Origin of the sequence: Pseudoalteromonas luteoviolacea CPMOR-1 (assembly GCF_001625685.1) — a bacterium.
Classification (GTDB): domain Bacteria; phylum Pseudomonadota; class Gammaproteobacteria; order Enterobacterales; family Alteromonadaceae; genus Pseudoalteromonas; species Pseudoalteromonas luteoviolacea_K.
Genome location: NZ_AUYC01000020.1, coordinates 57,672 through 173,014, shown reverse-complemented (window position 1 = coordinate 173,014; position 115,343 = coordinate 57,672). Strand labels below are relative to the sequence as shown.

The following is a 115,343-nucleotide window of genomic DNA, read 5'->3' as shown; positions in this document are numbered from 1 at the left end:
GACAGTTACGTCGAAATTACCTGAGCCAAATTCTCTTTCAAATATACAAAAATTCTCAGATACATCCATCGACATGAACAAGCTGCTTTCATTCAGAGAGAATGCGATAGGACATGTCTTAAGCTCTGTAGAACGCGCACTCCTGTTTAATCACTCGCCTACAGAGTTTTGTCTGAACAGAGCGTTAAGTATCGTTACTCTTTACGATATATTGAAGGAAGCTTAATGTTTTTAGATTATAAAATTGCAATTACTTATAAAAATAATATTTGCTCGTACATCCAAAGTGACTACTTATTAATCTTAACTGAAACATCAACTAAATTGTTTAAAAGTGCTTGGTTTTTGCACCTAGCCAGCATGCTCGATAAAGCAGTCCCGCCATCGACTTATGCAAGTACGCTTGATGACGCATCTAAAATTCAACTCTTTCAAATGCTTGATGAACTATGCTTTGAAGGGGTTATTTGTAATGCCAGTAGCCCTATAAAGCACACTATTGTCGACACCCAGAAGGATGAACTGGGCGACAATGTACTTTATCTCTCAGATATCTTTCAATTGGCTACAACAGAAATATCTTCACCTAAACAGCTCGTTTCTTACATAGAAGGAAAGCGAATACTTGGGCCTTTAATTTCTAACGACGCTGAAAAAGAACAACTTGTACACAGAATATTAGCCAGCGATCCTATTAGAACGTGGTTTGAAAACAAGTTTGCCATTAAGACTAAGCGACCAGTAATAAGTCAAGCACTCTCCGAAGCGTGTTTGAATACACTCTACAGTGTTACATCATCCCAGTACTTCTTTCATGATACACCTTATCAATTGTACCGTGATGAGCCTGAATTATGGCCAAGACCGCTCCATATCGTCGATAATGGCGACTGTAAAACTCAAGATGGAGGCTTGCGACAACAACCTGCATCAACCACATTGTCCAGACTAACAAAGTATTTAGGCTCCCCCTTAAGCGTAGTTAATTCAATTAGAGAGATAAGTCGAGACAATGGCCTAAATTACAAAACATATCGAGCAAGCTTTAACAAAACTATTCGCAAAGACGAAGAACCGACTGTCAGTTCGTATGAAATTGCAGCCTTAGGTAAAGGTAAAACAGAAGAGCAAGCCAAAATGAGTGCAATTGGTGAATGTTTCGAGCGATATGCTGCCTTTTACCAAGGTAATGAGCAAAGTTTTATTGCCCCATATAGTGCCATTGCAGACAAAGCGTTTCGTCCTGAGGAGCTAAATTCGCTCTCTCACCAACAAAAACAAAATTATAAAACTATCAACTACCCTTCAAAGTCGAGTGACAGTAGGTATAACAATTTTACAACCCAAGAACACAGTCATTGGTACCCAGGTATTTCCCTTACTTCAAATACAGTTAAGTATTTTCCACTAAATTATGTCTTTGCTGATGCACCACATGGGTTTAACTACAGCTCTTGGACCTCCAATGGATGTGCTGCAGGTCAGACAATAGAAGAAGCTGCGCTTCAAGGCATTTTCGAAGTTGTAGAAAGAGACGCTATTGCAATTTGGTGGTATAACAAATTAGTACTCCCTAATGTTGACTTAAATACTGTGGACAAAGGGGTTATCGCCGCATTAAATAGCGACTTGGGCTTAGACTGGCAATGCCAGTTGCTAGATGCAACCCATGATATTGATATACCTGTCTATATCGCTATCGCTCGTAATGCTAAAACGCACGAATGTATTTTCGGGTTTGGCTGTCACTTATCACCCAATATTGCCATTGAAAGAGCCATTTCTGAAATGTGCCAAGTCCTAGACGTGAAAGATAAACACAGTGCAATGTTTGATTTTAAATCACTAGAAAACGAAGCGTTTTTAAATGGCTGCCACCATCAGCCCAAAAAATTACCAAAAAGCAGGTCTCTTAGTAACATTAAACAATGCTTAGAAGATTGCCTCAATAAATTGTCTGCTTGTGATTTAGACACTTTTATCATTGACTACAATCGACCTGAGATCCCATTAAAGTGCGTCAAAGTAATTATTCCTGGCACAAATCATATGTGGCCTCAATTCGCAAATGAACGGCTTTACTCTGTCCCCGTCAAACAAGGCTTATTGCAGGAAAAAAGCGCTGAATATGAACTCAATCAAATACCACTTTATTTGTAATTGTGTTACTTACCTCTAAATAGCACAGAGCCTTCTCATAGACACGATACAGAAGGCTCTACATAAAAATCATAATATGGCTGTTATATTTGTGGCTTGAGGTTAGCTCATAAATAAAATATGCAGTCTTATCACATAAAAGAAAATCAAAAAAAGCGTCTAATCATCAATACAAATTTGTTTTGGTAAAGTGTTGAAATCTCGCTCTATATTTAATCAGAATCCTGTGGCTCAATTACAACTTAAAACGCGCCACAAGCTGAGCTAGAAACCGCGCTAAATTCGTTAAAGATTCAGCATCGTTTGCCAGTGCTTTGGTCGACGACACATTGCAGCTTGCCACCTCTTTTGCTTCTAACATCACGGTTTCAATTTGCTGGCAGTCTTCTTCTTGTAAATGCGCATATTCTGCCACTTGCTTGCTTAAGCTGTTAACTTCCAATAAAGCGTGACTTATCTGATCAATATCCATTGCCAATACTTTTATTTGCTCAACACATTCAGATACATCAGTTTGTCCACTATTGATGACTTCAGCTGCCCGCTTAGTATCATGTTGTAAAGAGGAGATCATTTTATTTATCTCTTCTGTTGAGTCCTGCGTTCTGGAAGCAAGCGTGCGTACCTCGTCCGCAACAACTGCAAACCCTCTTCCCTGCTCACCTGCTCTTGCAGCTTCTATTGCGGCGTTAAGAGCCAGTAAATTGGTTTGCTCAGCGATAGAGACGATTGTATCGAGAATAGAGCCTATGTTAGTACTATGCTCACTTAAGCTTGACATGACTTCAACAGCTTGCTGCATTTTATTATCTAATGACTGAATATGTGTCTGGTTGTCTACCACTACACTAGAAGCTTGTGCGCCAAACTCATTTGCCTGCATCAAGCTATCCAGACTTTGTTTGGCGCTGAGTGATACTTGAACAGCTGATTTAGACACGGCTTGTGCTAAGTTTGTCGCATTGTCCATGCGTGCCATTTGAGAGGCAGAGCGACCAGCAAGGCCATGGTTTTCTGTCAAAGACTTTTCAGAAAACGCATTCAGCTCGCTAATTTTAAGATTAATTTCTGTAAGCAGGTTGCTTAAGCTTGTTTGTACTTTTTTAATATTATCCACTAAATTACCAAACTCATCATCACTGCGTTTTTTTATATCAAGAGAAAAATCACCGACAGCAAGATAATTTAGTACTTTATTTACTGATAATAGCGGTATCAACATGGCCCTGCTCGTTGACGTAGCAATGATGATTGCTAACGCGACCAGTGTAATAACCACCAAGATAGTCCCCGTCTTGGCGCTAGTGATGAGCTCATCTGTAGAGTGTTGGGACTCAGTCAATAATAACTTCGTTTTGTCTCTCATATCGCTCAGAGAACTAAGTACATGACTAGAATACTGTTCGGCTTGGCGATAGGTATTTACAACATCTACTGTAAGCCTGTGTTTTTTTATCAGTGCCTCATATGCGTGACCTGGATTTACTAACAACACATTCAACTGCCCAACCGCTGCACTAAAATCAGCAAAAATACTGCCACTGTTAACTCCTTGCGCTTGGCGCTGCAAAAAAGCAAAGTTGTTTTCAATATCTTTCACAATGAATGACACATCGCTTTTATGAGGCTCAATTTTTTCGTTCGGTAAATTAATAATCTGCTGAATGTTATTCTCTAAGGTGAAAAGCGCATCATCAATACGAAACCCGGTGCCAACCATCTCTTCTAACTGCGCTTGTGGTGCGTTTTCAATTAACTCAATGCTGAGCATCGCATCACTGGCTTTTTGCCTGTTAACAATTAACGTCTGAAGTATCGCATTAAGACCATTTTGAGTTTCAATCAGTGAGATTTTTAGTGATAACATCTTATATACGGCTTGCTCAAGCTTAGACATATTGTCTTCAGTCTTTATAAGCAAAGCGCTTAATTCGGGTGCGTGTGATAGTTTTGAATGTAAGTGACTCGTCAACTCATGTCGTTGTTGTAAAGTTGACTTAATCCGAGAAGAGGCAGCCGTCACTTCATTAAGTGTTTGCATATTAAAGGTTTGTGCAACCTGCATTGCAAGTCTTAATTCTTGCAACTTAAGCGCTTCAACAGCATGTTGGCTCGGTAGCGTGACCTCTAATACTTGCCTGTTAGCGTCACTAACTTGAGAGAGCGCAACGTAAGCCAGTACACAAGCGACAATTAATAACCCGCCTATCGCACCAAAACCCGCAATAATTTTTTGCTTAATTGATAACCGTTTAAGCATCGCCAAAGCCCAACCTTACAAACACATAAAATGTCGCATCCGCGTTATTCTATGTTTTGGTGGAAACTATTAAACCGTACTTAAATAGTTTAGTTAGTAGAGATAAAATCACCAATCTAGGTCGTAAATAGTTAAAGTTAGCTTTGAATTGACAAGTTTATAAACCTATCCCAACTCAGAAAGTGCCTCCACTCAAAAGCTATATCCACACATCATTATCAGCGGTCAGCTCGCCACCAGCATCACCAGTATTAATCACCCCTTTAGGTTCGATGATTAATAGATGACACTCTTCCCTTGCGACAGGTTTATGTTCTACTCCTTTTTCGACCACATACATTTCTCCACAGCTTAAATGCACTACTTTATTTCTAAAATAGATATCTAACTGCCCCTTTAAAACGATAAATGTCTCGTCTGTATCATCGTGTTGATGCCAAGTAAACTCTCCAATTACTTTAACAAGTTTAAATTGATAATCATTCATCTGTGCTACTACTTTTGGTGACCAATGGTCACTAAATAATGACAACTTATGTGCAAAGTTGATCGCATTTTGGTTTTTCATTGTCTACTCACTCTCATGTTCTTAAAAAGAATATGTTGCAATACAGCATGAATCAAATGTACATTTTTCAGATAAATATGAATATTGTACATACTATGAATTTAAGACAGTTTGATCAGAACTTGTGGCTTGTTTTAGACGCTTTATACCAAACACGCAGTGTGTCCGAAGCCGCAGAGTTACTCAACTTAAGCCAATCCGCTATGAGTCATGCATTAAAACGTTTACGAACCGCATTTGATGACCCTTTGTTCGTAAGACAGCAAGGAGAAATGAAACCAACAAAAAAAGCGCTTATGATCCAACCTCTTGCACAGCAGGGTGTGGCATTACTCAATCAAGTAGCCAGCAGCTTAGATACATTTGAAATAGATACATCGAATCGACAATTCACAATTGCGACCACAGATTTCATCACCCAGCTTTTTATCTTTCCACTGCTGGCTAAACTCTCCGCTGCACACTCCAGTATTAAAATAAAAATTATAGAGTTAGAGTCTGAACTACCAATTCCCGCTTTGGCCATCAATCAAATCGACCTTGTTTTGACCTTTAACCACGCTGAGACCCTAGATTCAGATATTGAATATACATCCTTATTTAGCGGCGATTACCGGGTGATCTCACGTAAAAACCACCCTCTTTTCGAAAATGGGTTGTCATTAGACCGTTATGTACAAGCACAACATATTTTAGTCTCTCCCTGGGGCCAAGAATACGGTAGTTTAGATATTGAGTTGAGCAAGATTAATACAGAAAGGCACATTGCAGCCATCACTCCACATCTTATGCAAGCAGTCAGCTTAGTTGCAACTAGTGATTTGATAGCAACGGTCCCAACACGGGCAATCTCATCTACCGACCACAATTTGATTGATATTTACACACCACCAATTGCCTTACCCCCGTATCGTTTATACATGGCATGGCATCGCGCTTTTGAACTAGACCCCGGACTAAATTGGTTAAAAAAAGAACTCAATGAGATTGCAGCAATTGCAATGTCATCAGCCTAAATGGTCAAAAACACATTAAAGTTTACATTATAGATACAAAGGTGTTGCACTTGAGATTTTTTTATGACAACTTGAACTTAGGCTAAGCCTTTAAAACAAATAAAAATTATAGAGTAGTAAGTTATGACAGGATCTCTCAAACTATCACCAATCGCGCTTGCCCTGTTAGCAAGCACCGCATCTTTCGCACAACAAGCCGAATCAACAGATACTAAAATTGAAACTATCTCAGTATTAGGCTCTAAAGTTTCAAATCGTACTGCAACTGAGTCAACGTCACCTATTGATATTCTTGATACAGAGCAGCTCAACAAAGGAGGTTACACTGAGCTTGGACAGAGCTTACAGTCAATCGCTCCTTCTTTTAACTTTAGTAGAACTCAAGTTTCTGATGGTTCTGACTTATTCCGTCCAGCCACATTAAGAGGACTACAACCAGACCAAACATTGGTACTTATCAATGGTAAAAGAAGACACACTCAAGCTATCTTTGGCCTTACTGGAACCGTAGGCGCTGGTGCTGCTGGCACCGATATGAACTCAATTCCAATGATGGCACTTAAAAATGTCGAGATCCTGCGAGATGGGGCCGCTGCTCGATATGGTTCAGATGCAATTGCTGGGGTGATCAATTTATCTTTAAATGACACAACCGGCGTAACCACAGGTTTTTTCCAAGGCAGTGCAACTGGCGAAGGTGACGGCGATACCTACGCATTTGGTTTAAACCGAGGCTTTGATATAGGCACCGAAGGCGGTTTTATTAACCTGTCTCTAGAGTATCGAGATGCAGAGGGCACTAACCGCGCTGAACGTGATACAGGCGGATCATCAACAATCGCAGCGGGAGAGTTGTCCGATACGGTCAGATGGCGACAAGGTAACTCCGACAGTGAATTCACCTCGCTCTTTTTCAATGCTGCATTGCCATTTGGTGATAAAGAACTGTATTCATTTGGCGGATACTCTAATCGAACCGCATTCGGCAATGGGTTTTACCGTGACTTTAACCGTGCAGAGCGCAACGTACCACAGGTATACCCGGATGGCTTTTTACCTCGCATAGACAACGAAGCGGACGATATCTCGTTTGCAGTTGGCTTTAAGGGAGATATCAACCCAGATTGGAGTTTTGACTTCTCAAGCGTGTATGGCCAAAATAAATACGACTACTCGTCATCAAATACCATTAACGCTTCATACGCCGCTGAGTTCCTTGCCAACAATCCCAATGCCAGTGATGAACAGATCAGAGAAAACGCTGGGCCTCATGGGGGTTATTCTGGTGGTTTTAGATTTGATCAATGGACAACTAACTTTGACTTAAATGGGGTTATCGAGCGTGGCGATGCCGAACCTATTTATGTATCTGTTGGCGCAGAGTACCGTAAAGAAAATTACGAAATTGTACCCGGTGAAGTCGCATCATACGCATGTGGTGCTTCAAACGCAGCGAGCTCATTTCCATCAGTGATCGACTCAAGCGTTTTTGCTGATTGTGGATTCCAAGCGTACCAAGGTTTGAGACCTGACGCCGCCAACAAAGCGGATCGCGCCAGTCACGCTGTTTACATTGAAGCAGAAACTCTACTGAACGAATATTGGTTAGTCAGTGGTGCACTTAGATATGAAGATGTATCAGACTCAGGTGATGAAACCATTTGGAAACTCGCGACTCGCTATGAAGTCACAGAAGATCTGGCTGTCAGAGCTGCGGCGTCAACTGGATTTAGAGCCCCGTCTTTACAACAGGCCGGTTACAGTGCATTCACCACAAGTTTAGGTGGCGACGGTTCACTTGCGACTTCTTTTACAGCAACTGCGGGCTCACCATTCCCAAGTGCATTAGGTATTGATGGCTTACAACTTGAATCCTCTGATAACTTGAATTTAGGCTTCGCGTGGGACGCTAGCAATGATCTATCCATCACGTTAGACTTCTATCAAATTAAGATTTATGACCGTATAAATTTAGGTAGTTTCATTGGCATTGACAGCGCAGCGCTTGAAAACTTTCCAGAAGCCAACGCAGCGCTTAAAGCTTCTGGTGCAGTGCAAGCTAACTTCTTCTCAAACTCGCTCGACTCGACAACCAAAGGGATTGACTTAATCGCATCCTACACAACCGAGGTCGCTGCAGGTGAGCTTGAAGTCACATTTGCTGCAAATAAAAATGAAACCACGATTGATAAAATAAATACGCCAACGGGCATATCTGAAGACATCGCGTTAGATGAACAAACACAGTCTTTCTTAACCCATGGTCAACCAAAAGAGCGCGCCACACTCACTTTTGACTATAAAAAAGATAAGTGGTCTTCATTACTTCGCTTGAATTATTTTGGCAAAACTGAGGTGTCATACTTTGCAGGTAAACACATCGTCTTACCTGACTTTTTATCGCCCACAAATCACTGGCAAGAAAACAGCGTTGTTGAGTCAGCCGTGTTAGTTGACGTTAATTTTGCATACCAAATTAACGACAATTTTGATTTATCGGTCGGTATAGACAATATATTCGATAAAACACCCAATGAGCTCGGAGAAGATGAAGTACTGAACTTTATCACCAACGGCGCAATGCGTTATCCACTTAGAGCGCTGCCCTATGGCTTTGATGGGATGACCTATTACGCAAAAGTTAACTTTAGCTTTTAAGTAATTCCACCTATGTATTGGCCATATGGCCAATACATAGACACGCCAAACTACTATATTTGCCATTACCACGATTTGTCTGATTGAAAAATCACCACATTTATAATAAATAATGAACGTGTTTTTATTTTAAATAAACACACATTGCACGGTGTCTAATACTCACCTATCAACATTTTCACCAATTTAAATCAATTCGACAGTTTATTACTTCAAAAAATTTCAACTCAAAAATTAACTCAAATTCAGCTGTTTGACAAAAAATCTTCATTGTTCTTAAGATAAAAAACGAACAAATTTCAGTCAAAAAGTGCCTAGAATGAAATTAAAGATTATTCCCCTTAACGTTGAACAAAGGTATTTAAATATAGTTATGCTGTTGTTTAGCGCATGTTCCGTGCAAGCAATGGAAGAAACACAACTCATTGAACAATGGCTTAATCTTGAGCAGCAAAAAAGTGCGTTGACGACCTCATGGCAGCAGAGACAGGGACATTTACAACTAAAGCGTGAATTACTTTCAAAAGAACAAGCCGCGTTGCAAAAGCTGGTAAGTAATAGTAATAAAAATCAATCTCTTGTATCTGAAAAACGCGCTGAACTCACTTCTCAACAGTTAGCTTTTGAACAGACCAATACCGAACTAACTCATCAATTAAATGTACTTTCAGATCATCTTAAATCAGTAATCACTAAACTGCCCCCTCCGCTCCAACAACAGTGGAAAAAGACGATATCCAGGCTAGACACCGAGTCTAATGCAGTTCGATTAGAGGCGGCACTGAATCTAATCAAGCAAGCTCACGACTTTGATAAAAGAGTGGTTTTTCATACTGGTTTGATTGAACTCAATGAGCACGAATCTATTTTGGCTGAACAAGTATATTTAGGGCTCGCTCATGGTTGGTATATTTCAAAAGATAAACACCACTTTGGCTATGGGACAAATCGAGGCAACAAATTTCAATGGCAACACAAAGATCAGATGAATATTCCGCTTACGCAAATGCATTTATCCCAAGTTACTCACATCTTAACAAACCCAACGAACGCAAAATACGTTAAGCTGCCACTGGCAATACACGCTCACAGCAGTGGTGCATTATGATTCATCTAGTTTTTTACATATTGCTGCTCATTGCGAGCGTGCCTTCAATGGCTATGGAGTCCGATTTAAAAGCGCAACTTATCTCCCGCATTGCCGTTGCCCAACAACAACTCTCTACGGCTCAAATGCGCATCAACGCCGAGCACAAAAAACTAGCCAATCAACTTCAGGGTCAACTAAATACCGTCAAACAACTGCGTAGTGACGCCAAAAATATTCGCCGTTTAGAAGATGAACAACTACTCAACGTTAACCAGTTGGAACAACGCAATCAACAATGGCAAAATCAGAAAAATTACCAAGCTCAGCTCATCGTTGCATTTGAGCAAGCCACGCAAAGTCATATTGCTAATACCAATGGCAATATTGATGTCAGCCGTATTATCAGCACTTTAGATCAAAAGCTTGAGCCTACATTTAAACCAAAACACTTGATTGGCAGTGACAACACGCTGGCCACATTTGAGGTGATAAAAATTGGGCCAATGGAATATGCCATTAATAGCAAAGAAGCAGGCATTGTATCCAAAAGCACTGATAACAATACACCCGTATTAAAGCAGTTCCACCAGCAAAATACGCTATTTAATGATATAGCCCATTTAAAAAGTAATGGTATTGGATTTATTCACTTTGACCCTACTCTTGGCAATGCTGATAAATTAGCACAGAGTCAGTTTTCCTTAATTGATTACCTAAATAAAGGCGGCACATGGGCTATTGTGATTATTTCATTTGCACTCGCAGCGCTCATCATTGGGCTGTTAAAAGCGATTCAACTCCTGAGGCTGCCACCTATAAATAGGGTCACAGCACAAGTCATCAGATATGCCAATAAGCCTATATCTCCCATAGAGTTGAAAGCGCTTTATATTAAACTTAGCCCAATTGAGCAGGCACTCTTTCATATTGTGCAGCGCAGTACGATTTCACAAAAAAGAGATGACCTGTTATTAGCAGAGTTATCAAAGCGAAAAGTACTGAATGAAAAATATCTTGGTGTAATTACAACCTGTGCAACGGTTGCTCCCCTACTCGGCTTGCTTGGTACGGTATCAGGCATGATCCATACATTTATGATGATGAATATCTTTGGTTCAGGAGAGGCTTCAGTCGTATCAAGTGGGATATCACAAGCGTTGATCACAACAGAGCTCGGACTGATAGTGGCCATACCAGCCCTGATAGTCAGTGCACTACTCACAAGACGCGTGAAAAGCTTTCAATCTTCATTAGAATCACTGGCGCTGCATTTGAGCAAGCTTGAGATCAGCCAACAGGAACAGATACATGACTGACATTACTCACATACTCTCTAATGGGGTTGTGTTAGCGCTATTATGTATCGCTAGCCTAACTTACTATATTATTTTTGATCTCTATAGCCACCCTTCGAGAGATGATTGGGAAACCAGCGTAAAGAATTGGCAAGTCGCCCTACTCGCATTAATTGCCGCACTCCCATTACTGGGATTACTCGGCACCATTCAGGGGTTGCTCAATACCTTTGAACTCATATCAATTTTTGATGCCTTAAATCAGCAAGCTGTGATGTCAGGCGGCATCTCTAGCGCCCTTATCACAACCAAGTTAGGTCTCGTTTTAGCTATTCCTGCGCTTATCTTTCGTCAACTCTTACTTTTTAAATACAAAGCGTTGCGAGGGGTGAAATGAAATCTTCATTTGAACAACAAACTGGGAGCGATCAAACCCAGGATATTGATTTGGCTCCCCTACTTGATGTGGTGTTTATTCTGCTGATTTTTTTTATCGTCACTACGGTATTTGTCAAAGAAACAGGTGTTGAAGTTGATAAACCAACTTCCGTCTCAAGTAAAAGTTTAGCAAAAAATGTCTTTTTACTGGCCATCACCAACGACGGCCAAGTTATTTATGGTGGCACAAATATTGGTATTAATGGGATACGAAGCACCCTTGAGCACCTCAATCGCAAAGAAGCAAGACCGCTTATCATCCAAGCAGATAAGGCGGTCACCACGGAGCGGCTCGTTAAGGTAATTGACCAAGTGAAGTTGGCTGGTATAACCAAGATAAGTTTGGCTACACAGGGCGCGCAGTAATGCGAGTGCCTCAATTGAGTGTGGCTAAATTTACTCTGATGGTCTTTGCTATTGGGCTCTCGTCCACATTGTTTTTCCTATTGATACTGCTAGATGTAACAAACACCACACCGCAAGATAAAATAAAAATTGCTCAACTCGATGTGGCGGTGTTCATCCCGCCACCGCCTCCTCCACCACAAATAACCGACGCCAATGACATGAGTAATGACATAAGTACACTCAATGTCCTAGACCTCGCAGGCACAGTAAAGGTCAATTATGGTATAAAAAATAAAATGGCTACGCCTAACATCACCGATGTCTCTATGCCTGAGTTTTCCCCTGAACGCTTTGAGATACGTGATCTCTATGCATCCAAAGTCCCGATGCTAGAAGTGGAACAGCTAGACAGAGTACCCAAAGTTGTCTCACAACGTTACGTAAGACCACCAAAGTCAGTCCGTAAATATGGACAAAAAAGGATCAAAACAACGGTTGAGCTGATCATCGACCAGTCAGGTAAACCCTTTATCAAAAAAATCATCAACCCCACATTTCCAGAAATGATAGAAACCATCAAAACTTGGGTTAAATACGCCAAATTCGAGGTACCGAAAAAAGAAGGGAAAGCCGTACAAGCGGTGTATTTGTACGATATAAATTTCAATTATGGATAATAGAATGAATAAAAAGACAGTACTCACTTTGTTAGCTGCAATGAGCTTTATCGTCATATTTAGCGCAAGTGCACAAACATATCGACTCGAGCTTAACCCCGTAAGATTTGTCATACCAGGATTTAGTGAACAGTATTTAGAGCGCGAAGTGTCGCTTGCCCCTGATGAATATGAATTAGCTGAAAAACTCAAATCACTCCTTAACAACACTGATTTTCAGCAAGTTAAATCAACGCTCGACGCCTATTATGACGTTGAACTCAGCCCTGCGCTTTTAATGATCAAAGCCCAAGTCTACTTCTCTTTAAAGGAGTACAACCAAGCCATTCATTTGTACCAATTGGTGCTAAAACGCAAACCTCAATTAGTGCGCGCGCATGAAGAGCTTGGGGTGCTTTATCTGATGACAGAAAACTTTACTCAAGCGAGGCAATACTTTGCAAAAGCCATTTCGTATGGGTCTAACAATGCAACAGTGCACGGGCATTTAGGTTACTTGAATCTCCAGCAACACGGCGGTCTCAGTGCCGTTTATGCCTATCAAAAAGCATACAGCTTAGAGCCACACAATGCGCAATGGCAGCAAGGTTTGTTAACCTCTTTAGTACAAGCCCAAATGCACTCACCTGCGCTTGCATTGCTAAATGAGCTCATTGCAAAAGATACAAGCAATCAATCATACTGGTTAACCAAAGCCGCTATCCATATTGAGCAAGATGCCCATGAACTCGCTCTACAATCTTTAGAATTTGCGCTATTACTCGGTGATATCTCCCAGCAAAATTTATTAATCATGGTCAGCCTGCATTTTGAACAGGCACAGTTTGATCGTGCCGTTGCCTTGCTCAAAACCCAAGTCCAAAGTCAGCGTCTTGCATTTGCAGACATTCGCAACTACCTACTTTGGCTCAATCAAGCCAACCGATGGGAAGATAGCCAGTGGTTAATCACCAAACTTAATGAACAAAACACACTGAGCCAACAAAATAAAAGCCTCATGCTCTCGACTCAAGCACAAATACTGGAAGCCAAAAGCCGTCACACCGAGGCATTAGCTCACTATCAAAATGCGTTAGACACGGATCCTACTAATCAAAATGCATTGCTAAACTTTGCTCACCTATTGTTACAACAGAAACAGTTTATCAAAGCAGAGCAAATGTATATTCGTGCAGAAGCATTTGAAGCAATAAAATTACAAGCGCTATTAGGCCGTGCCCAACTTTATATCAACACCGATGAATTAAAGGCCGCTTACCAATTACTCATTGATGCAAAACGCGCATACCCAAATACACTGGGGATTCAAGACAAAATAAACTTACTAGCAAATATTATCGATATTCAAAGTACTAGCACATTATAAGGAGAATATGATGGTTCGTATCACACTCTGGTCTATTTTTATCATATTAATCGCTGGATGCAGCTCGACTAAGTATACATTCGACTCCGCCAATTGTGATTCACAAGACTGGCAAGCACTTGGTCATGAAACAGCTCTGTCAGGCGACAATGTCAGGTTTTTTGATGCTGTAAAGCAAACTTGTGGAGATACCCTGAACCCCAATGCACAAAATCAATTTGTGAGTGGTTATAGTGCTGGTTTAATTGAATATTGTACTTATGAGACGGGCTATCAGCACGCAACTGAAGGGAGTTCTCAGACTGATATTTGCCCATTTGATTTACAGCTAGATTATCAAAAAGGCTTTGCACATGGACAGCGTAAACGTACTGAAATTGACGAATATATGGCAAGACAAAAAAGAGAAGTATATCGACATAAACAAAATCAAATAAGCAAAAAAAAGCCAAGAGTAGAAATAAGGTGAATTAATGGGTTAGCAATAGCTGACGATTAATTTTGATTTGTCAGCTTACCCTCCTCTCAATATCGAAGCACAACTTAACTCTTAACCCCTAAACCCTCTCCGTTTTAAAGAAAATGCGATATTCAAGATTGAAGTCATAGATTAAATAAACCACCTCAGTTCAGCTTTAGTTTAATTAGGCCCATTATAATTCATTATTTCAATTTGAAAGGAGTATAAACAATTGAAAAAGCTCGCCACCTTTACTGCAATCATGATGCTATCAAGCAACTCACATGCGGCTAAAACACAAATTTCTCCACTTATTCAGCACAGCAATATAAAAGCGCACAGTACCTGCTTTGGTTTTAGCTATGAAGCGTGGCAAGCAACCATGAAAAATAAATACACCAAGCGGTTAAAGTCAGACGAAAAAGTCGACAAGGCCATGAAGCGGTTTGTTAAATGGTTTCCAAAAAGCCAGTTTAATGAATATAAAAGTAACTTGGCTTGTCAGCATTTTACGTATTCTGTCGACGGCTTAGAAGTCGACGGTTATGTCATTAAACCCAAGTCCCACAAAGGTAAGCTCCCTGTCTTGATCTACAATCGTGGAGGTAATGGCAGCTTTGGTAACATGACCCTGGGTCCCCTCGTGGCGAATTTATTTCCCCTTGCTGATAAGGGGTTTGTGATCATTGGCAGTCAATATAGACAGAGCAAAAAGCCACAGGTCCCATTAGATGAATTTGGCGGAGCCGATGTCAATGACGTCGTTGCTCTTAACGAGCTTATTCCTCATATTCACGGTGCTGACAGTCAACGAATAGGCATGTATGGCGCAAGCCGAGGCGCAATGCAAAGTTACCTTGCAGTTAAAAAGATGCCCAACATTAAAGCTCTTGCCGCCATTGCTGGGGTTTCTGACCTCACAAAACAGCTTGAAAGAAGACCAGAAATGGAACGCGTTTATAAATACAGGATCCCTAATTATAAAGACAACAAGCAACAAGCGCTGAGCCAGCGCTCAGTACTGCACTTTGCAAACACACTACCAAAAAATATCCCTATCCTACTTTTACACAGTACCGATGACAGACGCGTCTCTCATGAACAATCCGTCGAATTAGCCAAAGCGTTTGCCTTGCACAACATTGAGCACAAACTGGTCCTATACCCAGACGATTATCACAACTTAAGATTGAATAAAAAAGAGTCATTCTTGGAACTGGCAAATTGGTTTAATGCGCATTTATGATTAAGTGCGCATATTGTTTTTGAGTCTAAAGGCTCTTCACCTTCACCCAACTTTGTTTTCACAGCTTTTTTGAGATGACTTTCTCAAGCATTGAGTGTTTTAAACTGAGAGTCGCAAACATATCTTTTAGCTTGTGATTTTCATCTTCAAGCTCTTTTAAACGCTTCACATCAGCGGCTTCCATCCAACCATATTTAGAACGCCACTTATAAAATGTACTTTAACCAATACCATGTTTACGTCATATTTCCGGTACAGGCGCACCCGATTAAGCTTCTTTGATCATAAACTATCTGTGTTTCGGTGAACTTACTTTCAAGCATCGTAGATTTGCCTTCTTATATGAATAGAAATTCTACTTAAGAACTATTTCAGTTTATGGGGAGGTGACACAACCATCGCACCAAAATAGATATTCAAATCACAAAACCCCACTCATCTTTAGTTTTACGCGTAAGCCATCTCTATGAGATAATGTTTCGCGGTCGTTTTCTCATTTACTAGATTTGCGCATTTTGCATCTAATAGCATTTTACGGCCATATACACACTTACAAGTTTTTTATACACACATTTATACACGCTGATGTGATGTTGTGAGCGTGATGAACAGATTGAGTAAAGCAGCATACTTTATATAAGCCAATGATTTTATGATAAATAATGACGAAATGAAGAATCAAAACAATAACGATAATATCCCAACAATCTATTGGCATGATTACGAAACTTGGGGGGCAAGCCCTCAAAAAGACAGACCCAGTCAGTTTGCAGGTATCAGAACAGATTACGATTTAAACATTATTGGCGAGCCGCTTATTGAGTATTGCCAACCTGCACCAGATTATTTGCCACACCCCGAAGCCTGTTTGATCACCGGTATTACACCGCAACATGCACTGAAGCACGGCTTGCCTGAAAGCGAGTTCATGGCAAAAATTCACGCTGAGTTTAGTAAAGCAAATACATGTGTTGCAGGTTACAACAGCATTCGCTTTGATGATGAAGTAACGCGCTACAGTCTTTACCGTAACTTTTACGACCCTTATGAGCGCGAGTGGCAAAATGGGAATAGCCGTTGGGATATTATTGACTTAGTCAGAGCTTGCTATGCACTGCGCCCAGAAGGTATTGAATGGCCATTGAAAGAAGATGGCTCACCCAGCTTTAGGCTCGAAGAGCTCACCGTTGCCAATGGTATTGAACACAGTGCTGCACACGATGCCCTAAGCGATGTTACCGCAACCATTGCACTGGCTAAATTAATCAAAGAAAAACAGCCAAAGCTTTATCAGTTTTTCTTTAACTTGAGAACCAAAAAGGCGCTCACTGACATTGTTGATGTGTTTAACATGCAGCCTTTAGTGCACACCTCATCACGCATTCCTGCAACACAAGGCTGCACGACTTGGATTGCGCCAATGAGCTTTCACCCGGTTAATAAAAATGCCGTGGTGTGCTTTAATCTTACGCATGATCCCAGCGTGTTAGTTGATTTATCTGTTGAAGAACTGCGCGAGCGACTCTATACCAAACACACCGAGCTTGAAGAAGGCATGTTGCCTGTTGGGCTAAAGCTTGTGCATTTAAACAAGTGCCCAATCATTGCCCCTGCAAAAACCTTACTGCCAGAAAATGCAGCAAGGCTAGGTATTGATAGAGAGCAATGCTTGGAGCATTTAAAATTTTTAAAAGCACACCCAGAGCTTCGTGACAAAGTCTCTCAAGTATTTGCTGAGCAAGGCGACTTCAGTGATACAACCAACCCCGACTACCAGCTTTACAACGGCTTTATCAGTAAAGCGGACAAAGCCAAACTGGCGATTGTTCGCAATGCCTCCCCCGTTGAATTAGGCAGCTTAGCACTCGAGTTTGAAGATCCGAAGTTCCATACTTTACTGTTTCGATATCGCGCGCGAAACTGGCCTGAAAGCCTATCTCAGTCTGAGTTAGACACATGGAGAAAGTATTGCCAAGGTAAGTTGATGCACGGTGAGGACAACCCATCAATCAATGCGCAAGACTTCATGCTGACACTTGAAAACCTTGTCTACGAGCATGAAGGCAACGAGAAAAAAGTCACCATACTCAAAGCGCTTTATCACTACGCACAGAGCTTATAAAGAAAAAGAGGCTGTTGAAAAACAGCCTCTTTTACATTTATTTATAGGTGCGATTCATACACTGCGAGCGCTTGCTCTAAGTCTGCAATCAAGTCTTCAACATCTTCCAGACCGATATGCAATCGTATAATTGGTCCATGCTCCCAGCCCGTGGTTGTTCTTAATGCCGCCATCGAGCGATTCGCTGTCACTAAGCTCTCAAATCCACCCCAAGAAAAACCCATTTTAAAGTGATGCAAGCTATCTAAGAAGCGATTAATGGCTTTTTGATTTCCGGTTTTCATTACAAATGAAAACAAGCCATTACTGCCATCAAAGTCACGCATAAAGTGTTCATGACCAGGGTTTGAAGGCAACGCTGGGTGGCGAACATGATCCACAAGCGGATGCTGTGCGACCCACTTTGCAACCTCAAGTGCGCTCTTCTCATGCTGCTGTAAACGCACCGGCATCGTGCGCAAACCACGAAGTGCAAGGTATGCATCATCTGCCGAGGTACACTGGCCTAACAAGTAAGAGTTCTCTCTAAGTACAGGCCAGTATTCTTCATTGGCGACCGCCACGCCCATCATCACATCAGAGTGACCAACAATGTATTTAGTCGCAGCTTGAATACTGATATCAACACCATGGTCAAGTGGACGATAATGCCAGCCATTACCATATGTATTATCTAACATGGTCATTAAGCCATGTGCTTTGGCTTCTTTAACCAGTGCAGGGACATCTTGCACTTCCATAGTAATTGAGCCCGGCGATTCTAAAAACAGCACCTTGGTATTGTCTTGAATAAGCGCTTTAATACCCGCACCAATCATAGGATCATAATAGGTTGTGGTGATCCCAAGGCCAGCTAAGATCTTGTCACATAAGTCACGAGTTGGTTCATAAGCAGTGTCTACCATCAATAGGTGATCGCCGGCTTTTAAAAATGACAGTAAGCTTTGGCTAATGGCCGCTGCACCACTTGGATACAAAGCGCACCCTGCGCCATTTTCTAATTCAGTAATGGCATCTTGCAGAGCATAATGCGTGTTTGTGCCTCGGCGCCCATAAAACAAAGTGCGATTGCCGCGCTCTTTAATCGCTTCATGCATATCCGCAACAGAATCAAAAACCACAGTCGATGCACGTTGCACAACTGGGTTCACGGTTCCTTGAGTATATTGAGATTTTCGGCCTGCACTGGCTAATCTGGTATTTTTTTTCATTCGTTACTCTTTTTCTGGAAGTTGACGCCAATGTTCAACTAAAAAACGTGATATTGAGTCAGGTCTTGTCAATTTAAAACCAGGCGCGTCATCGCCCCATTGACCAAAAGTATCAAGATCGGCTCTTGAGAACCAATGTGCTTGCTCTAGTTCATCCTGCTCAACAAAAATATCTGTGGTCTTGGCGGTTGCGATAAAACCCAGCATCAAGGACGATGGAAATGGCCAAGGCTGAGATGCCAAATATTGCACGTCATCTACAATGACACCGGCTTCTTCTTCTACTTCTCTGGCAACAGCTTGCTCTAATGTTTCACCAGGATCGACAAAGCCTGCCAGCGTTGAATATACCCCTTCTGGCCAAGCCTCTTGACGGCCTAACAAGCAACGTTCTACCCCATCTTTAAACGTATGCGTGACCAACATGATCACAGCAGGGTCGGTTCTTGGGAACGTCATATGCTTGCACGATTTATTTGTACATAGCCTCGCGTGACCCGCTTCGACAGGGATATTTTTGTGACCGCACCGACCGCAATAGCAATGGGTTTTGTGCCAATAACTTAAACCCCGTGCTAACACCCCTACAGAGCCACTCACCCGCTCAAGCTTAGGGCCCACTTTTCTCATGTCGGCAAAGCGATACTGCCCATCATTATGGTCTTCTGTACAAACACCTAGTTGTTTTTGTAACTCGCTCAAATCAATACTGGAGACATCTAAGGCAAAATAGGAAAACTGTTCATCTTTACCTAAAAAGATGGCGTCTCGCCTATCAAGGTGTTCTATTTGTGACTGCTGGATAAAAGCTAACTCGGTTAAGTCAGCAGTGAAGAGGTTTTGGTCATTATGAATGAGCAACCAACGGCTTTTCTCACCATATTGAGTTAACAGCCAATTTTTATCTTTACGCTGAGCTGACGCTCTATCTAGCGTCATTTGTGTATAATACAACAAGCACTTTGTCCTTTAATGTGGGTTACCTAATCAAAGCAGAAGCCCATTCTTGATTAAATGATTGAGTCCTTTGCTACAAAAAAAATCTATTAATTGCAGCCAAGCAGTCATTATTTAAGCAAAGAAAACACGACTATTAATGTACAAAAACTAATTTTAGTTTCTATGCTGTCACGCTAACAATAGTCACGTTGTTTGCCAAGTATTTAGGCAAAAAAAAAGCCCTTTCGGGCTTTAAACTACAGTGTGAATTCACACTACAGAGAGGCAAGATGTGCTTGAAGCTTTTGGTTTTCAGCTTCGATGTGTTTGTAAAACTCGATATTGTCTAGCTTGCTGGCAGCAGCTTCATCAATCACAATAACCGCATCACGATGTAATTGCAGTGCTGATGCAGGACAAGACGCCGTTAATGGGCCCTCTACTGTCGCTTTAATCGCTTCAGCCTTGTTTTCACCAGTCGCTAGTAACACAACTTTCTTAGCATCTAAAATAGTACCGATCCCCATCGTAATTGATAAATGTGGTTGGTACTCATCTGGACCAAAGAAACGAGCATTATCGTCAATCGTTTCTTTAGTTAGGGTTTTAACACGTGTTCTTGAGGTTAAACCTGAAGACGGCTCATTAAAACCAATGTGTCCGTTACGACCAATACCCAGTAATTGAACATCGATACCACCGGCAGCTGCGATATGCGCTTCGTATTCTTGACATGCTTCCACTGGGTTTTTAGCATTACCTGGTGGTACATGTGTATGGTCTTTGTTGATATCAACATGATTGAACAATTGATCATTCATAAAGTAGCGATAGCTTTGTGGGTGAGTGCCCTCTAAACCCAAATATTCATCTAGGTTAAACGTAATCGCATCTTTGAAGCTGATATCGCCCTGTTTGTTCTTCTCGATAAGGTTTTGATACAAAGCAACAGGTGTCGACCCTGTTGCTAAACCCAACACCGACTCTGCTTTGCGATTTAATTGTTTTTCAAATATATCTGCACCATAAGCAGCGACTTCAGCAGCATTTTTTAAAATTACTATTTGCATGATATTAAAGCTCGTTGTTGAGTTTGAAATAAGAAAAAATGGGATCTGAACCCTGCTTCGCGTGCAATCAAAACAAGGTCAGATCTAAACCTAATTGGGATACACTGTATTAGGTTATTACCATTATGACAACGCTGTCATTATTATCAGAAAAAAAGTCTTTGTAAAGTAAAAGTGAAGAAAAATTTGTATTTTTTTTGAGCCAATAAAAAAACGGCCATCAAAAGATGGCCGTTTTTCTCAATATTTTACGTGTTAAACGCTGACAAATATTTTGCGTTTATACATCCAGTGCAGCACCAGTAATTGCACCAGTAGCAGCGCGATAACAGCAAACAGAGGCTGCCAATCAGGCCCCACCGCATTGATAAAGCCACCAAACACACTCTTACTGACAAATTCCCAATTTACCAAGCTCGATGCTAAATAAATAATGATTGAGTTAGCCCCGATAATCACAAATGGATACGCAAACCTTTGACCGTTCAAAATATCCACCAAAGCGAAAAATACTGCGAGTAAAATCGCACTCCAGCCAACAGTTACAAGCACGAAAGAGCTTGTCCATAACTCTTTGTTCACTGGGAATTGTAAATGCCACAACCAACCAAGCGCGACACTCAATGCACCTGCACCAAATAACCACCCTGCTGTTTTCCACTGCCCAAGCTTATCTGCACGTGCTATCAACTGCCCTGCAAACACCCCGGCTATCGCATTCACAATGGCTGGCACACTCGACAGTATCCCTTCAGGATCTACCGGTCTATTTTGATAAGTAATACCTGGTAGTAAGTTTTGATCAAACCAAGCATTCCAGCTATGAGTACCTGGTGCGGCTAATTGACCAGCACTGCCACCTGGGACTGGGATAAAGTTCAGTAGTACCCAATACCCAACTAAAATACCACCAGCGACAATACCCGTTGTTCTGAGGCTTGTATGCCACACCAACATGGCACAGAAGAACCACGCGATGGCAATCCGACCTAGTACACTAGAATATCTAATTTCATCAAGCGCTAAAGGAATGCCTGTACCCCAGCCGTGGTTGTACATAATGCCCAAGCCACACAGTAGAAACAGACGCTTCACTGCTTTTTGATAATAAGGCTTGCGCTCATTAAGAGGTAAATGGTCAATGCGCTTTGGGCTCAAGCCCATGGCAACACCAGATAAAAATATAAATAGAGGAAATATTAGGTCGTAAAATGTAAAGCCATGCCAAGGGCTATGCACAGTATGTGCTTCGAAAAGCTTCCAGCCTTGCCATCCAGTTAGCACAAACAGTGCCGCGAAAATAGATTGACCGCCTAAGATCCAAAACATGTCCATGCCACGCAGTGCATCTAATGAAGCCAATCGTTGTTTTTTATTCGTCATCAATACCTTTCCTGTAAAAACAAAAAATCCCCGCTAAACTGCAGCGGGGTTTTTTACCCAGGGAACTTTAAATTTTTTTTCCGCCAATGAAGTTACTCAAAACTTCTTGACTGTTGTTTAATACTACAAAGTCTGCATCAGCCCCTTCTAAAAGGTGGCCTTTGTCAGATAACCCTAAGTATTGAGCAGGATATAAAGAGGCCATTCTCAATGCCTCGGTCAATGTCACATCAAGTGTGTTAACCGTGTTTCTCACTGCACTTGCCATATCAAGCACACTGCCCGCTAACTCACCGGTTGTTGAATTCAATCTATCACCTGTTCTAATGACCTTACGACCGTCAAAAAAGTCGAATTCCATATCATTAGTACCAACAGGTGGCATTGCATCCGTCACAAGCATAATTTTACCACGTTGCTTTGAACGGATCGCCAGTTTTGCAGATGCTGGGTGTACATGGTGACCATCAACAATAAGACCACACCATGAGTTATCTTCCCAAAGCGCGGCACCAACTACACCTGGTTCTCTTGATGTATATGCCGACATTGCATTGAATAAATGCGTAAAGCCATCAACACCAATTTCAAGTGCAGCCATGGTAGTTTCATAATCTGCATTTGAATGGCCGACACTCACTTTAACACCTAAGTCAATTAAGCGTTTTATGTCTGCAAGCGGTACCGTTTCCGGTGCCAATGTGACCATTTTTATACCAAGATCTTGTCTCGCATAAATGGCAAATTCTTCTTCAGAAATTGGTCTGATATATTGCTCGCTGTGTGTGCCTTTCTTGGGGTGCGATAAGTGTGGACCTTCAAAATGGATCCCCACAACCCCAGGTTCGCCTTGCGCAATCGCTTTTGCAGTTGCATCGGCTGCTCGCGCCATGACTTCCACTTTATCAGTAATAAGTGTAGGCATAAGCGCGGTTGAGCCATACTTAGCGTGTGCTGTAACGATGGTTCTCAAACATTCAACGGTTTGCTCCGCGTTAAAAAAGCCGCCACCGCCGCCGTTTACCTGCACGTCAATTAAGCCTGGCGCAACCAAGCCTTCTAGGATCTCAGCTTGGCCTTCACAGTCTTGAGTCGAAAATGAAATTTTTCCATCAACAACCAAAAACTCAACATTATTTTTTAATTTGTGCCCATCAAAAAATTGACTCGCCAAATATTTTTTCATTCTCATACCGCCTTTTCAGACTGCTGCTCGACACTTTGGATTGCAAAGAAAATTGCGCCCATTTCAGGAGGCTGTTTAGGAGATTCAACAATCTTTGCAATTTCAGGGTCAAGCCATTTACGTAATGGTTCAGATAAACCACCTATCATTGAAAGACGTGGCGGATTATTTTCCATCAAACGATGGGCTAATTTACTAATGTAGTCAGCACCGTCCCTGACAATATTCAATGCAACTTCGTCTTTTTCCTCTGCTGCGGCTAATACAAACCTGGCTAATTGCGCATAACTGCTCGAAGGCTTACCCGCCATTTGCTCGGCAATACCCATCGCGGTTGTGGTATTAAAGTGCTGTTTTAAAGTGTCGCTTAATGTTGTTGTTGGACCTAACTTATCTATTGAAAGCAATGCTGCTTTTACCGCTTCAAGTCCCATCCAAGCGCCACTGCCCATATCGCCTTGTGCAAACCCATGGCCACCGTAGTTAACAGACACCCCATCAACCATGGCAAAACCACACGAGCCCGTACCTGTAATAATTACAGCGCCATCACCGCCTTCATGCGCACCAATACACGCAGTATGAAGATCAGTTGTTAAAAACATTTGCTTAAATGGGTGATCCCATCGCATTATTTTTTCATGTAGTGCTGGCAGGTTTACTCCCGCAAGACCAAGTCCTGCATAGAGATTATGAACTGCTTCAATTCTTAGTCCTGCATCCTGCAGTGCCAATTGAGTCGATACCATAATTGACTCAATGGTTCTTTCAAAACCATGAAGAGGATTAGCAGGCCCACCTAGACCAGTTCCCAAAACGCCGTTTTTGATTGAGTAGATAGTGGCTCGGCATTTTGTACCGCCCCCATCAATACCTATATACAACTGGTCTTGTTCAACCTGTTTAGCCATCATTAAGCGACCCCTAAAAAATAAGATATGAACGCGAATTTGTCCGCGACACAGTATTCAGTCATGTTGATTTGATGTTACACAATAAATGACAGCGTTGTCATTAAGTTTTTTATTATTTTTTCTCAGTTTGAGAAATTTTAATATTGCACACTTTGAACTAATTGTCAGGAAAATTTCAAAAATCAGCCGCATTTAAATACAAAAAAGCGGCCATATTAAGGCCGCTTTTCGATTTATAATCAGATACTTACTTTACACCTAGTTCTCTTAAGCGCTCTTGCAAATATGAGTCTGCTGTATAACGCTCAGATAATACAACCTCTGGTTTAGGGTGTAAAAACAGCGGTAATGAAATTCGTGATTTATCACTCGCCTTACCCGTTGGGTTGATTACTCTGTGAATTGTAGATGGGAAGTAACCGCCTGAAGCTTCTTGCAACATGTCACCAATATTGATGATCAATGAACCAAAATCACATGGTACATCTAACCAGCTGCCGTCACCTCTTTGAACTTGTAACCCAGGCTCGTTTGAAGCTGGTAATACAGTTAGTAGGTTAATATCACCGTGTGCTGCCGCTCGAATAGCACCTGGCTCTTCGTCTCCAGTCATCGGTGGGTAGTGTAAAACGCGTAATAACGTTTGATCTGAGTCTTTGATCATATCTTTAAGATCGATCGAAAACTTAGCACGTACATCCTCTGGTGCTTCAGCTTGAACCCAGCTTAATAGCTCAGCTGCAAACTCATTTGCAAGGCGGTAGTATTCTCTGATCTCAGCTTCAAGCTGAGCAGGAACGCGACCTTTTGGATAAACGTGAAAATATTCCTTAATATCTTTTACAGTAAAGCCTTTAGCGACTTCTGAAACTTCCGGTGGGAAATAGCCGTCTTGAGTGTCCTTGTCAAATAGGAAGTCGTGCTTTTCTTCTGTGTAGAAGAACTCTTGCCAGTTTTTATATATAGACTCTACAAGCTCTTTCGGGATTGGGTGATTTTTAAGTACACCAAAACCTGTGTTGCGAAGAGACTCAACAAATTCTTTTGCTGCTGTAGATGACTTATAATCAACTGTAGGTAGCTGTTGCATAATGGTTCCACCAATTTTTTTGCGTGACTTCAATTCAAAACATTAATCATAAGAATTATTTATAATTAATACTCGAACAAAGATATAATATCTTTGCCCGCGAGCTTAGTGAAATAAAGCCTCCCACATAAGGACTTATGTCCTCATCTCTATCGATATTTGTCAATCGTTGATTCAGATCAATCTGAATTTACTGGAATTTCTATCACCCACTCTAACCCTCTTCCCCTATCAAGCAACTGGTAAGCCCCCTTAAGCGCTGAGTTAATCAAGTTTGCTGTGACAGGCGCACTCAATCCGACATGACCACTATTACCTCGTTTTGTGGTGTTAAAGGGTTTTAGTAGTTCATCAATAGAAATCCCTTGTAAACCCTCTCCATGATCGTAATACATAAACTCAATGTGCTGTGCTTTTAATGTTGCTTCGATCGAAATTGCTTGTCCACTTTTTAACTTGCCGTGCGCAATCGAATTCTCAATCAAGTTATTAAATACCGACATCAAAATGTCTCGATCAGATACAAAACCCGCTTCGACTGCGCTGATCTGAATTTGCACATCTTTCTTTTCCCAAGCCGATTTCAGGTCGTTTAAAAAAGCAATCACACTCAGCGTTGTTGGTGTTGTCGGGCGCTCGACCCTTGCTATTTCTTTTAATACTTTTACGAATTGCGCAACACGTGACAAATTGCGCTCGCACAAAACCACACCTTGTTTAGACTCATCCAATCCATCCTTCAGTTGTTGAGCGCTCAACGTTTCCTGCTCAAACGCATTCAATAATTGCATTACTATACCTTCAAAATGCGTGACTGCCGTGATAGCTGCACCTAAAGGTGTGTTAATTTCATGCGCAATTCCGACTACCATTTGATTCATTACTTGAGAAAGCTGCTGTTTTACAGCCAAGCGATGTGCGTCCAATAACTTTAATTGGGTATTTACTCTGGCTAATACTTCTGCTGGTTTGAAGGGCTTAGTGATGTAATCAACGCCGCCGACCTCTAAAGCAGCAACGATATTATCAGTCTCCCGCTCGGCACTGACAAAAATAACCGGGATGTCTTGCGTTTTGGTCGAGCTTTTGAGGGTTTTACAAAATACTAAACCATCCATAACAGGCATGTTGATATCAGAAATAATTAATTCAGGTGAGTGTTTATGGGCAATGTCTAATGCAAGTTCACCACTGATCGCGGCAAACACCTTATGCCCTTCATTCCTTAATATCAATTGCAGGATTTGTAAGTTTTCTGCGACATCATCGACAATGAGTATTTCTGCCATTTTAGCACCCTTCTTGCTTTATCCAGCTCCTTCAGACAATTCACACCGCTTGTTAATTACGTGCGTGCGACTATGGTTAATATTAGTCAAGTTTTGGAAAGTAAGTTATGTCAATAAAAACAATGTTTCATTCGTTTTTTATACTACTCCCTGCTCTACTCGTCATCAGCCTTGTTGTGATGTCTAATTGGGAAAGTAAGATGACAAATCATGAGCAGCAGATTGAACAACTCAACGACCGATACGATGTATTAAATCAACTGCAAACGACCAATTTGGCTTTATTTTTCAGTATTAGCACACACATTTCAAAGCAAGATGCCACCGAGGCCAATACACTCATTCAGACGCAACTTATTAACTCTAGAATAACGCTCGATGCCTTAACCGAAAAAACGCGCATTTACCCGCAAGATAGTGCTTTAACTCAAGCCTTTAACACTTATAAAGTAATGCAAACACTATACGAATCAATCGGCAAAAGCGCATCTAGTCAAGCTCAAGACAATGCGTTAATCGATGTCCATCAACAAACAACCAATGCCATCGATGTTGCAATTAAATCAACTAAGCAACAATTGCAACAAGCAAAACAGCTACTGCACCAAGGTAGCAGCAACTTGCTCTTTTACCTCTGGGTGAGCCTTATCACTTTATTGCTTTTCGCCCTGTTTATTTTCTACTACTTAAATAAAAGATTGATCACACCTTTCACTTTATTGCATCGGGCATTTTGTATCGATAAAAATTACAATGGCCAAAGCATTTCGCTGCCAGCAGAGTTGCGGGGCGAAGTCGCTGACATTGCTCAAGCCGTGTCTTTGACGTATAGAAAACTTGATGAACGCGCTGATATTGCAAAAATAAGGCATGCTTTTAGTGAAGAAATTCGTCACTGTAACTCTCCTTCTCAAATGCGGACTTTGGCTGCCAACTTCTTCGCTGATCATTTTCAAAGTCCGAGTGTTTCACTCTACCGTTATGAGGATGAACACTTTATTCAACACACTCTAGTGGGGTTTGCTGCTTATTTTGATGAACAATCTATTCAAGTCTCTAAACTCGTCTCTGAAAGACAAACACAGGCGTACGTCAGTGAAGGTCGTAACGCGGTGTTACATAAAGATGGCTTAACTCTAGAGTTACATACGGTTTTATATATACCCTTGGTAATGAGTGACGAGCTGACTGGCACTGTCGTGATCACATTCACTCATCCGCCTAAAGAAGTACAAAAACACTGCCTCAAACTTTTATGCGAAGATTTAAGCATACAATTAAGGTTAAGCGAAAATACCCAAAAGCAAATTGAAGCTGAGAATGCGCTAGCAGCACACTTGGAGCTCACTTTACATATTATTAATGCCATTCCAAACCCGACCTATTACAGAGATAAAAAAGGCACTTTTATGGGTGTTAACCGTGCTTTTTTATCTTTTATAGACAAATTTGAAGTCGAAGTAACCGACTCTCATTTAAACGACGTGTTTGATGGACAAACCGCGGCATACTTAGATCATAAATCCCAGCGCACGATTGACCAAAAAGAGGCCCACTCCTTCGCCCTTTCTATGGAAAATAGTCTTAAAGAACCTCGAGAATTAGTTGTTTATGAAGCGCCCTTTTTTGATAGCCTCGGCGAAGTTGGTGGTGTAGTAGGCACCTTCTTAGATGTCACTGAACGTAATGAACTTGAGCGTCAAATGCTCAGCGCAAAGGAAGAAGCTGATAAAAACGCTCAAGTAAAAGGCGAATTTCTCGCCAATATGAGTCATGAGATCCGCTCGCCAATGAATGCCATAATCGGTATGGCACATCTAGCAATGAACTCAGATCTATCGCCGAAACAACTAGGCTACGTGACGAAAATTGACTACGCTGCCAAACAATTACTTAAGCTTATCAACGATATTTTAGATTTTTCTAAAATAGAAGCAGGGAAAGTCGAAATTGAACATATTCCATTTGAGTTGGATAAAGTTCTCGATAATGTCACAACCATTGTTGGTATTAAGGCACAAGAAAAGCAGCTAGATTTGGTCTTCGATATCCCCTCTGACTTACCAAACAACTTTCTCGGTGACCCACTGAGACTCTCGCAAGTGCTTATTAATCTTGCGGGAAATGCCGTCAAATTCACCGAAAGTGGCGGCGTCACCTTATCCATTTCCATGCAAGATATTCAAACAGATAAAGCTAAATTAACTTTTTCTGTCAAAGACAGTGGAATTGGTATGAGTACCGAGCAACAAACAAAGCTGTTTCAATCTTTTTCTCAAGCAGATACATCTACCACACGTAAGTATGGCGGAACGGGACTTGGCCTCACTATTTCACAACAACTGGTAAAACTACTTGGTGGAGAAATATTTGTTGAAAGTGAGCTTAATAAAGGCTCTGAATTCTATTTTACTTTAGCGATGGAAATTAATAACTACGCTTCAACCCCTGTAGAAAAACCACTTACATTCAGTGGCAAAACAGCCTGTGTAATTGACGACAATGAAGATGCAAGAGATATTCTCGAAACGATGCTCCAGTCATTAGGCTTCCATGTTACGCTATTTGAAAGTGGTAAACATTTTGTGGATCAACTAAACCCGACAACTGAAAAATTCGATATCATCTTTGTTGACTGGCATATGCCTGATTTAAATGGTATTGACACCATCGAGTACTTAAAGCGACAAAACCTACAAAATTATTTTGTATTGGTCACTGCACACGGTCATGAAGTCGGATTCAAAGAAACACACCAAGCCATGATTGACAGCATGCTGTTTAAACCTTTTAACCCCTCTAGTCTATTGGACTGTTTACAGGAGTGCTTTGGTGTCGAAGCTACACAGCAAGTAAAACTAACACCAATAGAAAACCGTAACGCACTTAAAGATTTACATATTTTGGTTGCAGAAGACCAACCGGTTAATCAAGAAATTGCTGTGGAAATTTTAAGTTTCCATGGCGCGCAAGTCAGCGTCGCCTGTAATGGGGAAATGGCGCTAAAGGCTGTGCAAAATAAACAGTTTGATATTGTACTTATGGATATGCAAATGCCCATCATGGATGGGGTTGAAGCAACAAAAGCCATTCGTGAAACAGTACCTGCTGAACAGCTTCCGATCCTTGCAATGACCGCCAATGCTATGGGGCCTGATATTGAATTGTGCTTAAATGCAGGCATGAATGGGCATGTCTCTAAGCCAATTGACGTTGAGGGTCTTATAAAATCCATTTTGGACACACTTGACAGCGGCATTCCAAAACAAACAACTCCAGCTGTTCAACAACCGCAGCAGGATCCGGATATAGACCTAGTTTTAGAAGGCGTAAACATTGCTGAAGGCGTGCAACGGGCCGCAAACAACGAAGCTGTTTACTTTAAATTGCTTAGTAAGTTTATCACTCAACAAATAGAAGAGGTGATTAATCTAAAACAATCGATCAGCATGGGGAATTTAGAGCTTGCTCTGGATATTTTACATGCGATGAAAGGTGCCGGTGCTAACCTCTCTATGGATTACTTCTCAGAAGTTGCGGCTACATTAGAAGAGCAAATAAAAGAAGATAACATTAACTCTGAGCACATAGACACGCTAGCCAATTACCTTCAAGAGCTCAAAGGAAAAGCCGCGTTACTGCTAGAGCAGAGCCAAAAGTCTACTTCCCCTAAACAAACATACTCACTTAAAGAGCTTGCTCAAGCTTTAAAAGAATATGACTCAAAAGCGACTGAGATGGTCGAACAGATTGAGTTAAATGAAGGGTTAGATGAGGCAACATTAAAAGAGCTGAAGGTGATGGTATCAAGATTTCAGTTTTCCGAAGCCTTTGACCTACTTCAAGTAACAACCAGTGAGTTAGAGAGTTAATATAGCCCACCACTTAACCTAGTGGGCTAATAAAATGATTAGAGCCCTAGCTCTGCCATGAAGTCATCATCAGCTGCATCTTCTTGAGGTGCGGCTTGTTTTGTCGCTTTAGGTTTTGCAGACGTAGAGCTTTGATTCGCAATGATGTCATCAGGGTCAACGGCTTCTGCGATATCAAAATCATGCAGCTTTATAAACTCTGTTTTGTCCATTGCCAACTCAAGGTAGAAAATATTCTGTCCTTGCGTGGTGAATGTGACTCGTCTTGCCTGAGGTCTATCCATGGTTGTATCAACCGAGATTTGTACCTGCTTGTTGATTGCCATCATTTTCGGCTGGTTTTGCGTAATTGAGGTATGTAATTGCTCTCTCACTTTACCCGTGAAATCACCAACAATCTGGTTCATCAATTCGCCCATGACATTTGATACATCATCTGATAAGTGGCTTTGTGCAATTTCACTCTCCGGCATGCCCATGTTACGCATGTAATCTTGATAGATTTCCATCGCTGCCTGCGCGGTAAAATTAGTCACAACGAGTCCTGTAAACCCACCATCAAACAACACAAAACAACCGATATCCGGTCGCATACAGGTGCGCGTAATCTTTTGCACCATCGCAGAATAGGATATTTGATTACCACTCGCCGAAGATAGCACTTCAGTCACTGAATGACACAATGTGGATAGGATATCTTCTGTACTGACAACTTTATTTTTCGCCATTTTTTATCTCATTTTTTACTTCTTATGACTAATAGTAGCCAAGCTACTCAATTTATCACTGACTATCCAGTATAAAATGCTAAAATAGCGAGATTATTTTTGTATGAGAGTAGTATTGTGACTGGCAAAGACAGTATTTATGCCGCAGAGCAAGAAGTAAAAGACTTTACATTTGACGCCAATGTCGTCGAAGTGTTCCCAGACATGATCCAACGGTCAGTTCCCGGATACGCCACAATGGTCAGTACAATGGGTAAATTGGCGGGTCAGTTTGCGCAAAGTAATTCAAATTTATATGACTTAGGGTGTTCTTTAGGTGCAGTGACGCTCAGCATGCGTCGTAACATCGACAAAGAAAACTGCCATATCATCGCCATTGATAATTCTGCACCTATGGTTGAGCGCTGTAAGTTACACCTGAAAGGCTTTAAATCAGACGTGCCTGTCAGTGTGCAACTAGGTGACATTAACGACATCAACATTGAAAATGCGAGTGTCGTTGCGATGAACTTTACACTACAGTTTATCCCTCAAGACCAAAGACAGGCCGTGCTTGAAAAAATCTACGCAGGCTTGAAACCAGGTGGTGTGCTGCTGCTGTCTGAAAAGATAAAAGGCGAAAATGACATTAAAGATAACCTGCTTATCGACCTTCATCATGACTTCAAGCGTCAAAATGGATACTCAGAGTTAGAGATTAGCCAAAAAAGAACCGCTATAGAAAACATCATGCGTACAGATGCTTTAAGCACACATATCGAAAGACTTGAAACAGTTGGCTTTTCTAACACCCAAGTTTGGTACCAGTGCTTTAACTTTTGCTCAATGGTCGCAATAAAATAACGAGGATATTATGAATACTTGGTTTAACGACTTTTACGCAGCCATTGCGAAAAACCAGCTCAGTCATTGGTTAGATACTTTGCCTGCCCAGCTAACACACTGGCAAAAAGAAGCACAACATGGTGATTGGCCAAAGTGGGAAAAAGTGCTTAAAAACTTACCTGAATCAAATACAGACCACATTAATATCACAGATCGCGTGGAGTTTGGTTTAAGTGAAGAGCTTTCAGAAGGCCATACAAAGCAATTAAGTCATCTATTAAAGCGCATGATGCCATGGCGAAAGGGCCCTTTTCATATTCACGGGATTCACATTGATACTGAATGGCGCAGTGATTGGAAATGGGACAGACTGCTGCCACACATTAGTGACCTACACGGTAGAACAGTGTTAGACATTGGCTGTGGGTCTGGATACCACTTGTGGCGTATGAAAGGCGCTGGTGCTGATTTCGTGGTTGGTATTGACCCGTCAGATCTGTTTTTAAGTCAGTTTCAAGCAGTTAAACATTTTAATCCTGATCCGAATGTACACTTATTACCATTAGGCGTAGAACAGTTACCCGAGCTTAAAGCATTCGATACGGTATTTTCTATGGGTGTGCTTTATCATAGACGCTCACCTATCGATTTTTTAAGCCAACTCCGTGCCCAATTGCGTAAAGGCGGTGAGCTTGTTCTTGAAACTTTAGTCATTGAAGGCGATGTGAATACAGTACTGGTGCCAACCGACCGTTATGCCAAAATGCGTAATGTCTGGTACATCCCAAGCTGCGACGCGCTCAAACTGTGGTTAGAGCGTGTTGGATTTAAGAATGTACGTGTCGTCAACAAAGACACTACGTCGTTAGATGAACAACGTCAAACTGAGTGGATGGAAACGGAATCACTCGCAGATTTCTTGGACCCACTAGACCCAAGTAAAACCATTGAGGGCTACCCCGCTCCACTGCGTGCAATATTCATTGCTGAAGCGTAAGTAGTCGTGTTTTGAAATGAAAAAAGCCGCTCAATTTGAGCGGCTTTTTTATTACTTATCCTGCTGGATAAATGTAGCTCGACTGCAAGCCTAAAGGAATGCCTAAGCCCCAATAAGCTAACAAGAAGATGCTCCAACCAACTAGGAAAGCGATAGAGTAAGGGATCATAAGAGCAATTAGCGTACCTATACCTGTGTTCTTAACATACTTTTGGCAATAAACCACAACCAATGGGAAGTATGGCATCAACGGCGTGATGATGTTTGAACTTGAGTCACCTACACGGTAAGCCGCTTGGGTCAAATCAGGTGATAGGCCAAGTTGCATCAACATAGGAACAAAAATAGGGCCTAGCAATGCCCACTTAGCAGAGCTTGAACCAACAAATAAGTTTACAAAAGCAGTCAGGAAAATAATACCGACCACAGTGACTGAACTTGGTAATGCCAATGCCTTAAGTACTTCTGCTCCTTCAATCGCAAGTAGTGCACCTAGATTAGACTGACTGAATGCACTGATAAATAGCGCACAGAAAAACGCCATTACAATATAGTAAGCCATGCTGCCCATTGACTTACTCATGGCATCAATCATATCTTTTGATGACTTAAAGGTACCAACCAAGAAGCCATAGACTGCACCTGGCACCCAAAATAGTAAGAATATTAACGGTACAATAGACTGCATAAGCGGCGCTGTGAATTCGGTCAGTGAGCCATTTGGACTACGTAACGCCGAGTCTTCACCACTTGCGGCATAAACTAATAACGCGATACCTGCTAGCATCACACCAGAGGCAGCTAAAAATGCACGCTTTTCTTTTGCGTTCACTTCATCAAAAGAAGGCAAGCTGTTTGTGTCACCATCGATCTCTGTGTTTTTAAGACGAGGCTCAATGATTTTGTCCGTGATATACCAGCCTAATAAAATGATGAACAAACTAGAAGCTGAGGTAAAGAACCAGTTGTTCAGCGGGTTAATCGCAATCTCTGGATCAATAATATGCGCTGCGCTTTGTGTAAAGCTTTGTAGTAACGGGTCGATACCAGATGGAATGAAGTTAGCACTAAATCCACCACTTACACCTGCGAACGCTGCTGCAATACCCGCAAGTGGGTGACGACCCATGGCATAGAAAATTACACCAGCCAATGGAATAACCAATACATAACCGGCATCCGTTGCTGTGTGGCTCACAATCGCAATTAAAATGATTGATGGAGTCAACAATGCTTGAGGTGTACGCTTTAACATGAGCTTCAAGCCCGTGTTAATGTAACCAGAGTGCTCAGCAACACCAACACCTAACATAGCTACTAAAACAACACCTAAAGGTGCAAACCCTGTGAACGTCTTAACCATGTTGGCCAAGAAACTGGCAAGTGAATCACCGCTTAGTAAGTTATGAACAACGATAGCTTCACCAGTACGTGGGTCTATCGCATCAAACGTCGTGCTCGAAAAAATCCAAGAAAGGAACCATATCAGCAACATCGCTGACAAGAAAATGATAGCAGGATCAGGGAGTTTGTTCCCCACACGCTCGATCCCGTTAAGAAAACGTGCAACTGCCCCACTCGGCGCTGCCGTTTCAGGTGATTGACTCATAATTATTCCCAAACAGTAAAATTAGCTAACTTTAACTTAACAAAGCGAATGAAAGCAATCAATCGTCCCTGAATTACCAACTGGTTGACTACTTAACGTGCAAAAACAACAAAATTTGCCTCGAGTGCACAAAATTTAGCAGGTACGGCTATACTCTTTTAACGTCCGTGTAATTACCTTAGTTTGATGTCCAGCATCAAGATGGAATAACTATGATAGAGATAGATAATGTCGTTCTTAATGATGTAGAAAAAGGTTTTTCTCTCCCACCAAAACCAGAGTTGCTCACACATTTACATGAACTACTCCAATCGAGCGAGCCAGAACTTGGGCAAATTGCAGATTTAATTGCAACAGATGTTGCAACATCTGCTGCAGTTTTAAAGGTCATTAACTCTTCATCATATGGCTTTTCACGCACAATCACAGATATTCGCCAAGCAGTCATGTTTCTTGGTTTAAATAGCGTTACACATTTAGTGACAGGCTTTTTATTGAAACAAGCGTTTGATCAATCACGTTGTTGCATCAGCTTGGAGCGGTTTTGGGATACCGCAAACGAAATTTCGGAAGTTGCGATGATTATCGGACGCAAAATCCCAGTAAAAATCCCACTGGAAAGTCTCCATATGCTGGGGCTATTTCACGATGCAGGGATCCCAGCAATGGCGTTAAAATTTGACGACTATGCTAACGTACTCTCTTGCGCAAATAGCAACTACGACATGTTACTAATTGACCAAGAAGAAGCGATTTACAACACGAATCATGCCACAATTGGCTATTTCCTAGCAAATAGCTGGAACCTCCCAAAACCGATTTGTAAGCTTATTCTCCGACATCATGATATGGAGTTTTTCAAAGAAACCCATGACGTTGAACATGCTTGCACTATGGCCACGCTCAAAATGGCCGAGCACCTTGTTCAGGTCAACAAACGTTTTGTGTCAGTACCCGATTGGGCGTATATCAAAACCGATGTATTGCATCTATTGGAATTAGACGAGGATGCATATCAAGATATCAAAGATGATGTCGAGGAAATATTCAACTAAAAACACACCATTCAACACCATGGCATGCTAAAAACACTCGTCTTATTTAGCTTGCCGTGTCCACTTTTTATTAACTATCTATTTGGTTCAGTACCGCATGAATTTTAAATAAATGTAAATGAACATGCATTTAACACTTTGATTATGTTTTTAAAACGATTAGAATATCGAGTTCCAAAATTAACTACAAACAGAGTATTTTTTCAGCAGCGGTAATCTATTCGTGGGCTGATTAAAGGAAAGCGAGTGCATTATTCAGACCTAAAAATTGCAATAGTCGACGATAACAGCGACAACATAAGATTTTTAGAAGCTTTGTTAAATAAACAAGGCGTGTCTCATGTTCGTTCTTACCGCTCTGGTCAGGCGTTTGAGCGTTCTGCTAAACAAAATACTTATGATATTGTTTTTTTGGATAATCGAGTAGACACAATAAAGAATCTTTATGACCTCGTTAGTGAGCTGGTTTACAACGAAACACTGCCCCCTACCACTAGGCTGGTGTATATGGCAAAAAGGCAAAGTGCATTCGACTACGCTTGTGAATATCCATTTCACAGTAATCAGCTACTAGAAGTACCGTATACGCCGCAGGATCTCGCTACGATATTAAAAGAACATACGTTACAAGTTAAAGAGTTCAAATTTGCTTACCAATTTATCAGGGCTAAAAAATACAAAAAAGCCTTATTAAAACTGAAAGAGTTACGTAATCAAGAGTACCCAAACTATTTAAAAAAAGCGCGTAATCAGCTACTTGTCAATTTATTGCTCAAACTTGGGCATTATTCATTAGCAAAAAAACTGCTTTTACCATTGGCTGATCGCAACATCCAGTGGGCAAAGTGGTCATTGTTCCATGTTAACTATGAGTTGAAGGACTTTGCAGCGTGTAAAGCATTTTTGTCTGAGCCGCAAACTCGACAAGACTACCCTATTCGCGTTTTTTATTGGCAGATATACATCGCTTTCCAAACAAATAATCGTGATCTAGCAACAGCTCAGGTACTGGCATTTCCGGTTGAAGATATGTCACCGAGTATGTTTCGGCTAAGCCTAATGGTATTGCATGTCTGTAAAGAGCACGATGCCATTGATAATTTAATTAAACGCAAAGAACGTACTTATAGCGAAGACCCAGCCCTATCTACTCTACTCTCTGCCTTGTCCATTAAAATACGCTTTTTGGAAACATTAGACATAAAAGATACAATTGACCCTAAAGTACTTAAGTCAATTCAAAATGACCTGAAATCTGCCATTACTCGCCACGCATCAAACATGCAAAAATACTGCGCTGACGAATTCAACTTACTACTGATCATGATGATGCTGTTAGAGGGCAAAGACACCGATGCCAGCGCTAAACTATTACAGCTCAGTCAAAGTATGTTGGACGACCCAAGTGTTGCAACCATTATTGCTTTTCTATTTTACCTTGTGAATGATATGGATCACTCAAAAGAAATGCTGTTCAATGCACATAAAGCCCTTGGTAAGCAGCATAGAAATAGCCATTACGTATTAGCGGGCTTAATGCACCGTGAAGTGTTCGCAAAAATTTATAAAGAAGAAACCGATCAGCAAGAAGCTTATATGATGTTTGCCTCACGGCTATTTGATTCCGGTGAATATAGAGATACGATCAAAATGTGCAGTAAAGCATTGCGAAGCGGTATAAACGATCAAGCGCTGAATGATTTGTTATTACGCTCAAGCCGCGAAGCTGGATTAAAAGAACAGGACTACATCCATTATTTAAACCTAGGCAAGCCGCGAGTGACTATTGTCAGTTAATTTATTTTAATCATTCTTTACTAATTTACGCTTTCAAGATCCAATCGCCACTGTAAACAAGCTTTATGTGATCTTTACTAAACCCATCACGCTATTTGTACAATCAATCGTAATTTCCTTGCGCGCTTATTCTGACTCTGATTAGACTGTTTTTTAAAAATAAAAATGATAAGAAGAAAATATGTTTAAGCAGACATTACTCAGTACAGCCTTCATTCTAAGTGCCAGTAGCGCATTCGCGAATACACTCATCCTCAAAGCTGACGCCGCCCTTGACGTCAGAACAGGTAAACTTATTAAGCCAGCCACGGTTGTTGTCGAAGATAAGTCCATCGTATCCGTGTCAGAACACACACCCCAAGACTCGATTAGTTCTGATGCCACAGTCATTACATTAAAAGGCCACACCTTAGTCCCTGGGTTATTCGATATGCACGTTCATCTAACGGGAGATGCAAAAGTACATGGCTATGAGCGGCTTCGCAGAACAGTGCCTCGTTCAGCGATAACCGGCGCGATTAACGCGCAGCGCACACTCGAAGCCGGTTTTACATCTGTTAGAAATTTAGGTGCGTCAGGGTTTGCTGACCTTGCTATACGCGACGCCATCTATGATGGGGATATACCTGGCCCGAGAGTCTTCGCGTCAGGTCCCGCTATCGGAATTACTGGTGGGCATTGCGATAATAACGCGTTTACACATGAGCATCGTGTAACTTCTGAAGGCGTTGCAGATGGCCCTTGGGCAGTTCGCCACAAAGTGCGTGAAAACGTTAAATACGGTGTGGATGTTATCAAATTTTGTGCAACAGGCGGTGTTATGTCCAAAGGCACAAAAGTTGGCGCTCAGCAATATTCGTTTGAAGAGATGCAAGCACTAGTAAACGAAGTGCATATGCGGGGGCTGACTGTCGCTGCTCATGCGCATGGAACAAGTGGGATAAAATCATCAATTCGAGCAGGCGTTGATTCTGTAGAGCATGTGAGCTTTTTAGATGACGAAGCGATACAACTGGCGCTTAAACATGGCACTTATTTCTCGATGGACATTTATACCACCGAGTACATTCTAGGGGAAGGCGCCAAAGCAGGTATACCCGAAGAAAGCCTGCAAAAAGAGCGACAAGTGGGCTCCATTCAACGTGATAGCTTTTCCAAAGCCGTTAAAGCAGGTGTAAAAATGGTATTTGGTTCTGATGGGGGTATTTATCCGCACGGCGATAATGCAAAGCAGTTCAGTCGAATGGTCCAATTTGGTATGACAGAGTTGCAAGCACTGCAAGCCGCTACTATTAACTCGGCGACATTACTCAAGCTACAAGACCACCTTGGATCTTTAGATGCAGGAAAGCTTGCCGATATTATTGCGGTACCAGGTAACCCATTAGATGACATAACAGTGATGGAAGACGTCACAGTTGTGATTAAAGACGGGAAAGTTGAGGTTGATAAACGCGTAACGCAGTAAATCCTGCGCATCGCCATTTGGTACCGTAGGTAAAAATCGAGAAGATAATTAATTTTATAACTAACGCTTAAACGCCAGATGTGCAGTTTAAGCGTCTGCTTTTTCTTCCCATTAACACCAACTGCGGGATAACCACCCGCAAGATACAGACAACTGGTTTCCAATAAAACGTAAGATAGCTTTGATTTAATAGTACACAAGAAAATGTTTAACATTGAACAATAAAAAGGACTGGCGTCACATGCTCGCAAGCCCTTTTTCATTTCTAAAAGTGCCTCTTTAAAACAGTACCGCTCGTACTAGAAGTCTTCAGAAATAATGATCGATAAGAAGCCCCTTAAGGTAGGGTCCTGATAATTAAAAGGTCGTCTAGGTTTGAAATACACTTGTATCTCATCGCAGGGAAACGTAGTGCGCTCAGTTTTCGATATGATGATATTATCACTAATGTCTATTTCTCTAAACGAGCCACAACGAACACTAAACCACGCCACTGCATTATCGATTTTGCCGAACACATCAAAGTTTAACAGTTGGCCGTTATCACCACTCACCGGGATTCTAGCACTGGCTTCATAAACAGCATCTAGATGATACTGCTGTTGCAGATCTTCTAGACGACAATCATCATCCCAAAACTCATGTCTATTAGCACAATGACCATCTAGATCCCAAAAACCGTGCCTCCATGGGGCCTGAAGGATATCCCTTACTGTGGTGACATTCAAATCTCTTGCTAAATCTATTGTGTATTTAACCCCGTTGATATAAATGGGTTCAACAAGTGAAGGCGAGTATTGAATCGAATAGCCAGTATCGAAGTCAGAGGCGCGAAGCATATCAATACAGTGATTTTGTTTTTCTTTGCTCTCTAACTGACCGCTGCAATTTTCATCAAGAAAAGGCAGACTCTCTTGCTGAGAGTGTGATGTTTGGCTCCACATTGATGCCAACAATAAAGTACTGGCAACCGTTAATGTTTTATTATTTATTTTCATTTCAGTCCTTTTTTAACTTGTACAAATATAGCACTCAAAAAAGGTACACCAAAAAATCAACAAAACAAAGCACTTACATAAAATTTAACATTACTGTTTAAACAAACAAAAAGTATACATTTTAACACCTGTGATTTGCCACAATGTGTAATTTCACCAGTGTTGATTGCGTTACAGTGTAAGTGAAGTAGGCTCTGTCCCTTCAAAATTGGCTTTTCCACTAAACGTGCTATGCATCGCACATATATTAGACTGCCAATTCATTAAACTTGTTTCATTCCTTTATATGAATGAAACCTATAATAAAACATGGATATTAAAGAGGGAGTGACGCTACCAAAGGTTTTTGATAGCGCAGCAAACATGGAAGATTGCCCTGAGGCTAAACGTACTTCTTTATTTTAAGCTTCTGCATACAAGTAAATGTCAGAGATTTGTAAGCCATAGAAAATAACGGGAACAAGAATAATGCTTGCAACAATGAAAGATAGCGTAAGTTGTTTCTTTTGTTTACTTTTTACGTACTTCAAGCCAAAAGTGACAAGGAGGAGCAAAGGAAGTAAGTAATGTACTTTTATTAACGGCACTAATACAAACAATCGTGTAACTTCAACAGGGTTTGGTAGGTCATAAGCTTGGATCACCAGTGGCGCACCCACTAAAGTACCCAGAGCTAACGTAGTGACATAAAGAAGTATTAAGAACCACCAAGGCGTGGTTTCAATAAATTTGATCATATTTCTGTTTGTTTAACCGTAAATTAACGCAATATCACAGGTATCTCACAACATACGTGATGAGAGCCTCACTCAAGGTGCTAATTCTATTTCATAAATTGAGTAAGTAAATAGCTAAATCAACAGAAGTTACACACTCTCATAAATTCATTGAAAAACAAATAAATGCGTAGGTCTTGTGACCACAATAAAAAGGAGCATATAGCCAATAGTCACTTAAAAAGGTATAGAGAATAAAAATTACTAATAAAGGTTAAATGAGCCTAGTATTTTTTTCTACACAATCTAGAGAATGTATAGAGCAAGTTTGAACACTGCCTGTTTATATCGTTGCTTATCAATAACAGGCAGTGACTCTTTATTGCCAGTAAGTGTATTTGCTTTATTTACTGATTTGAATAGCCTCCAACCTAAAGCCTTCTTTTTTGTCCTTCACCTTTAAAACAATTTCCTCTTTTCCATCTTGGTTAAGGTCATGGCTATAAATATCGCTTGAAGATTTTGGTAACGAACGCTTAATGCGTTTCGCCCTTCGTGATAGCCCTCTTTTTTCATCACCAAAATACACTTTGAGTTCATTGGTGTCTGCTCTAATCAGCAAATCAGTTAAACCATCACCATTAAAATCTTTAAAAATAATCCCTTTTCCAGCTCCACTACTTGACTCATTCATATTCATCGCTATCTCAAAACTTTTCTTTGATGCCGCCTTCTTCGAAAACTGTTTGTCTTTTTTACCTTTAAAAATACTAATCGCACTATCAAGCGTTACCTCTTTATTTTCCATCGCAGCACTGGCGATTGAAATAATATCCATAAAACCAATATCAAAAGAGATCACCGCTAAATCATTGACTCCGTCTCCATCAAAGTCGCCAATGTGAGCAATGGAACTCGTTTCTTCCAAAGTCAGTTGGAGATCTGGGCTGTCTTTAAAAACCAGCCCATTATTCGTTTGCTGAGAAAAGAAAATGCGATGAATACTTTCACTGTCTAAATCGTTGTCTTTATCGGTATCATCAGTGAGGCTCTCTATGATGTGGATATCTGGAAGACCATCATTGTTAAAGTCTCTTAACTTTTCTATACGCTGCTTACTTTCACTGTCAATCTCAACAAGTGTTTGCAATTGCTTGCTCGGTCCTTGACTGGTTGCCAAAAAGTATCGTACTGCTTTTTGCTCATAAAACATCAAATCATCGATACCATCTCCATTGATGTCGGCGAGTGTAGGAAACTGTGGCAATGTATGACTGACAGTAAAGTGTTGCTCAGTGACATGAGCCTCTGTTTTTGCCCGTAATGGAAGTACAGTAGAGGCAAACTTTCCGTTCTGTTGTTGCACATACACGGTCTGCTCTTCGATACCGGGTAAATAAAAGTCGGTCAGGCCATCCCCATTCACATCTAACGTAAATGTTTGATATTTAAAATAAGAAAAAGCATCAGCCGTAAATAATGAACTTGTATTTACCAGCTGCTGTGTTTCTGTTAACCCTGCGTGAAAAACACCTTTCTCAGTCAACACAAATGCTTGGGCACCTTGGTGATTTGCAAGCTTACCAAGGCTATACATAATTGGCTTGTCTGGCAGAGCCAATAAACTTGTTTGCTTACTTTTTAGGTCGATTTTTTGCAAATAGGCCGCTTCATCATTACCAGCCACAAAGGCTGTGTCTTTGTCTAACATGATGAGCTTGCCATCGGCATTATATTGTAAGTCGATTGGGTCATATGCGTAAATCAAGCTGCTAAATAAAGCCAAAGGGAGTAGTTTTTTCATATCTTAAGTCCGTTGAAATATGTCGTATTTTGTTGTAATAATTAGATAAAATTTATTATCGCTAGTTATTTTCGTCTGCTTCTTTACTATTTCTACTGAGTCATTTCACTCCTTGGCCACTGCCAGGCATACCACATAGTGAGCAGAGACAACAGCACTTCTAGACCTGTAAGATAAAGATAAAACCCCCATACAGTTTCTAGATTAAGGGCTATCAGTAGCACAACAAATAAACCTGGGATGATGATATTTAATCTTCGGTTGATAGCGGGCTTTAGTGCCAAAGTGAGAAAGATCATGACACTTGGTATAGACATTAACAGCGCGACAGCAAAAAACTCATATTGAATTCCCTTCCTATCAGCACTGACCAAGAGCGCCTCTGACATAACACCAGGTACATACACTTCAATGTAATCACCGTAGACATAGCAAAACATCACTGCTATCCATAGCGCTGAAATCTTAAGCTTTACATTTATTTTATAATCTTCAAATGAGGTAGAAATATCCTTCGTCGTATTCATATTCGCTCCGCTGTTTAATTTGAGCCCTTAGTTAGGCAGTAGTTGACGGAGCTTAACGATATAACTTATAAATAGTTAGGTCGTCCGAGACTATAAGCGCGGACACTTTATTTTGATTGAGCCGCTCAACGGAAAGTGATAAAAGGAACAAAGTTTGGCCAACCCTATCGAAATTATCCTAACGATGATGATTGTTGGGCAAGTATGTATCAGTGTGCCTATTCTTTTTTCGCGTGTAGCAACACATGCGATGAACTTACCCTTGGCGTTATTTTTACTCGCCAGTGGCATTTTGGCCTTAAATTCTGCTATTTCAGCGGTTTTGCCTGCTTACTACCCTATTTACACAGCCGTCGCATTCCCGGCTTTGTTTGTGCTTTGCCCTTCTTTGTGGCTTTATGTTCAAGGGCTCACTGCCGATACCCCTTGGCAGTTGAAAAAAAGATGGCTTAAACAGTACGCTTTAATAGCACCAGCCATACTCCTCTCGATGATGATATTAATCTTACCCAAAGAAGTTCATACCGCCATTTTCGTACATGATAAAGAGATCAACGACCCTTTTATCAGCATACTCCTCATCGGTATTTTAATTATGATGCTACTTTGGCTGTTGCAATGCGCATATACACTGTTAAAAATTGTCCGCAGATTGAACCAATACCGTAAAAAGCTCAAAGATGTTTTTTCTAATCACGATAATAAAGATCTTAACTGGATGAATTGGCTGCTTTTTATTGCCGTAAGTGTATGGTTATGCTCTGTAATTACTGTGTTTTCCTCAAGCTTGTTTAATCATGCCCTATTCAATAGCAACACGGAAATGGTCCTCTCTTTGATTTTGATATGGTGTATGACCCACTTTGGTTTGCAACAAAAGCCCGCCTTAGCGCGTTTAGAGAGTGATGACATAAATCAGGATAAAAGTGAAATTATCGTTGCTGATGATGACACAACACATGATCAGCGCTGCGCGACTAAGAAATACCAACGTTCCGCTTTAGACCAAACGCAATCAACGCGAATTGCTACCAAAATAAACTCAGCAATGGAGCAAGACAAACTCTATTTAGACTCAAACTTGTCACTACACAAACTTTCCAAACACTTGAATGTTTCTCCTAACTACCTATCCCAGACGCTGAATGAAACGTTATCCGTTAGCTTTTTTGATTTTGTTAATCAATGGCGGATTGAGGCTGCCAAACCTAAAATTTTAGCCAATCGCAGTACTGTGCTAGATATTGCATTGGAGGTAGGATTCAATGCGCGCTCTTCTTTTTATAAAGCATTTAAACAAGTAACAGGACAAACTCCCAGCGAATATCGCAAAGCGCATGTGAAAAGTTAAAAGCCCTACTTCGAATAGAGCGCATTATAGGATGGCGTCTTATAGGCGTGTAAAAATGAATAAGCTTGATAGTAATATCAAGCTTATTCACTTCAATCGTTTTGGGTTAAAGACCTAACGTAAACGCGGGTAGATTTCTGGGATCACAGCTTCATTAAGCTCTATCATTTGATAGTAAGCGGCAATTTCTTCTTCTGTAAAATCGCCTAATTGTATTTCGACATACATCTCATATCCATGCGACTTTTGTGTGCTTGGCACCGCGCCTAATTGATAGATGTAGTCCAAATAGTGAATTGGGTCTACATCTGACCCTAATAGCGCATCCTCTAAAATAATTGGGGTGATCCCTGCTTCAATTAATTTATAAACTGCATCATACAAACCTAACTGAGACACCACGCCAGAAATCACCGCTTGTGTCTTGCCTGCCGTTTTAATGTCAGCAATCACAGGGTCAATATTTTTATAATTCACAACATTGGCATTTTTACGATATTTTGATGTGTAAGGCTTACCTTTTTTATTCACATGAAAACTCGGCATGTAGCTAAATAAAAACTCCTGCTCTAAACCTAAAAATGTAAACCTAGGCTCCGTGGCTGGTTTATTATCATGTTCCGCCTTATTTAAGCTTACGTCATCCATATTAAAATTGATCATCGCCATTTTATGTCGTTCACCTTGATACAGCTCATCTCTTTTTCCAACTGCATAGCGTGGGCTGTAGATCAATTTGTCCTTAGATTGCATCGACTCCATAATTTCACTGGCCTTTGCTAACTTAACCCCAGCTTGCTGTAACCGCTTGAAAGTGGGACGTTCATAAATCTCTGTCGAAAACGTCGCGTCACTAGCTAAATAGACATCAAAGCCCATTTTTTTAAGCCCTAACACGGTCTGCATGACGCACACATCTGTTTCTGCACCCGCAACAACCACCCGCGAAATACCAACATCTGACCAAGCTTGCATTGCCGCATGTATATCTACTTCACGTGTTGAGTTAAACGTCTGCTTAAAATAGCTTTGCGTATTTTCATCAAGTGCTTGCTCAATACGCGTTATATAGGGCGTATAATCTAAACCCATATCGGTTTCGAAGGCTTCATATGTAATGGCAGTTGGCATATTTAAATCATTGGCTTTTTGTGCCAACTGTGCGATTCGGTCAATGCTAGAATGCAACTGAGGGTCGACATTTTGCGCTGGTATTTCCAGCTCTGGATAGAAGACCTTGACCCAAAAGTCGTCACTGTCCATCACATATCCTTTTTGAGCATCAATGATGAGCAACCCCGTATTTTGAGCGCTCAAATGAACGTGTTCACTTTTTTTGGTTTCATGAGCTAATTGCAGCCTTTCATCAATGTTACAAGCCGACAGTCCAAACGCCAATGACAGTACTAATAAAGACTTTTTCATAAATCACCTATTTAATTATCCTTTTCAAAGCAAGTTAACGGTTAATATTTAAACAGCCATCGATACTTAAACGTTTTGTTAACAAAGTCAAGCGAGGATAAATCAAGCGATTTCTGCCTTTCTTGCTTGCTTTTAAGCGGTTAGATTAAAAGCAAGCGATAAAAACGCTCAAAAATAAGTGAGCTGAAACGCAATAAGTGACATGAGAAAATTAAAAGACAGACATACTCTGAGCACTTCGATACAAGTCAACCTCGGATTGTGCGATATGTATGCGATCATTCAGTACTAGACCAACGCAAACGTCAATCCACCCTTTCTAAAAACCTATAAGCCACTGAAATATAAACTTACTTTATAAAAAACCCATACATCAAGCAAAAGTCATTTTAACTTCAAGCCATTCAAGTCAGCTCAGGTAAAGTCTCCTTATTGAAAGCAAAATCAACACGACCAAATCGGAGAACATATGATAAAAACAATGTACTGCTTTTTAATTGCTACAAACTCAATTTTTGCCACCAGCTCAATTATGGCCAAGGAGCTCGACACTAGAATATATGGACCTTACTTAGGACAAACACCACCAGGGCAAACAGCCAAAATCTTTGCGCCTAGGATATTAAGCACATCGAAAGACAGAGAGTACACGATTTCGTTTACGCCAGATTTGAAAGAACTCTATTTTACGCGAATGGATGCTGATACTAACAAGTGGTGGACCATGACGTACAAGCAAAAAAACAATCGCTGGTATGGTTCCACATTAGCGCCAAGAGTTGGCCGCCCCACTCTCTCGCCAGATGGTAATACCTTACACCTTGGCAATAAATATATTAGTAGAACAGACTCAGGCTGGTCACAAATCAGAAGCTTAGGTCCGATGTTCGATAACAAGGATTGGGGCATTATGCGTTTATCTTCATCATCTTCAGGTACCTATATCCTCGATGATTATAAAAATGGTGATTTACTTAGGATCTCTGAGGTAAAAAATGGTGTACGGCAAGCACCAAAACCATTACCTGCACAAATTAATACCGGTAAATGGAATGCGCATCCATTTATCGCCCCTGATGACAGTTATATTATTTGGGATGGAGAAAGAGATGGAGGCTATGGGGACACTGATCTTTATATCAGTTTTCGAGAGCCTGACGGGAGTTGGGGTAAAGCGCTTAATTTAGGACCGACAGTGAATACTGACGCTGGTGAAGCAGGCGGTTATATGTCTCCTGATGGAAAATACTTCTTTTTCAATAGAACGACCAGTGCGGGAAATGGTGATATTTATTGGGTAGATTCCAATTTCATTAAAGTGCTTAAAACTCAACGTTATACTAAAAGGTAACTTGGTAAAATTTAGAGTGATTTTTAAGGTCGTATTGAATGCGGCCTAATTATGTTTAGCTCAGGTTCACTTATTATTTTTATAGCTGCTCTCACTAACATCAAAAATAACACATAATTAAATACGGTTTTTATTACACATTCACCAATACTAGTGTAATTTGGATTTTTATAAGCTACTAAATAGATGTGAACTTGAACACCCTATACCATCCAAAGGAAGATAAGGAAGTGTAGGTCACAGTTAAGTGTTGTTATATTTAAAATAGTTCAGATTTACGAACAATAATTTAAAAGTAAGCCAAGCAATAATGGCAATGCATAGACTCGCTTAAACACTCTCATTTCAATGTCAAATTAATATTATATAATTCATAATTTTTGCATCTCCCCTCTTAATTACAGTTTTAATATTCCCTCTAAGCAAAGCCCTTCAATGCGTATATTATAATATTAATATAATCACCTACCATGTAGACTTACCTGATAAAAATCGACTAAAATTCAAACTCATTTAATGTCATAGCTAATATATTTACAAAAGGATTCACAGTGAAAAAGCTATTACTTTCGTCGCTATATGGATTATCGGCACTTACTACAATACACAGCAACGCTGTTCTGGCTGCACCTTATCAAGTTGACCTTCACAGTTACTTTGAAGGCATTTCATTTCAACAAAATGATGAATCAACGAATGCGAATAAGTTTAGGCTGTCTCTTGGCGACGTTAAAGTCACCAACATAAAAGAAGGCAAAAACACAGTTGAGGTAAAGCTGCTAGACAAAAACGGAACAAAGCATGCAGCTTGGTTGTGTAATACAAATGTAGACTATTCGGAAGAAGACCCCGGCAACACGCGCTTTTTGAGCTGTACCGGAGAAGGCTCTATGCACGGCTATCAATATATAGACATGGATCCTAAAGCTTATACTATGAATTTCTATCATAAAGGTTCACTGTTTCAAACCTATGAGTTTGCTCTTGAAAAGAATGAATTTGTAAAACAGGAGAAAAACTTAAAAGTTGCAAGTTTATGGGATGACTATGCAGCTATTGGTGAAGCCCGGATGGATATATGGCAGTCAAGTTCATTAGAGCTAATAAAACCCGCACCAAATACCCTTGATAGCGCGCCAGGCGGTACTCGCCTAGACTTTCACCTTATTTATAAAAATAATGTCATTGGTGAAGGCCACGGCTCAATGAAAGCCTATGAAGGGCGTCTTAAATTCACAGGCGTTAGCTTTACAAAGCCACATGAAGAACGAGGGGGCCGCATAGCTGTCTCTAGCATGGAGGATGGTGAGTATCTCATTATCGCCTACAAAGATAAAACTATCCCTGTTGAGTCATATACCTTTCAAGTAAAAGATGGAAAAGTTGTCAGGACTGGACGCCAACTGAGCAACGATGTAGATGCTATTTACAGTGATACCGGTATGAATTGGTTTTTAAAAAGCACCGCGGATCTAAATAAATTGGCCGAAAATGTTAACTATCCTGAAGATCCAAAAGAAATACGTAAAAGAGAGAAAGAAAAGCAGCGTCTTGCTGCTGAAGCAAAGAAAAAAGCAGAAAAAGAGCAAAGAGCTAAAGAGGCAGCAAAGCGCAAAGAACAACAGCGTATCGCGCAAGCAGAAGCAAAGGCTAAAAGAGAACAAGCAAAGCTAGAAGCTGAACAAAAGAAAGAGCAAGCTCGATTAGAGCGAGAGCAACAGCAGGCCGAACTTAAAGCGCAAAGAGAAGAGCAGCAAGCCGAACTTAAAGCACAAAGAGAAGAACAGCAAGCTCAAGCACAAGCTAACATGGAACAAGCAAGAGAAGACGCGTTGCAGGCTAACTCAGGGGCATTCTCTTTTAGCTTAAACCAACTTTTGCTGGCTCTTACATTGATGTCGTCAGGGCTACTCATCGCCAAATCTAGAGTATTGACTAAAGTACCTCAAATAGGCAAAACAGTGTCAACCATTGAAGGGCAATCATTGTATGTCGGATACGCTGTGATTGGATTGGGGATCTTTGATTTCTTGACCGATTTATTGTCTTTTTCTCCAATCATAGGCGGCGGTTTAACTCAAGCAGCAGCAATTGCTAGTGGCGTACTACTACTTAAAAATGACGCTAAGGTTAATCAAATAAAGCCGATTGCAAAATTCAAGGAGATGATAATGCCTTATGAAGAGCAAATCGGGTTAGCAGCCATTGCTATAGGCGTTCTACACCTACTTGTTGGCGGTTTACCATTGATTTAAATATGCTTTCTTAAAAGCGGTCAATGCAACACTGCCAAAGGCTTTACAATAACGTTTGTAAAGCCTTTTTGCTTTGAACTTTCACACTCAAAATAACATTCACGCAATCTAAAAGGTATCTTAAGTAGACATACTAAAAGCTGTAACTTGAAAATATAACAAGAAAACAGGTTGGTTAAACAGATATTCATTCTTGCAAATGGGTCATTGTGTAAGCCAAGATCTAAACATTTGCTCTTTTATCTCAATCGCGCTAAATGCTTTTGACGTGTTGGCTCAGTGAGATACAAAAACTGCGAGTAGTCATGTGCAGCATTGATGAGCATTTTGCCATCTTTATTACCAATCCATGTCATATCTGTTTTACCAGACAATAAATCATGCTCAACCAGTTTGTACTGATTCCCCTGCTCTAAAGTGACAAAAAGTGTATTTGATTCGGTCGTCAGACCGATTATTCCTGCTTCTGGTGATTGCCAAATACGTTCAACTTCACCAGCGTCACCGCGCTTAAATACTGCTGACGCATTCGAAAAGTATATATTATCCAATTCATCCAACCCCATTGAATAACATGATAACCTCTTACCTTTAGCTTCGAACTCTTTCAATTCACCTGTTTTCAAATCGAATTTTGCTGCGTGAAACCCTTTACCATTCGGTGAGCGATAAGATACCAATAAAGCATCACTGTGATGATATGCTTCGCGAAGATAAAAAGAACTGTGCGTATGTGGGATCGCTTCCATTTTATTGGATGCAACCTCTATGCGGAATATTGTATCTTTACTCGCCGTAAATACAGATTTACCATCTTTTGACCACGCAATACCAAACAGCTCAACATTGTCTGGGTTTTTAAATAATAGTCGCTCTTGGCCCTGCTCATATATAAATAATTGCTTTTGACCAAAACGATGTGACTCGAATACAAACACAGTAGGGTCGGGTGAGAATACAGGCAAAAAGTCTACCGATGAGGAGTTAACTAAGGGTGTTAAATTCTTAATATTTTCTCGCTCCGCGCTTAAAATATCGACATCCACCTTCACAAGCTCCATGAAAATTTCTTTCCCGCTGTTTGAGTAAGTTGCATCTCGTACAATTTGATAATTTTTAAACGGTAACTTAGATACACTCCCTTGCAGATCAACAGAGAGTATTTCATTGCGTTTACTCAACAATATGCTTTTTCCATTAGGGTGCCAGCTGAGCCCACTTAAACCATCTTCAATCATCACAAGCGTTTTCAGTTGTCCACTACCTAGTTCAAGTAAGTCCACTCGATACTTATTTTGACCGGCTTCAAAACCTAAAGCTATAAAAGCTTCATCAGGGGATAGTGATTGCATTAAGAGCCAATCCGATCGTATAGATTGGTGCAAAACATGCTTTTTCTTTGTGCTGAGGTTATATGAAACGAGCTGTGTATCACTGCTTGCCCGATGTTTTTCGGTAAAATAAACCATATTATCAGTCGCCCAATCTAACCTATGGCTCGAGATCACATGCTCCGTGGTGCGATACGCCTCCTCTTGCTCAAGGGGAATCATCGAAACCAGGTCCAGTGTGGTAAACTGTAATGATGAACCAACCTGTTCTCTTATTGTAAATACCAATCCATTACCATTTGGGCTCCACCCCAAACTTAAATAATCTGCCGACTGGCGAGAAACGCGCTTTTCCACGCCTGTATCAAGTTGTTTGATCCATATATGTTTCGTGTTTTCCACTTCTCGGATAAACGCAATATACAAGCCATTGGGTGACATCATAAATGCAAATTCATTCCCTGAACTACTACTAATAGGCAGCAGCTCTGAAAAGTCGTTTTTATGAGGCAATTGATTTAAAAAGATTGAAATGAACACTGCTGCAATTATCAAAAACGCAATACCACTGCTCAAAACGAGCCTAAAAGTGTTTAATTTAGGGCTGGGTACGTCCAAACTATACCCTCTTTTGGGATGAGTAATAATAAGAGCTGGTTGCTTTGCATCGTCATCAAAGGCCTTTCTGAGTATAGCGATACATCGTTGAACTGAACTTGGGTTAAATATTGCTTTAGGCCACACTGCACTAAAAATCTCTTCCTGACTTACCACCTCCCCTTTATGGGAATACAAGTAAACCAACACTTCCATGACTTTCGGCTCAATATTGGTGACCTCGTTAAAACCAGTAATTTGACACCGTTTAGCATCTACGTGATAGCTCCCTATTTCTAACTTCAACTCAGCGACTCCTAAATAAGCTTACGATTCATATACTAAGCTTTTCTTAAGGCAATCTCTAGCAAGATTTTATAGCATAAATAGTACGCTTTAATGCACGCTGCCCGCTCACTTAACAAAAAAACAAGAGCGAATCATGGCAGTACTCTTTACCTTAATAATTTTACTCAGTGCATTTTTGTTGTTTCAAATTCAACCTATTTTATCTAAAGAACAATTATCTCAATTTGGCGGAGGCGCGTCTGTTTGGTCTGCTGGCTTATTTTTCTTCCAGACGTGCGTGTTATTGGGCTACTTATACATCCACGCTATCCGTCACTTACAACTACAATGGCAAGTTGCACTACACCTAACCTTGTTAATCATGGCGGTGGCCGTTACATATACAAACGTTGAGAAAAACATACTTGGTATGTTACCCCCTATTTGGTCAGTGGTTGTGTCTCTTGCCGCTCAAATAGGCCCCATTTTTATCATGTTAAGTACTACATCCGTATTGCTACAAAAATGGTACTGTTTGATAAACCAAAGCCCAGTACCTTATCACTGGTATGCACTCTCAAACTTTGGCTCTCTTGTCGCTTTGCTTACTTTTCCCTTTATGTTTGAAGTTTACTTCGGGCTCACCACACTCAAAGAGTTTTGGTTTTTAGCTTTGCTGGTGTTCGTGGCGTTGTTTTTCGCGCTTACGGCATTGCTCATACCCAAAATGTCTCAAAAAACACCTCTAAACCAAATAAAGCCAACCTCAGATATTTTTAATAACCCGCTTAGATGTATCACTTTAGCAGCACTGAGCTCCCTGCTTTTGAGCTCTACCACTTTTATGATGAACGTTAACATACCGCCAATGCCTTTAACTTGGGTTATGCCTTTAGCGATTTACTTAATCACCTTTATCATTGCTTTTTCTCTTGCTGTGAAAAATCGCAGCTTTTACACCTATCCAGCTTTGATGTTTGCAACATTGGCAGGCATTTTGATGTACTTTTTAGGTAGCAAATTTAATGCTGTCGCTCAATTGAGCATGTATGCGATCATCTTATTTATTTGCACATTGAGCTGTCACAGAGCACTTAGACGAATTGCCCCTAACCAAAATTCAATGACTTCATTCTACGTTTGTATCGCTTTTGGCAGTGTGCTTGGGAGTTTAACAGGCTCAGTTTTAGCGCCTTTGACCTTTAACCTGCCAATAGAATATCCTATCACGCTCATCGCAATTTTTTCTTTACATGTATATCACTACACCCAGAGCTCTATATCTAAATACATGAAACTCGGACACATAAGTATACTTATATCAGTTGCTTGTGGCTTCATGCTGCTAAATAACACGTACACAAAGCTTAACGTGACCACCGAACGGAACTTCTATGGGATACTCACGGTTAAAGACATCACGATTAACAACATCATTGAACGCCGCCTCATAGATGGAACAACCATTCATGGTTACGAATTAATAGAGGATACAAGCCCAGACTCAGGCTATTACCACGAAAATACAGGTATTGTTAAAGCCATTGAGACCTTACAAGTAAATGGTCCTATAAATTTGGGGATTATTGGCCTAGGTGCAGGAGTGCTTGCACAGTATGGTAAAGAACATGACACCATCACTTTCTATGAATTAAACCCAGCGGTTTTCCACATCGCTAAACAGTATTTCAGCTATCTAGATAATAGTTTTGCCGATATCAACGTTAAGATAGGTGACGGTCGACAACTGGTTGCTAAAGAGATCGCCCAAGGCGCCTTTCAACTCGATACGATTGTTATTGATGCATTTACAAGTGATGTGATCCCAACGCATTTACTCACCCTTGAAGCATTTGAGCTATATTGGCAAAGAATGCACAATAATGGTGTATTAATCATGCATATTTCCAATAATCATATTGATCTCATGCCTGTTATGGCGAGCCAAAGCTTACGGTTTAATAAGTCACTATTGCTTTTTGACTCTCAAGGAAATGAAAACTCTCAGTTGGGCTCTAAATGGGTCATCATGACAAACAATGAGGCATTTCTTAAATCAATGCCGATATCTACTCACGTAGATAGGTATACATTTAGAAACCAATTAACAACACTATGGACAGATGAAAAGCACAGTTTATTACCCTATATAAAGTTGTGAGCTTAGATCCATTTTGATAAAACTTCGTGTAGCCACTGAAATATATGGCTACACGAAGGCTATTCACTGCATATTGTCTAGCTTACATCTTTAATATAACTAATTTTGTCATGTTTAAATTCAAAGTAAGATTTACCTTGTACTTTAAGCTCATCGCCCTCTTTCAGCCCATTTGGCAAATCTACCGCGAGTACGCCTAAATAATCAATGTCAATCTGTGCCATTGTGTCGTTGACAATACAATGAGTCACTGTTTGCTTTCTTTGACTAAACAGTTTTGCAGACTCATTGGCAAGATCTTCAAACTCTTGCTTACCTTCGGCCCTGACATTCACCTCACCATTAGACTCATTTTCAAACACAATGCTATCATCAAATAACGACAGCATGCCCTCAATATTAAACGCATTGTAACGCTCAATATATTGATTGATGAGTGCTGTTTTGTCGCGCTCTAGCATTTTAACATCCTTATCTTTTTAAAAAGCTGTTTAAATATCAACCTACAGACAAAGCACTAAAAAATCAAAGGATCAAATCAAGATAAGTGACTGGAAGTATAAAAGTTGCTAAAGAGCCGTGAATGCTCTTTAGCAACTCGGTTTACTGACTGGGAGATTGTTTTATTGAAAATATTCGTCCAAAGCCACTTTAAGGTGTCTTTGCATTGCAGCGCGATGGTACTTTCTAACACCATAACTTTGCTCTAAATGAATGAAACGTTTTGACGATGCCTCAGCACTTTTGTGGCAGCTATCAACAGAGTCATTACTATGACGACCTTGCACATTCCAAGTGCCACCTAAGCTTTTCGTATCATTGCCATACACACATGCCTTGATCACCCCCTCATCTTCTACACTTCGACGTATAGAGTGCAAAATACTATGTTCATTAGGATTTGTTGAATAACGGACTGTTTCACTCAGGTTAAGCATTAAATCATTATCGGTGCCACACTGAGCTTGTAATTTTGCTCGTGTTGTTTTGCCAAAACCATGGTACTGAATAAAAACAGTGGCTAAGTCATAATCACTCATGTATTCATGCACCACTTGAAACAAAGATTCGGTTTGATGCGCAACATCACTGGCTGAGTAATTTGTACCTGTACACTCACTGATCTCATGGCTGCTGTCTCGTCGTGTGCCAGCTAGCATAAGCAACTTTGTTTGTGTATATAAAAAAGCGTCTATCGCTTGCGTACCCGTAAAAGAGTCTCTTTTTGGGTGCGGAGCCTGTAACACAGCGTTGGTGCCCGAAGTATTGAGTACATAGGTCCCACCACCAATAAACTTATCGCTTGGCAGTTGATGCTTCTCCTGCAGTAAATAATATGTTTTATCTGTATCTACATCATTAAACTGAATGACTTGATAGTCTAAGTCGTTTGCAAGCTCACTGGCCATTGGCCAATTTTGCTGATGAAACGCTTCAAATAACATCTGAAACTGCATTTGATACTGATGGCTTGGCTGGACCCACTTGTTGTCTGCTTTTGTACCGTAATTGTAAGACTTTAAATGCTTATCTAATTCACCAGACATCACCACCAAGGCTTTACTGGGAAAACTTACAAGCGTTAATAATAATAATAACAAGGTAAAAAGCACGTAAATTGCTAATGGACGTGCGCCATTCGTTAAACGAGCAGTATCAGTTTCAAATAGTTGCATAAAACACTCCAGCGGTGTGTGTCGAGCTGTCATAAGCAAGCATCCCTGGATAGCCAGTACCAAAGTACCAATTTTCAGCAAGTGACCATGTCAAAAGTTGCAGTTATTATTACCAATATCTAAACAAAAGCTCTACTAAAAGCTTTAAAAATGAGCTTTTGGTATTACATCATAAAAGGAACAACTCAGCTCAAAATAGCTAGTTAGTCTACTAATTTCATAAAGTTAGCCGACTGATACGACCACTTGATGATTTTTACATCTAATAAAATTGAAAAACAGAACAATGAAAATTATAAAAATACTTTAAAATCAATATATTAATATAAATTTTGGATTGTATGCCAGATATGACAGGTATTTTTGCTTAGAGTTATAGGTATTAGATTAGTCGCGACAATCCAATACCTATAGATTAGAAGTGGTCAAAGAATTGAGCTTGGGGAGACTTAGTTAACGCGTCAGGCCATACGGTTGTTACTAATCTTTTTGACTGTGCTTTAGTGTGACCAAGTGCCAATAAGAGCAAGCCAAGCATTAAGCACGTTCTACCAGAACCGCCTTTACTATGCACCGCCACAGTCTGCCCTTGCGTTATGACATGTAATATATGCTGCAAATGCTTTTGCCAACGCAGCTTAAACTCTTCATTTGGTACTCCATCATCAGGCATTGGAAATTGCCACCAGTACAATTCCACACTAGCGCAACCTGCTTGTAACCCAGTGACACCACTTTGAATGAGCTCTTCATCACTCATCAGTGTGATCACGCCTGCTACATTAGCCTCTTTTAGTTGCTTCAAGGAAGAAAAGAGTGCAACGCCCTTAGTGCCAGGACATGGCGTTAAAAAGAACGTATACCCAGACTCAGTCTGAAACGTATCAAATGGATGTGTTGTCATAGTTATACCCCTCGCTCTATGATCTCACTATTTTACTTAGGGCAAAGGATTCCCCCTTGAGGTCACGTATAAGTCAAACCAATCATGTCTCTCAAGGCAAATATCGATTGCCTGTGTCGCATTTTTTATCCTTTTCTCATGGGTTGTACCAATCACTGGCTGAACCTTAGCTGGATGACGTAATAAAAACGCCAGTACGATTGCCTCCCCGCTCACTTGATACTTATTTGCCAGTGTTTTAACTAATTCCGTGGTTTTTCGTACTCTTAGCTCATCAGAGTATAACCCGTGTTCAGAAAATTGCCCTTTTGCCAAACTTCCCCAGGCTTGTAGCTGAATATTGTTGCTTTGACAGTACTCGATTGTACCACTTACAAAGTCAACCAAGTTGTTGCCTTGGGTGCCGACCATTACACCATCATCCAACCAATCAAGCTTTGCTAAACTCATTTCTATTTGGTTAGCAACGATGGGCAAGTCTAACTCCCTTTGTAAGAATGAGATCTGGTGGAGGTTCATATTGGATACAGCTATGTGTTTGATTTTTCCTTGCTTATTAAGTTCTATTAGCTGCATGGCCAGTTGCTCCACGTCCATAAGGGGATCAGGCCTATGCAACATCAGTACATCTAAATATTCCAAGTTTAAACGACCCAAAATCCCATCCACTGATTGTCGCACCCAATCGGCAGAAAAATCATAAAGGCCCACATGCTCCTTATTCTTCTTTCTTATCCCACATTTAGATTGAATGACCATATGTGATCTCAATTCAGGTCTTTCAGATAATACTCTGCCAAATACGCGTTCAGCTCGACCATCTCGATAAATATCAGCATGATCAAAAAAGTGAATATTTGACTCTAAGGCACAATCAATGACTTTATGCGCTTGCAATACATCAGCGTCTAAAACGTGTGGGCCTTGCCCGCCTAGTCCCATGCACCCATAGGCAATTGGGCCTACTGTCGGAAAATACTTTTGAATCGGTAAGTTCGTTTTCATACTTATTCCAGCTAGTCGTAAAACATATCTGGTTATATGATATTGTCCTATATTTTGAATAAAAGCATTTAAAATTGAAATCTGTGTTCATTTATATGAACAATTAATTATGGAAAAATAGAATGAATGAACATAAACGCATTGAATTGCTGCTGCTTTTTGTGAAGCTAGCTGAAGAACTTAACTACACAAAAGCCGCAAAAGCACTTGGGATCTCCAAAGGTCAGCTCTCAGATAAAATCAAACGATTTGAGCAAGTCCTTAATGCACCATTGTTGGTAAGAACAACGCGAAGTGTGAAACTTACCCAATATGGCCAACAAGTATTTGAACAAGGAAAATCGATCAGAGGTCAATTGTTCGAACTTGAGCGCAGCGTCAATACAGAAAAAGTCGAAGGTATAATTCGGCTTACTGCGCCACGTATGTTTGCGCAAATCTATCTGCCAAAGCTCTGTGCAGAGTTTAAGAAACGCTACCCTAAGGTGGAGTTTTCTATTAATGCTAGCTATACAACACACAATTTAAATGACAAAGACTACGACGTCGCATTTAGGGCAACGGTGTCTCCTCCGCTTGATATGGTTGCCATCAAGCTATTTGACTATAGACATATTATTGTCGCATCACCCAGTTACTTAAATAGCCATGCTCATATCAACCAACCCCGTGACCTCACAGCGCACGCCTGCATCGTTGCCAATGGACAATCTAAATGGCATTTTGAACATACACACGTGATGGTGAATGGTTGGATGTCTAGTAATGACAATATGCTCATCAAACAATATGCTATTGAAGGTGCAGGACTTATCCGTATCGCAGACTACTTTGTACAAACACAATTGGACAATGGACAACTGGTTGAGGTGCTAAAGGCATACCAATCTCCACAAAATGGGATGTATCTTTTTTACCCTCAATCAAGCCAAAAAGCGCATAAAATCAAAACATTCATTGGCTTTATCAAAAGCTATTTTACCCTGAAGACAGAGTAATTTTTGAAGGAACATGCTGGTAAGGCCTGCCACTAACCCCATCTAATATAACCCTTATATATAACCTCTGGCGAGCCTGAAACATGATAAACGAACGTGGAGAGTCATTTTCCTCACAACTTAAGTTTTGCACTGCACGCTGCACCTTCGAGTGTATCCGCGCGACGCGCGTTTCATAATTTATGAATCTTTTAATCGTAAATTTCACTTGGATAATTTTTTTAACACGTTACCATAACAATCAAAAACAAGGATCTCACGTGTTATCAAGCATTATGTCTAAAAGTCAGGCACTTGGGCCTGGTATATTGATGGCCACGGCATCAGTAGGAGGCTCTCATCTTGTTGCAGCAACTCAAGCAGGTGCGCTTTTTGGTTGGCAGCTACTTTGGTTAATTATTGCTGTCAACGTACTCAAATACCCATTTTTTCGCTTTGGCGTAGAATATACCCTGCGCACTAACCAGAGCTTGGTGCAAGGCTACAAAGATAAAAACCCTTCTCTTTTTTATCTCTTTTTCATCGTCAATCTACTCGCAGCCGTTGTCAACACAGCCGGTGTACTACTGATTACCGCAGCGCTTTTGCAATATATATTGCCCGGTGATTTATCACTAACAACGCTGAGTTTTGGACTGCTGTTTGTATGTTTAGGCATTCTCATCTTTGGTCATTATAAGCTGCTGGATAACTCAAGTAAGGTGATCATGGTCTTCTTGTGCATTGCCACAGCCGCAGCCTTCATTGTTGCATTAATGAATGGCCCAGCGCACCCTACGCCGCAAGAGGCCCCCTCGCCCTATGAATTGGCATTATTGGGCTTTATGGTTGCATTGATGGGGTGGATGCCCGCCCCAATTGAAGTCTCTGCAATCAACTCTCTGTGGCTAAAGAGTAAATTAAAAACAGCTAAACTCACCAGACAGCAAAGCTTGTTTGATTTTAACCTCGGTTACGCCATGATGCTGATACTCGCATTAGTGTTTTTCGCACTCGGTGTGCTGCTTCAATATGGTCAAGAGCAAAAGATTGAATTGGCAGGCGTAGCATTCTCAAAGCAACTTATTGACATGTATGCGATGACAATAGGTGAATGGTCTCGTTGGCTAATTGCTGTTGTGGCATTTTTATGTATGTTCGGCACAACCATCACGGTGTTAGATGGCTACGCTAGAACATTAGATGAGTCTCTCAAAATCATTAAGCCACATGATTACAAGCACAGTTTATCCTTATTAATAGGACTTCAATCTGCTCTAGGTATGATTGTTGTTTTATTCTTTAAAGGCAACTTAAAAGAGATGTTAATGTTTGCGATGACCATGGCCTTTTTAACCACGCCATTTTTTGCCTGGCTCAACTTATCTTTGATCAAAGGAGAGATATACGAGTCATTGCCTAAACCCGTCAAAGTGTTATCCACGTTGGGACTAATATACCTCGTCTCGTTTTCGCTATTGTTTGTGGTATGGCGCTGGGTTATATAACGTAAACCGTATAAATAAAAGTCACTCATGATCATGTGTCATGAGTGACAATATATTACGCAGCTAATGCCTTGACTTGCTCCCAAATACTAACAACGTGCTCTTTATCTTCATCTGTTAGCTCGCCATTGCGGTAGGCTTTTACAAGGCTTTCTTCTATCTTCGTATTTAACTCTTCTGGTTGTAAATTGAGCTCCTCAACTTGAGCGTAGCCCACAGCCAAATCAAAATGACCTCGCAAATAGCCACCAGCAAAGAGTTCATCATCATCTGCACGATCAACTAATTCATCAAAAAACTGCTGTGCAGCCTCTACATAGGTTTCAAATGACATTTCGTCTCCTCACTTATTCTTGATGCCCAACGGCATACATCACATGATCATTGTATCCTGTGACGACTTTAATATAACCACTCAATTCATCATCAAGTGTTTGATCGCCCGTATCTGCTATCAATGGACGACCATCTAATGCTTGTAGCTTGCGCTTTGTTGCAACTACAATAATGTTTTCTTTACCAATTTGCCGGATTAATTCAGGACTCAACTGCTGATTGCCTCGTCCAAAAATATGGCCTTGGCCACCTATCAAGGTGATCACTAATTTAGTCGGTTGGTTTTTGGTGAGCGTAAGCAGTTGTTTCGCAGTTAAATCTTGCCCTAACAGAGCATGATCTTGGATCAAGTCAACCCCTAATAAGGTGTTCTCCAAGCCAAGCTCTTCCATCACAGCTTCAACCGTCGAGCCAGATCCCATGATATAACGAACTTCTTCATCCATTTCAGAGATAACGAATGCGGCAATATCAGCCAGAACCAATTCATCGCTTTCTTTACCGCCATTTTTAACACTCTGTACATAACGAACTTCACTGGGAACTTGCATTTCGCCATAGCGTTTTGCTTTTACTGTCCCCGCTCTGAATGCAGCTTCATCGATGTCCATAACGTCTGCTTCAGCTAAGGTAACTAGCTCACCTTTGATCAACATTTCAACCACTCGGCCTGCAGCTTTTGGCGTAATGGCATACACACCACTGTGGATCTTGCAACCAGCAGGCACACCCAAAACAGGCGCTTTGTCATCTACCACTGAGCATATGTTTCGTGCCGTACCGTCACCACCAGCAAACAAGATCAAATCAACACCCTGTTCAATTAACTTTTTTGCGGCATCCTCTGTATCTTGTGCGGTTGTTTGCTCATTGACAGTAAAAATAACCTGTGTATCAAAACCAAGCTCTTTTGCTATACGCTCACCCATCTCACCAGATGCCGTATACACTTGCATACGCTCCTGAAAAGGCACTAACTGTTCTAGCGCAAGCTTTGTTCGATTATTAGACTTGGGTTCTGCGCCCAGTGCCAATGCTTTTTGTGCTGTGTCTGCACCATCGCTGCCTTTCAAGGCCACTGAACCACCTAACCCTGCAACAGGGTTTACAATTAAACCAAGTTTAAATGACATCTTCTAACTCCTGTGGGCAATCCCAAGAAAACTGTTCTTTTTGTAATGGCCAAGGCGTTTTGTAAAACGCCGACAAAGCTTTTAGTAACTGCTCAGTACGACAATTAAAGCCACTATCTAATAGCACTAAAACTTGCTGATAAACCCGCTTTTGAAAACTAAAACGACAAGTTTGTTCGCCATTTAAATTATCTACCGATACATTAAAATCAAAACCAGCTGCCACACTCAAAGCCCATTCAATGGCTTGAGGCTTGACTTCAACATTTTCAAATTCAGCTTGTTGTGATTTATCACGGCCATCAGGGCAGTACCAGTAGCCATAATCTTCTAATAAGCGACGCGCATCACCCGCAACTAACCAATGCGCTATTTCATGCAGGGCACTGGCATAAAACCCATGAGCAAAAACCACCTGATGATGTGAACACGTATTGTTAGCAGGCAGATAAATAGGCTCAACATCCCCTTTCACTAAACGGGTATTGTGAGAGTCTGCAAATTGTGTATCGAATATATTTTTTAGGTCAGATATTTGGTGCATAAACGCCAATAAAGCGCGGTCATTCAATGGGCGCTGATTGTACGGACTTTTGATATGAAAGTAAAAAGCTACAAATTTAAAATGTTTCTTTAGATGGCTAGAGAACTATATGAACGCCCTCCTTGGCGCACATTAATCAACTTTAGTGTTATAGCGCAAATGTTCTAGACACTGATACAACCACTCTTTCATCAGCGGTATCAAAGTCTAAACTGGTGTTTTCAGCCGATATTTCAATATTAAATTTATCTGAACTTGTTTGGTAAGCAAGTCGATAATGATAGTATGACTTTTCATCACCTTGCCACAACCATTTATCACCATCCAAAGAGTTAGATACATCAATACTGGCTCTGAGTGTATGATTTGGCGCGACTTCAACCGTATGTGCCACCATTGCTATCACATGGCCAGCACCTTCGCCAAAATAATCCCAGCTATACCAAAAGTTAAACTCGGTCTGACCTAATGCATTACTGTAACCAAATTTAGCATAAGCTTCTGGGTAATTTCCGTCGCTTGACTCGCTCGCACCATGGTAAGAGTAATAAGCGATGCCGTAATCAGCACTCCATTGCTCGTCAAGCTCAACATATTTGCCAAGATAGAAATCCCACTCAATGTCAGTATCACCAAAATCAACATTAGATGCCCAAGAACCTGCATAAACACCACCTTCAAAAGCTTTGTCTAAGCTTGCTTGTATCGCAGGGTCGTTCTGCGTTTGACTAACACCATTAAAAGTGTAATCAGACACTGCGGTCAGCGTCGTACTCCAGTCAGCCATTGCAAAGTTTGAACATATCAGCAAAGAGAAGGCTGACACTTTATTTGACGCTTTCATAATTAACTCACTGTTTTTATTTTGTTAAAATCGATTTCATTATCTTTCGGTGAACCCTCTATCTCTGAAACCTCACGTCGTTTTTTCAGTACGATAAACCCAAAGCACACAAAGAAAATCGCAATCACTACCGCCCCAACCCACTGGATCTGTAAAAAATTCAACTGGAACAAGAGTGTAAGTAACGAAAGCGCTGTAATATTAATTAACACATAATTGCGCTTACCTATGCGCTTAACCGTTAAGTTTAAATTGTCTGTATATAACCTGATTAGTGAATCTAACGAATTGATCACAAATACTACACCCACAAATACCATGGCAAAGTTAATTAAACCATCGGTTGCAATACCAGCTTCATGATAGTGATATAGGACGGCAAACCATGCAGCGATTGGAATAGATGGGAAAACAAGCATTGCAGCAAGTACCTGATAAGTAGTTAAGCCACCGACAAACCGTGCTGTAAATTGGCCTATCATGATGCTCCATGCAAACCACCAAAATAAATAAAATTCATGATAATCGTTCAGTGGTAATACAAACTGGTGCATATTAGCGAAGTAATTACCCATCATTGCTAAGTTATTAAAATAGGCTCCGAAAGGACTGTCACCAAAGATAAAGGCGTCTACCCAAAGTAAAACAATCAGACCAATAAACACCCAGGTAGTCGAAATACTTAATAGCTTTACATATTTGATGTTTGTACTTGAATAAACAGCCAAAGAAATGGCAGCAAAGACAATAAGATAAAACTCAGTAACAACTGACTCACCATCCCCGACACTGGGTAAATACCAGGGTAGATTTGACAGCAAGAGATAAGCTGTGAACGCACAAGTACCTATAATTACGATATTATTAACTAGCTTCACCAACGGAATTTCAAAAAATTGAACTTTAGGTTCAATTACGCAGAAATAAAAACAGGTAAGGAAATAAAACCCCCAGATCAAAAAGCCCCAATAGCCAAACTCAATGGCCAATGGGTTGGTAAATCCATATTCTGGGCTTGTGTTTATGTCTGCGTAACCAGCAAACTCAGTTAACGGGAACATGACTAAACCGACATCAAGCCCCGAAGTAAATAATATTGCAATAAAAGTAAAAGTTTTAACAGGTGTGGTGCCAACAACTTGGACACTTCCCCATTTGTATAGGATGAATGTAATGGAAAGTAGGGTAAAAAGAACACCTGCATTAAGCCAAATGGTCATTGTCGCCCTCCCAAAATAAATAAAAGTAACTCATGTTTTTCCCTATATAAGGTTGTTATTATGTCGTTTGCATAAGTTGCATGATTTACGTCAATTGATATAAATCATGCAATCGTCTAAGCAAATGAATACCTTACCTTCGAGGTAAAGGTACAGACGAAACCACTAAAATTAACGCTGTTGCTCTTGCCAGTTTTGGGGTGTATAAACACTGGTTTGACTGGTTGGTAATGGAGTGTTGCCTAAGATTAAATCTGCGGCTTTTTCTGCAACCATAATGGTAGGCGCATTCAAGTTGCCGTTAGGAATAGTAGGATATATGGAAGAGTCGACCACTCTAAGGCCTTTGAGACCATGCACTTTCGTTTGAGAATCTACAACGGTCATTTCATCTTCACCCATTTTACATGAGCAAGATGGATGATAAGCACTTTCTACCGCTTGACGAACAAACTCATCGATTTCTTCATCACTTTGAATGTGTTCACCTGGCTGGATTTCTCCATCTCTAAATGCATCAAAAGCTGGTTGCGAAATGATTTCTCGCGTCAAACGTACACAGGCTCTAAACCCTTCAATATCATCTTGATGTTGTAGGTAGTTAAATTGGATCTTAGGTGCCATTTTGGGGTCGGAAGATTGGATCAATACTGAGCCACGACTTTTTGGCTTATTATGACCAACATGTACTTGAAAACCATGACCATCGAATGCGGATTTGCCGTCATATCGGATAGCTGCTGGTAAAAAGTGATACTGAATATCAGGCCATTCAATACCCGCCTTAGAGCGAATAAATGCACAAGACTCAAAATGATTAGTTGCACCCAACCCGGATTTATTCAGTAACCACTGCGCGCCGATTAACCCTTTAGAAAATACCCCTAACTTACCGTTGAGTGTAATGGGTTGCTTGCATTTGTACTGAAAATAAAACTCTAAGTGGTCTTGTAGATTTAAGCCGACCCCCGGCAGGTGATGCTTTACTTCTACCCCAGCCCTTTCTAACGTATCGGTATCGCCAATTCCTGACAGTTGCAGAATGTGTGGAGAGCCAATAGGACCTGCGCTTAAAATAACTTCTTTATTAGCTCGCGCGGAGACACTCTCACCCTTATACGTATATTCAACACCTGTTGCCTCCTTCCCTTCTAACAAGACCTTACTCACTAGCGCACCTGTGATAACAGTTAAGTTTTTGCGGTTTTTCACAGGGTCTAAATAAGCGCGGCTGGTAGAGCTACGGTAACCATCTTTTACCGTCATATGCATTGGCCCAAAACCCTCTTGCTGCTCGGCGTTGTAATCATCGGTAACCGGGTAACCCGCTTGCTCTCCCGCTTTCACAAAAGCGCCATACAAAGGGTTAGCCATATCATTCCCGTTATTGACGCCTAGCTCGCCATTTCCACCTCGATATGCATTTTCTCCGTGAAGCCAAGTTTCAGCTTTTTTAAAATAGGGTAAACAAGTTTGATAGTTCCAACCTTGTGCGCCACTGGCTTCCCATTCATCAAAATCTTTAGCATGGCCCCGCACATAAACCATGCCATTGATAGAAGATGAACCGCCAAGCACTTTTCCTCTTGGGCAATGCATTTTTCTGTTATCTAAGAAAGGTTCAGCTTCGGTATGAAATTGCCACGCATATTTATCGGTATTCATAGGAATTGATAGCGCCGTCGGCATCTGGATAAAAATACTTTTATCTGAACCACCAGTTTCCAATAGCAAAACTTTATGTTTAGGGTTTTTAGATAAACGATTTGCTAACACGCAACCTGCAGAACCGGCCCCAACAATAATATAATCAAATGTTGACATGAGGCCCCCTAAAATGGACTTTCAATTTTGCTCATCCCCACATACACAGACTTAGTCTGAGTATAACTATTAAGCGTTTCAACACCGTTTTCTCTGCCGATCCCTGATTGCTGATAACCACCTACTGGCATTTCTGCCGGCGAGTTACCGTAACTATTAATCCAGCAGATGCCTGCTTTTAGTTGGTGGATCACACGGTGGGCACGCTGTATATTCAGACTAAATACGCCCGCGCCGAGTCCAAGTTCAGTGTCATTGGCTCTGGCTATAACTTCATCTTCATCTTCAAAAACCAGTACACTCATCACAGGGCCAAAGATCTCTTCTTTCACTATGGTCATGTCATCAGTACAATCAACAAATATAGTCGGAGCAACAAAATACCCATTTGGAGCCGATTCAGGCGTTAAGGCATGACCACCTGTTAGCAGTTTTGCCCCTTCACTTTTTCCTTGTTCAATGTAATCAAGCACCAATTTTTGGTGCTGCTTAGAGATAAGCGCTCCAAGGTTAACATTTGGGTCAAGCGGGTCGCCAGCAATGATGTTTTGCTCTGTTCGTGTTTTAAGCTCAGTTAAAAATGCATCATAAATATCTTTATGCACATAAACACGTGTACAGTTTGTGCAAATTTCACCTTGTGTATAGAAATTACCAAGCATCGCAGCACTCACAGCCTCTGTGATATCGGCGTCATCAAAAACAATCAAAGGTGATTTACCACCAAGTTCCATGGTCACATCTTTCAAATTAGATGCCGCACTTTGCATCACTTTTTTACCTGTACCTACTTCACCAGTGAAAGACACTTTTTCAATATCTGGATGCATAGTCAGCCATTGACCAACATTGGCAGCACCTTGAACAACATTGAATACACCTGCAGGCATGCCTGCTTCAATAAAGATTTCTGCAAGCTTAATGGCACCAAGCGGTGTTTCTTCTGAAGGTTTAAAAATAAGTGCGTTACCCGCAGCCAGTGCAGGTCCAGATTTCCAGCAGGCAATTTGCAAAGGGTAATTCCATGCGCCAATACCCGCGCAGATCCCTAGTGGCTCTTTACGCGTATAAAAAAAGTCTTCACCAACTGGCTGCTGCGCGCCCATTTGGGTTGGCGCAAGGCCTGCGAAATATTCAATGACGTCTGCTCCTGTTTGAATATCTACACAATCCGCTTCCTGGATAGGTTTTCCAGTATCTAAAACTTCAATTTTAGCAAGTTCATCATTACGCTCACGCAGTAAGTACACAGCTTTATTTAATATACGGCTGCGTTCGACAGGCGTCATAGCAGACCACTGTGCAAACCCTTGCTGAGCACTTCCGATCGCTTGTCTTTGAATATACTCATCAGCCACTTCAACGTGATACTGCACTTCATCAGTCGCTGGATTAATAACTGGAAACGTCTCTTTCGACTTGTTAGCGACGAAAGCACCGTGAATAAAATTTTGGTAAACCACTGTGGTCATTTTAGACTCCACGAGATGAAATTAGAGATAAGATGTATTGCTTTGCCAACTTTTCGGCTTCTATGAACGTAGCCTCATCAGCTTTACTTAACACGGCGCGAAGCCACAAACCATCAATCATTGCTGCACTCAACATCGCAGCGTTGTGCGCAGCTTCTTTGTCTAGAAGATCTGAAAATGAAAATGCTAAGTTGCTGTAAAGTCTTTTTGAGTTAATTTTTTGCAGTCGGTGTAATTGCTCATCATGCATGGACTGCGCCCAAAAGCTCAACCAAGTTTTTGTTGCATTTGTCTGTTGTTGCACGACCGAAAAATTGGCCTCAACGATAAACATCAGTCGTGCCTTCGGCTCGCAATTCATGTGTGCTTTTGATAACAAACTGGTTTTTAAATTTGTCAGTAAATAACGAACAGTGGCCTCAATTAGACCTTGCTTTCCACCAAAGTAATGGCTAATTATCCCTGAGGATAACCCTGCTCGTTTACTAATACTGTTAATTGTTGTCGCGTGTAAACCAAGCTCCGCAACTGACTCTAACGTCGCTTCTATTAACTGTTGACGACGTATCGGTTCCATTCCAACTTTAGGCATAACTTTTTTAATTGAACGTTCAATTAATATAAATTATATAGAGCTCTAACTATTATAACAATGCGTAATTCCGCATCACCCAAGTTAACAGAGTTAAAATTCAAAACTACCCAAATTAAAAATAAACTTTAAACCACTGTTTTAAAACAACTAAATAAATTCAAGAAAATGTAAAATAATTTTCCAACTATTTTCAACTTAGCTTTTTTTAACTCAAAAATACCTCTTGAAACTATGTTCTCAAACAAAAGAACATGGATCACCGTTTGCAATTTGAACAAGATGAAATTAATCAGATGAGCTATAACCCAAAAAAGTAGTGGCTGATATGAAAAACTCGGTGAAGGAAGTCGGCAGCATTTGCGTCCTTTTGATTAGAGCCAAAAAGCGTGCCAAAGAAAATCAGCCTAAGCTATTTGGCTCTTCGATCAACTATGCAGGTTTATAATTCAAACTACGTCCAAACTCCTTTAACTTCTCGACCAGTAGATAATTCACCGGCACCAGAATAAGTGTGATCAAAGTTGCAAAGACAATGCCAAACCCCAAAGAAACGGCCATAGGTATCAAAAATTGTGCTTGTGTTTGCTGTTCAAACAAAAGCGGCATCAAACCAAAAAACGTCGTGATACTGGTCAGCATGACTGGTCTAAATCGTGCAGCTCCAGCCGTTAACACCGCATTCATGAGTTCACCGCCTTTAGCTCGTTGCTTATTAATGTAGTCAACGAGCACCAGCGAGTCATTCACGACCACGCCTATCAGCGCCAACATGCCCAATAAACTCATAATAGTGAGCTCCATTGACATTATCCAATGACCGATCACTGAGCCTATTAGTCCAAATGGGATCACACTCATTACAATTAAGGGCTGTATATAAGATTTAAACGGAATAGCTAGCAGCGCATAAATAATAAAGAACACAAACAAGAGTGCCCAACCCAGTGACCCAAACGATTCCCGTTGCTCTTTGGCTTCCCCTTCTAATGAGTGCGTCACCCCAGGGTACTGTGCAACGAGCTGATCTAAAAATACCTTCAACTCTTCTTGCAACACGGTCATATTGGTATTTTCTTTTTCGATGTCAGCGGTAATATTTACCGTCCGGTATCGATCTATCCGATATATGCTGGACGGGCTCTGACCCGGAGAGAGTGTCGCAACATGGTTTAAAGGGACTGCGCCTTGGTTTTGTGTATTAATGAGCAACGTATTTAATGTGGCTAAGTTGCTACGCTCATTTAACGGTAAACGAACCATAACGCGAACATCATCTCGTCCTCTTTGGATCCGCTGCACTTGTGCGCCAAAAAATGCGCTTCTGATCTGATTTGACACTTCTGTTCTAGTCAGTCCAAGTGCTTTACCTTGCGCAGTTAATTCAATTTGCAGCTCTTCTTTACCATCACTTAGACTATCCGTAATATCAAATACGGTAGGTAACGTCGCCAAATTAGCCTTAACCTGTTGTGCAGCTTCTTTGAGCACAACTAAAGAAGTACCTGTTAGTTGCACATCAATGGGGTCACTAGAGCGGCCAATTTCAGCCCGAAAAGTTAAACTTTCAGCTCCTGGAATAGTGCCAATTAAAGTACGCCACTCTCGCACCAGTTGCCTTGAGTCAATACTGAGAGAACGAGACTCAGGCGGTGTTATTTCAAAACGCACACGCCCTGAATTAGATGCGCCACCTCGCCCTCCGGTTGTTGCCAAAATATGCGTGATCACACTTTCCCCAGTATGTGGGTCTACGTATTTATCTTTGAGGACCTGTGCCTTGTTAGACATCAAATCGATATACTTTGCAGTCACCTCAAAAGGTGTACCGGTCGGCAATGTTAGATTTGCACGTACTGTTTCACTGGGGATACGTGGGAAGAAAATAAACTTAGTCCAACCGCTAGTAATTAGGGTCAAAATAACTAAAAACACACCTGCAAAAGCACTCAGTGTTGCGCCCTTGTGAGAGATCGCAACTTTCAATGCTGGTTGATAATACTTTAATATCGCCCGCTCAAACCCATCTGCAAAGCGCTGTTGAAAGCGACTAAAGCGTCCTGCTTCTTGTGTGTTTTTACGCGGCTTCAAATGCTTTAGGTGTGCTGGTAAAACAAATTTAGATTCCACCAGTGACATCAACAGTACTGGGATCACAACCGCTGGAATTTGCGCGAAAATTGCACCTCGAACCCCATCAATAAAGGCCAGTGGTAAAAACGCAGCCACAGTCGTTAAAATACCGAATGTCACAGGCGTTGCTACTTCTTGCGTGCCCCTAATGGCTGCTTCTTCTCCCGACTCTGCGCTATTAAGATGTGTATAAATATTCTCACCAGTGACAATCGCATCATCCACTACAATCCCCAGCACGAGAATAAAGCCAAACAAACTCATTATATTGAGACTGATCCCGAATAGCGGCATCGCTAAAAATGCCCCCATAAACGAAACAGGGATCCCTATAAAAACCCAAAATGCGATGGCTGGGCGCAAAAACAATGTCAACAAGGCTAACACTAAAATCCCGCCTTGAAGTGCGTTAGAAGTTAACGTAGAGATGCGGTTTTTTACAATTACCGAGTCATCATCCCAATAGCTTAATTCATAGCCTTTAGGGAGCGAGTCTTGACGCGCCTCGATATATTCCTTTACCTTGTCAGCGACCTCAATTGCACTTTGCTGGCCTATGCGATAAACCTCAATAAATGCGGCTTGCTGACCATTAAAGCGTGTTCGAACAGGTGTCTCTTCAAACCCGTCAATGATAGTCGCTATATCGGATAAATAGACAACTGAGCCGTCGGCACTGGTTTTTATTGGAATACTTGCGAATTCATTTTTGCGATATGCTTGCCCTTTTGAACGTAATAAAATGTCTCCGCCTGATGACTTTAAATTACCTGCTGAAATATCTGCACTGGATTGGCCTATCAAGTTAGCCACTTGCTTTATCGTCAAGTCATATTGTCTCAGCTTATCTTGACTAAGCTCGACCGCAATTTCGTAATCTCGTACTCCATCTAGCTCAACTTGTGTCACACCGTCAATACGCAATAAATCATCTCGAACTTGCTCAGCAAATTCACGTGTCTCTTTCTCAGAATAACGCCCTGCAACCGTCACAGTGATCACATCACGTTTTCGCTCAGCCAAGGAGATCACTGGCTTTTCTGCGTCTGCTGGAAACGTGTTTATCGCATCTACTCGGCTTTTGATGTCTGCAAGCATTTCTCTGGGATCATACCCAGTATCAACTTCAACCCTGACATTTGCAGCTCCCTCTGAAGAGCGACTGGAGATCTGCTTTACTCCCTCAAGGTCTTGCACTGCTTCTTCTATACGTATTGAGATCCCTTGCTCAACATCTTCTGGCGTTGCACCGCGCAGAGACATATTGATGCTTATGACGTCTAATTCAAAAGAGGGAAAAACTTCCAAAGGAATTTTTGTCGTCATTGAAAACAAGCCGCCGAACAAGATTGACAGCATCAATAGGTTCGCAGCAACAGGGTTCCGTGTAAACCAAGCAATCATATGCCCGCCTCCCGCGCTTTTTGTTCACGCTCAGCCAACAGTTGCTCGATACTCACCCCGCGTTTTTCCGCAAGTTTTTTCAACCTATTTTTTTGTTTGTCAGATAACTTCTCCCATTTCGGCGATTCTGAGAGCACGTCTTGGGCACCATCCGCTTTAGTCCGATTCAGTGCAACGGGTGTGCCTGAACTGACCTGCCCAAGCGGTGTCGTTACCAATCGCATGCCTGCGACAAGCCCTGAATCGACAATAGTAAACTGATCATTCTGCCAAGATATAGTGATGTCCTTACGCATCAATAAATCTTGCTCTTCAAGGATATAAACGTAGGTCCCCTGGTAAATAGCGCTACTGGGAATAGCAATCGCCCCCTCTAGTGTTCGACCCTTTATTTGAGCATTCACATACTGACCAATCTTAATAGCAAAGTCACCCGCCTGTTCCACAGAAAACGGGTCGTCCACTTGTGCTACTACATATAACTGTTGAGAAAGCTCACTAATGGCCCCCTCTGTACGCACAACAGTTCCACGCCATTGCTGCGCTTTGACAAGATCTGAATAAAGAAACACTTCAGGGTTAGGGGTATCGGCTTTACCATCTCTAAAATGTTCTGGTAAGCGCATAAACGCTAGATCACGATTGTTAATCGGCAATCTTATTTCGACATAATCTGTCGCATAAATTTCAGCAAGCTGACTGTTATTACTAACCACTTGCCCAAGGTCGACCTTTTTACTGAGTATCCTACCGTCAAAGGGGGCGACTAAACGCGTTCGCTCCAAAGCTAATTCAGCCTTTGCAAGTTTTGCCTGAGCAGATAATACATTGGCTTTTTGCGCCTCTAATTGGGGTTTTCTAAGCACTAAGTCACTGGCTTCTCCTCCATCGCCTAGCCGTAACCAATCAATTTGCGCTTGCTTACCCCTAGCTTCTTCTTCTAACAAACTCTGTTGCGCATTGAGTAAAGCGGCTTTGGCAACTTGCACTTCTGCTTTGTAATCTCTCTCATCGATTTGAAGTAACAATGCGCCTTTTTCAAAAAAGCCACCATCTCTAAAGCTGTCACTTACATAGCTAATTTCACCAGAGACTTGAGCCACGAGAACACTTTGCGTACGTGGTTTTACAATGCCATAGCTGTCGATCATCATGGTGAAAGGTTTTTCTTTAACCACCTCAAAGTCGACAACCATTTTAGCTTGGGGTTTTCCATTTCCCCTTTTCGATTGGGGTGGGTTAGATGAAATCAATACAACCAGTAAGACAGACACTGTGAGTATCGCGATAGGTAATATAAATCGTTTAGCCAATGTCATTGCTCACTTCCTCAGGCTGGGTCTGTTGGAAATCTCCACCTAAGGCTAGATGAAGCTCTACTCGATTCTTGATTAATTCGTTTTTTATCGATATCAAACTGCTTTGCGCATCAAAAGCGCGCTTTTGCGCATCTAGGACCGTGGTGTAACTCACTAACCCTTTTTGATACTGCTCAAATGATAGTTGCTCTGCTAACTGAGCATTCTTTTGGGCAACTAAGGTTTCTTGATAACGTTGTTTGAGCGACGTTTCCTCACTAATTTTATTCTCTACTTGGGCGAAAGCGTCTTGAAGAGTGTTGAGATACTCTAATTCTTTTGCTTTTAATTCCGTTTTCGCTAATGCTTCTTTGGCAGCCAGGTTACCTGCATTAAAAAGTGGCGCAGAAATGCTCGAAAGTAGTGACCAACCCATATTGGATAACGAAAAAGCATCTTCAAGTTTGTTGCCCCCTGAGCCGTAATTGGCACTCAAATTAATACTTGGGAAGCGTTGCTTGTGCGCATAAGCAAGTGCCGCATCTCGCGCCAATAAATCGTACCAGCTAGATATCAGTGCTGGCTTTCGGCTAATTAATTCAGACGGTATCCCTACTGGGACTGTTGACTCTAGCAGCGGCAAGGCAGCACTCACGGCGAGTGCACCTTTTGGATAAGTCCCGATTAGTCGTTCTAAGGAGCGAATGCGACTGCCTACCGTAGATGCTTGTTGTGCTAATTTAGCTTGCTCATTATTCAGCTCTGTGCGCGCAAGGTATACGTCTAACGCGCTATTTAGCCCTTGTTTATATCCTGACTCAATGATATCAAGATTTTGTTTTACCACCTGCAAACGCCGATCCAGTAGCAGTTGCTGCGTCTTTCCTTCTATTACTGCAAACCAATTTATGATGACGCCTGCCACCAAATCATGCCTTTGCTGCCTGTAATTTTCTATGCTCGACATAACCTCAAGATTTGCCTGGCGTTCTGAATCGCTTAACTTCCCCCATAGATCAAGCTCATAACCTACTTTAAGAGATAAATCGTGAGCAGAAGAATATTGTTCTGTAGCAGACTTTCGCCTACTACTATCCATTGCTAGGGTTAACGTTGGCCAAAGCGCACTGCCACTTATAATCAGTCTTTGTCTAGCAGATTCAACCTCAATAGACTGCTTACGCAGTAATAAATTATTATCTAGCGCTCTGGTAACCAATGCATGCACCTGAGGATTTGAAATTTGATTCAACCAGTCATTCTGAACGCTTCCCTCGGTATGTTGGTACTGCCAAGTAGGAGGGGTTTTGATATTCGCAACATAGTGCTCGTCAATGTAGTGCGTTGATACGCAGCCACTCATTAAACTCGTCATAGTTGCAACCAACACCATTTTTAGCCGCATTATTTTATTCCTATAGGCTTAGCTCTACATTACTATTTTAGTGTACTGGTAAGTAATGCAATGACCCAATGAACTTTACATAGCCTTACATTCATCAAGGTAGAAGTATTCATACCCAACGGAGGCAATTTACGATCAAAATACCTAATCTTATTAGGAGTTTTTTATCAATAATCGAATTAGCTACTTACCTAGTTCAATTCTGCAAGCACCTCTAATACATGCTTTTCATTCACAAAATTCACGTTTAAAAAAACAAAAAAACATTTTTTTCACTTTATTTGTTATTTTTATGGAAACAGCGCGTTTAATAAAACAAACAAGAAAACCAAAAATGGAAACACACAATGAACAACAGGTTAAATATTGTTACTGCTGGTTTATTACTGGCTCTAGGTCAAGCGAACGCGCAAACATTTGATAATAGTGCTCAAGAATATGACCCTTCTAAACATGTATGGGAATATACCTACAAACTAGCTGGTGGGGATCCGCTTGTTGTACATCAATGGCACCTACAAAATAATGGTCAACATGCAGGCGCAATTACACCAGGCGTAGCAGGCATTGACTTAAACTTAGACTTTACACATCGTCGTGGCATTTTAGGGCAAGGCATTAACATCGCAATTATTGATGACGGTTTGGCTACCTATCACCCAGATCTTGCTCCAAATATTGTACAAGGCAGCACATTAAACCCAGACCCTTATATTTATCAATATAACAAAAGAGGCCGTTTAACAGTCGATAGTCACGGTACTAAAGTCGCAGGTATTGCAGCCGCTGCCGCATACAATGGTCAAGGCGGACGTGGTGTTGCGCCTGCAGCGACTTTAACGGGTGCAAACCTCATTGGTAAAGACAAGAACTACACAGGTCGCGATGTAGCAATTCGTGCGGTCATGGATATGGACGGTGAAGTTCAACCAATGAACAAACATACAGATGCCCGAGTCATCAACCAAAGTATTGGTTACTCTTTCTCTGACGCAAGCATTTACGGCAATTATCGCGCTTTCTTCGATAATATTGATGCAGTAACTAAAAAAGCAGTAACAGAGAGCCATGGTGGTCGTGGTTCAATGGCGGTTAAAGCGGCTGGTAATAGTCACTTTATGGGTGGACGTTGGTTAGATAGAGATAAAGGTCTGCTTACTTTATTTTACCCAAATGGATATGCACTACCAGCATATGATGCGTCAATTGCAGATCCAACAAATGCGAACTTCTGGAACTTAACCGTTTCTGCTCTGAATGCAAAAGGTAACCTTGCTGCATATTCAACAGGCGGCTCCGCTGTACTTCTTACAGCACCTGCAGGTGAATGGGGCCGCTATAGCCCAGCAACAGTCACTACAGATTTACCTAAGTGGTGTACCGATGCGAGCGAAGCACAATGCGAAAACCCAATGTACGCTTTTAACATGAATGGTACTTCAGCCGCCGCCCCTGCTCTATCAGGCGCCGTGGCACTTATCATGTCTGCCAATCACCAACTTTCATGGCGTGATGTTAGACACCTGATGATCACAACGGCAACCAAAGTAGATGCAGACTCAAAACCACGTATGATTGGTGATTACGAAGCAATCCCTGCTTGGCAAACGAACGGGGCTGGACATGCATTCCATTATGACTATGGCTTTGGTTTGGTTAATGTGGATGCTGCGGTAGAGAAAGCGCTGCAAACAGGCCCAGTTATGGGGGATTTGCAGATAAAATCATATGATGTGCCAGTTGCTACTGATGCCTTCATTTATGACGGAGATTTCTCAGGCACAGACTCTGTTCACAGTCAAAAAGAAGACCTTACAGTTGAAGCAGTACAAGTCCACTTGAGCCTAGAACATGAACGTCTTGGCGATTTATCTGTCGAGCTCATCTCACCAAGTAACACGCGCAGTGTGATTTTAACTGCAGGTACTGATATCGAAGGTGACAAGTTTAACAACAATGTCATTTTATCTAATCATTTCTATGGCGAGTCAGCTAAAGGTGATTGGAAATTACGTATCATTGATACCAATGCGAAAGACTCTTGGGCAGAGCGAGTGTATGACTTAGGCACTGGTAAATTTGTTGAAGATTCAATCACAGTTATTCCTCAACGCAGTGATAAGATACAACCAAATAATGCTAAACCAGGCCAGTTAACGGGTTGGAGCATTACGTTCTACGGTCACTAATCAATCCAAAGAGAGCTATACACATAGCTCTCTTCTTCCACCGTTATTTATAGTTCATAAACACAACTCATTTAAGTTTAGTCTCCTACTCAACCCAAAGCTTGGTATAAATTAGCAAATAAAAAACATTATTTATTAACTTTTAAATCTATAAATTCAAATAATACCATGCACCTTATGATATTATTTATATTAATTAATAACACATTCTTTCTACATAAAATAAATCTAGCCAAATACATGCAAAAATCTCTTCCTGTGAACCACTTAACGATATTTTATTGCATTGTATATTTCACACCCATCAAATTTTTCACTAAAAAATTAAAATTTTTTCTTAATCTTTGTTATTTTTTTTGAAATGAAACGTTTATTCACTCAAACAATCAACAAAGTGGAAATATAATGAATAATAAATTAAATATTGTTACCGCAGGTTTGTTATTGGCGTTAGGACAAGCACACGCTCAAACATTTGACAACAGCGCTGAAGAATATGACCCGTTTAAGCATGTATGGGAGTATACTTATAAGCTAGCTGGCGGCGACCCTCTTGTTGTACATCAATGGCACCTTCAAAATAATGGACAACATGCAGGTGCAATTACACCAGGTGTTGCTGGCATTGATTTGAATCTAGATTTTACACATCGTCGCGGTATTTTAGGTCAAGGGATCAACATCGCGATTATTGATGATGGCCTTGCCACATATCACCCAGATCTTGCGCCAAATATGGCTCAAGGAGACACACTAAATCCGAACCCATATATCTATGAGTACGAGTCACGAGGCCGTGTTAAAGTAGATAACCACGGTACTATGGTTGCAGGTATTGCTGCAGCGGCTGCGTTTAACGGTCAAGGTGGCCGTGGTGTTGCACCTGCTGCAACGCTAACCGGTGCAAACCTTATCGGTAAAGAGGGTAACTACGCTGATCTGGACTTCGCAATTCGCGCAGTCATGGATATGGATGGTGCAGTCCAACCAATGAACAAGCATACAGATGCGCGCGTAATAAACCAAAGTATCGGTTACACATTTGCTGACGCGAGTATTTATGGCGACTATCGCGAGTATTTTGATAACCTAGACAACGTGACTAAAATTGCAGTAACAGAAAGTCATGGTGGACGCGGTGCTATGGCCGTAAAAGCGGCAGGTAATGATCACTTCATGGGTGGTCGCTGGTTAGACAGAGATAATGGACTACTCACTTTAATCTACCCAAATGGTTATGCACTACCAGCATATGATGCATCTTTAGCCGATCCAATAAATGCGAACTTCTGGAACTTAACTGTTTCAGCATTGAATGCTAAGGGTAACCTTGCGGCCTACTCAACAGGAGGATCAGCTGTTCTACTTACCGCACCTGCTGGTGAGTGGGGACGCTATAGCCCAGCGACCGTAACAACAGATTTACCAAAAACATGTACTGATGCCACCGAAACTCAATGTGAAAACCCATTGTACACCTTTAATATGAATGGTACTTCGGCTGCTGCACCGGCACTTTCTGGCGCAATTGCGCTTGTCATGTCAGCTAACCACCAACTTTCATGGCGTGATGTTAGACACCTGATGATCACAACGGCAACTCAAGTAGATGCAGACTCTAAACCACGAATGATTGGTGAATACGAAGCAATTCCTGCGTGGCAAGTAAATGGTGCTGGTTTATCTTTCCACTACGACTATGGTTTTGGTTTAGCTAATGTGGATGCAGCTGTAGAAAAAGCACTGCTAACAGGTCCAATTCTTGGTGAGTTACAAGTTAAATCTTACGATGTACCAGTGGCTGCTGACGCATTTATCTATGATGGTGACTTCTCTGGCACTGAGTCTGTGCATACACAGAATGAAGAGCTCACTGTCGAAGGTGTGCGAGTAAACTTAAACCTAGAGCATGACCGCCTTGGTGACCTATCTATCGAGCTTATTTCACCGAGTAATACTCGCAGTGTGATTTTAACTGCTGGTACCGATATTGAAGGTAACGGGTTTAATGGCAATCCAATTTTGTCTAATCACTTCTATGGCGAATCTGCAAAAGGTGACTGGAAGCTACGTATCATTGATACGAATGCTAAAGATGGATGGTCTGAAAGAGTATACGACCTTGGCACAGGTAAATTTGTTGAAGACACTATCACAGTCACTCCACAGCGCAGTGATAAAGTCCAACCTAACAATACCAAACCAGGTCTACTGACTGGCTGGACAATCACGTTCTACGGTCACTAATCCAAAAAAGAGAGCTACACAGTAGCTCTCTTTCACCTGCATGCTGCTATATCAGAATACTGATCTGGCTTAATCCTCATCTGCTACGTAGCACTTATAACCGAGGCTAAACTACATTTGAACACGACGTTCTGCTGACCACTCTGAGTTTACAAGTTTTTTCAACTGAGCCATTATAATATCGGAAGCTCCATTTCGATGACGACAACTAATTTATCTAATGAGTATGTTTAATTTTTATCGAAGCGTAGCATCGCAACACCAACTAGGTTGAATTGTTCTTTGATAGCAACTCATGCTTACTACCGTTAAGTTTTTCCATTTTGCATAATACCCTGTATACGCTTGTGCCTGCCCGTTTGAATAGCCATAAGCCGTATAAGTTTGCTCGGCAGCTGCGACATAAAACGGGCTTAAAAGTGCAATTGCAACCATCAGTTTCTTTATGTTTTTCGTATTATTCTTTTATTGAATTTCAAGCTATATAAAAGCACCACCTAGTGGATGATAAAATATTAAGAATTATATATTTACTTTGCATATGAATTTCTATTACTGACCTGCCAGATTCTTACTCAGCTGACCCTATTTCCTCTAGCTAATTGATGCATTTTGTTCAAACAGAACAAACTGGTTGGTATATATTGATTTCTGCGGATATAAAGAAAGCATCTACTTAGACTAAGTAAGCAACATAATCCGTAAAGTAAACATCAACAACTAAGGCATAAAAAAGGCTGAATAATAAAAAGCGAATTTGAGTGAGCTTCGTTTAGATACCTTTTTTCAACAAGAACAGCAAAAGCGATCAAAAATAGTACAACCAAAGACACTATGCTATTGATTAAAGTTCAAGAAGGGAACTCGTTAAAGGAAGAGGCATTTGACTTCAATACGAGGAATAGCGATTTAAATTAGAAAGCCAAATGTGATCTAAATGGCAATGTTAAATTGGACAGCTTTACGTAGGACAAAATATCGAGTAAAAGAAAACACCGTATTGTACGGCGTTTTCTCTTGTTAACATGTTAGCTGTAGTAAGCTTCACCTGCTTCCGCTTTCGCTTTTAATGGTTCTGATGGGGTAAACACATCATTTTCGGTTGCATACGTAGATAACTCTGAACACACCTTATTGATGCCACGTTTATCCATATAGCTGAACGGGCCGCCTAAGAATGGCGGGAAACCAATGCCAAAAATGGCACCTATATCACCGTCTCTCGCAGAGGCGATGATCCCTTCATCTAAACAGCGAGATGCTTCATTCAGCATTTGCGCAACACAACGATTAGCAATTTCTTGCTTATTTAAACGAGGTGCTTGCGTGATACCAAGTAAATCATAAACTGACTCATCCACCTTTTTGCCTTTTTTACCTTCATAGGTATAAAAGCCACGACCGGTCTTTCTGCCCAGACGCTTATTGTCAATCATGCGCTCAAATGCATTAGGCGCTTTAAATCGCTCTCCTAACTCTTTTTCGAGAATTGGTGCTATCTTAGAGCCAATATCGATACCCACTTCATCAAGTAATGCAAGAGGTCCTACAGGAAAACCAAATTCAACAAGCGCCTGATCTATCTTGTCAATTGGTTCTCCAGCAAGCAACAGGTTAGCCGCCTCATTAACATAAGGCGCAAGAATTCGATTGACATAGAACCCTGCTTTATCTTTTACCACAATGGGGGTTTTACCCTGTTTGCGTGCAAAATTAACTGTTTTGGCAATGGTTTGTTCTGAAGTACCCTCGTGAGGAATGATTTCTACCAGCGGCATTTTCTCCACTGGAGAAAAATAGTGTAAACCAATGACATTCTCAGGTCGTGCAGCCTTTTCAGCGATTTGAGCAATAGGAAGTGACGATGTATTACTGGCAAAAATGGTCGACTCTGCACATTCACGCTCAATATCAGCCACCATCCCCTGCTTTAAAGCAAGATCTTCAAACACCGCTTCAATCACGATATCAATATGCTCAAAGCCACTATAATCGGTTGTGCCCGTGATGCTATTCATTGTTGATTGCATTTGTGCTTTAGATAAAATACGACGCTTTTGCTTTTTAGACAGGATCTTATAGCTATAGTTAAGTGCGTTACTGATCCCCTGATGTGCAACGTCTTTAATGCGCACACGTACACCCGCCTTTGCCGCGCTTACGTGCGTGATCCCAGCTCCCATTAACCCACCGCCAAGTACAGCCGCTCGCTCAATTTTTGCAGTATCATCGCTTTGCCACTCTTTTTTCATTTCTGTCGTCGCAAAGAAAATACCACGCAAAGAACGTGAAACTTCAGTCATCACAAGATCTGCAAACCCTTCAGCTTCCGTTTTATATGCTTTAAGTTCATCAAGCTCTACAGACGCACGAACAGCCTTAATGATTGCCAATGGTGCTGGGTAATGGCCCCCTGTTTTCTTCTCAACATTTTCTTGTGCTTTTTTGAAAATAATGTTGCGGCCAAAAGGATTCGATTCCAATAACTGGCTTAATTTGTCTAGCTTAGGCTTACGTGTTTTAGGCTTACCTTTTCGAGCCAATTTAACAGCAACATCCATCAAAATACTGTGAGGTACACTCTCATCAACTAAACCAGTTTTAGCAGCTTGCTTCGCTCTTACCTGCTTGCCTGTTAACATCCACTCAAGCGCTTTTTGGATACCAACCAACTTTGGTAGTCTTTGTGTCCCACCGCCACCGGGTAATAACCCGAGTTGCACTTCAGGTAAACCAAGCTTGGTTTTATCATCAGTCGTACACACTCGGTAGTCACATGCTAATGCAAACTCTAATCCACCACCGAGCGCAGCACCATGAATCGCAGCTACCGTTGGGAATGGTAGGGATTTCATTTTGAAAAATGCCTGCTGACACATTTCAGACAAACGCAGCGCATCCTCACGAGTATTGGCATTATCAAGCATTTTGATGTCTGCACCGGCGATAAAGTTGTCTGTTTTACCGCTGACGAACACCATGCCTGTTACGTCATCATTTTTACCTTGCTCAAGCACTTCTAATAGCTCATCAGCAAATGAATCACGAAGTGTATTCATTTTCTCGCCAGGCACGTCAATGGTCACCAAAGCAACTTGGTGGCTGTTTAATTCATAATTAAATACTGACATTTATGCACTCTCCAATACAAAAGCCGCACCTAAACCACCAGCTGCACATGCAGTTGTCAATGCAAGCCCACCACCTCGGCGTTTTAATTCATTTAAACTTTGTGTGATAAGTCTGGCACCCGTTGCAGCAAATGGATGCCCATATGCCAGTGAGCCGCCATTAACATTGAATTTATCCATGTCTATCTCACCAATGGCTTTACTGCGTCCCAACTTTTCTTGGGCAAACTTATCAGAGGCAAACATCTTAACGTTAGCCAGTGCTTGTGCTGCAAACGCTTCATGCATCTCAATCAAATCCAGATCTTTCAGTTCAATACCAGCTCTATCCAATGCCAATGGGGTCGAATGTGCTGGACCCATTAACATATCTTCATGCACACCGATTGCAGAGAAGGCATAGGAACGTACATAGCCAAGAATTTCATAACCAAGTGCTTTTGCTTTGCTCTCACTCATCATCAAAACAGCGGCTGCACCATCAGTCAATGGCGTTGCATTAGCAGCCGTAACCGAGCCATGCTTCCTATCAAATACTGGACGCAACTTTGCATAACCTTCAAGCGAAGAGTTTGCGCGTATATTGTTGTCTCTGTCGATAAAGCTTTTATAAGGCTCAACATGCGCAGTCATCACCTCGGGTGATAAAAGACCTTCATCCCACGCTTTTGCAGCTAATGAGTGCGAACGGTGTGCTAACGCATCTTGTTCTTCACGGCTGATCCCATGCGTTTTTGCCATTTGCTCTGCAGTATCACCCATTGATAGGCCAGTTGAATACTCTGCAACTGCAGGTGGAACAGGTAATAAATCTTTTAGACGTAATTTAGAGAAGATTTTTAAGCGCTGACTCAAAGTTCTTGCTTTGTTGAGATCAACTAAGCTACCTGCCAACTTTTTACTGACACCAATCGGAAGGACAGATGACGAATCAGCACCACCGGCAATACCTACTGCACTATGGCCCGCAATAATGGACTCCGCAACATTCGCCACAGCCTGAAAGCTAGTTGCACAGGCGCGAGAAACAGAATAAGCATCAACAGAGACCGGCATACCCGTGCCTAACACGATTTCACGTGCAATATTTGGCGCTTCTGGCATTTGTACTACTTGACCAAATACGAGCTGGTCGATTTCTTTTTTATCGATATTCAATCGCTCTAGCATCTCATTGACCACAGTTTTACCCAGATCGAGTGCAGGCACATGATGATAAGCAGTAGCTTGTTTCGCGAAAGGAGTACGTAAGCCACTGACAATGGCAATACGGTCTCCGTTTATTGTTTTTAGAATGTTTTGTTCAGACATGAATTTGCTCTCCCGCTGACAGGTCTGACCTGTTATTTTAACTCGATTCTAAACAACCGAATCCATTCTGCCAATAGAAAAATGGAAATAGTCTGTAAAAATCACAGCGCAAATTAAACTTAGCGTGATTTTTAAACAAATCAAAAAGCATCTGAAAAATATATTAAAAATATGGAACTAAACAAAAAAAAAGAGTCTAAGAAAAGTGTGAAATTACACCTCAAAAGCTTGAGTTTTTCGTTTCAATCCATATAAATAAGCAACAAATTTGTCATAACAAGGACAAACAAGCATGGCAGTTAATGAGTTTACTGAATTAAAAAAATACTTAGATACACAAATTATTGGTCAACCTGACCTCACTGAAGCACTATTAATCGCTATCCTAGCTGATGGTCATTTATTAGTGGAAGGCCCACCTGGTCTTGCTAAAACCAGAGCTGTCAACGCGCTTGCCAAAGGCATTGAAGGCAGTTTCCAGCGTGTTCAGTTTACCCCAGACTTATTACCTGCTGATATCACCGGCACTGACATCTACAGACAACAAACCAGTGAGTTTGTATTTGAGAAAGGCCCTCTGTTCCATAACCTTGTACTCGCGGATGAGATCAACCGTGCACCTGCTAAGGTTCAATCAGCTCTACTAGAAGCGATGGCAGAAAGACAAGTTACAGTAGGTAAGACTACCTATCCATTACCTGAATTATTCCTGGTTATGGCAACCCAAAACCCGCTTGAACAAGAAGGGACCTATCCGCTCCCTGAAGCACAGTTAGACCGATTCTTGTTGCACCTCAATATTGATTACCCGCAAGCACAAACTGAATTAGAGATACTGCGACTCACCCGTGGCGAAGCACTCAGTACAGAAGCTGTGGAATTTAGCCCAATTAGCCAACAGACGCTTTTTGAAGCAAGAAAGAAGGTGCTAGAACTACATTTAGCAGAACCGTTAGAACAATATTTAGTTCAACTAATTATTGCTACCCGTGAAGCCGCCGCGCTTGATGCCCAACTAGGTACATGGATAGAGCTAGGTGCCAGTCCGCGCGCCACAATTGCATTGGATAAATGTGCACGTGCCCATGCGTGGTTACAACAGCGAGACTTCGTTACACCAGATGATATACAAGCTGTTTTACATGACGTATTGAGACACCGCATTATTTTGAGCTATGAAGCACAAGCAGACGGTATTACGAAAGATCAGGTAATTAGCCGAATCCTTGAGTTAGTGCCAGTCCCTTAAAGTATAAGCTCGATCTATGAAAGCAAATATTGATATCCAAAACTGGTTTAAAAACTGTCATACCAATGGCGTTGAACTTGGGCTAAAAGAACTGCTTTATTATAAAAGCAAATCCCGCCTGCTCGATTTAAAACCGAAAGGCCAAATACGCAGCGCACAAGCGGGACAATACCTTGCACCACACAAAGGAAGAGGTATGGAGTTTGCCGAAGTTCGTCAGTACCAATACGGCGACGATATTCGCGCAATAGATTGGCGCGTCACAGCTCGTACAGGTGAAGCACACACAAAGCTGTATCAAGAAGAGAAAGAACGCCCAGTATTCATCTTTACTGATCTGTCAAACAGCATGCTGTTTGGCAGTCAGCTCCTACTGAAATCAGTGCAGGCAGCCCATTTAAGTGCATTAGTCGCTTGGTCAGCCTCGCAGCGCGGTGACAGACTCGGTGGTGTGGTATTTTCAGAACATAGCCACCACGAGCTCAAACCGACTGCCAGAGACAAAGGCGTACTCGCTTTTTGCCACCAACTGTGTGATGTGCATGAAACGAGCCTCGCTAATCGAGATAGCGCAAGCGCAAGCCGTTTCAATGACAACCTAAAAAGACTGAAACATCTAGCAAAACCAGGCAGTTTAATTTACTTGGTTTCTGATTTTTCAAACCTTAATGATGAAAGCTTTTCGCTCCTAGAAGGCTTGAGTCGACACTGTGAACTGATCGGGTGCCAAGTAAGTGACCCTTTTGAGCATACTTTGCCAGCCTATAGCCAAGCCATTGAGATCCAAGGCACTCAAAATACTTGGACGCTCCCGCTTAGCGATAAGCAATTTAGAGATAAATTTGCCAAACGCGCGCAGCAAGTATTCAGCGTTCGCCTCAAACGTTTGCAGCGTGCAGGTATGACTATGCTTAATTTTTCTGCGGACATTCCCTTAGAAACTCAGCTCACTAGGTAACTGTAATGAATCAATCTCCACTAGATGCCCTACACGATGTCATGCCACCAGAACAAGTGAGCTGGTGGCCTTTATCTTTGCCAATGTGGGCACTTATTTGCGTTTCAATTATTGTCATTGTTGCTTTGGCTGTTTGGCTCTATAAAAACTGGCAGTTTGGTGCAGCCAAAAGAGAAGCAATCCAATTAAGCCAAAAACATCAGCAAGATGCCCTTGCTTTGCATGGCATAGTAAAAAGGCTGGCTAAACACTATTATGGTGCGTCTGCTGCCGCTCAATCGAGCGCTAACTGGTGCCATACATTAAATGCTGTATCGAAAGCGCAATTCACAGAGCAAGATATTACCGCTTTATATAGAACAGATAATAACAACGAACAAATTGAACAACTTATGATGGCAATTAAGACCTTTAAAACCAAGGAGCGCTTAGATGTTTGAATTTGAGTGGCCATTGGCTTTTTTATTGCTTCCACTCCCATGGATTATCGCCAGACTCAAACCTGTTGCGCAACAGACACAGCAAAAAATCCGCATGCCCAGTTATGCTACTTTGGGCGCTATAGGCACGCAGGAACAGGTTTTATCTCACAAGAAAAACTGGCTGGAAATGCTCATTTGGTTGCTGCTAGTGACTGCTTTGAGTAATCCGACTTGGTTGGATGACCCAATTACGTTACCCAGTGAAGGCAGAGACATCATGATGGCGGTGGATCTATCACATTCAATGGCCGAAGAAGACATGGAATATAACGGCCGTTATATAGATAGACTGTCGGTTGTCAAAGCAGTTTTAGGCGACTTTATAGAACAAAGGCAAGGCGATAGACTTGGCTTGATTTTGTTCGCGGATACGGCTTTTTTACAAACACCTTTAACCAAAGACATCAACACAGTAAGCCAAATGCTACAAGAATCGCAAATTGGTTTAGTGGGTAGAGCCACAGCCATTGGCGATGCATTAGGCCTTGCAGTTAAACGCTTCAATCAAAAAGAAGAGAGTAACCGTATTCTAATATTACTCACTGATGGCCAAAATACCGCAGGCAACTTACAACCTGAAGAAGCGCTCATTTTAGCCAGAGAAGAAGGAATAAAGGTCTATACCATTGGTGTCGGCTCAGATGGCCGAAGAAATCGCGGGTTCTTCTCTTTGGGTAATATGTCTGGTGCAAGTATTGACGAGCAAACACTGACTCATATTGCAACTGAAACAGGTGGCCGTTATTTCCGAGCAAAAGATGTGCAAGGTCTACAACAAATTTACTCTGAATTAGATAACTTAGAGCCCATCTCAGCAGAAGATGAAACATTCCGACCTAAAATCGCATTATTTTATATCCCACTTTTAGCGGCCATCGCTATTTGGGGATTAGCGCTGCTCATTCGCTTTGCAATGCAATGGAGGCGAGGTAATTAATATGACCGAATTTCAATTTATTAGACCTGACTTACTGTGGCTACTATTACCCTGGAGTATCATCTGCTTTTTGCAGTGGTATAAAAAATCCAGCAGTAAACAATCTCAGTTGATCGCGCCACACCTAGCCAAAATTGTTTTGACCGAAGGCAAGCAGGCAAAGTCAAATCATTCATCTTGGTTGACCAGTCTCATACTTTTACTTGGTATATTGGCCGCGGCGGGCCCAAGCATTGAAAAGCAAAGTGTGCCAGTGTTTTCAGCCAAGCAAGCAAGAGTATTGGTGATGGATATGTCCTACTCAATGTACTCCACGGACATTGCACCAAATAGGCTCACACAAGCAAGATTTAAGACACTTGATATGTTGCAGCAATTTCGTGAGGGTGACACTGCTTTGGTTGCTTATGCTCAAGATGCCTTCATTGTGTCGCCACTAACGAGCGACATAAACACCCTAGAGAATCTAGTTCCAAGTATTAGCCCAGACATTATGCCAGGAAAAGGCGCCAACGTGCTTGCAGGTATTGACCAAGCAAAGACGCTGCTTGAACAGGCAGGTTACCCATCCGGCGAAATCATTTTGATTACAGATGAAATTGAGCCAGAAGATGCGCAAGATATACAAAGTATGCTGAGCGGTTCGGGTTACAGGCTTCATATTTATGGCGTTGGCACTGCTCAAGGTGCTCCTATCAGCGTACCTGAAGGAGGGTTCTTAAAAGACAGATATGGACAAATCGTTGTACCTAAGCTTTACGCTGAACGGTTACGCTCTTTAGCCCAGCGCTTAGGTGGCCAGTATGCGACTTACTCGCCGGATAATTCAGATATTGAAACCTTTGCGATTGAGGATACACAGGACATTGAATCCCCCAATGAACCAAACGAAACACTTTGGCGCGTCGATGCAGGTCAATACCTATTATTTGCCATTATTCCACTTGCGCTCTTGGCATTTCGTAACAATGCAGTGACGCTGGTAATTTGCGTCATCGCCTATCTACCAAGTTCACCTACCTATGCTGCGGATTGGCAATCTTGGTTCAAAAATACAGATCAAAACGCGCTGTCAGCCTACCAAGATGAACACTTTGACCAAGCCAGTGCTGCACAGGATGCGACATTGCGTGGCGCAGCTCAATACAAACAAGGATTATACGAACAAGCTGCTAAAACATTGCAGCAATCAGATACCGCTATTGGCCAATATAACCTTGGTAATGCACTGGCACACTTAGGCAAGCTCGACGAGGCTATTGAGGCATATGATAGTGCTTTAAAAATAAATCCTGCCTTTACACAAGCACAAGAAAATAAAGAGTTACTTGAGCAGATGAGAGATCAACAGTCTCAACAGAATCAGGATCAAAATAAGCAAGATCAACAAGAGCAATCCTCTGAGCAGCAAAACGACCAACAACAAGGCGAAAGTGAAAAGCAAGAACAAGCTGATCAAAACGAGCAACAGAGTCAATCTCAAGATGAACAAGGGGATGAGTCTGAGCAAGAGAATACCGAACAGTCAGAGCAATCTCAAAGTGATGAGCAATCTGAAAATCAAAATGAGCCAGAGTTAGCCGACAAACAAACAGGTGAAGAAGGTGAAGAAGGCGAGCAAGCTGAAGAGCAAAAGCAATCAGCACAGCCACAGCAAACACCTCAAAGTGAGCTATCAGAAGATCAGCAGGCGCAGCAGATGGCGCAATCTGAGATGAGAGAGCTAACACCTGAAGAAAAAGAAAAAGCACAACAGTTGGACCAACTACTTCGAAGAGTACCTGACGATCCTGCCATTTTGCTGAAAAATAAAATGCTTTTGGAATCAAGACAAAGACAACAACAAAGACAACCAGTAGGAGCTGAAAAATCATGGTAATGCGATTTGCTATCTGTTTTATTTTATTCGCTGTCGCGCTGCCCACTTTGGCCATAGACAGACTCACCGCCAGCGTGGATAAAAACCCAGTTTTGGTTGGTGAATACTTTACTTTAACCATTGAAGCCAATGGTAAGGTATCAGGTCAAATGCCTGATACTTCTGCCATAGCGAAAAACTTTGTTACTGGACCAATCAGTACCAGCTCTCGTACTCAAATAGTCAATGGTAGTATGAGCAGTGCAACCAGTTGGCAAATGCAAGTCATGTCCAGAAGCGCAGGTGAGTTTACTCTTCCTGCATTTGAAGTCTCAGGCATCAAATCTCAGCCTATTAACTTACGCGTAGTAGCAAGAGAGTCAGATGATAGCCAACAAAAAGATATCTTTGTCACAACGGAGCTGGCACCGCAGTCTTTGTATGTACAGCAAGCTGCTTTATACACAGTTAAGCTATTCATTGGTAAGGATTTGCTTGATGCGCAAATGACCCAGCCCACAATGAATGAAGGCTCCATCACAGCGATGGGACAACAAGAAGAAGCCTATGAAGTCGTCGATGGTCGTCGCTACCGAGTGATAACCCGTAAGTACCTCATTCAACCGCAAAAAAGTGGTAACTTCACAGTGGAAGGCCCTATTTTTAACGGCCAAGTTCGTGAAGGATATCGCAGAATGGCGGTAAGCGCTGTTGGAGAATCTATTGACGTTGAGGTGAAGCCTATTCCAAATGACTATAGAGGTGCATGGCTGCCTAGTGAGTTAGTGAACTTGGCAGAAGAATGGCAGCCGGAAGATAAACAAGTTGTGGTAGGTTCACCGATCACGAGAACCTTTACTCTGACAGCTCTGGGTATCACAAAAGAACAAATGCCAGATATAGAAATTCCTAGTGTTGATGGGTTTAGAATTTACCCAGATGAAACCGACCGAAATCAAATGGCAAGAGATGGCCGAGTCATTTCGCAAATGATTGCTTCTTATGCCCTACTCCCACAAAAGCCTGGTACTTACACACTCCCTGAGATTAAATTGCCATGGTTTAATACCGTAATAAATCGCATCCAATATGCTACATTGCCAGCAAGAACCGTTGAAGTTATCGCGGATCCAAATCAACCACAGACGACAACAGTACAGCCGCAACCCAACGCAACTATGCAACCTGTCGCGCCGAGTAATCAGGTTGAACCGACAATCATTTACAAAGAAGCCGACAAATCTTGGGGAGATTGGGTGTTAACGGGCTCAGGCTATGCACTTTGGTTAATTACTCTGGTTGTAATGCTGTTAAGAAAACCACATACGCCAGTGCAAGCCCCCGCAAAAAATAGTCAGGACCCAGACAATACAAATGCACAGGATACGTTAAAACAACTTGGAAAAGTGGCCAAGCAAAATGAAAACCGACAGTTTTACACGCTATTGCGAGAATATGTAGAGCTCGCTTATAAACAGCCGCTAAAATCTTGGATCAGCCAGCAGCCGACCGAAATTAGGGAAGAAATTGCAAAGTTGCAAGCATCCCTTTATAGTGCAAATAAACAACAGGTCGATCTCGTAACGCTATATAATCATATGAGTAAAATTAAAAAGCGTTCAAAATCAGACGCTAAGAGTCGCCTAGAGACGCTTTACTAAAAAATATGGCGAAAAGTGAAATAATATTGCTAAAGGCAAGGTCTAGTTAGCATGACCCAAAAACAAAAACGTTACGAATCTTTGGTTCAGGTTTACCATACTGAGTTATATCGCTTTGCTTATTGGTTATGCCAGGACCCAACTATTGCAGAAGACTTGGTTCAGGAAACATTTTTACGTGCATGGCGCTCACTAGATGCACTTCAGGATGAAAAAGCTGCTAAGTCTTGGTTATTAACCATATTACGACGAGAGAACGCACGTCGTTTTGAACGAAAACAATTTGATTATGCTGATGTTGAAAATGACACCTTAGTCGATACCAAAAGCACAGCACTAGACGATGAAATGGAGCAAACGGTTGTCCAAAGACAGATTAACCAGTTAGCTTCCGAGTATAGAGAACCTTTATTGCTTCAAGTGGTCATGGGGTGCTCTGGTGATGAAATCGCAGAGATTTTGGAGTTAAACAAAAATACAGTTATGACCAGATTGTATAGAGCGAGAAATCAGCTAAAAGAGGCATTAACTAACGTGAATGAATCAGCAAAGGGGGCATCAAACTGATGGATGATTTAGAATTTCGCCGTCGCCTGTTCGCCGATCCAAGCGATCAACACCTAGCGGATGAGGCAAAGCAAGATCCGGCTAAAAAGCGCTTAGTTGAAGAGATGCAGGATTTTGATGCCCTGCTCGGCGATGCGCTAGAGGTACCTGTACCAGAAGGCTTACAAGCAAAGTTACTTGCTAATATAGAAGCGGATGAAAAACCAGCAACACATTCTTCGGATAATGTGGTTAAACTGGCTTGGTATAGACGCTTCACCGTCCCTATCGCATCAGCGGCTTCGGTGGCACTGGCTGTAATGGTATATTTCAGCACTGCTGTACACGCACCACTGTATGCAGGAGAGCACGCCCTTGAACATGTGTATTATGAAGAAAGTGCATTAAAGTTAAACAAAGAAGTTAACCTGCAAATTGTCAATGAAAAGTTGGCTATGCTCGGTGGCAAACTGGAATCTTTACCAGGGAAAGTAACCTACGCCACGTTCTGTAATTTTAAAGGTCAGCGCAGCTTACATCTAATTTTTCAATCTGATCATGGCCCTATGACGGTGTTTATTGTACCAAGTGATAAAAACGACTATCGCCAAGGTGATACCGAGTTTAATGACAGTCGATTTAGCGGTTCAATTAACAAAGGCGCTAATGCCGATACCATTTTGGTAGCTAAATTAGGCACTCCACTTGAAAAATATCAAGGTGAAGTCAACAACTCCTTACAATGGCTATAAAACTGGGCGCGACAAGCGCCCTATTTGTTCCTATAACCGCCCTATTTCAGTTCAATTTCTTTTTTATTTTCATTAGAATGTGACACAGTATTTAAACTTAGAGGAAAACCATGAAACAATTTTTTGTTTTATTGACTATCGTTTCAATGTTGTTTGCAACGGCTTTTGACGCTGAAGCGCGTAAAAAGTTTGGCAGCAAGAAAAAAGGTAAAACACATCAAACTTCAACTGTGCAACAAAAAAAGCAGGTTGATACTAAATCACTTGCAGCACAGCAAGGCGCAAAGAAAAAATCGAGCAAAAAAGGTATTATGGCCGGTGTATTAGGTGGCCTTTTAGCTGGTGGTTTAATCGCGGCAATGATGGGCGACGATTTCGAGGGTTTCCAATTCCTTGAAATGATCCTGTTCGCTATCGCTGCATTTGTGCTATTCAAAGTGATCATGGGCTTTATGCGTAAAAAACAGCAGCCACAAATGGCTGGCGCGCCTAACTTTGCTCAACAACAGCAAAACCAACAGTTCTCTCAGCCACAGCAATTTCAGGCTAATCAAGCAGCTGGCGGTTTTGGTGCGCAACAGGGCGTACCATTTAACTTACCTCGTGATTTCGATGTGAATGGCTTCCTTCAAGGTGCACGATCGCATTACCAAACTATCCAGACGGCTTGGAACAAAAAAGACTATGCAACAATGTCTGAATACCTAAGCCCTGAGCTCGTAGAAGAATTTCGCCAAGAACGTGAGCAACAAGGTGACGTAGAAACTGAAGTGATGTTTGTTGATGCAGAGCTAGCTCGTGCAGACGTCAGCGCTGAAAAGTGGGAAATCAGTGTTATGTTCCGTGGTAAATACCGCGACCAAGGTGATATGCAAGAAGAGCCTATTCATGAGGTTTGGCACTTAGAACGCAAAAATCAAGGTGATGCGCCTTGGTTGATCGTAGGTGTAGAAGACCTAATTGATAGCTAAGCAGTATTGGCTTATCGCTTTTTAATAAAGGGCTCTAAATAAAGAGCCCTTATTGTTTATAGTCGTTATTTAATATGATGCTTCGATCTTTACTTAACACCAACTCTAAATCACACCTATCAGGCAGCGTTTTAATCCCCCACTCAGTCAACCTTTGAAATGGCTGAATAAACGCTTCTATCTGCTGCTCGCTCATCCCTTTACCGCAGCGTTCGATTAATTTGTGCTCTTGTTCTAAACGCCATCGCAAAACATGCTCAAAACTTTGCCCATTCAAAAAAACCAACCTATCAAATAGCCGAAACAACCGTTGATAATCCGTCTTTAGAAAAGAATTTACTTGTGAGCGATACAGTCGCTCCGGATCACCTTGAGCCTCAAACGCATTACAGCTTTCAGTTAGCTGTGCTGCTGTTTGATGCGGTAAGCCCAAACACCAACCTTCCACGACTAACACATCGAGTTTAGTGTTGACTGACGTCCACTTTTCCTCAGGATGAGGATCATCCATCGCTTTATCAAATCGAGGTAAAACAAAAGGCTTGCCCTGCTTAAAGCGGTTAACAGCAGTAATTGCTTGTTCAATATCATGTGTACCTGGTGCCCCTCGCGTCACAAACGGAGGTGCGTACTGTTTAGATAAAGCCAGCCGCTTCGCTTTGGAAAAGTAGAAGTCATCGATTGATACTGACTCAGCCATTTTCCCTTGGCTTTTTAGATAGGCAACAAAGTAGGCAGAAAGCGTTGACTTACCACTACCTTGGCAGCCGCTTACGGCAATACACAGGGGATTAGACTGATCTAAAACCTCTTTTTTAAACCACGACAGGGCGTGGTCAAATTGAGATATATAAGTAATTGGCAGCTTATGCTCATTGCAAAACTGTTGCTGCCAAGGTGTAACGTCTTCCATTTACATCACTTCAAATTTATAACCTACCCCATAAATAGAATGGATAAACTCACTCTCCGGCGCAATATCTTGAAGTTTTTTCCTGATTTTTTTTATATGGCTATCAATAGTTCGGTCACTCACGACGCGGTCGTCATCATAAATCGAGTCCATTAGCCTTGCTCTATTATAAACACGGCCTGGATGCTTAAACATGGTTTGTAACAGCATAAACTCAACGTGCGTCAGATCAGTGCGTTGACCGTTATAATTCACAAACAATGTCTCTTCATCAAGTATTAAGCCCGTTTGTATCGGCAAGCTATTATTAGTCCGTCTTAATATCGCTTTTACTCTTGCAACCACTTCTTTTGGGCTATACGGCTTACACACATAATCATCCGCGCCAACTTCCAAACCCAGTAAGCGGTCAATTTCTTCAACTTTTGCAGTAGTCATGATGATTGGCACAGCGGAGTCTTTACGTACTTGTGTACAAATTTCAATGCCATCGACGGATGGCAGCATCAAATCTAGGAGAATAATGTCTGGCGCAAATGTCCGTACTTTGCTGAGCGCATCGGCACCATCCATTACAATCTCAAACTCATAGCCTGCTTGTTCTATGTACTTACCTAAAATTATGGCAAGCTTCTCTTCATCTTCAATGATAAGAACTTTCTGCTTAATCATTTTTATACCTTAGTCGTTTTACTTTTTAGCGCGCTAGGTTTCAATCAGTATGATACATAGTGCCATGAACCTAATTCGACGTTAACTTATTTTATTACGGGCAATGTCACATCTACACTTACACCGCCTAACTCGCTTGCAGTTGCTGTTATCGTTCCGCTGTGCGCTTGCACTATGCTGGCACAAATTGCGAGGCCAAGGCCGGAGCCTCCTGATGCACGATCCCGTGCTTTATCAACTCGATAAAGCCTATCAAACAACTTGGGCAATAAATCAGGGTCTACACTAGGGCTACTATCTTGCCAGCGGATAAGCACTTGATCTTTGTGCAAGGTAATAAGCACTTTTATCTTACCCGGTATTGTTTCGCTGGAATCTGTGTAACGTAATGTATTTTGCATAAAGTTGCCAAATAGCTGCAACAACCTAGCCTCGTCACAGTACAACATGGTTTCAGGTTGGCCTTCAATACTCCATTCAAAGTGCTTACTTTTCAGTGTAGCTAAATGTGAGTCAAATGTATGACCAATGATCTCAGTGATGTCACATTCTTGCATATGGTAACTAAGCGAGCCTCTATCTGACATAGATAGCTGGTGCAAATCGTCAACTAATTTTGTTAAACGATTAATCTCATCATAAAGCGAATGTAATTGGGCCTCATCAGACTCGATAATGCCATCAATCATACCTTCAAGCTCGGCTTTAAACACAGCGATCGGTGTTCTTAATTCATGAGAAATGTCGGCTATCCATTGCTGACGAGATTGCAGGTTATCAGCCAGCGTGATTGCCAATGTATTCAGATCCTTTGCGAGTAACCCTAGTTCATCTTTGCTGAATGATTTAAATGGCGGCTCGTAATTACCCGCAGCTATTTTTTTCGCCGCGGCTCTGAGAGACAAGACTGGCGCAACTAAGAAGCGACTGAAAGGGATTGCCAATAAGCTACTTACCAACATTGCTATGACAGCAATCCCTAAAAACCAGTGTTGCTGTCTACTTGCAAACAATGAGTCTAGCGAGTTACTAATTTCAAGCCCATTTTCGAGACCGATAAATCCAAGAAGCGGCCCCGTGTTATCTTCATTTTTATACACATCGATCCAAAGCGTGGTGTTTTTACTATCCTTTCTGCCTTTTAGTAATTCACCACTAGCAGACTTAAACACCAACCGAGACTGCGCACCACGCATATGCCTTGGTGGACGCTCTTCTCTTCCTATTCTTCGCTCAGGTAACTTCGCATCTGCATTTGGTTTACCACTTTCTGAACGATGATGCCTTGGCGGACCACGCCGAGGTGGACGTTTTACCATTTCATCTATTTCGGCCTGTGAGCGCCCGTGATATTCACCCACCAATCTTGTCCAATGCGGGCTTTTTCTGGTCATCCAATCTTCACCATATCTATCAAAGTTCTCTCTGATAGTTGGCAATAAGGCAGTCAATTTAGCTCGGCTACTATTTTGCAAATATTCTTTGAAACTTTTTTCAAAAGCGAGCTGATTTGCGTAGTAAACCGCAGATATAAGTACAGCATTAACCAACAACAAAATTGCAAGCAGCTTTCTTCTCAGGGTTAACTTCATTGAAACTCCATAAAAGTCAAAGATGCGGCCATCACTATCGCCAAAACCAATGCCAGCCTATACCTACAAAGGCCAACACCAGTATATATAAAAGATGTGTTTCTAATTTACTACAAATAGTATCGGATAAGATTGTGCAAAAACCGTGGAAGTTAGAGATACGAAGGCAATTCGTTGCCTTCGTATTGACTGTAATAGACTAGTTAAATTGGACGATTTCTAGACCTACAACATATCTATCAGTCGCATTTTCATCGCTACTGCATCGAACGACTTTGGCACTGGCATTAAAGGGCGGGATAGTCGTACTTTTGCTATTGATGAACACATTTACCAGCTCACCAACTTCTAGCGGGTGGTCAATCTCTACCGACAAGCCTGTCGCACTGAGATCCTGACAAGTACCAAGAAATTTTTCTCCAGATTGGCTGACAGTTACTTCAGCCTGCGCATTGACCATCATGCGCATAAAGCGACGTTTATCTTCATGGATCATAGTGAGCTCCTAGACCATATTTTTTATTTTTTCCAAAAGCGATTGCATGGCAAATGGTTTAACAACATATTCATCACAACCCGCTTCATACCCTGCTTGTTTTTCTTGCTCAGATTCCAAACCTGAGACCATCATTACCGGAATATCTTTGGTTTCGGGTGTATTTTTCAACATGCGGCAGGTGTCATACCCGTCTAAACCAGGCATGCATACATCCAACAAAATAACGTCTGGTGGATCAGCTATTGCATTTGACAAGCAACTGATCCCAGATTCCGCATAACTGAATTTAAACGCATCTGACAAAGCCATCGACAACATCTCGTAGTTAAAGTACTCATCATCAACAACTAACACATGCGGTGTTCTACTCCGTCTTTGCTGCGTGGACATAGTCAATGTCGCTTCCTTATCACAATCCAAAAATTTATATCCTCTTATTAAGGTAATTGGCTCAAAGCAAAATGCAAGTCAATTCCTATAAATCCAATTCATTTAGTGCATTCGTCACGCGCTTAGATGAAATTGGATAAGGTGTACCTAAGGTTTGAGCGAATAATGACACTCTTAGTTCCTGAATCATCCAAAAAATATGTGCTAGATCTTCAGGTACTGGCATGCCTTTTGGCACTTTATTGCACTTTTTCGCGTACAGCTCACCAACCTTTTCTAACTCTAGTACGCATAGACGATCTCGGTTAGGGTCAACAGGTAATTTTTCTAAACGTTTTTCAATTGCTTTTAAATAGCGCAATAAATCAGAAATCTTATCAGCACCATGCGCACTGACAAACCCTCTAAATATAAGCGATTCAAGCTGAGATTTAATATCACCATGCGCAGTTATCATGGTCAAATCAACACGCCCTTTCATGCGCTTATTTACACTGTGTGCAATGCTCAACACTTGCTCAACTTGCGAAGCAATTTCCACAACTCTATCGCCAAGTTCACCACGGATAAACTCTTTTGCACGCTCAAACTCAGCTTCATCTCTGATGGTATCGAATTGTTTAAGTAAGCTATCTACACCAGCCGCAGTACAATCCGAGATCAAATCATGAATTTTACCAAATGGATTAAAATACAACCCCAACTTCGCTTTGTTTGGCAAATGTTGCTGCAAGTATTTAACAGGAGAAGGAATATTGAGCAACACCAATCTTCGCAAGCCTAAACGGTGGGCCTGTGCTGCCTTCTCAGGGTGATCAAACAAGGTGATTGACGCACTGTCTTTTTTATCAACCAGAGCTGGAAAAGCCTTAATTTCATAACCGCCTTGCGTTTTAGTGTACTCTTGGGGTAACTCTCCAAAGACCCACTCAGTAAGGTCTTCTTGCTCAATACCTTTTTCAGCCACTTTAGATAGAGTTTGGGATACTTTACCCTGAAGCTTTTCTTTAAGTGCATCTAAATCAAAACCATGGGCAATCACTTTACCAGCGTCATCTACGACTTCAAACTGCATCTTCAAATGGTTTTCAAGCGAGCCGACATCCCAATCAGTTTCGCTCACCTTAACACCGGTCATACGTAACAATCGAGTCGCCAACGACTCAAGTAAAGGCCCTTGTAATGGCTCAATGGATGCCAACACCGCATCGGCATAATTAGGCGCCGGCACAAAATTTCTGCGCAGCGTCTTAGGCAAGCTCTTAATGAGTGCACAGATCAGCTCATGTCTCAGCGCAGGTATATGCCAATCGAACCCTTCATTGTGAACTTGGTTCAAAAGGGCCAAAGGAATATTCACGGTTACACCGTCAACTGCTTTTCCAGGTTCAAAATGATAATTAAGGGGTAGCGTCAGGTTGCCTTGCTGCCAAATGTCCGGATAATCGAAAGCGGTGACTTTGTCAGCATCATGTTGCATTAATGACTCTCTACTCATATGCAACAAACGTTTATCACTTTGCTTTTTAAACCAGTGATTAAATGTAGCTCGGTTATTTACATCACTGGGAATGCGCTGGTCATAGAATTCAAACATTGCTTGTTCATCCACCAAAATATCTCGGCGTCTGGCTTTATTTTCTAATGACTGGATCTCGTCAACAAGTGACTGGTTGTATTCTAAGAACGACGCTTTTTGACCTAGCTGTTGGCCAATTAATGCTTCTTTGATGAATAGCTCTCGACTAATAACAGGGTCAATTTGGCTGTAAACAGTGCGCTTTTTCGAAACGATGGTCAAACCATAAAGCGTTTGTTGTTCAAACGCGATAACGGCACCCTGCTTTTTCTCCCAGTGTGGCTCATTGTAACTGCGCTTCACCAAATGCTGCGCCAAAGGTGCAACCCACGCCAAATCGATTTTTGCGTTAATACGTGCATAAAGCTTACTTGTTTCAACAAGCTCTGCCGACATCAACCATTTGGGGCTTTTCTTAAATAAGGCAGAACCAGGGAAGATATGAAACAAACTGTTTCTTGCCCCTTTATAGTGCTGTTTTTCGTCTTTCATACCAATATGGCTGAGCATACCACTGAGCAAAGATTGGTGGATGGCATCAAAACTAGCTTCATTGCCGGAACCTTTGAAGTCCATTTCGTCGCACACAGTTTTTAACTGGTAAACAATGTCTTGCCATTCACGGATCCGCATGTAGGCCAAAAAGTCTTTTTGACATTGCTTTCTGAATTGGCTGCGCGACAGCGCTTCTTGCTGCTCTTCTAAATACTGCCACAAATTCAAAAAAGCCATAAAATCTGAGTTAGGATCATCGAAACGGCCATGTTTTTCATCTGCTGCACCGCGCTTTTCTTGAGGTCGTTCTCGTGGGTCTTGGATTGAAAGTGCGGCAGCAATCACAATCACCTCGTTTAAAGCCCCTTGTTGCACTGATGCCATCACCATTTTTGCCAAGCGCGGATCAATAGGCAAACGGCTCAACTTTCTACCGTCTTGAGTCAATTTGGCGTTTTCTCTACGAGATGCAGGCTTAACAGCACCTAGTTCCTCAAGCAATGCCATACCATCTTTGATATTGCGACTATCAGGCGCTTGGACAAATGGAAACTTTGCAATATCACCAAGACCAAGCGCAAGCATCTGTAAAATTACAGATGCGAGATTAGTACGCAGGATCTCTGGATCAGTAAACTCTGGTCGAGCTAAAAAGTCCTCTTCAGAATACAGACGAATACAAATACCTGCTGCGACACGACCACATCGGCCCATCCTTTGGTTAGCGCTCGCTTGAGAAACCGCTTCTATCGGTAAACGCTGCACTTTTGTACGGTAGCTATATCGGCTTATGCGTGCGGTACCTGGGTCAATAACGTATCGAATTCCTGGCACAGTCAGAGATGTTTCGGCAACGTTAGTTGCCAGTACTATTCGGCGGTGACTATGCGGCGCAAATATCCGATTTTGCTCCGCGTTAGATAAACGTGCAAACAACGGTAAAATCTCAACGCCTTTCAAGTTACGTTTCGACAACGCATCAGCTGTATCGCGGATTTCTCGCTCGCCATTCATAAAAATGAGAATATCGCCAGGACCTGCATCACAGAGTTCATCTACTGCGTCAAATATGCCTTGTAACTGATCGTTCTCAGCTTCACTTTCCTCACCAGAGACGTCGATCACAGGACGGTAACGCACCTCAACTGGAAAAGTTCTTCCTGATACTTCTATTATTGGCGCATCGTTAAAGTGTTTAGAGAAACGTTCAGGGTCAATGGTGGCTGATGTGATGATCACTTTAAGGTCTGGACGCTTTGGAAGTAAGTTTTTCAAGTAGCCCAGAATGAAGTCGATATTAAGGCTTCTCTCGTGAGCTTCATCAATTATGATGGTATCGTATTGATTTAAGAACCTATCTTGTTGAATTTCTGCTAGTAAAATACCATCAGTCATCAACTTAACATAACTTCTGTCTGAAACTTGATCACTGAAACGAATTTTAAAACCAACTTCTTCACCAAGCTGACAGCCGACTTCTTCTGCAATACGATTGGCGACACTTCTCGCTGCAAGTCGACGAGGCTGAGTATGGCCAATGTAACCGTCAATACCACGACCAAGCTCAAGACAAATCTTTGGTAACTGAGTCGTCTTACCTGAACCCGTTTCACCGGCCACAATAACCACTTGATTCTCAGCAATCGCTTTTTTGATGTCTTCTTTTTTCTGACTTACAGGTAAAGATTCAGGGTAGGTAACCTGAGGTAAACCTTCTTGACGCTGGGTCTTCAACTGTTGGCTTCGAGCAATGGATTCACCGATCTGAGCAAGCACTTTCTGTTGCTTTTTCTCATCGGCTATTTTTTTAACACCTTGCAGACGTTTTTTAAATAAAAACTGGTCCTTCTTTAAACAAAAAGGAATATCTGAATACAACGACTTTAAGTCCACTACACGACACCTTGAAAATTCCAAAATCGTCGCGTAGTTTACCAAAACCTGAGTAATCTACCCAAGTAAAAACAAGTTTTTAAACAAATCTGTTCCCAGATTCGTACGTATCGTGTAAATGTTTATCAAATGCGAGTAAAACATGGGCACGAGTTATGACACCCACTAATCTTCCATCTTCATCACATACAGGATAAAGCTTGGGTTTGTCGTTAGACATTCTATCGGCAACCTGCAAAATACTGTCTTCTGGACTCACACATACTGGTTGAGTGTTCATAACATCTGACACTATGCTATGGGACTCGTTTTGATAAGTTGCCTCTAGCATTTTTTTGATACAGTCTTGCTCTGATAAAAACCCAATGACCTTATGGTTGTCATCTAACACAGGTCCACCGGATTGACCGCTTTGTAAAAGCTTCTCAACCGCCATTTCGATCCGCATATTTGAATTAAACGTTACTGGTCTGTGATTAAAATAATCTGCTACTTTAACTGATTGCATTGTTTATTCCCCCAAATAAAATGCCAGCTACCAATATAATAGTAGCTGGCACTGAAAAATTTGCCTAAGAATCAACAATTGAACAAGGTTATTTAAAAATACCTACATAGGTTGCAGAGCGGTTAGATTTACTCGCTCGGTACATCCCCTTAGTATTAAACGGCATACTGATGTTGCCCTCTTTATCTACAATGATCACCCCGCCTGTACCCCCATCTCTAAACATGGGACCAAAAATAACATCTTGCCCTGCTTGCGCTATTGTTTTGTCTTGATAGGCAACCCGAGCACAAATGTCTGCCGCTACGTTATATCGAATAAAATACTCCCCATGCCCTGTCGCTGACACTGCACAGGAGTTATTATCGGCAAACGTGCCTGCACCAATGATAGGCGAATCTCCTACTCGTCCAAAACGCTTTGCTGTCATGCCGCCTGTAGAGGTTCCTGCAGCCAAATTCCCATTCTTATCGAGTGCTACAGCGCCAACCGTCCCCATTTTGTATTGCTCTGGAAGTGCTTGATGCAGGGCTTGGTAATCTTTTGTACCGCTTTCCTTTTGTTTTAGTTTTTCTTTTGCTCGTAATAGAGCTTCATGGCGGTGCGATGTATTAAAATAAGAGGCTGGCACGACTTCAAGCCCTTGCTGCTTAGCGAACGTTTCTGCACCTTTGCCACTGAGCATGACATGTACTGAATTATCCATTACCTCTCTTGCTAAATTTATTGGGTTTTTAATATGCATAACACCAGATACTGCGCCAGCTTGACGATTTTTACCATCCATAATGGACGCATCAAGTTCATGATGGCCGTCATAAGTATATACAGCCCCCTTGCCTGCATTGAAAAATGGAGAGTCCTCTAAAATATTAATAGCAATGGTGATTGCATCTAGACTATCTCCCCCCTTATCTAATACCTTATACCCTGCTTCAACAGCCTCTTTGAGCTTTAAACGATAGGCTTTTTCTTGCTCTGGTGTAAAACGACTTTTTTCGATCGTACCTGCCCCACCATGTATCGCGATTGCAAAATTTTGCGTTTCCTGTGCAGACAGTTGAAGGGCTGTGGTCATTGCGACTATCGCCGAGACCGTTTTTAACATGCGCATCCTGAGTTCCTTATAATTATTCGTGCTTCTTTCAAGTGACAAAGCAAGATAAACACAAGAACACATATCTGCAACATTATGCGTCAAAAGTTATTAGGGATGAATAAAACAGAAAAATCCAAAACAAAAAAAGCACCCTGAGGTGCTTTTTTCTTAGAAGCTAAAAATCAATTAAGCTTCTTGCGATTGTGCTTTTAAACGCGCTAGACGAGCAACTTGGTGAGTTGAAGTCAAGAAAGCAAAGATAGGCGCTAAATAGCCACGCTTACGAAGGTCTAAGAAATCTTCGTCACTTAGCTCGTTTAACTTACGCTCATCTACAAGGTAGATGCCGTTAATGTCTTTTTTCTCACCAGCGATTTCAACTGTCAGTGTCTGTTGAACTAAAAGCTCTTTATCAGCTAGGTACTTTGTGAACACTTCAGTCACGCGAGCAAACTCAACATAGTTCACTAACGCTTCTTTACGCGCTTGTAGGTACTCAGTTTCTTTACCATCAGCAAATAACGCATTACCAGTTTCTTCACTTACTAACGGGCTCGCTTCGTCGATTACAATACCAAACTGATCTTCTTCAGGGTGCTTAACCAGACCAAATGGGTAACGAGCAGCTGCTAAAGGAGCAAAACCTGACTGCCATACGCCGTCTTTTACGTAAAGGTTTTCGCCTGGCTCAAGACCGAAAAGTGCAACAGCTTGGAACTGACCTGATTCAGTGTTTTTAACAAACGCCATTGGAAACTCTGTTGCTACACGAGCAAACTCATGTGCAACAACTGGGATTAGGTGCTGTGATTTAAGAAAGTCAACATTGATGCCGTTTTGTACTTTAAGGTTAGCATGCTTCTCGTTGTGTAAAGGCTGCACTTGTTGCTCCGCCATAATACTACTCCATTCAAATTCGTAATTATTACTTTTAGTGGCCCTAAGGCTAAAGGTTTTAGGACCAAAAGAAAAGCCCTTATAGCGGTAATTTTTACATTTAAGTCGCTAACGTTAAGGCTTTTACTAATTTGTTTCTTTCTCAGTCATAATTTATAAAACTATCAAGTCAGATTAAACTAAACAAACCGTCTTTAATTTGATAAATTAAGTCAATTAATTAATAGACATCTTCCTCTGTTTGAGCACCAGCAGTTAGCTTTCCATGCCCAACCATTTGACTTAATTGAAAGGATACAAAGTGGAACAAGACATTAAGAATTTATCCCCTACCGACAGTAAAGTACCTATTTATTGTATGAGTACAGGAGAAGAAAGCTTAAAATGGAAAAAACTCGCGTCAAATTATAAACCAGACTGGGTGCAACCTATTAATAGTTACCCTGGTGTTTGGGCACGCGTTCCGGACAGTTATTATGACTTTATCCGCAAGGTTATGGCCCAAATGGCGCCTTTTTTCGCTGTGGATGTTAACGATATTAAAAGGGTCAGCGCAAACTATGCTGTGGTGACAAAATCTCAAGCCGAGCTTGGACCGTACCAAACAATTCCGCACTTCGATAATTTAAACCCCAATCAAATTGCATTAGTACACTATTTATGTGACAGCCAATTCGGCGGTACTGGATTTTATAAACACTGTGAAACAGGATTTGAAGAGATAACGGTCGAAAATCACGAGCATTATAGAAACATTTTAGATAGTGAACTGGAACAACAATCACCGGCTAAGCCAGAATATATTAGGTCTAACCACCCATTGTTTCACAGGACACAATATTTAGAAGCACAATTTGGCGACATTGTCGCTTTTCCAAGTAATATTTTACATTCAGCCTGTATTGCAGGTGAGCCTCCTGCTACTGAAATGCTGACAGAAGGCCGACTCACAATCACAAGCTTTATTGTATTTGGTAAGCAAAGTGCGCCAGTTTAACTTAGCTTGCTCACTTTTTCTAAATACTCTCGATGAGAAAGTAAGTTGCTTTTACAATACTTAACTCCCTTTTCGATTTCAACGCGCAGTTTATTTATCTCCTCAATGTTTTGGCTCTCAGTGTACCGACCATTGAGCTCTGTGCCAAAATTCATGCCATATAAAACATACAAATAATTACTCACCCTAAAAGAGTCAACTGTATGCCTAAAGTCAAACTGTGAAGGGAGCTTACGCTGCCACATTTGTAACTTTTCTGCGAGTTCAGTTGAGATGGAAAGCGGATCTCTGTTGTCAATCCAAAACTGTGAGTCATCACGCTTTGAAAGAAAATAATGTAGCTTGATAAAATCAGAAGTAGATTCCCACATCTGACGAATATCTTCGTTGAAACGTCTAGCGCGCAAGGGAATATCTTCCTTGAAATCTGGCAATGCCTCTGAAAACATTCTCGCGGTTACGTCAAACATCAACAACCCTGTAGCCTCCAACGGCTCAACAAACCCTTGAGACAACCCCATAGCGACACAGTTTTTAATCCATGCTTCTTTTTGATAACCAACTTTCATGGATATTTTACGAGGTTCAATTTGCGCAGCTGTTTGGCCAAGATAGTTAGCTAAAGTGTCAACGGCCTGCTCTTCAGACTGATAATTACTCGAAAACACATAACCCACACCTTTTCTTTGAGTTAGTCCAATATCCCAAATCCACCCATTTTTTTGCGCTGTTGAGATGGTAAAAGGTGGGATAGGCGTATTTTCATCTCGATATGGAACTTGTATTGCCAATGCAGTATCGGTAAGAAGGACATCACTTTTATCAATAAATTTAGCCCCCATACTTTTTTCAATAAGCATGGCTTTAAAGCCAGTACAATCAACAAATATATCACCGCTGATTACTCCAGCCGAATCTGTATCCAAGTGGGTAATTTCGCCATTATCATTGAGATGGATATGTTGTACATTTGCTTTTATGTTACTAATGCCCAATTCAGCAGTACCATGCTCAGATAACATCTGAGTAAATTTTCCAGCGTCTAAGTGATATGCGTAATTAAATAATCCCGCAAATTCACCATCTCGGTTAAGCTTTGGCGCCAGTCCAAGCTCACAGACATGTGACTGAACAGAGACTAGATCAGCGTAGTGCGTTTTATTTATCTCATCGTTAGATAGCCAATAAGGTGTCGGATTAAAAGGCCTAATATTTGGAAAATCAAACAGGTGATGATAATAAGTAGAACGATCTTTTTGTGGGGGGACTTCCCAGTCTACAAACTTAATGCTTTGTTTAAATGTAACGTCACATCGCTTTATAAACTCTATTTCGCTAATTCCAAAGTATTTTAGCGTATCTCTCATAACTGGTACTGTGCCCTCACCAACCCCAATAGTTGGAATGTCGGGAGAATCAACTAATGTCACCGAGATGTCTTGATTTACTAATGGTTCCAACTGCTTAGCTAGGTGACATGCTGCCAACCAACCTGCCGTACCACCACCAACAACAACCACTTTTTTTATCTCACCGTTCATATATCACCGTCGAATTACCACTCACGATCAAGTGTTAATAAATTAGTATTAATACCGCTAAGCTCAGCTACCAAGTTGTCCGTACTTGGGTATAGCCTACTTACAATACATAATCATTGTCAAAAGTCGATAAACTTATAATCGGAGATTTTATATAGAACAAATACGAAGTTAGCTTTTGATATTGATAGCGTACTTAGCTTTTTATTGAATTACACTTAAAAAAAAGCCTCAGTCAAGCTGAGGCTATTTAATATATTTCACTAAATATTAGAAGCGGAAATCAATCGCTGCTGAGTATCTAGCATCACCTTGGTAAGACCAAGCTGCAAAACCATCACGTAGTTCAGTCTTAGAACCAGCTGGAGAAACTGCAGGTCCGTATTGAACACTGTCTTCTTCAGTTAAGTTAACTGCTGCAAAACGTAAAGTGATATTCTCGTTTACGTTGTAGCTAGCTGTCAAATCAAGTGTACCAAAGTCATCGTGCATACGGTTACCGTAGAAACCAGTTTCACGAATCATGTACTTTGAACGCCAGTTATAAGCAAGACGAACACTTAGGTCATCATTTTCATAATAACCAACAGCGTTGATTGTATTTTCTGAGCTATCAGAGAACACACCTACAGCATCAACGAAGTTTGAAGCATCTACAGAACCGTCAGCATATGTGTAGTTGAAGATTGTACCGAAACCACCACCTAGCTCATGTTGAACTTGGAATTCGATACCAGTGATATCACCACCTTCACCATCAATTCGGCTGTCAACCTGCCAGCTATCTTGACCTGTTACTGGGTCAACAATACCTACTGACTGGTTTAATAATGTTGAGCTCGTAGTGAAGTTACTAACATCTTTATAGAAAAGAGTAACCGCAATCATATTCGAATCACCGTAGTAGTACTCATAACCTAAATCGGCCTGAGTTGCTTTGTACGGATTAAGAGCAGGGTTACCACGAGTTAACGTTTCGTTTCCACGCTGAGTATCACCGTAACCACTGATAGCAGTCGCTGCAAACATGTCATCATAGTTAGGGCGTGAAATAACTTGTGCGATTGAGAAACGAGCAATGCTATCTTCACTTACGTCGTACGCTAAGTTGAAGCTAGGTAGAATTTCGCTGTAGTCGCCTTCAGTCTCAATAATGTTCGTGCTTAGACCATTGTTTTGCGCGATGTTTGGTGAAACAAACGCTGGGTCAGGAGCAAAGAAGCTAGATGATGCATCTGTTGCGATGTAACGAACACCAAAGTTACCGCGGAAGTTTTCACCTTGGTAATTAGCCATTAGGTAAATAGCGATATTTTCTTCTTCAACAGTTGAGAAACCTGAACGGTCTTGATACCAAGTATCAAACGTTGCTTCTGCATTTGAACGCATTGCTGCAATGTTAGGTAAAGGAATAGCAATAGCATCCGTACCTGCCGCATCTACTGCGCCCCAGTATTCAGTTGGGTTGATTGTATTGTGTGCTTTGTGTGTAGGACGGTAAGAGTTTTTCTCTACTTCATGGTCAGTCCAACGGAATCCACCTTTAACACTTGTGATGTATTCATGATCTAGCTCATAAGTAACATCAACTTGGAAATATGTCTCTTCGTCTTTATTTGGTGCCTGTTGAGAAGCCCAGTTTTGAAGTCCACGGCCATCCCAGCTTGGGTCAAATTCAGAGATGTTCCAGCCACCTTTAGGTAGAGTAACAGTTGACGCTTTACCTGAGTTGTCAATAATCATGCCGTTAAGGTCAGCTGCTGTGCCAAGATAAGCCGCATGGTTGATAGTAAGATCAGTACCACCTTCAGCTTCTGTCATACCAGCACGTGCTTCAACTTTAAAACCATCGCCTTCGAAGTTGTATGCAACGTCAAACACATCAGATTTCATTGAAGCAAAACGAGCAAAAGTTTGCAGGAAAGTTCTATTTGGCGCAGGGTTATCAGCAGAGTTTGAACGCGTTAGACATACATCTGTTGCTTCGATTTTTGCTGTACAGTTACCTGTATTTGAGAATAAAAATAAGCTGTTGTTGTTGTTATCAGCTTCTAATTCTAAACTCATGTAGTGGAAAACAAGTTCTGAATTGTCATTAAGTGCTAGTTGAGCAGTTAAATCAATAGATGTTCTTTCACGTTGCTGCTCAAAGTAGTTTACAGATTCAGCGCCATCCCAACCATAAGAAGCTTCGTTACCACGACGAACATAAGTTGTATCTTCGTAACCGATTGCACCTAAAATACCGAATGTCTCATCAGCATTTTTCCAGCTGTAAAGACCAGAGAAACCAGGATCCGTCTCTTCTGATTCAGTAGAATATTCACCTTCGATTGAGAAATAAGTTGAGTTTGCATCTAAATCAAGAGGCTTACGAGTGATAACGTTAACTGTACCACCTACACCACCTTCAACTAAATCTGCTTGAGATGATTTATATACTTCAATAGCGCCGATCATTTGTGGCGGAAGAAGTGAGTAGTTGAAACTACGGTCAATTGCTTGTTGGTCGTACCAACCAGTTGATGCAACAGCTTGACCATTAAGTGTAGTTAGAGTTAGTTGGTTTGAAGCACCACGGATTGATACTTGCTGACCTTGACCAAACTGACGGTTTACAGCAACACCAGGAATACGACCTAATGCTTCACCTACATCGCTGTCAGGAAATTTACCAATGTCTTCCGCTGATACAGCATCTACAACACTATTTGCGAAACGTTTTGTATTGATTGACTGCTTTAACGAGCGTCGAATACCACGTACTTCAATTACTTCTACGTCTTCTTTGACTTTAGTACCACTATCAGCAACTGCCACACCAGATACACCTGCGGTTAACGCAAGACCAATGTTTGCAGCTAGTAAACTTTTCTTAAAATTATTAGCTAACACAGGATTCCCCTTGAATCATTTTGTTGGTTTTTAAATCACTTCTGCCCAGTGATGATGACAACGCTGTCATCTAATAACAAACCATACACCCAAAATTACATAATCGCTACATGTTTTTTAAACAAAAACTTTAGAATTTTTCACTTAAATTTTTAAGTCTTTGATAAATATAGAGTTATATAAGCTTTGGTTATACTTTGTTACAAACGCGTTCTAATATAGCATATTAGATGCATAAATCTGTAGTTAATACGGTGAATGATACAACTTTTTTGTATCCAAATAAGATACTGCATGAATTTAATGCAATAATGGAAGAGTTCATCAAAATAATAGCCTGGGCAGAAGCTGTTCAAGGTGATAACAATTCTCAATGACAACGCTGTCATTTTAGATGATTTTATAGTGTATGTCCAGTAAAAGCGAAAATACCTCACCCTTGCAGCACAAAAAACAACTGGTCATGGATCAGGTTGAAAATTAAGAAATTAATTTCTACAACCTAAAATTTGATTACATTATCTGCAATAAAAAAAGATTTCAGAGAGAAAATTATTTTTTATTCGATATAACAAATACGAATAAAGTGTGTATTTAATGGGCTTCCACGTTTTAACACATCGAGCTATCAAATAAGCAGCTCACTAATAACGACTACTTTTTGAAATTTCCCGAACTTAGTTAAAAAATTTGATTGTGCAAGTTCTTTAACTCATCAGTCTGAATACAGACTCGACACAATAAATAATGTAAACGTGTTTTTGCTAACACTAATATTTTTCATGCACTTTAAGCGTACGCGGTAATATTTTAGGAGAGTTAAAATTCAATATATTGATAGGAACTAAGAAAAAGCGCGCTTTACACGCGCTTTTGCAAAAAAAAAGTTTAAGGGCACCAAAAAACACTAAGTTTTAAATTTGGTAGTCCTAATACAGCTCTCAACGGTATATCCAATTCAGAACCGGCTTGTTTTGCTTCTTCGTAAACAGCACGTTTTGCATCGCCACTAATAAGCAAAATTGCATGTTGCGTATTCGCTATACCAGCTAAAGTTAAACTGATACGTTCGGTAATACTGCCTGTGACTTCGCTTTCTATAGCGTTAATTGCACATACCAATTGATCTGTTTCAAGAGCTGACTCTAAGCCTTCTGCATTGGGAAACAAAGAAGCGGTATGCCCGTCGGGGCCCATACCTAAAATAGTTACATCAAATGGCTGTTTCAATGCTTGATAGCGTTCTTCCACCTCAGTTTGGCCATCAACGGCTGTAGTTTGGCTATTTTTCATTGTCACAAATGACGCATTTGAAGCCTTATCTTGCAGTAATGTCGAGTTAATGAATGCTTCATTAGACTTTTCATGGCTCGGTTCAACCCAGCGTTCATCCACCATCGCTACCGTAATTTTGCTCCAATCTAAATCCAAACCAGATAAGCGCTTATAAGCTGGGGCGGGAGATGAACCGCCAGACACCAGAATACTTGCAGCGGCATCAGTTTCGATGGCTTGGCTTAATGTATGTTCTAAGATCGAAGCCAAGTGCTCGGTCATTTCATCTTTAGAATCGAAAAACTTTTCCGTTAATAATGCCATTAGTTATTCTCTCCAACATTAAACCAGGCATGGCCTTTTTCTTCTAATAATTCATCCGCTGATTCTGGGCCCCAAGATCCTGCTCTGTATAAAGCCGGCGCGCCTTTTTCTTGCCACCTTGCGATAATAGGGTCAATCCATTTCCAAGCTTGCCTTACTTCGTCACGGTGGATGAATAGTGAAGGATTATTTGCAGCAGCATCTAACATCAGACGCTTGTACGCATCTGAATGGAATCCATTTGAATACTTTTCACTCAACTCAATATTTAATGTGACAGGTTCTAGTTGCATCTCTAAGTTATCGAGTCTTTTCGACATCAACGTAAGCTGGATGCTCTCTTCTGGCTGAAGCCTAATGATCAAGCGGTTAGGCAAAATTGGACCGACAGTATCATCATACACATTGTGAGAGACCGGCTTATACTCAACTACGATTTCCGCACAACGCTGCTTCATACGTTTACCGGTTCTTAAATAGAAAGGTACGCCAGACCAGCGCCAGTTATCAATATGTGCTCGAATAGCAACAAACGTCTCGGTTGTGCTTGACCCCTCCCCTAGCTCCTCTAAATAACCAGGAACTAAAGTACCATTCAAATCACCAGGAACATATTGCCCTCTAACAACGTTTTTATCGACAAGCTCATCTGTCAGCGGTCTCAGCGCTTCTAACACCTTTAACTTTTCATTTCGAATTCGATTGGCATTCAGTTTGTGAGGAGATTCCATTGCAACTAAGCAAAGCAGCTGAAGCAAATGGTTCTGAACCATATCCCTTAAAGCACCCGCTTTGTCATAAAAGCCAGCTCGGCTCTCTAAACCAACGGTCTCTGAAATACTGATCTGAATGTTATCAATCGTTTTTGCATCCCATAGATTTTCAAATAACACATTAGAAAATCTCAATGCCATTAAGTTTTGGACCGTCTCTTTACCTAGGTAATGATCAATACGGAATATTTGATCTTCTTCAAAATACTCAGCTATTTTCGAATTAATTTCCTCAGCAGACTCTCCGCAGTAACCGATAGGCTTTTCAACAACAACGCGTGAATTTTCACTGATTAGAGACTTTTTAGATAACAGTTCACAGCAGGTGCCATAAACGGCAGGAGGAAGAGAAAGGTAAAAAACGCGAGATTTATTATTGTCGTCTTGTTCTAAAATGTCTCGAAGTAGGTCCCAATTATCATCAGCCTCTGTGACATTTACTACAACTGGCACTAAAAATTGGGAAAAAGCATTCCAGTCTGCTTGATTGTATTCGCCTTTACCTAAATGTTCTTGAAGCGCCTTGCCTGCATTTTCAACGTATTCATTTTTTTTACTTTCTTCTCGAACAGTCGGTAGGATTCGACTACCTTCGGGCAGGTTGCCTTCTTGATATGCACGATACATAGCAGGCAACAATTTTCTCAACGCTAAATCGCCGCCCCCACCAAAAATTACGATATCAAAAGGATTAAGCATAATTATTTCTCACTAGGTTAGGTGCGCGGTCATTACTCAATGGAGAACACGCGCTAAAATCAAAACCGTTTGGTGTTTTAGGTAAACATGCCAAACACAACTTCACTTATAGGTTTGAATTCGTTCTCAGACCACATGATCACTTTGGTTGTAGAAGGAAATACCAAGCAATGCATTATATTTTTATTTAAACAGTCTCAAAAATGAGTCTTAGGGGCTCTGTAATTCCTCTCACAAAAATACAGGCCCTAAGTACTCCAGCGCTACCCGTTCAAAGGTATTCTTTACTATCGCAACTTGAAGCTACGATTTACTTATTTCTTTTTTGCTTATAGTAAGCGATTAAGCCAGATGTAGAACTGTCATGCTCATGACTAACATCTGCCTGCGTTAACTCTGACTCTATGTTGCTCGCCAAGCCTTTACCAAGCTCCACACCCCATTGATCGAATGAGCAGACATTCAAAATAATACCCTGACAGAAAATTTTGTGCTCATACAATGCAATCAACCTGCCCACAGCTTTGGCGTCAACTTTGTCTAAGATAATTGACGTTGTTGGGCGGTTACCTTGGTGGATTTTATGTGCAACCAATTGCTCAATTTCACTTGCAGATTTGCCTTTTGCAGTTAGGTCAGCACGAACTTGTTCTTCATTTACGCCTGCCATTAATGCTTCTGTTTGCGCAAAGAAGTTAGATAACAATACATCATGATGCTGTCCAAGCTCTATTTGAGGTTCTACAGACGCGATGAAATCAGCGGGCACAATCACATTGCCTTGGTGTAAGCACTGATAAAAAGCATGTTGACCATTGATTCCTGTCATACCCCAAATAATTGGCACAGTTGTATAAGGTACAGTTTGTCCTGCAAATGTTACATGTTTACCATTACTTTCCATTTCACCTTGTTGAAGATATGCAGGTAACATATGAAGCGCTTGATCGTACGGCAAAATAGCTTGAGAAGTATGCCCCAAAAAGCTAGAGTTCCAGACACTTAATAGTGCCATAAGTAAAGGTATATTATCTTCAAACTCAGCCGTTTTAAAATGCGTATCAACTTCAAAAGCACCTTCAAGCACTTCAACAAAAGCATCGTAGCCTAGATATAACGCGATTGGCAGGCCTATCGCACTCCAAAGAGAAAAGCGACCGCCTACCCAATCCCACATAGTAAACACGTTTTCATCGGCGATACCAAACGCACGCGTTTTCTCAAGGTTTGTACTCACTGCCACAAAATGCTTTGCAATGGCACTTTCATTCTCTGCGCTTTGTAAAAACCAGCTGACCGCCGATTGCGCATTATTCATTGTTTCGGATGTCGTGAAAGTCTTCGAGGAGATAACAAATAATGTAGTCTCTGCATTGACCTTGTCTAAAACCTGAGCCAGTTGCACCCCATCGACGTTTGAGACATAGTGCACGTTTAAACTGCCGTCACTATAAGCACTCAATGCCTCCGTAACCATTTGCGGACCTAAGTTTGAGCCACCTACACCAATAGCCACAATATCTTTTACAGCTTGCCCCGTGAAACCAGTCCACTCACCATTACGAACACGCTCAGTAAAAGCTTTAATTTTTTCAAGCTCAGCTTCTACCTGCGCTGTTACATTTACCCCATCTACATAGATTGGGGACATTTCACGGTTTCTCAGTGCCACATGTAAGACAGCTCTGTCTTCTGTGATATTTATTTTCTCTCCAGAAAACATTTTCTCACGCCACGCAGCAATGTCAGTTTCTTTAGCTAGTTTGACTAGCTGCTCAAATGTGTTGTCGTCGATTAACTGCTTTGAAAAATCAAACAATACGCCAGGTATTTGGCGAGAAAATTTATCGAAACGCCCGCTATCAGTCTCAAAAAGAGTCTTTAAATGCTGTTCTTTTAGTTGTTCTGATGATGCTGATAATGCTTGCCAACTTGGTAATGTTGTACGGCAATTCATAATTTTTCCCCTAGCGATGATAGTGTGCAAACTCATAAAATACACACATAAACATATTCGAGCGTTAACCATAAGTTAAAATGACAACGCTGTCAAACTGCATGTTCCTCATTTTACTTTGCATATAATAACTGATTTTTTAATTTTTGACACCGGTATCATTAAATAAATTAAAGTTATTCAGTTATTGTTAAAATGTTCGCGTGTTTAAATTTGATCATTTCATGAAAAGCTGAAATATACTATATTGCCCTTTAGCGCATACTTGCTCGTGCTTATTAGCACTAAAAGTCAGCAAATTGAGAGCCTGTGTTTACTAATGACTCAAATTTTGGCCAAAAATTAAGCCTATACCCTATAGAAGAAAAAAAATGAAAGTAACCATCAACGACGTCGCAAAGCATGCTGGCGTATCAATGAAAACTGTATCAAGGGTTATTAATAAAGAACCCTCTGTAAGAAAAAAAACTTACGATTTGGTGATGCAAGCTGTTAAAGAACTTGATTATCAGCCAAATACTGCCGCTCGTAACTTGGCGGGTACTTCTTCATTTGCAATAGGCTTGGTTTATGACAATCCAAATGCTTATTACGTCATAGATATGCAAAATGGTGTTTTATCTAGGTGCAAAGACGAAGGCTATGAACTTGTAATTCATCCATGTTGTGCACAAGATCCTGATATGCATAAAGAGATTGCCACCATGATACAACGATCTCGTTTAGCCGGGTTAGTATTAACACCTCCACTTTCTGAGCAACAAGACATCATTAATATGCTTGATGAATTAGGCGTTGCCTATGTTAGACTACTCTCTGGGCAAAATGAGGCTGCTTCAAATGATCCCGGCGATGCGCCAGAAATTAAAAACAACAACTGTATTTACGTTGATGACTATGCAGCAGCTTATGAAATCACTGTGCACCTTATTAATTTGGGTCATAAAACAATTGCATTCGCATGCGGAGATGCAGAACATAAATCAACAACAGAGCGTCTAGCAGGCTATCAACAAGCCCTCAAAGATCACGACCTTTCGATTAATAATGAGCTTATCTATGAAGGAACTTACTCTTTTGAGTCTGGAGTAAAAGGGGCTAAAGCTTTATTGAAAGACAACAATGCGGCCAAAATCACTGCCATATTAGGCGGAAACGATGAAATCGCGGCTGGCGCATTATTTGCCTCTAGACTGATGAATATCGCTATTCCAGAACAACTATCTATTTCTGGGTTTGAGGACTCTCCCTTCTCGAGACAAACATGGCCTAAATTGACCACTGCACATCAAGCAAATAGTGTTATTTCGGAGCATGCAGCAAGATTACTTTTCTCCAAAACGCGTGGTAGCAGAAAACAAGATAAAGATATCATCACAACTTTCACCCCAACGGTTGTGGTTCGTGAAAGCACAGGGCCGGCACCGGTTTAACATATTGAGACTGGTGCTTAAAGTCGCGCCAGTCCTTTACTTAAGTTAGCTACTTTTTTAACGCCCAAAGAGAGCAATATGTCGGCTGACTGCTTTGAGCGTTTGCCAGTTCTGCAAACAATGAGATACGTTGAATCACTTGATAATTTGCCGTCTATAAACGCATTGACCAACCGCCCTATCGGAATATTGATTACACGATTTTCTAGATCACAGCCCAGTTTCTCAGGTATTTCACTAAGAGATAAGAGATGTTCTCCTCGCTCTCTTACATCAAGTACTAAAGCATCGTGTGTATTCAACCAATTATTCGCAGCCTTTTGACTTGCTAGCTCATCATATTTAACTGAAGTGGTTTCACAGGCCGATTGATTGTTTAATGAAGAGTTTGAACAAAGTGAAGT

General features: G+C 41.2%; 89 protein-coding genes and 1 pseudogene (2 of these 90 cut by a window edge). 38 read left to right on the top strand and 52 right to left on the bottom strand.

Translation table 11 applies throughout. The annotated features are described in order from the left end of the window. On the top strand, positions 1-226 hold the 3' end of the coding sequence (locus tag N473_RS07865; protein WP_063367432.1) for a Gfo/Idh/MocA family oxidoreductase. It extends 686 nt beyond the left edge of the window; only the last 226 of its 912 coding nucleotides appear in the window; the start codon falls outside the window, past its left edge; its stop codon occupies positions 224-226. After that, positions 226-2,160, top strand: a complete 1,935-nt coding sequence (locus tag N473_RS07860) for a YcaO-like family protein (RefSeq protein WP_063367431.1) — start codon at positions 226-228, stop codon at positions 2,158-2,160. The genes N473_RS07865 and N473_RS07860 overlap by 1 nt, the downstream gene beginning before the upstream one ends. A 235-nt stretch (positions 2,161-2,395) precedes the next feature. Here the strand turns inward: N473_RS07860 and N473_RS07855 are convergent, their stop codons facing one another. Both N473_RS07855 and N473_RS07850 read right to left on the bottom strand, forming a co-directional pair. Further along, the gene (locus N473_RS07855) at positions 2,396-4,420 is read right to left on the bottom strand and encodes a methyl-accepting chemotaxis protein (protein ID WP_063367430.1); all 2,025 of its coding nucleotides are present in this window, start codon (positions 4,418-4,420) and stop codon (positions 2,396-2,398) included. Between the two features lie 199 nt (positions 4,421-4,619). Further along, positions 4,620-4,988, bottom strand: a complete 369-nt coding sequence (locus N473_RS07850) for a cupin domain-containing protein (protein WP_063367429.1) — start codon at positions 4,986-4,988, stop codon at positions 4,620-4,622. A gap of 95 nt (positions 4,989-5,083) precedes the next feature. Between N473_RS07850 and N473_RS07845 the strand changes: the two genes are divergently transcribed. The 10 genes from N473_RS07845 to N473_RS07800 all read left to right on the top strand — a co-directional run bounded on the left by N473_RS07845 (position 5,084) and on the right by N473_RS07800 (position 15,582). After that, positions 5,084-6,004 (top strand): LysR family transcriptional regulator, encoded by a 921-nt coding sequence (locus N473_RS07845; RefSeq protein WP_196766380.1) that lies wholly within the window; start codon positions 5,084-5,086, stop codon positions 6,002-6,004. A 123-nt stretch (positions 6,005-6,127) separates the two neighbouring features. Then, a complete protein-coding gene (locus tag N473_RS07840; protein ID WP_063367427.1) occupies positions 6,128-8,662 on the top strand; it encodes a TonB-dependent receptor plug domain-containing protein in 2,535 nt (844 codons plus the stop codon). A gap of 319 nt (positions 8,663-8,981) precedes the next feature. Continuing rightward, entirely contained in the window at positions 8,982-9,770 is a 789-nt protein-coding gene (locus tag N473_RS07835) for a DUF3450 family protein (protein ID WP_063367426.1), read from the top strand. After that, positions 9,767-11,068: a MotA/TolQ/ExbB proton channel family protein gene (locus N473_RS07830; RefSeq protein WP_063367425.1), complete on the top strand. Its 1,302-nt coding sequence runs from the start codon at positions 9,767-9,769 to the stop codon at positions 11,066-11,068. Before N473_RS07835 ends, N473_RS07830 begins: the two co-directional genes overlap by 4 nt. Beyond that, positions 11,061-11,444 (top strand): MotA/TolQ/ExbB proton channel family protein, encoded by a 384-nt coding sequence (locus tag N473_RS07825; RefSeq protein ID WP_063367424.1) that lies wholly within the window; start codon positions 11,061-11,063, stop codon positions 11,442-11,444. Before N473_RS07830 ends, N473_RS07825 begins: the two co-directional genes overlap by 8 nt. Next, positions 11,441-11,851, top strand: coding sequence for an ExbD/TolR family protein (locus N473_RS07820; protein ID WP_039609044.1), 411 nt, complete (start codon positions 11,441-11,443; stop codon positions 11,849-11,851). Before N473_RS07825 ends, N473_RS07820 begins: the two co-directional genes overlap by 4 nt. Then, the gene (locus tag N473_RS07815) at positions 11,851-12,510 is read left to right on the top strand and encodes a hypothetical protein (RefSeq protein ID WP_063367423.1); all 660 of its coding nucleotides are present in this window, start codon (positions 11,851-11,853) and stop codon (positions 12,508-12,510) included. Before N473_RS07820 ends, N473_RS07815 begins: the two co-directional genes overlap by 1 nt. Before the next feature lie 4 nt (positions 12,511-12,514). Further along, positions 12,515-13,876, top strand: a complete 1,362-nt coding sequence (locus N473_RS07810) for a tetratricopeptide repeat protein (protein ID WP_063367422.1) — start codon at positions 12,515-12,517, stop codon at positions 13,874-13,876. Positions 13,877-13,883: 7 nt separating this feature from the next. Beyond that, the gene (locus N473_RS07805) at positions 13,884-14,345 is read left to right on the top strand and encodes a DUF2799 domain-containing protein (RefSeq protein WP_081221021.1); all 462 of its coding nucleotides are present in this window, start codon (positions 13,884-13,886) and stop codon (positions 14,343-14,345) included. Between the two features lie 223 nt (positions 14,346-14,568). Continuing rightward, positions 14,569-15,582 carry an alpha/beta hydrolase family protein gene (locus N473_RS07800; RefSeq protein ID WP_231099537.1) on the top strand — a complete coding sequence of 338 codons (1,014 nt, stop codon included), beginning with the start codon at positions 14,569-14,571 and terminating at the stop codon, positions 15,580-15,582. 64 nt (positions 15,583-15,646) lie between these two features. Here N473_RS07800 and N473_RS26980 read toward each other — a convergent pair. Further along, positions 15,647-15,799: pseudogene (locus tag N473_RS26980) on the bottom strand (transposase); the annotation flags it as partial. A 435-nt stretch (positions 15,800-16,234) separates the two neighbouring features. Here N473_RS26980 and sbcB point away from each other — a divergent pair. Then, the gene (gene sbcB / locus N473_RS07790; RefSeq protein WP_419555146.1) at positions 16,235-17,704 is read left to right on the top strand and encodes an exodeoxyribonuclease I; all 1,470 of its coding nucleotides are present in this window, start codon (positions 16,235-16,237) and stop codon (positions 17,702-17,704) included. Positions 17,705-17,745: 41 nt separating this feature from the next. On the opposite strand, the gene N473_RS07785 is transcribed toward sbcB, so the two are convergent. From N473_RS07785 to N473_RS07750, 8 genes are all read right to left on the bottom strand, one after another. Further along, positions 17,746-18,915 carry a cystathionine beta-lyase gene (locus tag N473_RS07785; protein WP_039609049.1) on the bottom strand — a complete coding sequence of 390 codons (1,170 nt, stop codon included), beginning with the start codon at positions 18,913-18,915 and terminating at the stop codon, positions 17,746-17,748. Positions 18,916-18,918: 3 nt separating this feature from the next. Next, the gene (nudC, locus tag N473_RS07780; RefSeq protein ID WP_039609050.1) at positions 18,919-19,872 is read right to left on the bottom strand and encodes an NAD(+) diphosphatase; all 954 of its coding nucleotides are present in this window, start codon (positions 19,870-19,872) and stop codon (positions 18,919-18,921) included. A gap of 257 nt (positions 19,873-20,129) precedes the next feature. Beyond that, positions 20,130-20,924 carry a glucosamine-6-phosphate deaminase gene (gene nagB, locus N473_RS07775; protein ID WP_063367420.1) on the bottom strand — a complete coding sequence of 265 codons (795 nt, stop codon included), beginning with the start codon at positions 20,922-20,924 and terminating at the stop codon, positions 20,130-20,132. 255 nt (positions 20,925-21,179) lie between these two features. Then, entirely contained in the window at positions 21,180-22,307 is a 1,128-nt protein-coding gene (nagX, locus tag N473_RS07770) for a transmembrane glucosamine N-acetyltransferase NagX (protein ID WP_063363125.1), read from the bottom strand. A gap of 67 nt (positions 22,308-22,374) precedes the next feature. Beyond that, positions 22,375-23,499, bottom strand: coding sequence for an N-acetylglucosamine-6-phosphate deacetylase (nagA, locus tag N473_RS07765; RefSeq protein WP_063367419.1), 1,125 nt, complete (start codon positions 23,497-23,499; stop codon positions 22,375-22,377). Next, complete coding sequence (gene nagK / locus N473_RS07760; protein ID WP_039609054.1) at positions 23,496-24,407, bottom strand: N-acetylglucosamine kinase; 912 nt, start codon at positions 24,405-24,407, stop codon at positions 23,496-23,498. Before nagK ends, nagA begins: the two co-directional genes overlap by 4 nt. Positions 24,408-24,654: 247 nt before the next feature. Then, complete coding sequence (locus tag N473_RS07755; RefSeq protein WP_039609055.1) at positions 24,655-25,497, bottom strand: isopenicillin N synthase family dioxygenase; 843 nt, start codon at positions 25,495-25,497, stop codon at positions 24,655-24,657. Between the two features lie 179 nt (positions 25,498-25,676). Next, positions 25,677-26,786: a response regulator gene (locus N473_RS07750; RefSeq protein ID WP_063367418.1), complete on the bottom strand. Its 1,110-nt coding sequence runs from the start codon at positions 26,784-26,786 to the stop codon at positions 25,677-25,679. A gap of 107 nt (positions 26,787-26,893) precedes the next feature. Between N473_RS07750 and N473_RS07745 the strand changes: the two genes are divergently transcribed. Further along, on the top strand, positions 26,894-30,658 hold the full coding sequence (locus N473_RS07745; protein ID WP_063367417.1) for a response regulator: 3,765 nt from the start codon (positions 26,894-26,896) through the stop codon (positions 30,656-30,658). Positions 30,659-30,696: 38 nt separating this feature from the next. On the opposite strand, the gene N473_RS07740 is transcribed toward N473_RS07745, so the two are convergent. Continuing rightward, positions 30,697-31,386, bottom strand: a complete 690-nt coding sequence (locus tag N473_RS07740) for a DUF3334 family protein (RefSeq protein WP_039609057.1) — start codon at positions 31,384-31,386, stop codon at positions 30,697-30,699. Positions 31,387-31,503: 117 nt separating this feature from the next. On the opposite strand from N473_RS07740, the gene cmoA reads away from it, so the two are divergent. Together cmoA and cmoB are read left to right on the top strand one after the other, a co-directional pair. Continuing rightward, entirely contained in the window at positions 31,504-32,229 is a 726-nt protein-coding gene (gene cmoA / locus N473_RS07735; protein WP_063367416.1) for a carboxy-S-adenosyl-L-methionine synthase CmoA, read from the top strand. Between the two features lie 10 nt (positions 32,230-32,239). Next, entirely contained in the window at positions 32,240-33,208 is a 969-nt protein-coding gene (gene cmoB / locus N473_RS07730; RefSeq protein ID WP_063367415.1) for a tRNA 5-methoxyuridine(34)/uridine 5-oxyacetic acid(34) synthase CmoB, read from the top strand. 55 nt (positions 33,209-33,263) lie between these two features. Here cmoB and N473_RS07725 read toward each other — a convergent pair whose 3' ends face one another. Then, positions 33,264-34,817, bottom strand: coding sequence for an AbgT family transporter (locus N473_RS07725; protein ID WP_046353951.1), 1,554 nt, complete (start codon positions 34,815-34,817; stop codon positions 33,264-33,266). Positions 34,818-35,029: 212 nt separating this feature from the next. On the opposite strand from N473_RS07725, the gene N473_RS07720 reads away from it, so the two are divergent. From N473_RS07720 to N473_RS07710, 3 genes are all read left to right on the top strand, one after another. Beyond that, positions 35,030-35,872, top strand: a complete 843-nt coding sequence (locus tag N473_RS07720; RefSeq protein WP_039609061.1) for an HDOD domain-containing protein — start codon at positions 35,030-35,032, stop codon at positions 35,870-35,872. A gap of 246 nt (positions 35,873-36,118) precedes the next feature. Continuing rightward, positions 36,119-37,669, top strand: a complete 1,551-nt coding sequence (locus N473_RS07715; protein WP_063367414.1) for a response regulator — start codon at positions 36,119-36,121, stop codon at positions 37,667-37,669. Between the two features lie 181 nt (positions 37,670-37,850). Beyond that, entirely contained in the window at positions 37,851-39,137 is a 1,287-nt protein-coding gene (locus N473_RS07710) for a metal-dependent hydrolase family protein (RefSeq protein WP_063367413.1), read from the top strand. A 299-nt stretch (positions 39,138-39,436) separates the two neighbouring features. Here N473_RS07710 and N473_RS07705 read toward each other — a convergent pair whose 3' ends face one another. The 4 genes from N473_RS07705 to N473_RS07690 all read right to left on the bottom strand — a co-directional run bounded on the left by N473_RS07705 (position 39,437) and on the right by N473_RS07690 (position 43,182). Then, the gene (locus N473_RS07705; RefSeq protein ID WP_063367412.1) at positions 39,437-40,135 is read right to left on the bottom strand and encodes a hypothetical protein; all 699 of its coding nucleotides are present in this window, start codon (positions 40,133-40,135) and stop codon (positions 39,437-39,439) included. Positions 40,136-40,536: 401 nt separating this feature from the next. Next, positions 40,537-40,872, bottom strand: coding sequence for a hypothetical protein (locus N473_RS07700; RefSeq protein WP_063367411.1), 336 nt, complete (start codon positions 40,870-40,872; stop codon positions 40,537-40,539). A gap of 382 nt (positions 40,873-41,254) precedes the next feature. Then, on the bottom strand, positions 41,255-42,655 hold the full coding sequence (locus N473_RS07695; protein ID WP_063367410.1) for an FG-GAP repeat domain-containing protein: 1,401 nt from the start codon (positions 42,653-42,655) through the stop codon (positions 41,255-41,257). Between the two features lie 92 nt (positions 42,656-42,747). Continuing rightward, a complete protein-coding gene (locus tag N473_RS07690) occupies positions 42,748-43,182 on the bottom strand; it encodes a DUF6326 family protein (RefSeq protein ID WP_063367409.1) in 435 nt (144 codons plus the stop codon). 154 nt (positions 43,183-43,336) lie between these two features. On the opposite strand from N473_RS07690, the gene N473_RS07685 reads away from it, so the two are divergent. Next, positions 43,337-44,533 carry a helix-turn-helix domain-containing protein gene (locus N473_RS07685; protein ID WP_063367408.1) on the top strand — a complete coding sequence of 399 codons (1,197 nt, stop codon included), beginning with the start codon at positions 43,337-43,339 and terminating at the stop codon, positions 44,531-44,533. Positions 44,534-44,647: 114 nt separating this feature from the next. Here the strand turns inward: N473_RS07685 and N473_RS07680 are convergent, their stop codons facing one another. Further along, positions 44,648-45,958, bottom strand: a complete 1,311-nt coding sequence (locus N473_RS07680) for a cysteine hydrolase family protein (protein ID WP_063367407.1) — start codon at positions 45,956-45,958, stop codon at positions 44,648-44,650. A gap of 469 nt (positions 45,959-46,427) precedes the next feature. Here N473_RS07680 and N473_RS07675 point away from each other — a divergent pair, with 469 nt between their 5' ends. After that, a complete protein-coding gene (locus N473_RS07675) occupies positions 46,428-47,309 on the top strand; it encodes a TolB family protein (RefSeq protein WP_063367406.1) in 882 nt (293 codons plus the stop codon). A gap of 551 nt (positions 47,310-47,860) precedes the next feature. Next, entirely contained in the window at positions 47,861-49,564 is a 1,704-nt protein-coding gene (locus N473_RS07670) for a cell envelope integrity protein TolA (protein WP_063367405.1), read from the top strand. A 239-nt stretch (positions 49,565-49,803) separates the two neighbouring features. Here the strand turns inward: N473_RS07670 and N473_RS07665 are convergent, their stop codons facing one another. Then, positions 49,804-51,798 (bottom strand): winged helix-turn-helix domain-containing protein, encoded by a 1,995-nt coding sequence (locus N473_RS07665; RefSeq protein WP_081221014.1) that lies wholly within the window; start codon positions 51,796-51,798, stop codon positions 49,804-49,806. Between the two features lie 136 nt (positions 51,799-51,934). Between N473_RS07665 and N473_RS07660 the strand changes: the two genes are divergently transcribed. After that, positions 51,935-53,941, top strand: coding sequence for a spermidine synthase (locus N473_RS07660; RefSeq protein ID WP_081221013.1), 2,007 nt, complete (start codon positions 51,935-51,937; stop codon positions 53,939-53,941). Positions 53,942-54,018: 77 nt separating this feature from the next. On the opposite strand, the gene N473_RS07655 is transcribed toward N473_RS07660, so the two are convergent. From N473_RS07655 to N473_RS07640, 4 genes are all read right to left on the bottom strand, one after another. Continuing rightward, entirely contained in the window at positions 54,019-54,402 is a 384-nt protein-coding gene (locus tag N473_RS07655; RefSeq protein WP_063367403.1) for a nuclear transport factor 2 family protein, read from the bottom strand. Between the two features lie 162 nt (positions 54,403-54,564). Beyond that, a complete protein-coding gene (locus tag N473_RS07650; protein ID WP_063367402.1) occupies positions 54,565-55,617 on the bottom strand; it encodes a hypothetical protein in 1,053 nt (350 codons plus the stop codon). A gap of 415 nt (positions 55,618-56,032) precedes the next feature. Continuing rightward, positions 56,033-56,521 carry a hypothetical protein gene (locus N473_RS07645; RefSeq protein ID WP_063367401.1) on the bottom strand — a complete coding sequence of 163 codons (489 nt, stop codon included), beginning with the start codon at positions 56,519-56,521 and terminating at the stop codon, positions 56,033-56,035. A 36-nt stretch (positions 56,522-56,557) separates the two neighbouring features. Next, positions 56,558-57,526: an aldo/keto reductase gene (locus N473_RS07640; RefSeq protein ID WP_063367400.1), complete on the bottom strand. Its 969-nt coding sequence runs from the start codon at positions 57,524-57,526 to the stop codon at positions 56,558-56,560. Positions 57,527-57,648: 122 nt separating this feature from the next. Here N473_RS07640 and N473_RS07635 point away from each other — a divergent pair, with 122 nt between their 5' ends. Continuing rightward, complete coding sequence (locus tag N473_RS07635; protein ID WP_063367399.1) at positions 57,649-58,524, top strand: LysR family transcriptional regulator; 876 nt, start codon at positions 57,649-57,651, stop codon at positions 58,522-58,524. Positions 58,525-58,799: 275 nt separating this feature from the next. Further along, entirely contained in the window at positions 58,800-60,011 is a 1,212-nt protein-coding gene (locus N473_RS07630) for an NRAMP family divalent metal transporter (protein ID WP_063367502.1), read from the top strand. A 55-nt stretch (positions 60,012-60,066) separates the two neighbouring features. Here the strand turns inward: N473_RS07630 and N473_RS07625 are convergent, their stop codons facing one another. From N473_RS07625 to N473_RS07575, 11 genes are all read right to left on the bottom strand, one after another. Next, positions 60,067-60,345, bottom strand: a complete 279-nt coding sequence (locus N473_RS07625) for a YfcL family protein (RefSeq protein ID WP_063367398.1) — start codon at positions 60,343-60,345, stop codon at positions 60,067-60,069. Positions 60,346-60,358: 13 nt separating this feature from the next. Continuing rightward, a complete protein-coding gene (locus N473_RS07620) occupies positions 60,359-61,480 on the bottom strand; it encodes an ATP-NAD kinase family protein (RefSeq protein WP_063367397.1) in 1,122 nt (373 codons plus the stop codon). Beyond that, the gene (locus N473_RS07615; protein ID WP_063367396.1) at positions 61,470-62,024 is read right to left on the bottom strand and encodes an elongation factor P hydroxylase; all 555 of its coding nucleotides are present in this window, start codon (positions 62,022-62,024) and stop codon (positions 61,470-61,472) included. The genes N473_RS07620 and N473_RS07615 overlap by 11 nt, the downstream gene beginning before the upstream one ends. Positions 62,025-62,172: 148 nt before the next feature. Further along, entirely contained in the window at positions 62,173-62,868 is a 696-nt protein-coding gene (locus tag N473_RS07610; RefSeq protein ID WP_063367395.1) for a TorF family putative porin, read from the bottom strand. A gap of 2 nt (positions 62,869-62,870) precedes the next feature. Continuing rightward, positions 62,871-64,088, bottom strand: coding sequence for a BCCT family transporter (locus N473_RS07605; protein ID WP_063367394.1), 1,218 nt, complete (start codon positions 64,086-64,088; stop codon positions 62,871-62,873). Positions 64,089-64,259: 171 nt separating this feature from the next. Beyond that, positions 64,260-65,912: a choline dehydrogenase gene (betA, locus tag N473_RS07600; RefSeq protein WP_063367393.1), complete on the bottom strand. Its 1,653-nt coding sequence runs from the start codon at positions 65,910-65,912 to the stop codon at positions 64,260-64,262. Positions 65,913-65,920: 8 nt separating this feature from the next. Continuing rightward, positions 65,921-67,384 (bottom strand): betaine-aldehyde dehydrogenase, encoded by a 1,464-nt coding sequence (gene betB, locus N473_RS07595; RefSeq protein WP_063367392.1) that lies wholly within the window; start codon positions 67,382-67,384, stop codon positions 65,921-65,923. Between the two features lies 1 nt (position 67,385). Next, positions 67,386-67,976, bottom strand: a complete 591-nt coding sequence (betI, locus tag N473_RS07590; protein ID WP_063367391.1) for a transcriptional regulator BetI — start codon at positions 67,974-67,976, stop codon at positions 67,386-67,388. Positions 67,977-68,408: 432 nt separating this feature from the next. Continuing rightward, positions 68,409-71,513: an efflux RND transporter permease subunit gene (locus N473_RS07585; RefSeq protein WP_063367390.1), complete on the bottom strand. Its 3,105-nt coding sequence runs from the start codon at positions 71,511-71,513 to the stop codon at positions 68,409-68,411. After that, entirely contained in the window at positions 71,510-72,832 is a 1,323-nt protein-coding gene (locus N473_RS07580) for an efflux RND transporter periplasmic adaptor subunit (protein WP_063367389.1), read from the bottom strand. Before N473_RS07580 ends, N473_RS07585 begins: the two co-directional genes overlap by 4 nt. Continuing rightward, complete coding sequence (locus N473_RS07575) at positions 72,819-74,216, bottom strand: TolC family protein (protein ID WP_063367388.1); 1,398 nt, start codon at positions 74,214-74,216, stop codon at positions 72,819-72,821. The genes N473_RS07580 and N473_RS07575 overlap by 14 nt, the downstream gene beginning before the upstream one ends. 347 nt (positions 74,217-74,563) lie before the next feature. Here N473_RS07575 and N473_RS07570 point away from each other — a divergent pair, with 347 nt between their 5' ends. Further along, complete coding sequence (locus tag N473_RS07570; protein WP_063367387.1) at positions 74,564-76,405, top strand: S8 family peptidase; 1,842 nt, start codon at positions 74,564-74,566, stop codon at positions 76,403-76,405. Positions 76,406-76,810: 405 nt separating this feature from the next. Then, on the top strand, positions 76,811-78,652 hold the full coding sequence (locus N473_RS07565) for a S8 family peptidase (RefSeq protein WP_063367386.1): 1,842 nt from the start codon (positions 76,811-76,813) through the stop codon (positions 78,650-78,652). Between the two features lie 237 nt (positions 78,653-78,889). Here the strand turns inward: N473_RS07565 and N473_RS07560 are convergent, their stop codons facing one another. From N473_RS07560 to fadI, 3 genes are all read right to left on the bottom strand, one after another. After that, entirely contained in the window at positions 78,890-79,087 is a 198-nt protein-coding gene (locus tag N473_RS07560) for a hypothetical protein (protein ID WP_063367385.1), read from the bottom strand. A gap of 593 nt (positions 79,088-79,680) precedes the next feature. Beyond that, positions 79,681-81,783 (bottom strand): fatty acid oxidation complex subunit alpha FadJ, encoded by a 2,103-nt coding sequence (gene fadJ, locus N473_RS07555; protein WP_039609080.1) that lies wholly within the window; start codon positions 81,781-81,783, stop codon positions 79,681-79,683. After that, on the bottom strand, positions 81,784-83,094 hold the full coding sequence (gene fadI, locus N473_RS07550) for an acetyl-CoA C-acyltransferase FadI (RefSeq protein WP_063367384.1): 1,311 nt from the start codon (positions 83,092-83,094) through the stop codon (positions 81,784-81,786). Between the two features lie 292 nt (positions 83,095-83,386). On the opposite strand from fadI, the gene N473_RS07545 reads away from it, so the two are divergent. The 9 genes from N473_RS07545 (at position 83,387) to N473_RS07505 (ending at position 92,508) form a co-directional block, all read left to right on the top strand. Then, the gene (locus N473_RS07545) at positions 83,387-84,343 is read left to right on the top strand and encodes an AAA family ATPase (protein WP_063367383.1); all 957 of its coding nucleotides are present in this window, start codon (positions 83,387-83,389) and stop codon (positions 84,341-84,343) included. 16 nt (positions 84,344-84,359) lie between these two features. Then, positions 84,360-85,301 (top strand): DUF58 domain-containing protein, encoded by a 942-nt coding sequence (locus N473_RS07540; RefSeq protein ID WP_063367382.1) that lies wholly within the window; start codon positions 84,360-84,362, stop codon positions 85,299-85,301. Between the two features lie 5 nt (positions 85,302-85,306). Beyond that, positions 85,307-85,741, top strand: a complete 435-nt coding sequence (locus N473_RS07535; protein ID WP_063367381.1) for a DUF4381 domain-containing protein — start codon at positions 85,307-85,309, stop codon at positions 85,739-85,741. Further along, complete coding sequence (locus N473_RS07530) at positions 85,734-86,720, top strand: vWA domain-containing protein (RefSeq protein WP_063367380.1); 987 nt, start codon at positions 85,734-85,736, stop codon at positions 86,718-86,720. Before N473_RS07535 ends, N473_RS07530 begins: the two co-directional genes overlap by 8 nt. 1 nt (position 86,721) lies before the next feature. Further along, complete coding sequence (locus N473_RS07525) at positions 86,722-88,599, top strand: vWA domain-containing protein (protein WP_063367379.1); 1,878 nt, start codon at positions 86,722-86,724, stop codon at positions 88,597-88,599. Further along, positions 88,593-90,239 (top strand): BatD family protein, encoded by a 1,647-nt coding sequence (locus tag N473_RS07520; protein ID WP_063367378.1) that lies wholly within the window; start codon positions 88,593-88,595, stop codon positions 90,237-90,239. The genes N473_RS07525 and N473_RS07520 overlap by 7 nt, the downstream gene beginning before the upstream one ends. Positions 90,240-90,290: 51 nt before the next feature. Further along, complete coding sequence (locus N473_RS07515; protein WP_039609088.1) at positions 90,291-90,806, top strand: sigma-70 family RNA polymerase sigma factor; 516 nt, start codon at positions 90,291-90,293, stop codon at positions 90,804-90,806. Beyond that, the gene (locus N473_RS07510; RefSeq protein WP_063367377.1) at positions 90,806-91,537 is read left to right on the top strand and encodes a DUF3379 family protein; all 732 of its coding nucleotides are present in this window, start codon (positions 90,806-90,808) and stop codon (positions 91,535-91,537) included. Before N473_RS07515 ends, N473_RS07510 begins: the two co-directional genes overlap by 1 nt. A gap of 110 nt (positions 91,538-91,647) precedes the next feature. After that, entirely contained in the window at positions 91,648-92,508 is an 861-nt protein-coding gene (locus N473_RS07505) for a Tim44 domain-containing protein (RefSeq protein ID WP_063367376.1), read from the top strand. 49 nt (positions 92,509-92,557) lie between these two features. On the opposite strand, the gene N473_RS07500 is transcribed toward N473_RS07505, so the two are convergent. From N473_RS07500 to N473_RS07460, 9 genes are all read right to left on the bottom strand, one after another. After that, the gene (locus N473_RS07500; protein WP_081221011.1) at positions 92,558-93,421 is read right to left on the bottom strand and encodes a hypothetical protein; all 864 of its coding nucleotides are present in this window, start codon (positions 93,419-93,421) and stop codon (positions 92,558-92,560) included. Further along, positions 93,422-94,093, bottom strand: a complete 672-nt coding sequence (locus tag N473_RS07495; RefSeq protein ID WP_063367375.1) for a response regulator — start codon at positions 94,091-94,093, stop codon at positions 93,422-93,424. A gap of 86 nt (positions 94,094-94,179) precedes the next feature. Beyond that, positions 94,180-95,685 carry an ATP-binding protein gene (locus N473_RS07490; protein WP_063367374.1) on the bottom strand — a complete coding sequence of 502 codons (1,506 nt, stop codon included), beginning with the start codon at positions 95,683-95,685 and terminating at the stop codon, positions 94,180-94,182. Positions 95,686-95,884: 199 nt separating this feature from the next. Further along, a complete protein-coding gene (locus tag N473_RS07485; RefSeq protein WP_063367373.1) occupies positions 95,885-96,181 on the bottom strand; it encodes a PilZ domain-containing protein in 297 nt (98 codons plus the stop codon). A gap of 9 nt (positions 96,182-96,190) precedes the next feature. Beyond that, positions 96,191-96,574, bottom strand: coding sequence for a response regulator (locus N473_RS07480; protein WP_036977231.1), 384 nt, complete (start codon positions 96,572-96,574; stop codon positions 96,191-96,193). Between the two features lie 85 nt (positions 96,575-96,659). Next, positions 96,660-100,541 (bottom strand): ATP-dependent RNA helicase HrpA, encoded by a 3,882-nt coding sequence (gene hrpA, locus N473_RS07475; protein ID WP_063367372.1) that lies wholly within the window; start codon positions 100,539-100,541, stop codon positions 96,660-96,662. A gap of 79 nt (positions 100,542-100,620) precedes the next feature. Next, positions 100,621-101,049, bottom strand: coding sequence for a CBS domain-containing protein (locus N473_RS07470; RefSeq protein ID WP_039609095.1), 429 nt, complete (start codon positions 101,047-101,049; stop codon positions 100,621-100,623). Between the two features lie 88 nt (positions 101,050-101,137). Continuing rightward, positions 101,138-102,127, bottom strand: coding sequence for an isoaspartyl peptidase/L-asparaginase family protein (locus tag N473_RS07465; protein ID WP_231099540.1), 990 nt, complete (start codon positions 102,125-102,127; stop codon positions 101,138-101,140). Positions 102,128-102,334: 207 nt separating this feature from the next. Beyond that, on the bottom strand, positions 102,335-103,045 hold the full coding sequence (locus N473_RS07460; protein ID WP_039609097.1) for a SapC family protein: 711 nt from the start codon (positions 103,043-103,045) through the stop codon (positions 102,335-102,337). A 301-nt stretch (positions 103,046-103,346) separates the two neighbouring features. Here N473_RS07460 and N473_RS07455 point away from each other — a divergent pair, with 301 nt between their 5' ends. Continuing rightward, positions 103,347-104,042, top strand: coding sequence for a DUF6445 family protein (locus tag N473_RS07455; RefSeq protein WP_063367370.1), 696 nt, complete (start codon positions 103,347-103,349; stop codon positions 104,040-104,042). Here N473_RS07455 and N473_RS07450 read toward each other — a convergent pair. The 5 genes from N473_RS07450 to pgi form a co-directional block, all read right to left on the bottom strand. After that, complete coding sequence (locus tag N473_RS07450) at positions 104,039-105,583, bottom strand: tryptophan halogenase family protein (protein ID WP_063367369.1); 1,545 nt, start codon at positions 105,581-105,583, stop codon at positions 104,039-104,041. The genes N473_RS07455 and N473_RS07450 overlap by 4 nt on opposite strands. Positions 105,584-105,853: 270 nt before the next feature. Continuing rightward, the gene (locus N473_RS07445) at positions 105,854-108,478 is read right to left on the bottom strand and encodes a TonB-dependent receptor (protein WP_063367368.1); all 2,625 of its coding nucleotides are present in this window, start codon (positions 108,476-108,478) and stop codon (positions 105,854-105,856) included. 888 nt (positions 108,479-109,366) lie between these two features. Continuing rightward, positions 109,367-110,077: a 6-phosphogluconolactonase gene (gene pgl, locus N473_RS07440; protein WP_063367367.1), complete on the bottom strand. Its 711-nt coding sequence runs from the start codon at positions 110,075-110,077 to the stop codon at positions 109,367-109,369. Beyond that, a complete protein-coding gene (zwf, locus tag N473_RS07435) occupies positions 110,077-111,549 on the bottom strand; it encodes a glucose-6-phosphate dehydrogenase (protein WP_063367366.1) in 1,473 nt (490 codons plus the stop codon). Before zwf ends, pgl begins: the two co-directional genes overlap by 1 nt. Positions 111,550-111,859: 310 nt before the next feature. Further along, positions 111,860-113,506: a glucose-6-phosphate isomerase gene (pgi, locus tag N473_RS07430; RefSeq protein ID WP_063367365.1), complete on the bottom strand. Its 1,647-nt coding sequence runs from the start codon at positions 113,504-113,506 to the stop codon at positions 111,860-111,862. A gap of 371 nt (positions 113,507-113,877) precedes the next feature. Between pgi and N473_RS07425 the strand changes: the two genes are divergently transcribed. After that, positions 113,878-114,939 (top strand): LacI family DNA-binding transcriptional regulator, encoded by a 1,062-nt coding sequence (locus N473_RS07425; RefSeq protein WP_063367364.1) that lies wholly within the window; start codon positions 113,878-113,880, stop codon positions 114,937-114,939. Positions 114,940-114,956: 17 nt separating this feature from the next. Here N473_RS07425 and N473_RS07420 read toward each other — a convergent pair whose 3' ends face one another. Then, positions 114,957-115,343 carry the end of an aminotransferase class V-fold PLP-dependent enzyme gene (locus N473_RS07420; RefSeq protein WP_063367363.1) on the bottom strand. 1,641 nt of this gene lie beyond the right edge of the window, so only the last 387 of its 2,028 coding nucleotides appear in the window; the start codon falls outside the window, past its right edge — the gene reads right to left on this strand; the stop codon is at positions 114,957-114,959.

Bases quoted from the DNA above. Each gene is read 5' to 3' on its own strand.
- N473_RS07695 (WP_063367410.1), bottom strand. From the start codon at position 42,655: ATGAAAAAACTACTCCCTTTGGCTTTATTTAGCAGCTTGATTTACGCA.
- N473_RS07535 (WP_063367381.1), top strand. From the start codon at position 85,307: ATGAATCAATCTCCACTAGATGCCCTACACGATGTCATGCCACCAGAA.
- N473_RS07845 (WP_196766380.1), top strand. From the start codon at position 5,084: ATGAATTTAAGACAGTTTGATCAGAACTTGTGGCTTGTTTTAGACGCT.
- N473_RS07525 (WP_063367379.1), top strand. From the start codon at position 86,722: ATGACCGAATTTCAATTTATTAGACCTGACTTACTGTGGCTACTATTA.
- N473_RS07500 (WP_081221011.1), bottom strand. From the start codon at position 93,421: ATGGAAGACGTTACACCTTGGCAGCAACAGTTTTGCAATGAGCATAAG.
- N473_RS07620 (WP_063367397.1), bottom strand. From the start codon at position 61,480: ATGTCATTTAAACTTGGTTTAATTGTAAACCCTGTTGCAGGGTTAGGT.
- N473_RS07745 (WP_063367417.1), top strand. From the start codon at position 26,894: ATGTCAATAAAAACAATGTTTCATTCGTTTTTTATACTACTCCCTGCT.
- N473_RS07705 (WP_063367412.1), bottom strand. From the start codon at position 40,135: ATGAAAATAAATAATAAAACATTAACGGTTGCCAGTACTTTATTGTTG.
- N473_RS07820 (WP_039609044.1), top strand. From the start codon at position 11,441: ATGAAATCTTCATTTGAACAACAAACTGGGAGCGATCAAACCCAGGAT.
- N473_RS07710 (WP_063367413.1), top strand. From the start codon at position 37,851: ATGTTTAAGCAGACATTACTCAGTACAGCCTTCATTCTAAGTGCCAGT.
- N473_RS07615 (WP_063367396.1), bottom strand. From the start codon at position 62,024: ATGCACCAAATATCTGACCTAAAAAATATATTCGATACACAATTTGCA.
- N473_RS07690 (WP_063367409.1), bottom strand. From the start codon at position 43,182: ATGAATACGACGAAGGATATTTCTACCTCATTTGAAGATTATAAAATA.
- N473_RS07540 (WP_063367382.1), top strand. From the start codon at position 84,360: ATGAAAGCAAATATTGATATCCAAAACTGGTTTAAAAACTGTCATACC.
- N473_RS07605 (WP_063367394.1), bottom strand. From the start codon at position 64,088: ATGACCATTTGGCTTAATGCAGGTGTTCTTTTTACCCTACTTTCCATT.
- cmoB (WP_063367415.1), top strand. From the start codon at position 32,240: ATGAATACTTGGTTTAACGACTTTTACGCAGCCATTGCGAAAAACCAG.
- N473_RS07485 (WP_063367373.1), bottom strand. From the start codon at position 96,181: ATGATCCATGAAGATAAACGTCGCTTTATGCGCATGATGGTCAATGCG.
- N473_RS07720 (WP_039609061.1), top strand. From the start codon at position 35,030: ATGATAGAGATAGATAATGTCGTTCTTAATGATGTAGAAAAAGGTTTT.
- betA (WP_063367393.1), bottom strand. From the start codon at position 65,912: ATGTCAACATTTGATTATATTATTGTTGGGGCCGGTTCTGCAGGTTGC.
- N473_RS07805 (WP_081221021.1), top strand. From the start codon at position 13,884: ATGATGGTTCGTATCACACTCTGGTCTATTTTTATCATATTAATCGCT.
- N473_RS07575 (WP_063367388.1), bottom strand. From the start codon at position 74,216: ATGCGGCTAAAAATGGTGTTGGTTGCAACTATGACGAGTTTAATGAGT.
- N473_RS07560 (WP_063367385.1), bottom strand. From the start codon at position 79,087: ATGGTTGCAATTGCACTTTTAAGCCCGTTTTATGTCGCAGCTGCCGAG.
- N473_RS07510 (WP_063367377.1), top strand. From the start codon at position 90,806: ATGGATGATTTAGAATTTCGCCGTCGCCTGTTCGCCGATCCAAGCGAT.
- nagA (WP_063367419.1), bottom strand. From the start codon at position 23,499: ATGAGAATGAAAAAATATTTGGCGAGTCAATTTTTTGATGGGCACAAA.
- sbcB (WP_419555146.1), top strand. From the start codon at position 16,235: ATGATAAATAATGACGAAATGAAGAATCAAAACAATAACGATAATATC.
- N473_RS07825 (WP_063367424.1), top strand. From the start codon at position 11,061: ATGACTGACATTACTCACATACTCTCTAATGGGGTTGTGTTAGCGCTA.
- N473_RS07630 (WP_063367502.1), top strand. From the start codon at position 58,800: ATGTCTAAAAGTCAGGCACTTGGGCCTGGTATATTGATGGCCACGGCA.
- N473_RS07570 (WP_063367387.1), top strand. From the start codon at position 74,564: ATGAACAACAGGTTAAATATTGTTACTGCTGGTTTATTACTGGCTCTA.
- N473_RS07700 (WP_063367411.1), bottom strand. From the start codon at position 40,872: ATGATCAAATTTATTGAAACCACGCCTTGGTGGTTCTTAATACTTCTT.
- N473_RS07815 (WP_063367423.1), top strand. From the start codon at position 11,851: ATGCGAGTGCCTCAATTGAGTGTGGCTAAATTTACTCTGATGGTCTTT.
- betI (WP_063367391.1), bottom strand. From the start codon at position 67,976: ATGCCTAAAGTTGGAATGGAACCGATACGTCGTCAACAGTTAATAGAA.
- N473_RS07505 (WP_063367376.1), top strand. From the start codon at position 91,648: ATGAAACAATTTTTTGTTTTATTGACTATCGTTTCAATGTTGTTTGCA.
- N473_RS07755 (WP_039609055.1), bottom strand. From the start codon at position 25,497: ATGCAACAGCTACCTACAGTTGATTATAAGTCATCTACAGCAGCAAAA.
- N473_RS07830 (WP_063367425.1), top strand. From the start codon at position 9,767: ATGATTCATCTAGTTTTTTACATATTGCTGCTCATTGCGAGCGTGCCT.
- N473_RS07490 (WP_063367374.1), bottom strand. From the start codon at position 95,685: ATGAAGTTAACCCTGAGAAGAAAGCTGCTTGCAATTTTGTTGTTGGTT.
- N473_RS07610 (WP_063367395.1), bottom strand. From the start codon at position 62,868: ATGAAAGCGTCAAATAAAGTGTCAGCCTTCTCTTTGCTGATATGTTCA.
- fadJ (WP_039609080.1), bottom strand. From the start codon at position 81,783: ATGTCAGTATTTAATTATGAATTAAACAGCCACCAAGTTGCTTTGGTG.
- nagX (WP_063363125.1), bottom strand. From the start codon at position 22,307: ATGACGAATAAAAAACAACGATTGGCTTCATTAGATGCACTGCGTGGC.
- N473_RS07860 (WP_063367431.1), top strand. From the start codon at position 226: ATGTTTTTAGATTATAAAATTGCAATTACTTATAAAAATAATATTTGC.
- N473_RS07835 (WP_063367426.1), top strand. From the start codon at position 8,982: ATGAAATTAAAGATTATTCCCCTTAACGTTGAACAAAGGTATTTAAAT.
- N473_RS07450 (WP_063367369.1), bottom strand. From the start codon at position 105,583: ATGAACGGTGAGATAAAAAAAGTGGTTGTTGTTGGTGGTGGTACGGCA.
- nagK (WP_039609054.1), bottom strand. From the start codon at position 24,407: ATGATGGCTAAACAGGTTGAACAAGACCAGTTGTATATAGGTATTGAT.
- pgi (WP_063367365.1), bottom strand. From the start codon at position 113,506: ATGAATTGCCGTACAACATTACCAAGTTGGCAAGCATTATCAGCATCA.
- N473_RS07470 (WP_039609095.1), bottom strand. From the start codon at position 101,049: ATGCAATCAGTTAAAGTAGCAGATTATTTTAATCACAGACCAGTAACG.
- N473_RS07545 (WP_063367383.1), top strand. From the start codon at position 83,387: ATGGCAGTTAATGAGTTTACTGAATTAAAAAAATACTTAGATACACAA.
- N473_RS07740 (WP_039609057.1), bottom strand. From the start codon at position 31,386: ATGGCGAAAAATAAAGTTGTCAGTACAGAAGATATCCTATCCACATTG.
- N473_RS07855 (WP_063367430.1), bottom strand. From the start codon at position 4,420: ATGCTTAAACGGTTATCAATTAAGCAAAAAATTATTGCGGGTTTTGGT.
- N473_RS07840 (WP_063367427.1), top strand. From the start codon at position 6,128: ATGACAGGATCTCTCAAACTATCACCAATCGCGCTTGCCCTGTTAGCA.
- betB (WP_063367392.1), bottom strand. From the start codon at position 67,384: ATGACCACAGTGGTTTACCAAAATTTTATTCACGGTGCTTTCGTCGCT.
- N473_RS07850 (WP_063367429.1), bottom strand. From the start codon at position 4,988: ATGAAAAACCAAAATGCGATCAACTTTGCACATAAGTTGTCATTATTT.
- N473_RS07675 (WP_063367406.1), top strand. From the start codon at position 46,428: ATGATAAAAACAATGTACTGCTTTTTAATTGCTACAAACTCAATTTTT.
- N473_RS07530 (WP_063367380.1), top strand. From the start codon at position 85,734: ATGTTTGAATTTGAGTGGCCATTGGCTTTTTTATTGCTTCCACTCCCA.
- N473_RS07750 (WP_063367418.1), bottom strand. From the start codon at position 26,786: ATGGCAGAAATACTCATTGTCGATGATGTCGCAGAAAACTTACAAATC.
- N473_RS07660 (WP_081221013.1), top strand. From the start codon at position 51,935: ATGGCAGTACTCTTTACCTTAATAATTTTACTCAGTGCATTTTTGTTG.
- N473_RS07785 (WP_039609049.1), bottom strand. From the start codon at position 18,915: ATGAAAAAAAATACCAGATTAGCCAGTGCAGGCCGAAAATCTCAATAT.
- N473_RS07640 (WP_063367400.1), bottom strand. From the start codon at position 57,526: ATGAAAACGAACTTACCGATTCAAAAGTATTTTCCGACAGTAGGCCCA.
- N473_RS07480 (WP_036977231.1), bottom strand. From the start codon at position 96,574: ATGTCCACGCAGCAAAGACGGAGTAGAACACCGCATGTGTTAGTTGTT.
- fadI (WP_063367384.1), bottom strand. From the start codon at position 83,094: ATGTCTGAACAAAACATTCTAAAAACAATAAACGGAGACCGTATTGCC.
- N473_RS07460 (WP_039609097.1), bottom strand. From the start codon at position 103,045: ATGGCGGAGCAACAAGTGCAGCCTTTACACAACGAGAAGCATGCTAAC.
- N473_RS07680 (WP_063367407.1), bottom strand. From the start codon at position 45,958: ATGAAAAAGTCTTTATTAGTACTGTCATTGGCGTTTGGACTGTCGGCT.
- N473_RS07585 (WP_063367390.1), bottom strand. From the start codon at position 71,513: ATGATTGCTTGGTTTACACGGAACCCTGTTGCTGCGAACCTATTGATG.
- N473_RS07425 (WP_063367364.1), top strand. From the start codon at position 113,878: ATGAAAGTAACCATCAACGACGTCGCAAAGCATGCTGGCGTATCAATG.
- N473_RS07655 (WP_063367403.1), bottom strand. From the start codon at position 54,402: ATGCTAGAGCGCGACAAAACAGCACTCATCAATCAATATATTGAGCGT.
- N473_RS07725 (WP_046353951.1), bottom strand. From the start codon at position 34,817: ATGAGTCAATCACCTGAAACGGCAGCGCCGAGTGGGGCAGTTGCACGT.
- N473_RS07495 (WP_063367375.1), bottom strand. From the start codon at position 94,093: ATGATTAAGCAGAAAGTTCTTATCATTGAAGATGAAGAGAAGCTTGCC.
- N473_RS07645 (WP_063367401.1), bottom strand. From the start codon at position 56,521: ATGACAACACATCCATTTGATACGTTTCAGACTGAGTCTGGGTATACG.
- N473_RS07515 (WP_039609088.1), top strand. From the start codon at position 90,291: ATGACCCAAAAACAAAAACGTTACGAATCTTTGGTTCAGGTTTACCAT.
- N473_RS07580 (WP_063367389.1), bottom strand. From the start codon at position 72,832: ATGACATTGGCTAAACGATTTATATTACCTATCGCGATACTCACAGTG.
- N473_RS07810 (WP_063367422.1), top strand. From the start codon at position 12,515: ATGAATAAAAAGACAGTACTCACTTTGTTAGCTGCAATGAGCTTTATC.
- N473_RS07635 (WP_063367399.1), top strand. From the start codon at position 57,649: ATGAATGAACATAAACGCATTGAATTGCTGCTGCTTTTTGTGAAGCTA.
- zwf (WP_063367366.1), bottom strand. From the start codon at position 111,549: ATGCTTAATCCTTTTGATATCGTAATTTTTGGTGGGGGCGGCGATTTA.
- pgl (WP_063367367.1), bottom strand. From the start codon at position 110,077: ATGGCATTATTAACGGAAAAGTTTTTCGATTCTAAAGATGAAATGACC.
- N473_RS07565 (WP_063367386.1), top strand. From the start codon at position 76,811: ATGAATAATAAATTAAATATTGTTACCGCAGGTTTGTTATTGGCGTTA.
- N473_RS07625 (WP_063367398.1), bottom strand. From the start codon at position 60,345: ATGTCATTTGAAACCTATGTAGAGGCTGCACAGCAGTTTTTTGATGAA.
- nagB (WP_063367420.1), bottom strand. From the start codon at position 20,924: ATGCAAATAGTAATTTTAAAAAATGCTGCTGAAGTCGCTGCTTATGGT.
- N473_RS07520 (WP_063367378.1), top strand. From the start codon at position 88,593: ATGGTAATGCGATTTGCTATCTGTTTTATTTTATTCGCTGTCGCGCTG.
- N473_RS07465 (WP_231099540.1), bottom strand. From the start codon at position 102,127: ATGACCACAGCCCTTCAACTGTCTGCACAGGAAACGCAAAATTTTGCA.
- N473_RS07650 (WP_063367402.1), bottom strand. From the start codon at position 55,617: ATGCAACTATTTGAAACTGATACTGCTCGTTTAACGAATGGCGCACGT.